The sequence below is a fragment of the Peptoniphilus olsenii genome (genome assembly GCF_040545475.1).
GTDB lineage: Bacteria > Bacillota > Clostridia > Tissierellales > Peptoniphilaceae > Peptoniphilus_A > Peptoniphilus_A olsenii.
This window is the reverse complement of record NZ_JBEPMA010000005.1, coordinates 1-115,343: the sequence shown is the minus strand read 5'-3', so window position 1 is coordinate 115,343 and position 115,343 is coordinate 1. Positions and strand designations below refer to the sequence as shown.

Genomic DNA, 115,343 nt, shown 5'->3' with positions numbered 1-115,343 from the left:
GAAGTGTCGTTAACAGCAGTTCCTGCAAAAATAGCAAATCCTTCATTAGTTAAATTTAATAAATCTCCTAAAGTTGGAAATATTATAGCGGCTGCAACATTAAATAAAAATATAGTCGATATAGACTTAGCTATTGTTTCATCATCTGCATCTATTATAGGAGCAGTAGCTGCAATTGCCGAACCACCACAAATGGAAGATCCAACACCGATTAAAATAGCATTTTTCCTATCCATTTTTAGAATCTTAGACATAACAAAAGCAGAAATCAAAGCTATGGAAATTGTAAATACAATTACTGGCAAGCTATCATAGCCACTTTTAACTACTTGATTAATATTCATTGAATATCCCAATAGAATTACTGCCAATTGTAAAATTTTCTTACTTGTAAATTTAATCCCAGGATTAAATTCATTTTTAACAAATTTTTTTAAAAGCATACCCATTAAAATAGCTATTACTGGTCCACCTATTACAGGAAAAATTTTACCCAAGAAATAGCAAGGTATTGCTAATATAAAACATAAAATAATGCCTTTTATTTTCACTTTTTCCCCCTCAAATACTAATATTTTAGTTTCGTAATGCAAGACTTATTCAATAAATTAGAAAGCCAAGCATTTTATAAAAATCACAATTTATATTATAAGTTTTTTTGTAAATAATTACAAATTTCATATATTGCCAGTATTTATTAATAATAGCTTTAACATAAATATATTTAATACTGAAATTGACAAAAAAAGACACATTTTAAAATCAATAAAATGTATCTTTAATGTATCAATAATATTTTTCATTAATATAATGATCGATAATAGATGTCTTCATCTCATCATCAAAAATTTTCTCGTTTTTTAATACTTTCAAAAGCCATGGTGCCTTTGAGTGAAATATTGCTTCTTTTTTATCTTTTAATACTATTTCGTATAATTCATTTCTCAGTGCTTTTGATTCGCATTTAATAAAATAAGCTGCTGTATTTTCAAAATTTTGTATTTTAAGGATAGAGAGTACCGATCTGTCCTTAAGATGATAATATTTATTTGTAAGATTCAAATAATATCCATAATATCTAGAGTGCTTTTTGGTATTTCTTACTTCAATTGCCAGAGTACGATAATATTTCGCCATTACATTGTAATACTGATAATTATACATTCCCTTTTCATATGAATCCACTTTAATATAGGCCCTAGCATTTTTAAGAGCAAAATAATCAAAATTTTTTTGTAAAAACTCTCTCTTAGTTAAATCGCCATTTGTATATTGCATTATTAAAAAAGATCTGTGTTCAAAAAAATCTTCAAAAAGACTCTTTTTTCTAACGTAATTCAAAGTTTATCAAGTCAAACTGAGAATGACTGGTACTACCATAGCTATAACTAAGATAATAGCAATAATTCTTGTAATCAATTTTTTATCCACAATCTCACCTATTCGTTTGTAACCTCTAAACAATGCTCAGAAAGCGTTTCAGGCATGTCTGTTTTTAAATAATCAACATTAATAAATATTTCTTTATTTTCAGCATCAGGAATTTTTGAAATTCTATTAAACAGATATTCTAAATCCTCTATATTTAGAGGTAGTACTTTGTATATTCCATCAATATAAATCTTGTGTAGATCATAATCCATAGCAAGAAGCCCGCAAATAAATCCATAAAAACTATTAATTGAATTTAATCTATAATCAGTAGCATTAATAAGTCGCACGTTATAATCCAAACTAAATATATGGTCATCATCAACTTCAACAAATGCTATATTTCCATCTCCGCTTTTCATGTCTTCATTTGCGTTGTCAATAAGCCATTTTGTTTTTCCAGATCCTTTGCTTCCTAAAATATACTTTATCATTGTCATTCTCCTTTCACTAGATCACCTTGACAGTAATTATTCTCCTTCATATTAGTTATTATATCGTCTCTAATTTTCCACCAAGAAGTATCCCAGTTACAAAATAGAGAATTTTCTTCTGGAGCTCTGCCAATTATCCTTTCAACTATTATATCATCTTTTAGATGTCTTAAAAAGAGTATAACTTTTCTTTTGTAATCTTCTAAAGAAATAGTATTGATTTCACCCTTTTCATACATATTTCCCAAAAGTGTACCCTTTATAATATAGAGTGCATGAATCTTAACTTCGTCTACTCCTAAAACATTTAACATTTTTGCACACTCAATTATGTCTAAATCATTATCCCATGGTAGGCCTATGATAACGTGAGCACAAATATTGATACCTCTATTTTTAAGTTTAATACAAGCATCAACAAATTCAGAAAGACCATGCCCCCTATTTAATTTTTTGAGACTATGATAATTTGTAGTCTGTAGACCCAATTCAACAGTTACAAAATAATTTTTGTTTATTTCTTCCAAAAAATCCAAATATTTTTCCCCTAAACAATCAGGCCTAGTTGAAATACTTAAACCTACAACATCTTCAATAAGGGATCTATTAATAGAAGATTTAAATTCTTCTATGGGCATGTAAGTATTGGTGAAGTTTTGAAAATACGAAATATATTTTTTTGCTTTATACTTTCTTTTTATGAGTTCTTTATTTTTCAAAAGTTGGCTCTCTATACTTCCAAAATTATTTTCAAAACTGCCACCTTCTTCGCCACAAAAAATACAACCTCCCCAACCACAAGTACCATCTCTATTAGGACAAGTAAGATTTAATTTAACTGGTAATTTATAAACTTTTTCGCCAAATTTTTCTTTGAGAAAATCTGAATATTTTCTGTAGCACATATAATTAACTCTTTCTAATTATTCTTCTTCATCGTTAAATATTTCATCAAACTTAGCGGTAACTTTTTCAAACTCTTCATCTGATTCTATGACATCAAGTTCAACTTCTTCTTCTGATATTTCTTTATATTTGTATAGTAGGACTTCGTCACCATCTTCTTCACTTTCTGGTACAAGTGCAATATATTCATTGTTATCACATTCAAATATACCTATAACTATACAAACTAATTCTGAGTTGTCATCTAATGTTAAGGTTATAGTTTGATAAGTCTGTTCGTGATCATGGTCATGATTATGTTCGCCGCAACCGCAACCACAGTGTTCATGTTGATTCAAATCTTTTTCGTTCATCTTATGCCTCCTAATTATTTTAATTTTTCTAAAATTTTTATAACAAATTCAAATACTCTTTCAGTCGATGGTATGGACAAATTTTCTCCAGGAGCATGTACCCCTTCCATATCTGGGCCAATTGAAAGCATGTCTATATCACCAATTGTCTCTTTAAATAATCCACATTCTAAACCTGCATGAATTTCTTCAAAGATAAAGTCTTCTCCTGTGATTTCTTTATAAGCATCAGAAGCAATATCTCTTAGTTTAGAGTTTTCTTTGTATTCCCAAGCTGGATAATCTGACTGTATACTAAATTCTGCCCCTACGAGTTTTGCAGCAATCTTGTTAATGTTGGCCATGTTATCCTTTAACGAAGAAACTTGAGACCTTATATTCGTAATAATTTCTACTGTTTCTTCATTATCTACAATAACACCTACATTTACTGAAGCTTCTACTAATCCTTCAATATTTTTGCTCATAGACATCACACCATCAGGCAAAATATTTAATAGACAAATAATTCTATATGATAGTTCGTCAGTAAATGCCTTGTCATTTTCTTCTCTGGTGTTTTCTAGGTTTAACCTTACATTGGGATCAACCTTACCTAGTTCTTTGACAAGTTCACCATTAATTTCTACAATTAAATCTTGCAATTCTTTTTTATCATTTTTAGGCACAGCTAACTTTGCTTTTGCAAGTCTTGGTATGGCATTTGGTTTTGCGCCACCCTCTATTGATATTAAATTAGCTTCAAACTTCTCAAAAATTCTATAAAGTGCCCTTGCCAATATTTTATTCGAATTTCCTAGACCTTTATGAATTTCTTGACCAGAATGACCACCTTTAAGTCCTGAAACTATTAAATCATAAAAGTCGTATTCTTTATCTAATTTCTTGAATTCTTTTTTTAATACTATAAGGTCTCTTTGGCCACCAGCACAACTTACGCAACCTTTACCTTCTTCTTCAGAATCTAAATTTAAAAGCAATTTTGATTCTAAATATTTATTCTCAAGATTACGTGCACCAGTCATTCCATTCTCTTCATTTACCGTAAATAATGCTTCAATTTTTGGATGACTATATTTGTCACTTTCTAAAATTGTTAATATCATTGCAACAGCTATTCCATTATCAGCACCTAAAGTAGTATGTTCTGCCACTATACGATCATCTTTAATAGTATAGACAATTGGATCCTTTTTAAAATCGAACTCAATATCATCATCTTTTTCACAAACCATATCCATGTGTCCTTGTAAAATTATGGACTCAGATTTTTCATAACCGGTAGAAGCCTCTTTTTTTATAATGACATTTCCAATTTCGTCTGTAAAAGATTCTAAGTTGTGTTTTTTTGCAAAATCCAAAAGAAAGTTTCTGATCTCTTCTTCATGAAAAGATTCTCTTGGTATTTTTGTAATTTGATCAAAGTAATAGAATACTCTGTTCTGAAGTAAAGATTCTATATCTTTCATATTGACCTCCCTTAACAATATTATATCAAAAGTGAAAACAATATAATACTTAATTAAAATTATAATTTTTCAAAAACAAATTTATGATTTCATCTTTTTCTTTTATATCCGTTTTTCTAGATTGACAAACTAAACTATTAAATTTATTCAACGATTTATCCATTAAATTTGATAAAGACGGGTTATTCTCGAAAGATTGCACAACCAATGTGAGTAATTTATTTTCTATATTGTCTTTTTCTTCTTGAGAGATATTTAAGTTCTCGAATAATTCAAGAAGAGATAGAGTGTATTCATATCGCACGAATATGACAAATTCTGTAAAATTTTCAGAATAAGTTGTACCATTTATCAAACCTATAATTTTGAAAAATAGATTCCATTCCAAATCCCTATTAAGATTTTTTAATAAAATTTCTCCTATACCTTTAGAAAAAGAATCATAGTATTTTGGTTCTTTCATAAAAGATATGGGTTCTTCTAAATTCATTTCACAATCTGAAGCTTGATTTATTCTGTTAATTAAAGAAATAAAATTCTCTCCGTATGTCAAATCTTTATTTTTAGCTAATTTCATGAACAGAAAATTTACTACTACATCGGTAATAGTTTTCAAATTCATAAAAAGGCCCAGTTCCTCATAAATCTTCTGTGTAAATACATCGTGAAGTATTTTTGATAAAAGTGTCTTTAATTGATTTTCAGCAGAAATATTTACAGACGCGTCAAGGTTTTTTACATGATTATATAGAATCATTAATTGTCTATCCACCATTGTGAGGTTGTCTATAATTGAGCTCATTATGTCTTTGAAAAAATCAGCTGTGACCATATAATTGTAATTTTTATATAAAATCTTATGATCAATTTCTCCCCAAAATACATTTACTAAAGATTTAATTTGTAGTTCAAACAAATAGGTTCTCTCTCCCGTAAAGAATTCCCCATCAAGTTTAAAAATTTTAAATCCATTATTTAAAGATTGAGGTTGCGGGTCGTCAAGATTTAATCTAATTTTCTTATTCTTTTTAGACGCATACATTCCATCTCCACAATAAATTCTAAAATCTTCAATTATCTTCTTGTATATTTGTTCTTCATCTTTTATGAACCTACACTCAATTCTTAGACCAATTAAATCTGGAATTTGCTCAAAACCCTCAACTGGATTGGGATATTTAACATAATAATTCCTTCTAATAATTTTTTCTCTCAATGAATTTTGGGATTTTATTCTGGTATTAATATTTATTAATTTATCATCTTTATCTAATTTTTGTGCAAAATATCTTTTTAATTCCTTGTTAATTTCAACAAGTTCTAGACGATGATAGTCATACAAAGCCATTACATCATCTATATAGCTAAAAAGCTCGAGTTTCATTGCTACACCTTTAAAATTATTTCATGTCAACTTTGTACTTTTCTTTTAACTCATCTATTTTTTTATTGTAAACTTCTTGTTCTTTTTTTCTCTTAAGTTCTTGATAAATTTTGTCTTTTGATTCTTCAAAACTAAAGGTAGAAGCATCACTCTTGTCATCAACTTTTATAATGTGATATCCAAATTGAGTTTTAACTGGTTTTGTTATTGTGCCAATATCATTTGAAAAAACAGCTTCTTCAAATTCTTTTACCATTTGCCCCTTTTGAAATTCACCTAAATCTCCACCCCTTTGAGATGAAGGACATGTTGAAAATTCTTTAGCTAATTTACCAAAATCTTCACCATTTTGAATTTTTTCATAAATTTCATTTGCTTTATCCTCATCTTCAACTAAAATATGTGAAGCTTTTGCAGACTCTCCCTTTTGAAAAAGATTAGTGTTTTTATCATAAAAATCTTTTATTTCGTCATCATTAACTTCCACTTTAGATAAAAGTTTGCCTAAAGAATATGTTTTTAACATGGACTGTTTAGTTTTTTCTAATACTTTTAAAAAGTCTTCTTCTTTATCGACTCCATTTTCAATAGCTTCTTCATACAATAATTGTTGATAAACTAATTCATTTACTATATCTTGATTAAATTCATTTTGTGAAAAATAAGCTTTAAGTTGTGGATCAAGTGAATTTATAAATAAATTATAATCCTCACCTGTCACTTCTCTACCATTTACCACTGCTAAAACTTTGTTATTATCCATTTTATCCTCCAGTTTATAATCGTGTTTAAAAGCGAAATCAATCGCATATCTACTAATTCATGTTAACATTAGAATGATGATTTTTCAACTAAACTTAATGAGCTAATATAAAAACAATAATTGCACTAAAGTTGCTTTTATCAAAAAGTTTACATCTTTTTTTACATATGATAAAATAACTTCCAAGAGATAAAAATGTTAAAAGCGCCTGAGCCTTGTGGCTGACGAGGGATAGAGTTATCGAACTTTCGGCGGATGCTCTATAGGTATCACAACCTAAGCAATTTACAAAGAATAAAAGTAATTTTATAACAAAAAAATTGAAGTGAGTCTCTAATAATAATTGGAGGGATAAATATGTGCGGTATTGTAGGTTACATTGGTAACAAAAACGCGACACAAATAGTTCTTTCTGGACTAAAAAAATTAGAATACAGAGGTTATGATTCTGCAGGGATATCTATTATTTCAACAGATAATAATCTTAAAACTTTTAAAAAGAAAGGCAAAATAATTAATTTAGAAAATGCTTACGATTTTGATAATATTAAATCAAATATAGCAATAGCACACACAAGATGGGCTACTCATGGGGAACCTTCAGAAATAAATGCTCATCCACATATGAGTAGTGATGGCAAAATTTCTGTGGTGCATAACGGAATCGTAGAAAATTATCTTGAACTTAGAAATAAATTACAAGAAGATGGCTTTACTTTTAAATCGCAAACAGATACAGAAGTTGTTCCAAATTTAATTTCTAAAAATTACGATGACGATTTATTAAATACGGTTTTTAAATCTCATGAAGAACTAAGAGGCTCTTTTGCACTTGGAATTATTTCTGATTTAGAAAATAATAGAATGATTGCTTTAAGAGACTCTTCTCCACTACTACTAGCTATCTGTGAAGATGGTTTTATGATAGCCTCAGATATAACTTCAGTAATTGAATATACTAACAAATTGATTTTCTTAAAAGATGGAGATATTGTAGATTTAACTCGTGATTCTTATACTATATATGATGAAAATCAAAATATAGTTGAAAGAGAAATTACAGAAGTAGATTACACTGATGAAGACGCATCCAAAGAAGGTTACGATCACTTTCTATTAAAAGAAATACACGAACAACCAAAAGCAATTGAAGAAGCTATATCAATTAGACACACGAATTATGAACTAAATTCTAATGAAGATATGTTTACCATAGAGGAACTAAAAGATATAGAAAAAATTTATATATCAGCATGTGGTACAGCATTTCACGCTGGCGAAGTGGGAAAATATGCTATTGAATCTCTTGTGAATATGCCTGTAACATCTGAAATTGCTTCAGAATTTAGATATAAAAATATGTTTGTTGATGATAAATCCTTAGTAATATTTGTATCTCAATCTGGTGAAACGGCCGATACACTAGCTGCACTTAAAGAAGCAAAAAGACTAGGAGCTAAAACTTTAGCTATTACAAATGTATTAGGTTCAACTATAACTAGAGATGCTGATAAAGTGATATATTGTTATGCTGGCCCTGAAATTTCAGTGGCTTCAACTAAAGCTTACACGACACAATTAATTGCACTTTATTTTGTTGCACTTAGAATTGCTTTTGCAAAAGGAAAAATTAATAAACAAGAAATCACTGAAATTATAAAGGCTATGGAACAAACTCCTATACAAATAGAAGAGATTTTAAAAGAAAGAGATAAATACAAGGAAATAGCCTTAGAAATAAAAGATTCAAAGTCTATTTTTTACACAGGTAGATCTCTAGATTTTATAACAGCAAAAGAAGGTGCACTTAAATTGAAAGAAACATCTTATATCCATACTGAAGCCTTCCCTTCAGGAGAATTAAAACATGGATCTATTGCATTAATTGAGCCTGGAACACCTGTAATAACTGTAGCAACTCAATCAAAAATTACTGAAAAAACTATTTCAAATAATCAAGAATTAATAGCTAGAGGAGCTAAAGTTATCTCTATTACAAATAAAGGAAATAACTTTGTAAAAGATGCATCTACGCAATTAATAGAGATACCAAAAACTTTAGATATCTTGACACCTTTACTTGCTGTTATACCTGAGCAGTTAATTGCTTATTATACATCACTTTCACTTGGAAATGATGTAGATAAACCAAGAAATTTAGCAAAATCTGTAACAGTTGAATAATTAAATTTCCACTATTAACAGATTTAAACACTTGTAGAACTCGAAATATTATAATGTTTCGAGTTTTTTGCTTTAAATAATATTAAAATCTATTTTACAGTAGATTTATATTTTAATTGCTCCCTACAATACTTATATATTATATATTTCAATTACTTCTACTATTTTGAACTATATTTTAAATGGGTATTAAATTATAGAGGAGCGTAGCGATGTTATCTTACTTATTTATTTTATTATCTTTAATTACACTTTATTTTTCATTTGAATTTACTTTAATAGAAAATGCTTTTTTAACTCTAAGTCCTTTAAAGATTGAACGACTTAATGAATTAGATGTTGAGAACATGGAGTTTATCAAAAAAGTACATAAGAATAAAAACTTATACTCAACTACTTTAATTCTTGACTTTTTCTCAAATTCTTTATGTATTGTTTTTGCATCTTTATTTTTTTATGAATTATGGGGTTATAAAAGAGTCCCAATTGGAATTTTATTATCAACAATTATCGTAATAGTATTCGGTCAAAGTTTACCCCGTGCTTTGGGCAAAATTAATTATGATAGAATTGTGTCTAAAAGAGCAAAATTTATTTATTATTCCATAATAATAATTAAGCCACTGTCTATTATAATTAATTATATTTCAAATTCTATCATTAAACTATTCACAAAAAATAAATCTTACAAAGAGCCCTTAATAACCGAAGATGATATAAAAGAAGCCATGGATTTAGGAATCAAAGAAGGGATTCTCAATCGTCATGAGTCGCAAATGATAGCAAATGTATTTGATTTTAAAGAAATTTATGCTAAAGATATAATGACTCCTAGAACTGATATAATCGGCATAGATATTAACGAATCCTATGAAGATATAGTAAAAAAAATAGTAGAGAATAATTATTCAAGAATGCCCGTATACGATAATAATTTAGATAATATAATTGGAATTTTTAATGTCAAAGACTTCTTTTTAATGGGCAGAAATAAATCTATCTTAGAGAATACAGAATATTTAAAGAAGCCATTCTTTACATTTGAATATAAACCTACCTCTACTCTTTTTAATCAAATGAGACAAAACAAATTATCTGTAGCCATTGTTACTGACGAATATGGTGGTACTGAAGGGATGATAACTTACGAAGATATTTTTGAAAAATTAGTAGGGCAAATATCTGATGAATATGACACTATTGAAGATGAAGATATAGTTAATATTGCACCTGGAAAATATTTAATAGACGGCGCAGTAAATATTGACGATATCAATCAAAAATTTGGTACGGAATTAGAATGTATAGAATTCGATTCAATAGGAGGTTTTATTATAGAACAAATAGATAGATTTCCAAAACTAAATGAAGTGATTAAAATTGGAGATATGAAATTTACTATAGTTAGAAGCACCTCTAATAGAATCGAAAAGCTTCTACTTCAAATTCCAGTAAAAAAATAAAATTTTTGTCAAACAAAAACCCCTTTTAATCAAATTCTTGATTGAAGGGGTTCTAATTTTATTATTCGCATTCAGTTAATTCTACAACTTTAATTTTTGATTCTTTCCAATTTGCATCTTCGCCAAGTTTCTCGACAATATCAATAAGGAGTTTATCATCTTCATACTCTTCACTAAATGGAGCTACTCTGATTGTGGAATCAAAAGGTATTTCATCTACGGACTTACCTAAATCAACTTGTGTAATACATCTATTGGCTAAATTCTTTCGTTTTTCTTTGCTATTAATCCTTATGTATTTGCCATCTTGTCTAGTATAGAAAAAAATCTCTTTATTAAATTTTTTCTTATAATAAAGTTCATAAACTGCACATGAAAGTTGAAAACTTCCAAGTGGATTAGTGTCAAAGATTACTTTTTTCATTCTCTCACCTGGAAGTATTATATCATATCTGTAAATTTAAATACACAAAACTTAGTAAAATTTACAATCACTATATTTATTTTTTAATATTTCTAACTATTGAAGATAGAACTTCTTCCCTTTTCATTTCTTTTTTTGGGTTGAAATTAGAGTTCTTGTCCAAGTTCATAAATTTTTTATTCACAGAATTTTTTACAGCATCTAAAGCATAATTGGAAATACTTTTTTTATCTTTTATTTTTATATCCTTTACTTTGTCACTACCAAAAACTTTAGATATAACTACTGCAAAGTCTTGCCTTGTAACTGAGCCTTTAGGATTAAAAGTCCCAGTTCCATTACCATTCATAAGACCTAAATCCACAGCAATATTCACATATTTATTATTAGTATCTTCAAAATAATTAATAGTTCCTTGAGAAGTTCTTTTGTTTAAATATTTGTAAGTTTTTACTGCTACCTCGGCTAGTTCTTCTCTTGTGATATTTGATTTCATATTTGTAGCCATAGAATTTACCACAATATTTAAATCTTTTGCTTTATTAATATCTTTTAATGCCCAAGAACTGCAATTTTTAAATAATGCAGACTCCCCAAGATGAATTTCATTGGTAAAGTCAGACACATCTCCATTTTTAGATATATATCTAAGTCTAAAAGCATAACCATTATTGGCGGCAATAATATTATCTAATTCATTTTGTGATAAAATTACTGAATTTTTAGTTGAATTAGAATTAACTTGTTTTATAATTGACTTCTTACTTTCACTTGTCCATTTTCCATTATTTAATACATCAATTTCAATATTTAAATTTTTTTCTTTAGCTTTACCCATTTCGAATATATAATTTTTATTATCTTTTGTAGCTACTATTTTATTTGGAGAAGCTAATTTTGCACCTGCAAATACATTTAAGGGTAAAACTAAAGTTAGCATCAAGCTAAAAATAATTTTTTTCATTTCTTTCACCTCAACGAGAGTTATGATACCAGAAATGAATCAAAAATTGTTAAATATTACAAACTTGTAATTTTTTTGTAATCTTTTTGTCAATAGTTTATTGAGATGATGTAAAATTACTTTATTCAAGAAACTCCTTCATAGTATGAATATAAAATATACTTCAATTTAACACTTATCTAATTAAAATAAATCTCTAGTAATAATATGAAATTTATATATTCGCTTTATTATTAATTTAAGAAGAAAAAAGCGGCTATATAGCCGCTCTAAATGAATTTGGATTATAGGTTGCCATAGTATGCAGCCTTATAAAGCTCTTTTATTTCTTCAGGTGAAGTTTCACGTGGATTTGTAAGTGTGCACGGATCTTCAAAAGCGTGTTTACTCATATCTTCTAAAACTTCAGAAAACTTATCTTCATTAAAATCAAAATCATCTTCAACATCTTTGAAACTCATCGGTATATCAACAGATTTTGATAATTCTACTAAAGCATCTATAAAATTATCCACTTTCAATTCTTTTTCTATGAATTTTACTTTTTCAGTAGCCATTGAATTATATTTTGTTATATAAGGCAATAAAATCGCGTTAGCAAGTCCATGAGTTACTCCAAATTCGCCACCAATATTGTGAGCCATTGAGTGAATTATACCAAGCGAAGCAGATGTAAATGCCATGCCTGCTAGAGTTGAAGCATTGTGCATTTTTTCGCGCGCTTGCATATCATCTCCATTATCATATGCCTTTTTAAGATTTTCAAATACTAATTTAAGAGCATGAATTGCAAGTGAATCTGTATAATCATTTGCAGCACTAGAAACTAAAGCTTCAGTAGCATGTGCTACAACATCCATTCCAGTATTAGCAGTTACAGATTTAGGCATCTTAGATGGAAGTAATGGATCAACAATAGCATAATCTGGTACAATATGCCTAGATACTACTGGATATTTAATATGTTTTTTAGTATCAGTTATAACAGAAAAAGCAGTGATTTCACTTGCTGTACCTGATGTCGATGGAATCGCAATAAATTTTGCTTTATTTCTAAGCTCTGGCATAGTTTCAGGTTTCACAACATCCTCAAATGTAAGATTAGGATATTCATAAAAACACCACATAACTTTTGCAGCATCCATTGCTGAACCACCGCCAAGAGCAATAATAAGATCAGGCTTAAACTCTTGCATTTGTTTTGCTCCACGTTCAACAGTTTCTACAGATGGATTTTGTTCTACACCATCGCAAATATCTACAACTTTTCCACCTTCTTCTAAAAGTTCTTTACACTTTTTGAGAAAACCATTTCTTCTCATAGAATTACCGCCAGTCACAATTATAGCTCTTTTCCCTTTTATACTTTTTAATTCATCCAATGAATTTTCTCCAAAAAATATATAACCTGGAATATGTAATGTTCCTCTCATTTATAACTCCTCCTTAGATTGTTAATTTAATAACATAATAATAACATATTTTATTTATTTTTACAATAGAATTAGTTAAATTTTTGACAATTTATTTAACGTTTACATTACATCATATGTTATTTTTAATTCTACTTTTTTAACGATATTATTAGCAAAGGATAATATTTAAATAAAGGCATCAAAATTTACTAACTACTTTTTAAACTCGTATATTATAAAGCTTTTAAAAAAAATTTATTATACTTTAATCAATTTTCAATTGGATTTTTCGTTAATAATTAAAAACCCTTAAATCAGAAGACTCAAGGGTTCAAATTACAATATTAAATTTAACCTATTCCACCTAAAATAGCTCCTGCTACTAAAGCTACTATACATAAAGGAACATACACATATTTTCCAAGCGTAAAGAAATAATTGCCAACAGGTTTTCCATTTTTTCTACCAAGATTAACTGCATCGTTTATAAACTCTTTGCCTGCAACCCAAAAAAACATTGTTCCTGCTAAAAAAGCTCCCAATGGACAAATATAAATAGAAACAAAATCCATCCATTCTCCAGTTATCTTCTGAATTAAAATTGCTACTATACAACCGATTATTAATATAATTCCAGTAGATAAAACTCTATTTAAACTTAGATTATCTTGAAGCATAGCGACAGGTGCTTCGTATAAGTTAATTATTGAACTTATACCTGCAAAAAGAACACAAACAAAGAATATAATACTCACAATTCTGCCTGCTGGCATGCCATTTAAAACATTGACTAACCAAACAAACATAAGACCTGGACCACCATTTTCTAGTGGAGCTCCTCCCACAGCCATAGCTGGAATTATAACAAAAGCTGCCAAGAGTGCTGCAAGAGTATCAAAAAAAGCTACATTAAAAGCGGATTTTGGTATATCTTCTGTTTTTGGTAAATATGAACCATAAATAACTGATCCATGCCCAGCTACTGATAATGAGAAAAAAGCTTGACCAAAAGCAAAAATCCAAAGCATCGGATTTGAGAGTTTAGAAATGTTCAGCGTAAAAATATACTTATATCCTTCAATCGCTCCAGGTAATGTAGCAATATAAACGCCAAGACCAACAAATAAGAAAAATAAAATAGGCATCATTATTTTATTAGCTTTCTCAATACCTTTAGATACTCCCATAGACATAATAATAAATGATATTACAACTGCCACAAATATCCACACAGGATTGTCTATAGCCACTTTATCGAATGTGCCGCCAATAATTTCCATGTCCTGTCCCATCGCCGATATTTTGCCACTAAAAGACATAAAAGTATATTTAAAAATCCAGCCCATCACTACTGTATATCCTATTGCAAGAGATAAGGATCCAATTATTGGAATAAATCCTATTAACTCTCCAATTCTCCTATTACCAGTTTTTATTTTAGTGCAAGTGCCAAATGCTCCAATTGGTCCTGCTCCAGTTGCTCTACCCAATGCAAATTCTTCTACTACACCAGTCGAACCAATCAATATTACACATAAAAAATAAGGAATTAAAAAATCCATGCCTCCCCATAGAGACACCATTATAGGGAAACGCCAAATATTACCCATACCTACAGCAGATCCAATACATGCCAATATAAATCCCCATTTACCAGTAAAACCATCACGTTCTTTAATAATGTTTTTAACGTTCATAGTAGTTCCTCCATAGTAATTTTATATATTATAACACAAGGACAATTCAATATATAAATGAATTGTCCTTGATTTTAAATAATTATATTTTATTTATTTGGATATGGTTCTAAGAACGCATGGAAATGACGCATTGGAAGATTGTGTCCCCACACAATTCTCATATTAGGAATGTTCTCTCTATCTTCGTATAAATCCTTTACCGCCGCAATTACATAATCAAGATGTTCTTTAGTTAGTCTGCTTCTATCAAGAGCAAAACGAACTACATTTGCAAGTTCAGCCTGTTGTTCTGGTGTCTTTAAATCATATTCCATAGAATAATCACCCAGTTCGGAAACTCTAATTCCATAACGACGTATTAATTCAAGAGAAAAACCCTCTCCAGCGAATGTATCATGGTCACGTTTATTGTCAAAAAACTCATCCATATTTAAGTATACTGCATGTCCACCAGCAGGTAAAACTACTCCCTTAATTCCAGCTTTATAAAATCCCTGTGCTAAATATTCACATTGTCTTACTCGATTGTCCATATAATTAAAATCGCAACTTTCATATAAACCAACTGAAAGTGCCATAATATCTCTGCCACTCATTCCGCCATAAGAATCATTGCCATAACATGAAATTTGTTTAACTTTAAGTCTAACTCCGACATCCATTTTTATGCTTCCATCGTCATTAAAATCAGAGAATTTTTGCCAAAATAGACCTTTATCACGAAAAGCTAACATTCCTCCCATATTAGCATGTCCATCTTTTTTGGCAGACATACAAAAACCGTCACAATAAGAGAACATTTCAGAGGCTATCTCTGCTATACTTTTATCAGCATAGCCCTCTTCGTTCATTTTAATGAAATATGCATTCTCTGCCCAACGAGCAACATCAAAAATAAGTGGTATATCATATTTGTGTGCGACACGATTGATTTCTTTAATATTTCCTAAAGATACTGGTTGTCCACATACTGTATTATTAGTTAAACAAGCAAAAATTAGTGGTACATTTTCTGGTCCAACTTTAGTTATTAGCTCTTCTAATTTTTCAATATCCATATTTCCTTTAAATGGATTTTTATCGTATTTACCTTCTTCAGGTATTTCATATAATAATTCTTTATTATATAAATTTCTTGGTATAGAACCCATTTGTTTGATATTACCTTCTGTAGTATCAAAGTGTCCATTAGAAGGTATAGTAAATACTTTTCCTGGATGACGTTCTTGTAATATGTTTCTTACGATTTCCATAAGTACAGACTCAGCTGCACGCCCTTGTTGAATAATAAAGGCATTAGGACGCTCCATTTGGGCTGCGCCGCCATTAAAAAGTCCATCTTCATATTCACATAAGTAAATCTCGTCCATCATTTTCTCTACATCTCTACAATCAGTTCTAACGAGATCTAAGATTTTTTTCCAGTTTTTTTCTCCACCACGTTCAAAAATGTCGCGAAAAGTATCAAGTAATACATAATATCCCGTATTTCTTCCATAAGCTTCATCTCCGTAAAATAACGAAGCCCATTGAGTATTTGTCATTGCTGTAGTGCCTGAATCTGACAACATATCTACTGTAAGCATTCCTGAAGGAAATGCAAATTCATTATAGTGGGTCGCTTTTAAAACTCGTTCACGTTGCTCAACTGTTACATTTGGTAAATCACGAACAGCAAATGTAAAATGAGTAGGTGTGGGAACGTTCAAAGAATATTTTTTAGTCATACTATTACCTCCAAAGCCTAGCTTTTTATTTTGAGATACCCCGGTTATCATCAATTATTTTCCAAATAACTAATAACTAGCGGACAGTACTAACTACAAAGAAACAAGAATAAATTTAGGAAATCCTTTGCTTCTACGGTTAATTTTATTATAATCATTTAGCATGCAGAAGTCAATTTTAGTTCTTTAAATAAATTTTATAATTTATAATCAAATTTTTAATGTCATAAATTAAGAATCAACAATTTTTATTAAACTTTTATTAAAGTTTTCATTTTACATAAACTTTAGTATGAATACTAAAATTAATTGCACAAAAAAAGTGAGACTACATAAGTCTCACTAATTTATCATTCTACTTCAATCACTTGTTTACCATCATAATATCCACATTCTGGACAAACTCTATGAGGTAATTTCATTTCGTGGCAGTTAGGACACTCCACTACAGTTGCTTTATTTAATCTATAAGAAGATGCTCTTCTTTTGTTTTTTCTTTGTTTTGAAGTTTTACCTTTAGGTACAGCCATTTCTACACCTCCTCATCTTTAAATAAATCCAATAATTTTTCAAATCTAGGGTCAACTTTATCTTCGACTTCTGTTTCTTCTTTTGAACAGTTGCATTCCCCTTCATTTAAGTTCTGTCCACAATTAGGGCATAGACCTTTACAATTCTCATTGCAAAGATTTTTCCCCGGAAGGGATGTAATCACTTGAGACAAAATAATTTCTGATAAGTTAATAGAGTCGTTCTCTAATTTAAAATACTCATCAGTAGAATCCTCGTCATAAAAGCTTGGATCTTTAAAATTATAAGCTTTATAACTTGTCTCTTTATGATTTTTAAATTCTACTAAACATCTATCACAATTTGCTATAAAATCATAAGATATCTTTAAATTTAAAACAAGTTCTCCAGTTAAATCGTAAATTGAACCACTGTATTTGATGGGAAAAATAATCCTTAGATCATCAATTTCCAGATTCGTATCATTTAGAGCAAGTTCTCCTTGAAAATCAAATTTCTCAACATCAGAGGACAAAAATCTACTTAGATCTAATTTCACATTCTCACCTCAAAAATACATACACATCATTATAACTGTAAAACCCTCAATTTGTCAATACTTTGATAAAATTATTTTTCTACTAATTGTTGAGTATCTCTTGCTATCATTAACTCTTCATTAGTTGGCACTACAAGAACTTTAATTTTTGAATTGTCTGAAGAAATAACTTTATCTTCTCCTCTAACATTGTTTCTTTCTTTGTCAATTTCTACACCAAAGATTTTTAATCCTTCGCAAATTGACTCTCTCATTTCAATTGAATTTTCACCAACTCCTGCAGTAAATATAATAGCATCAACATCATCAAGTTCAGTCATGTAGCTTCCAATATATCCACGCACTCTTTTTTCAAAAATATCAAGAGCAAGACTAGCTCTGTGGTTATTTTCTTCACTCGCTGATTCTAAATCTCTAAAGTCACTTGACACTCCAGAAATTCCTAAGACACCAGATTTTTTATTTAAAACATTATTCATTTCAGCTGGATCTAGTTTTTCTTTTTCCATTATAAATGGAATAATAGCTGGATCTAAGTCTCCAGATCTTGTGCCCATTGCAAGACCTTCAAGTGGTGTAAAGCCCATTGAAGTATCAATGGATTTTCCATTTTCAACTGCACATATACTTGATCCATTTCCTAAGTGGCAAGTTATTAAATTCACTTCATTTACATCTTTTCCAAGCATTTCTGCCGCTCTATTTGTGATGTATTTGTGGCTTGTTCCATGGAAACCGTATCTTCTTACTTTATACTTTTCATAATATTCGTAAGGAAGTGCATAGATATAACTTGCTTCAGGCATAGTTTGATGGAATGCTGTATCAAAAACAGCTACTTGTTTTACATTAGGAAGCAATTTTTCACAAGCTTTGATACCCATAATATTTGGTGGATTGTGAAGTGGTGCTATTTCAACATTATCTTCAATAGCTTTTAATACTTTTTCATCTATAATAACAGAATCTGCAAAGTCTTCTCCTCCATGAACTACTCTATGTCCAACTGCTCCAATTTCATCAAGTGATGCTATTGCACCATACTCTGCATTTGTAAGAGAATCCATAACAAGTTCTAATGCTTTCTTATGGTCTTGCATAGGTGTTTCAATAGTTTTTTTGTCTTTTCCTATTGTTTCATGCTTTATCCTAGCACCTTCAATACCTATTCTCTCAACTAATCCCTTTGCAAGAACCTCTTCATTTTCCATATCAATTAACTGATATTTAAGTGAAGATGAACCACAGTTTATTACTAATATCTTCATAATTCCTCCTCAGATTTTCAAAAATTGTTCTTTCATAGTATAATAATCTATATCAAATATATTATAACAACCTTGCTTTTTAGTCAATAAATTGGAGAATTTAATTATGAAAATAGCCTCTATTGTTGCCGAATATAACCCTTTTCATAACGGCCACAAATATCAAATAGAAAAAATTAAAAATGAGTACACTGATTATATTATTGTCATTATGTCTACAAGCTTCGTACAACGAGGTGAGCCTGCTATTATCGATAAATTTACTCGCGCTAAAATTGCTATAGATAATGGTGCTAGTCTAGTTATTGAAAATCCTGTTATTTATAGCACTGCAAATGCTGAACTTTTCTCAAAAGGTGCAATAAATATTCTAAATTCTTTTCAATCTATAGATAAATTATTTTTCGGTAGTGAAAATGAATTAAACGAATTAATAAATATTAAAGAAAAAATAGATTCTAATTTTGATGATAAAAAAATAAAAACTTTTATTGATGATGGATATTCTTATATAAAATCTAAAGAATTAGCAATGGATTTTCTTTCAGCTTATGAAAAAAATATTTATAAAAAACCAAATAATATTTTAGCTTTTGAATACTTAAATGCTTTAGAAAAATTAAAATCAAAAATCACACCCCATTCTATTATTAGAAAAAGTGTAAATCATGATTCTTTTTATCCAAGTGATAACTTTGCTTCAGCTTCATTAATAAGAAATTTAATAAAAAACAAGACTGATTATACTAAATATACTCCTAATTATAATATATATGATATTCATCTATTAGATGATTACTTTGATATAATCAAATATAAAATACTTACACAAAATTGTAATTTCGAAAATTATTTTGATTATGAAGTTGGACTAGAAAATCGAATGTTCAATAATTTGGATTCTAAAGACGCAGAAGAATTTATTGAAAGAACCCATTCTAAAAGACATAGCAAATCAAGAATAAAAAGATTGTTAATTCAAATGCTTTTAGATTTGGATAAAAATTTAATATTAGAATCCTTCAATTTTCCTTATATAAGAGTGCTTGGACTCGATGATAGAGGTGCTGAAATTTTAAATACATCTAACAATAAAAATATAATAAGTTCATTTAAAAAGTATTATGATTCATCTATCGGTATACAAAAACAGATATTAGATAAAGAAATACTTGCTACAAATTTATATAATTATAAATCTGGAAATATGGGGCTAGATTTCACTCATAAAATATATAAAAAGACTTGAGTTTTTGCTCAAGTCTTTAGTGTTTATTTAATATAATTCAAATATTAAAAATGATAACTAATAAATAATAATTTATTGTAAATATTATTATTCATACCTCAATGCTTCAATAGGATCTAATTTGGCAGCCTTATTAGCTGGATAATATCCAAAAAATACACCTATCGCCATCGAGAAACCTACTGCTATTATTATGGAAGATAGAGTCGGCAATGTAGTTTCTTTAATAATAATAGATGAACCAACGACACCAATTAAACCACCAAATACAATTCCAAAAAAACCACCAATAATACATAATATTACGGATTCTATAATAAATTGTTTTCTTATATCGCCTTTAGTAGCTCCAAGGGCTTTTCGTATCCCGATTTCTCTAGTCCTTTCGGTAACAGAAACAAGAAGTATATTCATAACACCGATTCCACCAACTAAAAGTGCTATGCCTGCAATTGCTGCAACAGCGGCTTGTATACCACTCATCGCTTGAGTAAAGGTGCTTATCTCTGAAATAGCAGACTTAACTATTACTTCAACTCTATCATTAGATGCATAATATTTATTATTAATATATTCTGCGATTTCATCTGTCTTTGATTCTACATTTTCTGTGCTTACCAATGAAAAAGTGACAACATTAAAAGCTTCATCATCAAAACCAGAACTAAATTCACGGTTAGCAGTGGTATAAGGCATATACAAAGTTGAAGTCTCGCCATTCATACTTCCAAACATAGTTACCTCAATTTTTTCATATTTATAAATACCTACCACTGTTAATACAATAAGTTTTCCATCTTTATAAGTCTTAATTTCTTGTCCTAAGGCATTTGATACATTTCCATTAAAAATCTTATCTACTACTTTATCTGATATAACAGCAACACTTTTCGACCTCTTTATATCATCAGCATTTAAAAATCTGCCTGCTGTAATTTTTAAATTACTAATATCTTTTTCACCAGGAGATGTAGAAGAAACATTTACCATAATCTCTTTCTTAGATTCCTTTATCTGTGCAGAGCCCCCTGGCCCTTTATACACTACATCTTTAATCAAATTTGGTTTTGTTTCCATTAGGTTGTCCATCATTTGTTTTGTAATAAAATCATCTGGAAAGACTATGTCTTCATATGAATAGTCCTCTTTAGGTTCAATCATTATATAAGCAGCCGTATTGCCAACAGTTTCAAAAGCTTTATTGACTGAACTTGACATTGCATTTCCAATTGTTGTAATTCCAATTACAGAAGAAATACCTATTATTATTCCAAGCATAGTCAAAAAAGAACGCAATTTATTTGTCTTAATACCCTCTATAGATAGTTTAATAGTTTCAAGTAAATCCATTTAAACCTCCTTCAAGAATCCATCACTCATCTCATAAATTCTAGATGCCTCTTTAGCAAGTTCCATATTATGAGTAATTATTATTATAGTACGGCCTTCTTCTTCATTTAGTTTATGAAAAAGCTCCATAACTTGGATTCCTGTCTTAGTATCAAGTGCTCCAGTAGGTTCATCAGCCAAAATTATATTGGGATTATTTGCCATCGCACGAGCTATAGCTACTCTTTGCTTTTGTCCTCCCGATAACTCATTTGGTCTATGTTCCATTCTATCTGCCATATCAACAGCTTCCAATAGTTTTTGGGCACGTTCTAACCTTTCAGTTCGGGAAATTTTTGCATAAAGCATTGGTAATTCGACATTTTTAAGTGCATTAGATCTTGGAATAAGATTAAAATTCTGGAATACAAAACCAATCCTCTTACTTCTATAAGATGATAACTCTTCATCTTTTAATGTTTTAATATCTACACTATTTAGTTCATATTCACCACTGGTCTGTCTGTCTAGTAAACCTATTATATTCATCAAAGTACTTTTACCAGAGCCCGATTGTCCTACAATAGATATAAATTCGCCATCTTCAACATCCATATCTATACCATGCAATATTTCTAGCTCATTTTCTTTTCCAATATTAAAAGACTTTTTAATGTCTCTCATTTCAATTAACTTAGACATCTTCTTTATTACCTGTATCTTCTTGGACATTTTCTATAATTTTTACGATTTGACCTTCCCCATAACCAGAAGATGAGGTCAAAACTTTCATTCCTTTCTTAATATTCTTTCCTTTTATGGCAGTTTCAAAATCATTAGAAAGACCAGTTTCTACTTCTGTTAATTTTATTTCATATTTTTCGTTCCCAATATCTTTAAGAGAGAGCACATAATTTTTATTATCTCTTTCAAATATCGCACCAGTGGGTACAGAGTAAGTATCTTTTTCTTCAGATAAAATATATTTCACTCTCAAAGTCATGCCTGGTGTCAATTTATCTTTTTGATTATCCTTAATTTCGATAGTTGTTTTATAATAAACATCTTTGGATTGATCGCCTTCTTTTTTTTCAGGAGCAGGATCAACTGTAATGACCTCTCCTTCAAGTTCAACTCCATCAAGAGCATCAGAAGTTAGTATAACTTTAGTGCCTACTTTTACATCATTGATATTATATTCTTTAATATGAGACTCAACTCTTAAAGTATCAATTGTTTCAATAGTTGCAATTGGTCCTGTTGGTATTTGTCCTTCTTTAGAATCAATTTTAGTAACAGTTCCTGATATTGGTGCCTTAATTACTGTTCTATCTAGAGATTCTTTCAAAAACTCTAATTCTTTATTGCTTATACCAGCATATCCAGTTTGAGCTTGTTTTACACCATCTTGAAGAGTTTTTATCTCATTATCTACTCCGGATTTAGCTGAATCAAGTGCTTTAAGTGCTTCGTCATAATTATTTTTAGCAACTTCCATATTTTGCTTTAATGTTTTTAATTGGTCGTTTCTAGTTTCATTATTTTTTAATTCTTTATCTGCACCTGATTGTAAGTCGTCTTTTGCTTTTTGTACATCAATTTGGAGCGCATCTAGCTCTTTTTCCTTATCTGGGAGTGTTTTTTCTAAAGTTTCAGCTTCTGCTAAGTATTTGTCCCTATCAGCTTGATATGTCGATAAATCTGAAGTTAAATTTTTTATTTCACGTTCTATACTTGCTTGTTCACGAGTAAGATTGTTTATCTCTTCTCTTTTTCTATCTATTGCAGCCTTTATGGAGTTTATATCTTCTTGTTTCACAGTAGAATTACTATCATCATTAGTTTTCACGTTAAGACTAGAACTTAAATCACTAATTACGACATTAGCATTAGTAAGTTCTATTCCAATTTCAGTAAGTTCTCTATTTAAACTGTCAATTCTTGCCTCTGTAGAAGAAATATCACTTTCAAGTCTATTTGCCCTATCTCTATTATTTCTGATATTATCATGATTTTCATAAATGCTTTCAACTAATTGTTGTTGTTTTTTTAAACCTGTTTTTTCTTGATATGAAAGATTTTCTCTTTCAGTCTTTTCTGAAATAAGTTCAGGGTTGTAACCTTCATCTAAACTTCTTTTAAAATCCTCATATGTTTTTTTCGCCTGTTTATATTGGTCAAAAGCAACTGTGACATTTGTATTCGCACCATGAATAGTGGAATGTGTGCCAGTCTCCCTGCCTGTTATAGCTTCTTTTAGACGATTTTTGGCAGCCGAAACTTGAGCAGCCACAGTAGATTGTTGCGCACGATTAGCTTCTTGTTTAGCTGCAATTTGCTGTTCTATATCAGTTGAAACCAAAGATGCAATTATATCTCCTTGACTTACTTTATCACCAACTCTAACATCTAAAGTATCAATTGGCAGTTGGTTTTCAGCATATACTTCTATAGAATTAGAACTTACAACAGTCCCTGTCTCATTGACAGAATTTACTACTTCTTTTTTATTTAAAGTTGTGACCTGACTTTGTGACACCTCTAAATAATCTTTTTTATTGAAAAGTGCAAACACTGTCCTTCCAATTAGTAATACCGCTATAATTATAATTGCAATCGATAACTTTTTATGATTTGTTACAAAATTCTTGATTTTATTCATATAACGCCCCTTTCTAAATAAGATTATAACCTAAGAATATTTAATAATCATAAATTATAAACAATCTTAAGAATATCTTAATAATCTTTAGAAAAATTATAATTTCATATAAATCATCGCCTTTACAATATAAAATAGATTTGAAAACTATTATTTTCTATTTAATATATGCTACAAAAGCCAAATCTTTCTTATCATTTACTTTATAAAACAAAAAAGAAGTTATAATTTCACATTACAACTTCTTTTATTTTTATAATTTTATTAGATATTTATCCAATAAATTATTACAAGCTTTTACATCTACTGTTGAAAGTAAACCTGCCGATGACAATATATAATTTTTATCTAGTATATAATCGATATTTTTATTAATCAAAAATTCTTTATCCAAATGAGATATGGATTCTAGTACTTGTCTAGGATTATTTGAATGAATTAAGTTTCCGCCAGTCCCTATAAAGAACTTTGCATTTCTCAAATCTTTACCTATTTGTTGATAAATAATTCTTGTAGGTGTTTTTATTTTTTTTATTATACCTATATGTCTTTCTAGAGATTCCTTTGTAGCTATATAACACAGAATATTGTCAAAATAACATTCATCTTCTTCATTTGGTATATAATCTGGATTTTTAAATCTATATTCTGTTTTTTCTTTTGCATCTTTTATGCCAAATTCTAAAAAAGGTTTTTCGCCAACAGATTCATACAGAGCAGTAGCAGAATATCTCATACCCATATCACCTTCTACTGTTCTTTTTTCAAACGGTTCTTCTATTATTGGAGATAGAATATTATCTTCTCCATAATATGATTTTCCTATGGAATGAATATCTGTAGTTGCTCCCCCAACATCGACAGAAATAATAAAATCATTCAAATGCTTAGCATATGAAGACATTGCTTTTTGTACCGCTATTGGCGTTGGTAAAAAAGTTTCAAAATCTCTACTTAATTTATCGATTCCTTTGGCAACTGATATTGTTTTTATAAAAAGATTTCCAATAGTTTCTCTAAGTGGCCTATAATTTATTGTATTTGTATTGGGCATGACATTTTCTGTAAATTTATAGGAGATACTTGATTTATCAAATATCTCCTTAATTTCATTCTGGCAGTCTATATTTCCAGCTACTACAACTGGTATTTGAATATTATGTTGTGCTAATTTCTTGGCATTAAAAATAATATTTTCTCTATTGCCATAATCTGTCCCGCCACTTAATACTATTACATCTGCTCTTGAATTTGCTATCTCCAATACTTTTTCATTAGAGAGTTCATAAGAATAAACTTTTAGTATTCTCGCACCACTCGAAAGCGACGCAAGCCTAGCAGCATTTGTAGTCAAGTTTTTCGAAAATCCTATTGCTACAACTTTTAGTCCACCTGATGCAGAAGAACATCCAAGTATTTTATCATAACTAAATGTTGAATATTTCTTTATTTTATCTAATGCCTTTTCAAAACCAATTCTCACATCTGTATCAACAGTTGTATAGCTAGATGCACTTGCTAAAATGTTGTTTTCTACAGTATCTACTAAATTTAATTTAGTATAAGTCGACCCAATGTCAACTAAAAGATACCTCACGCTAATTTTTCGTCAACTATTTTCATGATTTCTTCATGATTTTTAGCTACAATTGATCTTACAGCGTCCATTTTTTCTTCTAATTCATGTCTATAATTTTCATCTTTTAATGAATTTAGATTAATTATAACGTTTAGGAATGCTCCTTCTACTGCTGATTTAATATTAATAACAGCAACAGCAACGTCAGTTATAGCATTTGAGTTACCAGTTTCTGCTAGTTCTCTTGCATAATCATAAAGTTCAGTTACTTTAGTACCTAGTCCTAGAGGAACATCAATAGCTTCTTTATAACCTTCTTGAATTTTATCGGATCTAATGCTTTTTTCTTCTTCAGTTTCCTTTGGAAGTTTCATAGCATCCATAACTCCATTAAATGAGTTCGCATCTTTGTCAATTCCATCAACAAATTCATCTTTATATTTTACAAGCTCAGCTGCAATTTCTTCCATTCTGTCATTTACATCCATATATCTTTTTTTGCCAATTGTAAGATTAGCTACCATTGACAAAAGTGAAGCTGCAATAGCCGCATTAAGTGCAGCTATTGATCCACCACCTGGTGCTGGTGAATTAGAAGCAGTTTCATTTGCAAATTCTACAATATTTAAATCTTTAAGCATTTTTCCTCCTAGAATAAACCTGTAATAGTTCCATCGTTTTCAATATCCATTTTATTTGCAGCAGGTACTTTTGGAAGTCCTGGCATTACCATGATATTTGATGTTTGAACTACTATAAATCCAGCTCCCGCTGATACTCTTACATCTTGAATTTCTATATCAAAATCACTTGGTGCTCCCATTACTTTTTGGTCATCTGTAAATGAGAATTGTGTTTTTGCTACACATATTGGAAGTCTGTCAAGTCCTATTGCTTCTAGTTTTTTAGCTTGGTTTTGTGCAGCTTTTGTGAAGTTTGCTTGTCTTCCACCATAGATTTCTTTTACTATTGTGTTTACTTTTTCTTCAATTGTTCCTTCTACGTCATAAAGTGGTTTGAAGTTATTTTCTTCTTCGTCAATTAGGTCTACTAATTGTTTCGCTAAATCTTCTGCTCCTTCTCCACCTTTGGCGAAACAGTCACATAGTGAGATTCTTACTCCAAGTTCTTCGCATAGTTCTTCTAATTTTGCGATTTCTTTTTCTGTATCTGATTCGAATCTGTTGATTGCAATTATTGCTGGCACTCCGAATTTTTTAACATTTTTTACATGTCTTTTTAAGTTTTCGAATCCTTTTTCTAATGCTTCCACGTTTTCTGGTTTTAGATCTTTTTTATCTACTCCACCATGCATTTTTAGAGCTTTGATTGTTGCAACAATTACAACTGCATCTGGTTTTAAATCTGCTACTCTACATTTGATATCCATGAATTTTTCTGCACCTAAGTCTGCACCAAATCCTGCTTCTGTTATTGCATAATCGCTTGTTTTTAGTGCTAATCTTGTTGCTAGTATTGAGTTACATCCATGGGCTATATTTGCAAATGGTCCTCCATGAATAAATGCTGGTGTGTTTTCTAGTGTTTGTACTAGATTTGGTTTTAATGCATCCTTTAGTAGCATTGCTACTGCTCCTTCTATTTCAAGGTTTGCTACTGTTATTGGATCTCCATCTAAATTGTATGCTACTATCATTTTGCCTAGTCTTTCTTTTAGGTCTGTTAGGCTTTCTGATAGACATAATACTGCCATTATTTCTGATGCTACTGTTATCATGAAATGATCTTCTCTTGGAAAGCCATCTGCTTTTTTTCCTAATGAGATTACTACATTTCTAAGTGCTCTATCGTTCATGTCGATAACTCTTTTCCAAGTTATTTGTCTTGAGTCTATTCTTAGTGCATTTCCTTGGTGAATATGGTTATCTATGCATGCTGAGATAAGGTTATTTGCTGCTGTCATTGCGTGTAGGTCGCCTGTGAAGTGAAGGTTAATATCTTCCATTGGTACTACTTGAGAGTATCCTCCACCTGCTGCTCCACCTTTTACTCCAAATACTGGTCCTAGTGATGGTTCACGTAGCGCTACTGCTGATTTTTTGCCTATTTTATTTAAACCTTGTGTTAATCCTATGGAAACAGTTGATTTTCCTTCTCCTGCTGGTGTTGGACTTATTGCTGACACTAATATTAGTTTTCCGTCTTTGTTTTCGTCATTTATTCTTTTTATTGCGTCCCAGCTTATTTTTGCTTTATATTTTCCATAATGTTCAAGGTCATCGTTTTCTATTCCTACTTTTGCTGCTACTTCTTCTATTGGTAGCATTTTTGCTTCATCTGCTATTTGTATATCTGTTTTAAATGCCATAAATTATTCCCCTATTAACATTGTTTCTATAACTTGTTCTGAGCTAAATCCATCTATTTGCATATAATATGCAGCACTATCAATTAGAGCTTGAAGTGGTAATAATCCAATAAGTTCAGTATTTACAACTGTAACTCCATAGCGTTTTGCTTCTGATTTTACCATTTCAAGAGCTTGGTAAATAGCAGTTTTTTCAAAGTTTACAAGGTTCATTGAAACTTGAGTTTGTCCTTTTTCTTCTAATGAAAGACCAATTGCTTTAACAAATCTTAGACCTCCACCAATGTGACGAACTGTTTTTGCAATTTTATCAGCTATTTCAACATTAGGTGTATCTAAGTTTACATTGAATGCCACTAAATGGAATCTTGCTGCTACTGCAGTTGCTCCTGATTTTTCATTCATTTCTTGAGGACCAAAGTCTGGTTTCCATTCTTCTTCTTTAATTTTATCGAAGAAACCTTCGTATTGTCCTTTTCTAACTTTTGCTAAATTTTTTCTTTCAGGTTTAGTAGCTGCATCTTCATATAGATATACAGGTATACCCATATCTCCAATAGCTTTTCCTACTTCTTTAGCAAATTCAACACATTCTTCTGTATCTGTTTCTGTAATCGGAATAAATGGAACAACATCAACTGCACCCATTCTTGGGTGAGCACCTTTATGTTTAGACATATCTATTAATTCTGTAGCAACTTTTACAGATTCGATTACAGCATCAATAACTGCTTTAGGTTCACCAATAACTTCAACCACAGTTCTATTGTGGTCAGCATCTGGTTGATAGTCTAATAATTTGATATTTTCTTTAGCTCTGAAACAATCTGCAATCTTTTCAACTACGTCAAGATCACGTCCTTCAGAATAGTTTGGGATACACATTACTCTTTTCAATTTAAATTTCCTCCTTAATTATTTAATATATGAATTTTTGTTAACCATCTTAATTATATAAGTTAATATTTTTAAGTCAAATAATTATAGCTCAACAGCCTTTTCAACAGCTTCAAGTAATTTCCCTGAAGTCAATACTTCTTGTGCTTTTTCTAATTCGTCATATATTTCAATATTTGAATCTTGTTCTATGAAATCAACAGCTTCTCTAATTGCATCGTAAGCAACTTTTGTTCCTTTACCTAATTCAAACTTGTTGTCTTCCATTTCCATTCTAAAGTCAATAGCTTGAGCTGCAATCATAATTTCAGTTGCTAAAATTCTATAAACATTTTTAACTACTTCTCTTACTTTTCTTGAAGCCCAGTTACCCATTGAAACAAAGTCTTCTTGGTTTTCACATGATGTAATTGAATCTACGCTTGCTGGATGAGAAAGTGTTTTGTTTTCTGATGCTAAAGCTGCTGCTGCATATTGAGTAATCATGAAACCTGAGTTAAGTCCAGGGTGTTTAACTAAGAATGATGGCATACCAGAAAGAGTTGTATTTACAAGTCTTTCTATTCTTCTTTCAGAAATATTTCCAAGTTCAGAAGTAGCAATCGCCAAGAAATCAAATGGTTGAGCCATTAATTCTCCATGGAAGTTTCCACCAGAAATTACCATACCATCATGAGTGATAATAGGGTTATCTGTAGCTGAGTTTAATTCAATTTCTACTTTTTTCTTAACATATTCAATAGTATCTTTACTTGCACCGTGAACTTGTGGCATACATCTTAAAGTATAAGCATCTTGAACTCTAAGTTCAGCTGTATGAGTTACATAAGTTGAGCCTTCTAATAAATTTCTTAAATTTTTAGCAGTTTCAAGAGAACCTTCATGTGGTCTAATTGTATGAAGTTCTTCCCAGAATGCATCTATAATTCCTCTTGCGGATTCAACTGTCATTGCACCAGCAATATCTGCAAGTTTTGATAGATTAATAGAATCATAAAGAGCTAATGCACCTGTGGCAGTTAATACTGTTGTACCATTGATTAATGCAAGTCCTTCTTTTGCAGCTAAATCAATAGGTTCAAGTCCAGCTTTTTGCATAGCCTCTTTTCCTTGTAAAAGCTCACCATCATAATAAGCTTTACCAAGACCAAGCATAGGAAGAACCATATGAGCTAGTGGAGCTAAATCTCCTGATGCTCCTAAAGAACCTTTTTCTGGAATAAATGGAACTACATTTTTGTTTAGCATATCTAATAATAGTTCAATTGTGGAAAGTCTAATTCCAGAAACACCTTTTAAAAGTGAATTAATTCTAATAAGCATTATGGCTCTAACTTCATCTTCTGGAAGAGGGTCACCGAATCCAGATGCATGAGTTCTGATAATGTTTTCTTGAAGTTGTGTGGAGTCTTCCTTAGAAATTGAAACTCTTGATAGAGAACCAAATCCAGTGTTGATACCATAAACAACTCTTTCTTCTTCAACAATTTCTTCAACATATTGTCTAGATTTGTTTACATCAGCGATAGCCTTTTCATCAATTTCAGCTTGAACATGACCTCTGGCTACTGCTACTAATTGTTCAAGATCTAGATTATTACCTGTTAATACAACTTTTTCCATGATTATTTCATTCCTTTCATTTAAATCACTAACTACATTATACCCAAAAAATATAAAGTAACAAAGTATTCTTAAATTTTTTGTAAAAATGCACTTTAAAAAATACCGTACTTTATATTTTATGTTTCTATATTAATTGTATCATTAATATCTTTATTTATTTTTAATTAATGCACTATTTTTTCTTTAATTTTTTAATATTTTTATATGAATCTTTTAGACTATTCTTGTAGTCATGTGCATTATAAACCTTTATTTTTCTATTATATTTATGAGCTAAATCAAAGACTTCTTCTTTATCCTTATCTTTGAAGAAAAATCTTTTGGTAATATCACCTTTAGTAAAATATAATAGTATGAGCCCAGGTTGCTCGTGTTTCTTTTCATAAGTTATTGCATCAATTTCTGACCAATCCCAAATAGTATGCGTTTTTGATATTTTCATATCAGTAAACATCTCAAGCCCTTTAGAGGTTGCTGCCACATATCTTTTAGTAATAAGAGACAGCAACAACAATAGAGCTAAAAACAAAGTCAGTTTATACTTTGTAAAAATACCTAAACCTATTAAAGCAAAAGTGATTACATAGGCATACTTTTCGGAAAAGCTCTTCCTAGGATTAACATATTCATATTCAATTACTTCACTATCATTTTCCCAAGGCAAACTTATTTCTGCCATTTAATCACTTCTTTCTAAATTTTAATCTTAATTAAGCTTCAACTCTAGGAGCTTTGCCTTCGGCACGTCTTTTTTCAAGTGCTGCCATAGCAATTTCTCTAGCTTCTTCTGGAGCTTTTGCTTGTTTTTTCATAGTAGTCTTACCGAATAAGTTTGTATAAGATCCATCAGCCCAGAAAATATTTCTACCTAATGCTGCCGTTATATATGCATAGATTGGATTTAGCAAGTTAACAAATGCGAATGGGAAGAATAAGAATGGATTGACACCAAGTGTTGCGTGTTGGTAAGCACCACATGCTGTCCATGGAAACATTACTGCCCAAAGTGTACCTGCATCTTCAAGTGTTCTAGACATCATATTTCTTGCAAGTCCAAGTTCATCAAATTTATCTTCATATAATGGTGCAGGAACACCAATTCCTAAGAATTGGTCACACATTGCAGCATCACAGAATATTGATGTAAGCATTGTAGTTAATAACAAACCTGATACAGAATTAATTTTATTTTTAAGTTCACCAAATAGTCTTTCAACAATACCACATTTTTCAAGTGCTCCACCAAATGAAACAGCAAGTAAAATCAAGTTGATAGTCCACATTTGGTTATCCATACCGCCTTTAGCTAAAGCTTTATCTAAAAACTCATTTCCTGTTTCAATTTCAGGACCATAGTGTAATATAGAGAAAATATCAGCAAGTGAACGTGTTTCTTGGAATATTTGTGCAAAAATGATACCAACAAGTACTGATGCCAATACACCTAAAAGTCCAGGTATTCTAAATACCATTATTAAAACTATTAAAACTATAGGTAAAAGAACCAATGGATTGACATTAAAGTTAGCAGCTATTGCTTCTCTAATACCATCAGCTATAGAAGCATCATAACCAGCACCTGATATATTCATTCCTAAAATAGCGTAAAGAATAATTGCTATTAAGAAAGTTGGACCAGTTGTGGATACCATTGCAGCTACGTGATCAAATAAACCAGTACCAGAAATACCAGCAGCTAAGTTAGTAGTATCAGATAGTGGAGAGAATTTATCTCCAACATATGCTCCAGATATTACCATACCTGCTGTAAGGGCTGGACTCATGCCAAGTCCTTGTCCGATTGTCATAAATGCAATCCCTACAGTTGCCGTAGCAGTCCATGAAGAACCACAAGCAGCTCCAACTACAGCACAAAGAATACATCCAATAGGAAGAAACGTTTGTGGTGATAAAAATTGAAGTCCATAATAAATTAACGCTGGTATAGAACCTGAAATCATGAAAGATGATACTAAAAGACCTACTGTAAGTAGAATTAGAATTGCATCAAGAGTAGCAGTAATTCTTTCAACTATACCTTCCATCATTTCATCAAAACTGTGACCACATAAAATACCAATGGCTACAGTAACACTCGTACCAACTATTAGTGGCATATGAGCAGCGTTATAAGCTTCGTCACTAAACTTGAAAACATATACCATTAGAGCAACCATAATTAAAATAGGTAGTAGTGCTTCAAACATACTAGGCAGTCTAACGGTTTTTTGACCTTCGTTTTTCATAAAAATACCTCCTCAATAGTGTCATTTAGGCAATATTGTCTATTAATACGCCTGTAATACAATTTTACAAAGAATTATGTATTACTGAAAATGTTTTCTACATAAATTTTAGTCCAAATATAACAAAAAGTCAATCATTTAATCGAAATCATCTTCTAATTACAATAAAAAGCACAATATATTAACAAGTTTTATCGCTAATATATTATCGTGTAATTCAATAATCTCAATGTACTAATGTTTATTAATTCACTCAATTACTATTTTCATACATACATTTCTTTTATAATGTATAGAAAAATAATTTTGAATTTCATTTTAATATAAGTTAAATATAAATAATTTATTTTTATCATAATATTACAATAATTTATTCTAAAATTGACATAAAAATTGTAAAATATTAGGATAAAGTTTTCATTAATAAAAATATAAAAGGCTGACCCCAAAATCAAGGTCAGCCAATAATTTAATTATTTTACTAATTGTCTATCTTCAACAACAAGTTTTCCATCAATGTAAACTTGTTTTATTAAATTTGTTGCGAAGAAATACAGTGTATAATCTATATTTTCTGCATCAAAAATAGCTATATTAGCTCTTTTACCTTTGTCAAATGAACCAATAGTTTTAGCTCTATCTACAGAATAGGCTGCATTTATAGTTACAGCATTGTATACTTCTATTGGAGTTAACTTCATTTGTAGACAACCTAGTTGCATGATAAATTGCAAGTTTGCTGTAGGACATGATCCGGGGTTTGAATCTGTACATAGTGTAATAGCCATTCCCTTTTCAAGCATACGTCTAGCTGGAGCGTATGTGTCTTTCATTAGAGAAAAAGTAGTTCCAGGAAGCAAGTTTCCTATTACATTAGCTTCTGCCATCATTTCGATTTCTTCATCATCAACTACCATAAGATGTTCTGCAGATACTGCATTTACATCAGCAGCTACTTTAACTCCACCAATATTTTCGATTTCATCAGAGTGGATTCTAGTCTTAAAGCCATGTTTTTTAGCAGCCTCTAAGATTTTCTTTGATTGTTCTGCTGTAAATACGCCTTTTTCACAAAAAACATCGCAAAATTCTGCTAAATTTTTTTTAGCTACTTCTGGCATCATATCTATTACAATATCTACATATTCATCGGGATTATCTTTATATTTGTCTGCTATAACATGAGCTGCCATAAAAGTAGTGATTAGTTCAGAAGGAAATTCTTCATTTAATTTTTTGAGAACTTCAAGTTCTTTAAGTTCAGTCTCTAAAGTTATTCCATAACCAGATTTCGCCTCTACTGCTGTTACCCCATGAACTAGCATGTGTTCAAGTAGCTTTTCAGTCTTGTCATATAACTCATCAAAAGTAGCTTCATCAGTTGCCTTTAAAGTTGAAAGAATGCCTCCTCCTGCTTCAAGTATTTCAAGATACTCCATACCATTTAGTTTCATTGCGAATTCATTTTCTCTGCTCCCGCCATAAACTAAATGTGTATGAGCATCAATTAAACCTGGAGTTGCTACCTTGCCAGTTAAATCAACAATTTCAGTATTATTGTCCTTTAGATTTTCCCAATTGTTGCCTTCTCCAACTTCTAATATCTTTCCATCAGCAATAGCGATATAACCATTTTCTATGATATTCGCTTCATTCATTTCTTCACCTCTAAGTGGTCTACCTAAATCATTAGGTGAAAAAATTTGTTTTAGATTAATTAATATTTTATCCGCTTTCATAAATAACCTCCCTATATAGTTTACCCATAAAATTATTATTTACTAATCCATTTTGACATAACGAAATTTGTAGGTCAATGTAGATTTTTATGTAAACATTATCTCAAATAATATTATTTTTTCAAGTTTATTAGTAAATATATATATTAATCTATCAATTCGAACTTAATTTATAGAAATCTAGTTTACATAATTATAAAATTAGATTATAATGTAAGACATGGAGGTTGATAAAAGTGATAAATAATCATAACGCAGAAGTTCAAAAGATTATGAAAGTAAGAATCGACAACTTACCAGAAAAGAAATCTTTTGAACCAGGAATAAGAAGGGCACCTGATAGAGGGTTTAGATTATCTAAAGATCAAACTAAAATCGCTTTAAGAAATGCTCTTAGATATATTCCTGAAGAATATCATGAAGAGTTAATTCCTGAGTTCTTAGAAGAACTTACAACAAGAGGTAGAATCTATGGCTATAGATTTAGACCAGAAGGAAGAATTTATGGTAAACCAATTGACGAATATAAAGGAAATTGTCTAGCTGGAAAAGCTTTCCAAGTAATGATTGACAATAACCTCGATTTTGATGTTGCTCTTTACCCTTACGAACTTGTAACTTACGGTGAAACTGGTTCTGTTTGCCATGACTGGATGCAATATAATTTAATTATGCAATATCTAGAAGTTATGGAAGATGATGAAACTTTGGTTATGGAATCTGGTCACCCACTTGGACTATTCAAATCAAGAAAGAATTCTCCAAGAGTTATTATTACTAATGGTCTTATGGTTGGAGAATATGATAACCTAGACGATTGGGAAATCGCAGAAGAAATGGGCGTAGCTAACTACGGACAAATGACTGCTGGTGGTTGGATGTATATTGGACCTCAAGGAATTGTTCACGGAACATACAACACTATCTTAAATGCTGGTAGACTTAAATTAGGTCTTGGAAACGAAGATAACCTAGCTGGTAAATTATTTGTTTCTTCAGGCCTTGGCGGAATGAGTGGAGCTCAAGGTAAAGCTGGGGATATTGCTGGAGCAGTTTCTATAATAGCTGAAGTTGATATCTCAAGAATTGAAACTAGACTTGAACAAGGCTGGATTCAAAAACTTGCTGAATCTCCAGAAGAAGCTTGTGAATTAGCTAAAGAAGCTCAAGAAAAAGAAGTTGCTCTTTCTATTGCTTTCCACGGTAACATCGTTGACTTACTTGAATACATGGAAAAAGAAAACATTCACATTGATTTGCTTTCTGACCAAACTTCTTGCCACAATGTTTATGACGGTGGATATTGTCCAGTAGGAATTACTTTTGAAGAAAGAACAGACCTTTTAAGAACTGATAAGAGAAAATTCCATGAACTTGCAGATATGACTCTTAAGAGACATTTTGAAGTTATCAAAAAACTTACTGAAAAAGGAACTTACTTCTTTGACTATGGTAACTCTTTCTTGAAAGCTATCTATGACTCTGGAGTAAAAGAAGTTTCTAAAAATGGTAATGACGACAAAGATGGCTTTATTTGGCCTTCATATGTTGAAGACATTATGGGACCTCTTCTATTCGACTATGGATATGGACCTTTCAGATGGGTTTGTCTAAGTGGTAAACACGAAGATCTTATAGCTACTGATAAAGCTGCTATGGAATGTATTGATAAAGACAGAAGATATCAAGACCTTGATAACTATAACTGGATTAGAGATGCTGAAAAGAACCAATTAGTTGTTGGTACTCAAGCTAGAATTCTTTACCAAGATGCTAAAGGTAGAGTAGATATTGCTCTTAAATTTAACGAACTTGTTAGAGAAGGAAAAATTGGTCCTGTTATGATGGGTCGTGACCACCATGACGTTTCTGGTACAGACTCTCCATTTAGAGAAACATCTAATATTAAAGATGGTTCAAATGTAATGGCAGATATGGCTACTCAATGTTTTGCTGGTAACTGTGCAAGAGGTATGTCACTTGTTGCTCTACACAATGGTGGTGGAGTTGGTATTGGTAAATCAATTAACGGTGGTTTTGGACTTGTTCTTGACGGTTCTGAAATGGTTGATGAGATTATCAAACTTTCTTTAACATGGGACGTTATGAGTGGTGTAGCTAGACGTAACTGGGCTAGAAATGAACACTCTATCGAAGTAGTTAAAGAATTTAACAATGAAAATGAATATGGACATATAACTATCCCTTATCTAGTTGATGATGCATTAATAGAAAATGCTGTTAAAGATTTAGATATTGAATAATTATTGTTTATTATCTTAATGTTTAATATATATATTTAAAAAAGCACTCGACATGAGTGCTTTTTTAGTGAAAATGAGATTTAATTGTAAAATTTTTTTATTATTATGTCTTGAAAGCAACACTCATTTAAATTGTAATATTAACAAGTCTGGAAATTAAACAAATAAATATTGAATGCAAATTATACTAATATTTATTAAGGGTAAGCTTCTAATAAATAAAAAATTGGAACCTCTCTTTCCTACTAGTCAGAAAGGCTCCAATTTTTACTTTTAAATATATCTAATCAATTAGTCTTCAAATTTTTCTTTAACTTCTCTAATTTTTTTCATTGATTCAACAATAGCATCTTCTAGAGATTCCATATCATTTTTGTTAGCTTCTGTTAATGCAGTGTTAATTGTAACTCTTTCATTTAATACATCAAATAATTTTAGGTTTTCATCAATGAATTCTTCCATTTTGTCCCCTACAGTACAAGCCCAAGTACCATTTTCGATAATAGCTACTGTTCTATTTTGAACATTTAGAGCTGCTAAGTCCATAAGGTAATTTTTCATCTTAGGATAAATTCCAAGATTATAAGTTACAGATGCTAAAACAATGTGAGAATATTGGAAAGATTTTGAAATCAATACTGAAATATCAGTCTTTGATACATCATAAACTTCTACTTTTTTAACACCCTTCATAACAAGATTGTTTGCCAATTCTTGAGCTGCATTTGCTGTATTTCCATACATTGATGCATAAACAATTAACACACCTTCTTCTTCAGGCTCATATTTTGACCATTTGTCATATTTATCGATGAAATATTCTAAATTTTCTCTCCATACAAGACCATGAAGTGGTGCAATATATTTTATTTGTGGTAGAAGTGGATCAGCCTTTTTTAGTACATCTTGAATAAATGGACCGTACTTTCCAACTATATTTGTTAAATATCTTCTAGCCTCATCAAGCCAATCTCTTTCCCAATCGACCTCATCTGCAAATAGTTTACCATCTAATGATTTAAATGAACCAAAACCATCCGCTGAGAATAATACTCCATTAGTTGTGTCTAAAGACATTAACACTTCTGGCCAGTGAACCATTGGTGCTTCTAAGAAGGCAAAAGTATGTTTACCAAAATTCATAGTGTCGCCTTCTTCTACGATTATAGTTTGATCTTCTGGAATATTATATCCCATTTGTCTCATAAATTGGAATCCTTGTTCACTTGCAATAATATGAACATTAGGCCATCTTATACATACTTCTTCAATAGCTCCACAGTGGTCTGGTTCCATATGATGAATTAGCATGTAATCAAGATCTCTTCCATCAAGTAAAATTTCAATTTTTCTTATATAATCTCTAGTAATTGACCAGTCAACTGAATCTACTACTACTGTCTTTTCATCTAAAAGAAGATATGAATTGTAGGATACTCCATCTGGAATAGGAAACATATTTTCAAAAAGTTCTAGTCTTTTATCATTTCCACCTACAAAATATAAATCTTCTGCTACTTGTCTTATATTATACATTTGCTACCTCCCAATTATTTTCTATCTTCAGGATATTCTTCAGGAATAAAGTTTTGTTTTTCTTCTTGACATTCTGGGCAAGTCCAATCATCTGGTAATCTATCAAAATCTGTACCAGGATCGATTTCGCCTTCAGGGTCACCTACATTAGGGTCATATTCATAACCGCAACCAGGACAAACCATAACTTTATAATTAGGAGCTAGTTTTCTTGGTTTAGATCTTCTAACTTTTTTCATTGGAGGAGCAGGTTCTTTTTCTCCAGTACCTAGTGATTCTGCTAGTAGAGGCATTATTTCAAATATATCTCCAACTATTCCATAATCACAATTTTTGAAAATTGGTGCTCCTGCATTCTTATTAATAGCAACAATTGTTGAAGCATTCTTGATTCCTTTTAGGTGTTGGACTGCTCCAGAAATACCACAAGCAATATATAAGTTACCATTGAATTTTTGTCCAGACATACCAACATATCTTTCAAGAGGAATTAATTTAAGAGTTTCAGCTACAGGTCTAGAACCACCAAGTGCGGCACCAGCAGCATGAGCAAGGTCTCTTGCAATATCCATATTTTCTTCTGATCCAATAGCATTCCCCACAGAAACTACTCTTTCAGCTTCATATACAGGAGTATCCATTGGAATTCCTACTGAAAAATCATATCCATCTTTCTTTAAATTTTGAACAAGTATATCTACCGCTTCTTGTGCAGTATCGGCTTTGATTATTTCTCTTTTTCTGTCACCAGTAATGGGACCTGCTTTTTTATCTATTATTGCTGCTTTTCCCTTTTTTTTGGGTGCTTTACCAATTAAATTACTTGCAACAACAACTCTTTGAATTTCAGAAGTTCCTTCATAGATAGTAGTAATTTTTGCATCTCTAAAGAATCTTTCAACAGCCATTCCTTTAAGGTATCCATTACCACCATGGATTTGAAGTGCTTCATTAACAACCCACATTGCAACTTCAGATGCAACAGTTTTACACATCGCAGCTTCCATTGAATAGTTTTCATGATTTTGTTTCATTTCAGCGGCTGAGTAAACCATAAGTCTTGCAGCTCTAATTTTAGTAGCCATATCAGCTATTTTAAATGCTACAGCTTGTTGTTGAGCAATCGGTCTTCCAAATTGAATTCTTTCTTTAGCATAAGCAAGAGCTTCTTCGTATGCTCCTTGAGCAATTCCTAGAGCTTGAGATGCTATTCCGATTCTACCGCCATCAAGTGTTTGCATCGCAATTCTAAATCCTTGGCCTTCTTTACCAAGTAGATTTTCTTTAGGAACTTTTACATTATTAAATTGAAGTTCAGCTGTAGTTGAGGATCTGATACCTAATTTGTCATAGTGATCTCCAAATGTAAAGCCTTCCCATCCCTTTTCAACAATGAATGCCGAAATTCCATGAGTACCAATTCCTGGAGTAGTGACTGCATAAACTATATATACATCAGCAGCAGGTGCGTTAGTAATAAATATTTTATTACCATTTAAAATATAATAGTCACCCTCAAGTACAGCAGTTGTTTCTGTACCACCAGCATCAGAACCAGCATTTGGTTCAGTAAGACCAAAGGCACCAAGTTTTTTACCTTGTGCAAGTGGCTTTAAATATTTTTCTTTTTGTTCTTTAGTTCCAAAAGCTTGAATTGGATATGAGCCTAATGAAGTATGTGCAGAAAGTACAACTCCTACACCCGCATCTACTCTTGAAAGCTCTTCAACAGCAATTGCATAAGAGATAACGTCTTTTCCTGCTCCACCTTCTTCTTCTGAATACGGTAGTCCCATCCATCCGTGTTCACCTATTTGTTTGATGATTTCTTCTGGAAATTCATTGTTTTGGTCCAAACCAAAAGATAATGGTTTGATTTCTGCTTCTGCAAAAGCTCTGATAGCTTTACGAAGTTCTTCATGTTCCTCAGTTGTTTTGTACATGCTTGACATAATTGCCTCCTCTTAAAATAAATACTTGTGAATGTTTTCAATAAAAAAAACATGAAAATAATCAATACCTTTTCGGTATACAATGATTATAGTATACAATAACCTTTCAAAAGTGTCAAAGTTTTTTTAATTTTTAATACTAATTTCATAATTGCAGACATATTCGTTTTTCAGTAATTTTCATAGATTTTTTTATAACATTTCTTTCCTTTTTATTATACCCAATAAAAAAAATAAAAACACCTTTCCCAAAATAATAATTTCTTATGTATACCAATACACATTAAAAAATAAATAATGATTTCCCATTATGTTAACACTACTCTTTTATATATTAAATTCATTTAAATTTATCTATTAATCTAGCCATACCAAACTAGAATAAACATATATAATAGACAAAAGATAGTTTTGTAATCTATTCATCAATATTATTTTTAATTGGCAAATCATTATAATTGAAAAAATATTGTTAATTTTTTAATGAATTCATGTATAATATTAATCAATTCTATTTATATTTGTCTTTTTCACTTTCTTTATAATTTTTTATAATAGAATGTTGTATTACCACTTAAATAAGATAAAATATAAAGTGTTGAATTTATTTATCATATTATTTAAAAAGGAGATTTCAAGTGACAGAAAATTTAAAACAAAAAATTAAAAGTAAATCGAAATTATATTTCGTTGATGCCTTAGGAGCTATGGCTTATGGTTTGTTCGCAACACTTCTAGTTGGAACTATTTTAAATACTATTGGAAATAGTTTTAATATAGATTTTTTAAACGAAATTCTTTGGCCTCTAGCCCAAAAAGCAACAGGTCCTGCAATTGCCGTCGCCATAGCTTTTGCACTCGGTGCACCCAGCCTAGTAGTATTTTCTTCTACAGTTGTGGGCATAGCTGGAAATGAACTAGGTGGCCCAATGGGAGTATATATCGCAACTATTTTTGCAATAGAATTTGGAAAATTAGTAAGTGGTAAAACCAAAATAGATATCATTATAACACCGACAATCACAGTTTTGACTGGAGTTTTTATGGCAACATTTGTCAGTCCCTACATACAGTCTTTTATGAACTTTCTGGGCGACATAATTATGAATGCTACAGATAAAGCACCATTTATAATGGGTGTAATTGTTTCTGTTATAGTTGGTATTGTTCTGACTCTTCCGATATCATCTGCTGCTTTGTGCATGATGTTGTCTTTATCTTCTCTAGCTGGTGGAGCTGCTACTATTGGTTGTTGTTGTCAAATGATTGGATTTGCTGTTATCTCTTTTAGAGACAATGGAATGGAAGGTTTGGCTGCTCAAGGGTTAGGTACTAGTATGTTACAGATGCCTAACATCATCAAAAATCCACTTATTCTCGTTCCTCCTACCGTGGCATCCGCAATACTTGGTCCCGTTGCAACAATTGTATTCAAGCTAGAAAACACTCCTCTAGGCTCTGGTATGGGAACAAGTGGACTTGTTGGACAAATATCAACTTTCAATGCTATGCCCGATGTCCCCTTTAAAAAACTACTACCAATAATAATTTTAATGCATATAATCTTGCCTGCTATTTTATCTTATATCATTTATATCGTGATGAGAAAACATGAACTTATTAAAGATGGCGATATGACTTTAGCTTTCAAAAAATAAATTAGTTTGATACTAAAGTTTTTTGATATAAGATTATTATTGAACAGAAATCAAACCCATAATTATATAAAATAATTAAAATAAAGCTCATAAAAATGAGATAATCCTATAAATATCACTATAGGATTATCTCTATTTTATTTTTACTTTATATTAAATTATACAAGTTAAACTATATGATTTTTAATATTTATTGATAATATAAAGATAGGCATCATATAAATATCTGTCTACTGATTGAGTTTTAAATTTTTGAAAATTTTATTTAGTTAAAAATAATTTCTTTGATTTTCATATATTTCAATCTAAATATATCAATGTGTAATATATCTATAATTTATAACTATTTATTTGCAATTTCTCTTAAAGAATTTTTTAAATTTTCTTCTATTTGCATTAGTTGAACTCCTGCTTCTTCGCGTTTCTTGTGCCCTTCTATTTGAATTTGTCTAACTTCATTTAAGGCAGAGATTAGTTGTTCATTTGTATGTTTTATTGTATCTACATCCACTATGCCTCTTTCAGAAAGTCTGGCTGTGTCTATTGTTGTTTGTTTTAAAGTATCGGCATTTTTGCGGAGCAATTTATTTGTTAAGTCTGTTACCTCTTTAGTAGTTCTGGCAGCTTCTTTTGAATGATTAGCTCCTAGTGCTATTACCATTTGTGATTTCCAAAGAGGAATAGTATTTACAATAGTTGATTGAATTTTTTCTACCATAACTGTGTTCGATGATTGAACCATACGAATTTGAGGTGCCATTTGAATAGAAATCATTCTAGTTAAATCTAAATCATGTAATTTTTTCTCAAATCTATTTATCAAATTTACATAATCGTTAGCTCTTTGTGCATCTACAGGTAGATTTGTACTTGATGCTTCTGATTGTAGTTTTGGTAATTCAACGGTTCTTGCTTCTTCAAGTTTTTTTCTGCCTGCCAAGATATACATGCTAAGTTCCTTGTAATATGATTCATTTAATTCATACATTTGGTCAAGCATCGCTATATCTTTCATAAGCGTAACTTGATGATTTTCTAATGCTTTTATTATATTGTCTACATTTTTTTGAGCAGAGTCATATTTCGTCTTAATGGATGTCATGTTGTTCATCTGTTTTTTGAAAAAGCCTACAATTTTATTGTCGTCTTCATCAATATCAAAATTTTTCAGTTCATTAACTACTCCTGAAAGTAACTCTCCAACTTCTCCTAAGTCTTTAGATCTTACTGTTTCAAGAGTTCTTTCTGAAAAGTTAGAAAGTTTTCTTTGTGCTCCAACTCCATATTGTAAAACTACATTAGAATTCGTTATATCTATGGAGTTGGCAAATTCATCAACTTGTTTTTGTTCTTCTGGAGTTAATTGAACTTTTTCTATATCTTTTTGTTGTAATTTTGATTCTATTTTTTCCTCAGCATCTATACTGCTATCTGCCCCATCTAAAGTTAGCTTTATTTCCCTGTCCATTTAATTTACCTCCCTATTTTAAAGTCATCTTCATCAAGAAGTCCTTCTTGTTTAAGCATTGTTTTTAACACACTAATATCACTAGATAAATCAAGCATTTTATCTGCATACAAATTGTCTAAAATTTTATCAAAAGCTACTAAAATTGTATCCATAGTATTTTCAATTTCAGCAAGTGATGATTTTACTGACTCTGTTGGTCTTTCATTCATCTCTTTATAGTTGTCCGATATTTTTACAGTTATCGGCAAATAGTACTCTATTGCTTTTTCTAAATTATCAGAAGTAGTTGGATTCTCTTTTACAATGCTAAAAATCTTAGTTATTGTTTTTAGTAGTTCAATAATTTTAGATTTCATAGGTTCACTTATTTCTTCAGACAATTTTGTAAGTTCTGTTATATGAACTCGTGCTTTATTTAATAATACTCTTGTATCATCTTTATTCTTTTCTAATTGTTTTTCATCTATATCTTTTAATTCACTATTTAATACTTCTTCTTTATATAGTTTATAAGTTTTGGAATCTAAAATAAATAAGTTTCCATTTTCAACTATTCTAGCTTGTCTGAAAAAGTCTTTGTTAATAAGATCTAACAAGTCTTTAATAGTAAAATCTACAGGTTTGGCTGTTGCTACTGCTAAATCAGAAACTGGTATTACGGTGTTATTACCAATTTCTCTTGTATATTTTCTAAATCTTATTATTTGTTCTTTTGATTTTTTATTTCTATACAATCCATAAGCCGATAATATAAAAGCTGGGATTATCCAAAAAATAACGAGAGGTAAATCAACAAAAAACCCAGCACCATCGAAAATATCTATTAATATAGATAAAAGAAACACAGTGTGAAAGGCGATTGAGAATTTTAAAGATCTATCCCAATTTTTCACTCTTTTTATGGTTTTAGGTTTTTGGTTAATAATCCTGTCGTCATTTTGAATAGAATATGGTATATCAGTGTTCTTCTTATTCATAAAACGATCGAAGGATTTTCTTGTAATATCAACCGCCGAACCTATTCCTTCACCAATATCTTCAATAAATTCATTTAATTGTTTAAAATTCTCCTCTCTTATTGCTTTTTCAATAAGTTCATCAAACTTAAATTTATCATCATATTTAGTCATAATTCACCTCAAAAACCTATTACAATACCTCCTATATCGGCATATCCAGAAGAAAGTCCATTTGTATGTCTTATATGAATTTGGTCCACTTCATAGAGTTCATCTATCTTATCTTTTAATTTATCGGCACGTTCTTTATTTTTTGTATAAGAAATGGTGATTAAGTCAAACTTAGTCTTTTTACTAATTTCACCAATTGCATTTGCCATTTTATCTAAAGATTTTTTTATACCTCTGTTTATCTCAAACAATTCAATCTCGCCATCATTAGACATCATAACGGGTTTAATATTTAAAACATTGGCAATAAGCCCAGCTGTCTTCTTTATTCTCCCATTTTTTATTAAATTATGCATACTCTCTAAAACAAACATAGTGCAAGAATTATCTACAATATTAGTAATTTTTTCTTCGGCAGATTTAAAATCATTGTTCTCTAATAGTTTTAAAAGTTTTAAAACTATCATTGTTTGGCCTGCACTTGCCGATTTTGAATCAATAACAGTAATCTTTAAATCTTTATATTTTTCTTTGGCTTCATTTTCAGCAACTTTAGCCGAATTATAAGATCCAGATAACTTAGATGAAATAGTCACAATAAAGATTTCTTTATCTAAATTCTCTTCAATTACACTAAGATAATCATAAGGTGATGGGCATGATGTCTTAATAGGTTCGGTAGTTTGTTCCATTATATTCAAAAAATTATCCAATTCAAGATTATTATCGTCTATATATTCAACATTATCCACTTGTATTTTGAATGGAACATAGTCAATATTTAATTCTTTTATTTCATCTTTTTTTAAATCACAACTTGTGTCACTAATAATTTTATACATCGAAAACTCCTAATTTAATTTATTTTCTATCAGTTGTACTAAATCCAGAGCATCTTTTTCCAAGACCTCTATATCTTCACCTTCTATCATTACTCTGACAAGAGATTCTGTGCCAGAAGGTCTTATGACAACACGTCCATTCCCATTATATTTTTCTTCAACACTTTTTATTTTTTCCATTATAATAGGAAACTCCATATATTTATTTTTTAAATCATCACGAACTTTTGCATTCATAAGTACCTGTGGATAGTTAGTAACAAGAGCATTTAAATCACTTAAATTTTTAGCTTCCTTCTTCATTATTTCAAGTAAATGAATACCTGTTGCAAGTCCATCTCCAGTAGTATTATAATCTAAGAAAATAACATGACCAGACTGCTCCGCTCCAATTACATAATCAGAATTTAACATTTCTTCTAATATATATCTATCACCAACTTTAGTAGGTATAAAATCTACTCCGATAGATTCAAGATATTTTTTTAATCCAAGATTAGACATGATAGTACCTACAACTGCATTGTTTTTTAGTTTTGATTGTTTTTTCAAAAAAGTTGCTGCAATTGCAAGTATATGATCACCATCTACTATTTGCCCCTTTTCATCCACAGCTATTATCCTATCAGCATCACCGTCAAAACTCATCCCTATATCCGATTTATTTTTGATAACCTCTTTTTGAATTAAATCAGGATTTGTAGAGCCGCATTTATCATTGATATTTTTACCATTAGGTTTATCATTTATTACATGGATATTTGCACCGTAACTTTCTAAAACTTCTACGGCTATATTTGATAGAGCTCCATTTCCAATATCTAGAGAAATATTGAAATCATCAAACCTCTCATCAATTAAATTCTTTAAATAATCTTTATATTTTTCTACAAATTCATTTGACCTAGTTATAGTTCCTATCTCTGCGCCAATAATTTCTTTGTATATCTTTGTCCCTTCAAGAATTTTGTCCTCAATTTCATCTTCAATTGAATCATCAAGTTTTAAACCATCTCTAGAAAAGAATTTAATTCCATTATGTTCAAAAGGATTGTGAGATGCAGAGATAGATACACCACATAAATACTCTCCAGTCCTTGTTAGATATGCAACTCCGGGAGTTGGTATGACCCCCGCAATATCAACATCAAGTCCTATACTTAATAGCCCTGCAACTAAAGAAGATTCAACTAAATCTCCAGATAATCTCGTATCTCTACCAACAAGTACTTTTCCTTTTTGGTTTTTTGTCAGAACAAAACCAGCAGCTCTTCCAATATCAAAACATAATTTTGGAGTAAGCTTTTGATTAGCAATGCCCCTAACACCATCTGTTCCAAATAATTTACCCAATTTAATCACCTATTTTATAATTTTCTTTTATATAATCAATTAAATATTTTTTGTTATTTAATTTTGGATTATCCAAAACAATATTTTCTAATTGTCTTAAAATATCCCCAATCTGTTTGCCCTCTTGATAGCCTAAAGCAATTATATCATTACCATCAATATTTAAAAATTTGTCGCTTTTCATCTCTTTTTCATTTAATAAATTTAATACCCTATCTCTTCTATTTTCAATAAATGAAGTATCTCTATCAGCACGAGTGCACTTACAATCAGCTATCAAAAGAGAATATAAATCCAAAATATTATCTTTGCCTACTCTTTTAATCTGTCTACGAAGTGCCTTATCACTCATCTTAGAATGAACTTTCATGTGGTCTAAAATTAAAATTTCAACTTTTTTAATAATTTTATTGGAGACTTTATATTTTCTTAATACTTTTTTTGCAACCTCTGCTCCCTCAACTTCATGTCCAAAAAAATGTCCTCTACCATCTTTACCAATAGTTAGAGTGTCTACTTTACTCACGTCATGAAATAACGCAGCAAGCCTTATCGAAATATCACAAGGAACATTATCAACTACACATAAAATGTGATCAAATAAAGTCTTATCATGGAATGGAGACATCTGAGCAAAACCAACAGTTCTTTTAATCTCAGGAAAAATAATATCTAAAACTCCAGTCTCTTCCATTAGTAAAAGATATGTAGATGGATTTGTTGAAGTTAGCATCTTCAAAAATTCATCAAAAATCCTCTCAACAGAAATATTTCTTAAAATATCTCTGTGAAGAGAAATAGCTTCAAATAAATCTTCATCAATATAAAAATTTAACCTGCCAGCAAATCTAATTGCACGCATAATACGAAGTCCATCTTCTAAGATTCTATCTGAAGGATTACCAACAGATCTGATTATTTTATTTTCTAAGTCTAGTTTACCACAAAATGGATCGAAAATATTCCCGTCAATATCCATAGCCATAGCATTAATAGTAAAATCACGTCTAGCTAAATCATCTTCTAAATTATGTGAAAAAGTTACACTTTCTGGTTTTCTATTATTCAAATATTTACCATCAATTCTAAATGTAGTAATTTCATATAACACTTCATTCAGTACAACTCCAATTGTCCCAAATTTTTCACCAATTGAAATAGTAGCATAATCATAGAAAACATCTTTTATCTGTTGAGGTGTTGCAGATGTAGTAATATCATAATCATTAGGTTTTTGACCCAAAAGTTTATCTCTAACACATCCACCCACAATATAGGCTTCAAAACCCGCATTATTTAATTTTTTTAATATCATAATAACATCTTTTGGCATAGTTCTCCATTCAATTATATCATTGTAACTGTCAATTTAAAATTAATATAGTTTAAATTTTCCAAATAAAGTATATATGATATAATATTTTAAATTGGAGGTTGTTATGAATAAAAAAATATTAATTATTACAACTCTTTCTATGAGTTTGGCATTTAGTGCCTGTGGAAAAAACAACACAAAGAATAAGTCCCAACTAGATAATAGCACTGCAAATAATAATGTTGAAAGTACAACAAAATCAAAAAGTACAGATGAAGAAATAGTGACTTCTAGTTTTGACAAAGAATTAGTTGACGAACTCGTCAAAAACTCAGATTATATCTCTAGAGTTCGACTACAAACTTCAAAAGCAGAAGGAGTAAATTCAACTTTTTTAAAAGACTACAAAGGCGACCTTTCTAAAATTGATATTGCTCTACCTAAAAACTTAAGTCCAAATCAAGAATATATTATATTCTATAAGGATGGAGAAAACGGAGAAATAATCCCGACAAACGATAACTCATTTATCGAAATTCAAGACGAAAAGGACTCCACACTAATTTATATCGAAGAAAAATATCCAGACACAAAAAACCCAAGAGATATGATATTCGATTCAAAAGAAGAAAATACAACAAATTCTAAAAAATAATGGAGGTAAATATGAAGAAAAGACTTACAAAAATAATAGTATTATTTTGCATAACAATAATTAGCATGACAAGCATAACTTTTGCAGCAAAAACTCCTGTTATAGAATACAATGGCAAAATTGTCAAAACAGATGTATCACCTTTTATTTCAGAAAACAGAACCTTTGTGCCACTGCGTTTTATTGCAGAAACACTTGGTAAAAAAGTTGAATGGAATGGAGAAAAAAGAATAGTAACAGTAACAGAAGACACATTTAGTATAAAATTAACTATAAATAATAAAAAAGCATTAGTAGACAATAAATTACTCTTGATGGACGTTGCACCATTAATAAAAGAAAATAGAACTTTTGTACCTCTTCGTTTCGTTGCTGAAAATTTAAATGCAGATATCAAATGGGATGCAAATAACTTTAAAGTCATAATTAATGACAAATCTCAAAAATTAAATCTTAATAATGAAGAACAAAAATACATTGATGAATTATCTTCTTTACAAAAAGATTTAGCAGCTTCTATCTCTAAATTAAAAAGTTCATTTTTCCAAAATGCAGCAAATTTAAATGAAAGTGAATTATTAGACGCTTACAACAGAGCAGAAAAAGAAATAGATGATTTATCAAATAAAGTTAAAAATTTAAATGTACCAGATAAATTTAAAGAAGCTCATGAATATACAATAAAAGCTAACGAAAAAGCTAAAGAAATCTTGCCAATATTTAAAGACTCTATAATTAACGAAAACGAAGATGCAGCTAAAAAGCTAATCAGAGAATTAACTGATTTCCAAGTGAAAATTGAAGAATCCAAAGACTCTTTAAACGCTGCAATAAAAGGTGAAACTTATAAAGCACAAAAAGACATTAAAGTATATAAAGATGAAAAAGCAAAGCAAGAAAGTACCGATAACTTGCTAGAAGATGCAAATCTTAAAGGTTTACTTGACAGACTATGAAAAATTTTTAAAAAAGTAGGTAGTATTACCTACTTTTTTTGTGTGCATAAATCATATCAAATAATCTTCGAAAATGAACTTAAAATCACAATTTGTAATAAAATTTCTTTCTGCATATCTTAATCCAACCTCTATTTACAAGTATACTTATCATAACTAGATTAGAATTTAAAACAAGAAGAGGCCTCATTTAAGACCTCTTTTTTATAACAAATACTTTAATTTTTAACTTCCTTTAACAATTATAAAATTAATTTATTTTTTAACGAATATTGTTTTAACAAGTTTAGTAATTATTTTATATTTAGATATGACTTGTTTAAAAAAATAAAATGTTTTGCTATAATCAATAGATAAACTAGGAATTTATTTTTTGATAATGGAGGTAATTATGAACAAGAGCAAAATTAATAAATTATTTTCTAGCATTTTTTTAATACTTATATTATTATTTTCGCTAACTTCTTGTAATTTTCTAGATAATCCTGAAGATAAAGTACAAGTTGGTATATCTTGGTCTACAGACACTGTTGATGAAAATTCAAAAGATAAAGTTGACGAGGATACCCAAATGTATGCTGATGCTGTGAGGAAAGCTGGCGGAAATCCAGTTTTTTTACCTAAATTAAAATCACAAGATGATGCCATTGACAATATTGATAAAGTTGATGTTGTTATAGTTACAGGCGGAGACGATATAAACCCAGAACTTTATGGTGAAGAACCCAATCCAAATTTAGAGGATATAAACCCACCTCGTGATGAATCGGACATCTACTTAATAAAAGCATGTCTCGTAAAAGATAAGCCAACTCTAGGAACTTGTCGTGGTATGCAACTTACAAATATATTATCAGGGGGTGCTCTATATCAGGATATCATTAGCCAAAGACCTACTGAAATTGTGCACAGAGATCCAAATAAAAAAGTATATGTAAAACATGAAGTTACAATCAGTGAAGGGAATATTTTAAGTGAGGTAATGGAAACTTCTGGAGAGATTGAAATAAACTCATGGCATCATCAAGCCATTAAAGATTTGGGAGAAAATCTATCAGTTTTAGCTACTGCACCAGACGGAACAATCGAGGCTATAGCACGCTCAGACAAAACTTTCTTCTTAGGTGTTCAATGGCATCCAGAAGAATTAATAGTCAATGATAATAACCAAGAAGCTTTAAAACTATACCAGAACTTTTTTAAAACAGCAGGAAAGCCAAGCAATAAATGAACACAATTAAATTCCTAGTTTAGAATTATGATTTTTAAAATAAAATTAAATTTAAGCATACAAAAAAGAGGCCTTTTGATGACCACTTTTTTGTATGATTATAAATTTTATATTTTATAAGAATTATTATAAAACTTTTAAAATTCAATTAAATTTAACTTTTCTATATCCAAAACAATAAAGACTCACATCAAATTTTCACTTTATATTTTAGATGATGAAGATATTTTCTTCAAATAATTTTTCTCGTAACCTATTACTCCATCTTCCATATTTTTACGTGCTTGTGAAAGCATTAATTTAATTCTGTTAAACTGATTAACTTCAGAAGCTGATGCATCGTAATCAAGTGGAATTATATTTGCTCTTTCGTAATTATTTCTAATAGCTTTTATTACTCCTTTACCAGTAATATGATTAGGCAAGCATCCAAATGGCTGAACGCAAATTATATTTTCAACGCCTGATTCTATTAATTCAATCATCTCTCCAGTTAGTAGCCAGCCCTCTCCATACTGATTACCTAAATCAACATATTGTTTGGCATATTCAATTATCTCTTCAATTTTTTCAGGTGCATTAAATCTTGTTTTATTGAGAGCTTCACGCACATATTTTCGATAGGATTCTATATAAAATATTCCCAGTTCACAAATTAAAGCTGTTATAGACGACTTAGACAATTTTTCAGCTTTTGTACTTGCATTTTTAAATGAGTACATCATAAAATCAGTTAAATCTGGTATTACTGCTTCTGCCCCTTCTCTTTCTAGTAGATCTGCTACATAGTTATTTGCAGCCGGATCATATTTGACTAAAATTTCGCCAACTATTCCTACTTTAGGCTTTTTCTCTTTAGTAATTTCTAGTCTTTCGAACTCTCTTATCATTTGATTTATATTTTCTTTAAAACTCTTTTTGCTATAATCAAGATTCTTATCAGTTGTAATTTCTATCCATCTATCTCTTAATAAATTAGCAGAGCCTTTAATAACTTCGTAAGGCCTTGTAGCGAGTGTAAGTCTCATTATTAAATCAGCATATAATAAACCTTGCACTAATTTTCTTCCAAGTCTTATTATTTGTCTTTTGGAAATATCTAAACCTGGATGCGATTCAATTTGTTGGAATGATAAACCAATTACAGGAACATGACCGTACCCTGAATTTTTTAGAGCTTTTCTGATAAACCCAACATAATTTGATGCTCTGCAAGCACCACCAGTTTGACTCATTAATAAAGCTACATGATCGGTATCATACTCCCCAGATTTTAGAGCATCTATAAACTGTCCTACTACAAAAATTGATGGATAACAAGCATCGTTATTAACATATTTTAATCCTTCATTTACTACTTTATGCCCAGAGTCTTGCAAAACTTTTATATTTATTCCTTCATTTCGCAGTACTGGTTCTAGTAAACTGAAGTGGAGCGGTGCCATTTGTGGCATTAGTATTGTATGAGTTGCTCGCATCTCTTCTGTAAATAATACGGGATTATCATCTAATAATCTATCTTCATCTGCTAAAATTTTTTCAAATTTTCTTTTTTCAGCAGCCTCTATTAGTGAACGCAATCTAATTTTTACTGAACCAAGATTTGAAACTTCATCAATCTTTAAAACTGTGTAAATTTTATTGTAAGATTCTAAGATATGTTGAACTTGATCTGTTGTTACAGCATCGATTCCACAGCCAAATGAATTCAATTGTACTAATTCTAAATTTTCATGTTCGCCCACAAATTTTGCAGCTCTATATAAGCGTGAGTGATAGTTCCACTGGTCAAGCACTCTAAGTCTAGAGTCGATGTCAACATTTCTTGCTATTGCATCTTCTGATATTACTGCAAGTCCTAGTGTAGTAATTAGTTCAGGTATACCGTGATTTATTTCAGGATCAATATGGTAAGGCCTACCTGATAGTACTATTGCTTTTAAACCACGTTTCTCAATATCTTCAAGTATTCTACTGCCTTCATTTAATACATCAAGCCTATATCTATCTTGCTCAGCATACGCGCGCTTTACGGCTCTTTTGATTTCATAAGCAGGTATATTACTGAAGACTTTTGTCATTCTAGTTTCAAGTTTTTTTCTATTATCAAAAGATATAAAAGGATTCATAAATTTAATATTTCCTTCAATAATATCATCGACATTATTTTTTATTACTTCTGAATAACCAGCTACTACAGGACAATTTAAAGTATTGTCAGCATTCTTAAATTGCTTTTCTTCATAGAATACTGAAGGATAGAAGATAAATTTTATTCCTTTTTCAATCAAGTTTTCTATATGTCCATGAGTTATTTTCGCTGGATAGCAGGCAGTTTCACTAGTTATAGTTTCAATTCCTTTTTCATAAATCTCTCTTGAAGATCTATCTGATAAAACTACAGAAAACCCAAGTTCTGTAAAGAATGTATGCCAAAAGGGATAATTTTCATAAATATTTAGAACTCTAGGTATTCCAACAATACCTCTGTTTGCCCTTTTTGGTTCTAAACTCTCATAATCAAATACTCTTTTATATTTATATCTATACATATTAGGCAGCTGGTCTTCTTTTTTCTTTACAAGACCTGCTCCTTTTTCGCATCTATTTCCTGTAATGTATCTTTTTCCATTAGGAAAAATATTTACAGACAAAGCACAATTATTTGTACATTGTCTACAGTTAGTTGAAATAGTTTTATATTCAAATTTATCTAATTCATCGTAGCTTATGATAGATGATTTTCCAGTAGACTTTTCTTTAGCTATAAGCGCTACACCTAAAGCTCCCATGAGTCCCGCTATTTCAGGTCTCGTAACTACAACCCCAGTTAAATTTTCAAAAGCACGAAGCACTGCATTTGATAAAAAAGTGCCTCCTTGAACTACAATATGTGTACCTAATTCTTTAGGATCTCTAACCTTAATTACCTTTTGAAGTGCATTTCTTATTACAGAGTAAGCAAGCCCAGCAGAAATATCAGCTACCGAAGCTCCCTCTTTTTGAGCTTGTTTTACATTTGAATTCATAAAAACAGTACATCTAGAGCCTAAATCAACTGGTGTTCTAGATTTAGTTGCTTCATTAGCAAACTCTTCCGCACTCATATTAACAGAATGAGCAAAAGTCTCTAAAAATGAACCACAACCTGCTGAGCAAGCTTCATTTAATAATATTGACTCGATAACTCCATCTCTTATCTTCATGGACTTCATGTCTTGACCGCCAATATCTAAAATAAAATCTACCTGAGGATCAAAACTTTTAGCTGCGGTAAAGTGTGCAATAGTCTCAACTTCACCTAAATCTAAATTTAAAGCAGATTTTAAAAATTCTTCTCCATATCCAGTAGTACCCGCTCCGGCAAAATAAGCTTTATCATGTTTAATTTCATATATTTTTTTTATTTGTTCAATCGCAATATCTAAAGGGTTGCCCTTATTAGATCCGTAAAAACTATATAAGAGCTCATTATCTGGAGTTATTACCACTAATTTTGACGTTGTCGAACCTGAATCAATACCTAAATACATAGGCCCAATATACTTTGAAATATCAATCTTTTTAAGGTTTTTGGTTTTATGATTTTTCTCAAATTCCAATGCATCTTTATCATTTTTAAAAAGCGGGGGCATGATATCATTCTCAGCTATAATAATTTCTTGTGAGTTATTTACCCTATTAAATAATTCTACAAAAGAAATTGGTTTAAAGTTAAAACTAGAAATTGCAGCACCAATAGCTACAAAAATTTGTGAATTTTCCGGCGAAATTATCTCTTCTTCTTTCAAATTTAGAGTTTTTATAAATCTCTCTTTTAGCATTGGAAGAAAATGAAGAGGACCTCCTAAAAAAGCCACATTCCCTCTAATTGGTCTTCCACAAGCAAGGTTAGATATTGTTTGATTTACTACAGATTGAAAAACAGAAACTGCAATATCTGATTTGCTCGCACCTTGATTAATTAATGCTTGTATGTCTGTCTTTGCAAAAACCCCACAACGTGAAGCTATAGGATATAATTTCTCATAACTTTCTGCCAATTTATTTAAACCAGCAGCATCTGTTTGTAAAAGAGATGCCATTTGGTCTATAAATGCACCAGTTCCACCAGCACAAATACTATTCATTCTTTGTTCTACTGAGCCTTTCAAGTAAGTAATTTTAGAATCTTCCCCACCTAGTTCTATTGCAACATCAGTTTTTGGGATAAAATTAGAAATTGCTTCTTTGCCTGCAATTACTTCTTGAACAAAATCTATATCAAGTAATTCGTGTACTGATAAACCACCACTACCTGTGACAGCAACTGTCACTGTTTCATATTTGAAATCTTCATAGACTTCATCAATAATATCTTTTACAGTTTTACGCACATCAGAAAAGTGACGTCTATAAGTTGAGTATAAGATGTTTAATTTATCATCTAGGATAACAAGCTTTACTGTTGTTGAACCTATATCTAAACCCATATGAATGAGCATATTTATTTTTTCTCCCTTCAGAATTTAAAAAATAAAATAATTTCAGATTAAATTTCCTTGTCTTCATATTATATCACTTTCTGAAAAATATAGTTCAAAGTATACTAGAAAAATAATAATTGACAAAAATTTTACAAAAAAAAGACGAGTCAAAAGACTCGCCCTTTAATTAAAATTAACTATAAAATTAATCTTCTGGATTTGGTGCTCCAACTGGACAAACAGCTGCACATGATCCACAATCGATGCATTGATCTTGATCAATTACATAGATATCTCCGTCACTTATACAATCAACTGGACATTCTGGTTGACATGCACCACAAGCGATGCAAGAATCATTAATTACATATGCCATAATATTACCTCCATAAATTCTTTATACCAATTTCTTATGAAACTTATTTCATAAGTTCTGAAATTATAGTAACACAATTATTATTATTTTTCAATCTATTAATCTTAAATTTTTTAATATTTTTTTATTATTTTTTACAACTAATAAAAATAATCGCTAAATATCAATATTAATAGTGTTTATTAAATAATATTTTTAAATAGAAATTATTTTTAAAATTAATTATCTATTACTATTAATAAATAATTCATAGCATTTTACTATGTTTTATTCTGACTTAAAAACTCTAAGAGAATTTAAGATACATATAAGTGCCACTCCTACATCGGCAAAGACAGCAAGGGGCATAGATACATTTCCTAGCGCACCTAAGATAAGAACAACAACTTTTAAAAATAAAGCAATAAATATATTTTGATAAGCTATGTTTTTTACTCTTTTTGAAATTTTTATAGCTTCTACTATTGAAGAAATATCATTATTAAATAAAATAATATCAGAAGACTCTATAGCGATATCTGTTCCCGAACTCATTCCTATTCCCAGATATGCACTTGCTAAAGCTGGAGCATCATTAGTACCATCTCCAACATATGCAAGTTTGTTATCTTTCATCAATTCATTTATTTCATTTAATTTATCTTCAGGCAATAAAGATCCTCTTGCATTATCCACTCCAATTTGTGATGCAATTTCTTTTGCAATGCTGTCTTTATCGCCGGATAAAATATAAGTTTTAATATTTAATTTTTTAAAGAAATCAATACTTTCTTTAGCATCTTCTTTTATAGTATCAGAAAGAAAAATTATACCTAATAATTTTTCTTCATCTGCAACAAATACTTCAATTTTATTAGGATTTTCTATACTTAAATTTCTTTTTATATTATTATCATCAATAATCTTCGAATTTCCTACAAAATACTTTTTACGATTGTGTAGAAATTCTAAGCCTTTACCACTAATATTTTTTAGATTTTCAGGATTTTGTTTGATATCCTTTTTATCTAGTATGGCCTTGGCAATAGGATGAGTTGAATATTTTTCACCTATAGCAGCAATTTCTAAAATTTCCTCTTTATTCGCGTTTAATTCTAAAATATCATCTACAGTGAGTTTACCTTTTGTGATGGTTCCAGTCTTGTCAAATGCAATTGCATCTATATCTGTAAGAGCTTCAACAGAATTGCCACCTTTCACAAAAATTGACTTTTTAGACAGAGAACCAATACCTGCGAACATTGTTAATGGAACAGAAAGAACTAAAGCACATGGGCATGAAATCACTAAAAATATAGCCGACCTATACAGGCTTTCTTTAAAACCATAACCCACGAAAAATTTCAAAAGAACAAATAAAATAGAAGCAAGCGATAAAACAATTGGAGTATATACTCTTGCAAATCTTGTTATAAATTTTTCAATTTCAGCTTTATTAGATGAAGCATTTTCAACTAAATCAATGATTTTAGCAATTGTACCTTCTCTATATTCCTTTTCAACTTTAACTTCTAAAGAATTCTCTAGATTTATATATCCTGCAACAATTCTATCTCCTAAACCTAAACTTACAGGGGCAAATTCACCAGAAATATTCGATGTATCAACATCAGATATCCCTTTTGTAATAATTCCATCGAGTGGAACTTTTTCACCAGGTCTAATTAAAATTTTATCTCCTACATTTACATCAACAGGATCTATTTTTATCAATTCTTCATTTCTAAACACATTGGCAAAATCAGGTTTCAATTTCAATGTCTCTTTTATAGATTTACGTGAATTATCCACAGCTTTATCTTGTATATATTCGCCAACACTATAAAATAACATTACTGCAACAGCTTCTGCATATTCTCCAGCGACAATTGCGGCAACTGATGCGACGGTCATCAAAAATTCTTCATCTAGAAAATCTTTCCTTTTTAAACCCTTAACTGCTGATAAAATAACTTCTCTGCCAACTACTACAAAAAGCAAAATATATATTACAAATTCTACTTTATCATCTAAATTTAAAAAATGAAGAAAAATAAGACTACAAAAAACTAAAATGAATTTAATTATAGAAGGTTTATCATCATCTTCTTCATCATTAAATTCATAATTTTCTTCAACTTTGACTCCATCTTCTATAGAATCTGCGACTTCTTGTATAATTTTCATAAGTCTTTCTTCGTCTTTAATATCAGATTTAAGAGAAAGCTTTTGTGTATTTATATTAAATTTTACATCTTCTATGTTGTCCATAGAATCTAATTTAGCTCTAATTTTTTCAGCACAATTTGCACAACCCAAGTTACGCATAATAAATTCATAGCTGATCATGATGTCACTCCTTTTTTTGTTTGTTCACTCGTTCATGTATAAATTATAACACCACTATTCTCAAAGTCAATTAAGAAATATAAAATGTATTTATACAAAATATTTATCACTAACAAGCAACAATTTCATTCATTATAGCAAATATTTACTTGAATATGCGGATATTCATATATTAATTATATTTTTCTCTTAATTTTAAAAAATTTTTATGTTTGCTCTTCACTTTTATTCTAAATTATGAGATAATATATGTCGGTTTAAAAAGTATTTCGTTTTTTGTAAACTTTTAATATTTCTTGTAAAAAAGAGTTGACAAATATAATTCATTACTGTAGAATAGTTTAAGTAAGTTGCTTAAGACACAACTGATTAGTAGTGGAGAAATACTCAAGTGGCTGAAGAGGCTCCCCTGCTAAGGGAGTAGGTCCCATTAAGGGTCGCGAGGGTTCAAATCCCTCTTTCTCCGCCAATAAAATTGTATGGTGAGGGCCTTTAGCTCAGTTGGTTAGAGCGCCCGGCTCATAACCGGTAGGTCCTGGGTTCAAGTCCCCGAAGGCCCACCATCTTCCGCCCAGATAGCTCAGTCGGTAGAGCAGAGGACTGAAAATCCTCGTGTCGCTGGTTCGATTCCGGCTCTGGGCACCATAACTGCTTTTAAAGCAGTTTTTTTTTGCTCTTTTTTAAGGAGGTTTTATGTTTTATAATAATTCAATCAAAGCAACTTTTCTATATCGAGAAAATCGTTTTATAGCAAAATGTAAAAAAGGTTCAAAAATTTTGACAGTATATATTCCAAATACAGGTCGTTGTAAAGAAATATTCATTAAAGGAGCTACATGTTTTTTAACTTACAACAAGGATAAAAATCGTAAAACTGATTACACTCTCACTTCTATTTATAAAAATGATAAATTGATAAATATTGACTCTTCTGCTCCAAATAAAATTGTTGGCGAAGCACTACATGAGAGTATAATTGATTTAGGCTTTGATATAAATTTAATCAAACCAGAATTTAAATACAAAGATTCACGTTTCGATTTTTATGTGGAAGGCAAAGATACAAAAGCTATGATAGAAGTAAAAGGTGTCACTTTAGAAAAAGATGGGCTATGCTCTTTCCCCGACGCCCCAACTAAAAGAGGTCTAAAGCATGTACGTGGTCTTTCCAATTTAAAAACAGATATTAAGGCTTATATAATTTTTGTAATTCAGTTAGAAGACGTTAGTCTTTTTACACCTAATTTCATGAATGATATAGATTTTTCAAATGGGTTAATTGATGCTTATAAAAACGGTGTAAACATCTTGTGCTTCAATTCTTATGTCAATAGATTTGGTTTAAAAATCGATAAACAAATCCCCTTTACTTTGGAGGAAATATGGAACTAAAATTAGCTAAACTCAAAGATAAAAATTTAATTTTACAATTTTATAAAGATGGTTCAGAAAAATTAAAATCTGAAGATATTGACCAATGGCAGGGCAAAAAAATGCCAAATTTAAATAATTTTTCTTCTCTATTGCAAAATCAAGAACTATTTATACTTGAAGATAATCTAGATATAGTAGGTACAGTTACAATAAAAAAATCTGACTTTGATTATGAAAATAATATGAATGGACAGTGGCTAACAGATGATGCTTATATAGCAATCCATCGTGTAGCTACAGGAAAAAAATATAGAAAAAAAGGTTATGGTAGAAATATTCTTGAGTTATGCGAAGATTATGCACGTAAGAATAATATTTTTTCTGTTCGAATAGATACTCATAGAAATAACAAGAGTATGCAAAGTTTAATCCAAAAATTAGGTTACACATATTGCGGTATTGTATATATAAATGGTACTGATGAGAGATTTGCATACGAAAAAGTATTGGAGGTTTAAAATGTTTGGTAAAGAAAAATATAAAAGATTCATTGTTGCTAATAAATATAGCCTAGGTTTTGAAAATATTAAAATAATTGTAGATATTGAAACTGGAGTAAATTATCTAGAAATTTATAGTAGTTATGGAAATTCCCTCACTCCCCTTCTAAACTCTGAAGGTTCAGTCGTAATTTCCTCTCCACAGGAATTAAATAGTTTAAAAAATAAAAATGACTAAAAATAATTTTAATTACTAATTTTTAATTTGTTATTTGTTGACAATAAAATATATAAAAAACCGAACTTTCACAGATAGTCCAAGTTCGGTTTTTTATATTTAAAATTTTCTTAATCTATTTGAATTTTACAAATTTAAATTATCTTTCAATCAAATTATAATACTAATAACTTATAAAATTCTAAAATTGTAAAATTTATTTGTGTAATTTGATATTAATTACTTTTTAATTTCAAACTATAACCATTTTACAAGAGTAATGGAAGAAACATTGTGGCCAGACCTAAAAATATGAAAAATCCACATACATCAGTAAATGTAGTCAAAAATATAGAAGATGCAACTGCAGGATCCACTTTCAATTTGTCGAGAAATAAAGGGATAAAAAAACCCATGGAGCACGCTATTATCATATTTAGAGTCATAGCCAAAAATAAAATTATACCTAAATAAATATTTTTATGCCATATTGTAAAAACTGCTCCAGCAATAATACCAATTATAGCCCCTTCCGATAATCCTAAAAATATTTCTTTAATAATGAGTTTAAAATCTTCTTTCAAACTCATTTCCCCTCTCGCTAGAGATGTCAAAATAATAGATAGGGTTTGGCTGCCTGCATTACCTCCCATACCAGTAACCACTGGCATTGCTGCAGATAAAACTACCACTTGCGAAATTGTACTCTCAAAGCCTTTAACTACAGAAGAAGCTAAAAAAGCAGTGGCCAAATTTACAACTAACCAAGGTACTCTACTCTTAAAAGATTGTAATATCGATGAGTCATATTCTTCATCTGCATTAACACCATGCATCTGTAAAATATCTTCACTATACTCTTGATCTATTACTGAAATGATATCTTCAGAAGTTATTACGCCAAGTATTGCCATATTTGCATTAACTACAGGCAAAACATCTAATTCGTACTTACTAAATAAATTTGCCGCTTCCTCTTGATCATCTGAACCCCTTACATAGAAATCTATTTCTTCAGCAATATCAATTAGCTGAGTCTTACTGGCAGACACAAGTAAATCTCTAATGGTTACATAACCTTTTAATCTGTGCAAATTATCTGTGACAAAAATTTCTTCTATAATCTCTGTTTCAGGAGAAATAGTCCTAATTTTTGCTATCGCCTCTTCTACGGTCAATGTTTCTCTAAGAGATATGAAATTTGTCGTCATTATTCCACCTGCTGATTCTTCATCAAATGAGAGAATCATTTTTAATACATTCGAATCAGATTTTTTCATAGTGGATAAAATTTCTTTTCTACGAAAAGTAGACAAAAGTCCCAATAAATCGGCTACAAGAGAAGTTTCCATATGAGTAAATATTTGTATTAATTCCCCATTTGTGAAAAAACTGGTAATTTTTACAATGACTTCGTCTTCAGATGATTCTAGAAGAAGCGCAACATTTTGAAATAATAAAAGATTTATAAAATCTTTTAAATCATCTTCGTCTAAATCTTCAATTACTTGACCAATATCCACTGGGTGATATTCTTCAAAAAGATTATTTGCTCTTCGGCTACTACCTGATATAACAATTTCGTTAATTTCTTCCTCAATATTTATCATTAATCATCACCTGCCAATGTTTCCAAATCTTTTAAGAATGATGACATATCATTCTTAATTCCATTTCTATAATGCGAATACACTAAAAAAAGCTCTTTCTTAGCTCTTGTCATAGCTACATAAAATATTCTTCGTTCTTCTTCAAATAATGATTCATCTTCGCCAAGCAAATCGAGACTAGTATTTGAAGGAAGGGTACCCTCATATAAGTCTATCACAAACACTTTAGAAAATTCTAACCCTTTAGAAGAATGAATAGTAGAAAATGTAACTTTTACATCACTTTCTTTAGGTTTTTTCAAAATATATTCAAGTTCTTTTAGTCTTCCTAAAAATAATTCAATTGAAGCTGAATTTTTAGCAATTAATTTTAAATAGTATAAATATTCATTGAGAGATTCTATAGTTTCTCGAAATCTCTTGGAATTTTCCTTTAAATAATTTCCGTATCCCATTTCTTTATCTATAAAGTTTATTGCATCATATACATTTGATCTTGATACCCGTTTAAAACAGGAATTTAATTTGTTAATATTTTTATGATAATAATCAGGTAAATAAGGATATTCTTTTAAGACATTAAATATATTTTTACCTGGATGTTTTTTTAAATAGTCTATATGTTTTCTGGAAATATAACCTATCAATTTATAATAGAATTTTTCATAAAGCTCAATGTTTGAAAGATCACGAGAAAAATTTAAAATATCTATCATATCTCTTGTGATAAAATGAGAAAAAAACTTAGTTTTCTTATCTTTAATATTAAATTTTATATTATTTCTTTCAAAATACTCGACAAGTCCTATGCTAGATAAATTGTTTCTGTATAAAACAGCTACATCGCCATCATAGTTCTCTATTTCCTTTTTAATAAATTCATACTGATTTTTTGGTTCTTTTACTTTAATTATACTAACAGGTTCATTAAAAGAATTGTCTGTGATAATATTTTTTTTATACCTATCTTTATTTTGATCTATAAAAATATTAGAGGTATTTACGATATTTTTAGAAGATCTAAAATTATTTTCCATAAATAAAGTCTTAATATTTTTATACTCTTTTTGTAAATTTAACAACTCATGAGGATTAGCACCTCTAAAACCGTATATAGACTGATCATCATCTGCCACAACTAAAAAATTGTCATTTGGCTTTGACAATAATTTCAACACCAAAAATTGACTATGACTTGTATCTTGGCCTTCATCTAGCTGTATAAATTTAAACATATTTCTATATTTATTACATAAAGCTATGTCACTTTTTAAAATATAATAGGCCTTTATAATCATATCATCAAAGTCTATTAAATTATGTTGATTTTTATAGTCTTCATATAAATTAAACACTTTGACAAAATTTGAAGTTTCACAGTTTTTATTCTTAGCATAAGAAGTCGGTCTAAGCATAGCATTTTTGCAATACCCAATTTCCATAAAAGCAGTCTCTAAAACTTCTTCAGTTGGATATGCATTGTTTGCTTGTCTATAAATAGAACGCATAATTTCGTATTTTTGAGCGACATTAGAATCAATTAGATTATAAGTTTTACCCTTTTTCATTGCATAGTCACGCACAATCCTATAACAAAATGCATGTATCGTAGCAAAATGAGAAATAACTTTTGGACAAAGTTCAGAAAACCTATTCTTAATATCAAGCGCTTGGGCTTTTGAAAAGGTAATTGTAAGAATTTGTGCTGGGTCTACTCCCCTTTCTATTAATCTCTTTGTTCTATGAAGTAAAATCGTAGTTTTTCCAGCACCTGGAACCGCTAAAACTATTGCAGGTCCTTCAAAATGTTCAATTGCTTTTAACTGATTTTCTGTAAGTAACAAGCTATCCCTCCACTATATAGTTTAAACTATTTAAACGATATTTTAAATCTATTTTTTTAAATACTTCAGTTGTGATATAATCTATATAATAGATACTTAAAGGGGGTAACGCTATGTTGATGACAAATTTCTTACAAAAGAGAAAGTCAGTTAGAAATTTTACAGAAAATGTAGTTCCAAAAGACATATTAGAAAATATAAAATTATTGATGGCGGAAATTGATGAAAGTGAAAGCGATGTTAAGTTTACTTTTTATGAAAATGGTAAAATTATTTCAGATGGTCTAGATGGTAAAGCTGGCTATGACGGAGTTATGATAAAGTCTCCCCATTATATAGCATTAGAAATAAAAGATAATAATGCTATTAACTTATTAAAAGGTGGATTTTATCTTGAAAAATTAAATACTAAAATCGTAGACCTTCACGTTGATACTTGTTGGATAACAGTTGATCAAGTAGATGCTGATACCAAAAAAACAATTTTTGGTCAAGGCGGAGAAGGAATTGATTTCTTAATAGGACTTGGCTATGGAGCAAAGAAAAAGCTATTTGATCCAGAAGTAACTTCTCCAAGACTTAAAGTAGAAGATATTATTTTTAAAGACAATATAGGTATACCAATTTCTATAGAAGAATTAGAAAATTATGGAATTTTTGATGTGTTCTCTTCTGTAAGATATGCCCCAAGTCATAAAAATTTACAACCCTGGAGATTTGTACTCGAAGGTCATACAGTAAAGGCATTTATGGTTAAAACTGTTGAGGACTCTAGATCCTTTGTAGATATGGGTGTAGTTTTATTTTATGTACAAGAAATGATGAAATCAATTAATATAAACAATAAATGGGAAGTTGAAATTAAAGAAGATGGAGACTACTACTATATAGGTTCATTTAATATTTAAATAGATTTATATTTCTAAATTAGCAAAATTGCCTGCAGTTAAACTGCAGGTCTTTTATTTGTCAGATTTTAGAACACTAAATTTTGATATTTAAAATTAACAATGAAAAATTCATGACTATTTATATTATAACTAACACAGTTATATTTTTATATAAGCTCGTTATATTATTAACTACCTCAAAATAGAATTATTGAAATCAATATTAAAATGTCTTACTGTTTCCTATAACTTTATTATTTTTCATCTTTCATAATATATTCATCTGTAGCAATTTATCTCTATAACTAAAAAATAATTTATATTTATTAAAATTTTAAAAAAATTTAGAACAATTTGTAAATTTTATTTGACAAACCAACTTTCACTCGGTAATATATTACATAACAGAGGAAAACGTTGATAAGAAAAGTTTTCTAAATTTAAATTTATATAAGCTCACATAATGGGTGAGCGTCTCTATTGGCTACCTATAGTCTAGCTATAAATTTATATTACACTAATGTTATGCCTGTATCTCTGTAGTTTTGCATTGTGTAATTAAATTTTTAGAAGCATAGGTATTTTTTTATTGCGTTATCTTCAATAATTTTAGGAGGCTATTATGACAGAAAAAAACGTTAACAAAAAACAACAGGGATTCTTTGAGCGTTTCTTTGAGCTTTCAAAGTATAACACAACAATAAGAACGGAGATTTTAGCGGGTATCACTACTTTTATAACCATTGCTTATATTTTAATTATCATACCGCTAACTGTTTCTGATCCCTTCGTAATCATGGGCGATACTTCATATGCTAGTCAAGTATCAAATGGTGTATTTATCGCAACTTGTATAGGAGCATTCATAGGAACTATGCTCGTGGCTTTTTATGCTAAACTTCCCTTTGCTCAAGCACCAGGAATGGGCTTAAGTGCTTTCTTTGCCTATACTGTTATTTTAGGTATGGGATATTCTTATGGCGAAGCTTTAGTTATAGTATTTTTATCTGGGGCATTATTTATATTAATAACAGCCATTGGACTTAGGGAGGCCATCATTAGAGCTATTCCTGCTTGTATAAAAGATGCAATGACACCAGGAATTGGTCTATTTATTTCAATAATTGGACTTAAAAGTGCGAGTATTGTTGTTGACAATCCTGCCACTTTAGTGAGCATGATTGATTTTTCACAGTGGCAAAATCCTGATTTTGATATTTCACTTATTATGTCAGCAACTGTGGCATTAATTGGGCTTATGATAATTGGGGTATTAAATGCCAAGAAAGTAAAGGGCTCAATATTAATAGGAATAATTGCAGCAACTATTATAGGTATACCTTTGGGAGTTACCAAGCTTGATACTTTTAATTTAAATCTTGCAGCAAAATTTAATGACTTTTTTGAAGTTTCATTTCTAAATTTAGATTTCACTGGTTTATTTGCCGGAGAAAATTTAATGCACAATATTTTCACAGTGTTTATGTTAGTGATAAGTTTTTCTCTGGTAAATATGTTTGACTCCTTGGGAACACTTCTTGGTGCAGCTAAACAAGCCAATATGATTGATGAAAATGGTGAAGTAATTAATATGCGTCAAGCTCTAATGTCTGATGCTATATCCACTCTAACTGGAGCTATGGTAGGTAGCCCTACTGTGACAACTCTTGTAGAGTCTAGTGCTGGAATTGCTGAGGGCGGAAGAACTGGACTTACTGCTTTTACAACAGCTTTATTATTTATGGGCGCAATTGTATTTGCTCCATTTGTGAGTATAATACCCGCTGCTGCTACTGCTCCTGCATTAGTCTATGTCGGTGTACTAATGCTCTCAAATGTTAAAGATGTTGATTTTAGCGATATAACTAATGCCATACCAGCATTTATTACTATAACTTTTATGCCTTTTACTTATTCAATCGCTAATGGTATCGCAATGGGCTTAATAAGTTATTGCATTTTAAAAATCTTCACTGGTAAATTTGACGAGATTAAACCACTTACAGCAATAGTTGCAATAGTTTTTGCACTTAGATATGTATTAATAACACTAGGTTAAAGGTGATAATATGAAAAAAAGTTTCATCATTAAAGGTGATATCTGTTATAGTAAAAATTCAAATGAACTAATTACTGTTAAGGACAGTTATCTAATCTGTAAAGATGGAATTTCCATGGGAATTTTTAAACAAATTCCAGAAGAATATAATAATTTAGAAGTTTATGATTTTTCTAATAAATTAATAACTCCGGGTTTGATTGACCTACATGTACACGCACCTCAATATACTTTTAGGGGATTAGGTATGGATTTAGAACTCCTAGATTGGTTAAATACTTATACTTTTCCAGAAGAATATAAATACTCCAATCTAAAATATTCACAAAAATCTTATGAAAAATTCGTAAATGATTTAAAGTTTAGTGCTACTACTAGAGCTTCTATATTTTCAACATTACATGTAAGTTCAACCGTTTTATTGATGGATTTACTTGAAAAATCAGGATTAATCACTTATGTTGGTAAAGTAAATATGGATAGAAATGGAATTGAAACATTACAAGAAGAAAGTTCTGAAGAAAGTGAATTAAGAACAGTTGAATGGTTAGAAAAAATAAAAGATAGATATCAAAGGACTTTTCCAATTTTAACTCCTAGATTTACTCCATCATGTACTGATGATCTAATGATTAGACTGAGTAAAATTCAAAAAAAATATACCTTACCAGTTCAATCACATCTATCAGAAAATAAAGGTGAAATAGCTTGGGTCAAACAACTATGCCCTGATACAAGATGTTATGGTGACTCATATGATAAATATCATTTATTTGGTGAAAATTCTAATACTATTATGGCACACTGCGTATGGTCAGATGAAATAGAACGTAAGCTACTAAAAAATCGCGGAGTATTTATTGCCCATTGTCCTAACTCTAATTTGAATTTAGCATCAGGTATAGCACCCATAAGGAAATATCTATCAGAAGGACAAAAAATCGGTCTAGGTAGTGATATTGCTGGCGGAATACATCTTTCTCTATTTAAACAAATATCAGATGCCATACAAGTATCAAAAATGTATTGGAGGTTAGTAGATGATACATGTAAGCCTTTGACAATAGAAGAAGCCTTCTATCTAGCAACTCTAGGTGGAGGAGAATTCTTTGGAAAAGTTGGTTCATTTGACAAAGGATTTGAATTTGATGCTATAGTAATTGATGATTCTGATTACAAACATGAGAATTTAAATCTAAATCAACGATTAGAAAGAACAATATATATGTCAGAAGCAAGACATGTTACACATAAGTTTGTTTCTGGAATTAAAATATTTTAATTAATAAAATACCCTTCTTAATATAGTCTTGTGTGAAAACTCATGAAATATAAAGAACTCACAAAATATCCCAATTGAGATTATATAAGAAGGGTGTTTTTATTTTATTATAAATTTCTAAATAATTTTTTGCCAAGTCTTATAGCTACAAATGCACCAATAGCGATAAATATTGCAGATATTATATCTTTGGTAAAATATATTATTACAACTGCTAATAAAAGATATAAAATAATATCAGTTATTTTGTCTAACATTCTTCCTCCTATTTATCTTTCGTATCATCTTTTACTTTTGAAATGACTACTGCATAACCAAATTGATTTTTAATATTTTCTTCGTCACGAGTATTATCTTCATTCTTATCACTTGATGAATTATCATAATTATTAAAAATAACTTTATCACTGTTTGATATATCACATTGGAAAAGTACTACTTTTTTATCCAAATTCACCTTCTCATCTAACCAGTCATAGACAGAGACTTTATTATCAGCTGTCAAAAAATCATCTTCTGTTTTATAAGTAGAATAATCTCCAACTAAACCCTTGTTAATATCTTTAATTTCTACATATGAAAATTTATCTCCATCTATTTTAATATAAAATGTATCCATTTTTTTAGGTAATCCATCTAGAATGATAGATTTTTTTGTACCTTCATATTTCACTAAATTAATTTTTATACTCTCATCTTTTTTTAAATTATTAACCTTAAAAAATCTTTCACCCTTGGAGTTTGACTGTTCAAGAGTTTTGTCTACAACTGTCTGTATATCATTTTGTACTTCAATAGGTTCCACCGTCGCTTCTTGTGAGCAAGAAGTATTTAAAGCTATCAATATTATTGCTAATATTAAAATTTTTTTCATTTTCCCCTCCTATTTCTTCATTATACTAAAATCTATTCTTAAATACTTTTATAACCGATACTAATACATTATATGCTATACATAATTTCGAATTAATTCCTACAATTTATAATCTAACTCTATTACTTATACTTAACAAAATAAAATCAAAATACTAGTAATCTTTCGTAAATTTTAAGATATCTATCAACTAAATTTGTTTAATTATTTATAAATTGACAATTATATAAAATTAATTATCAAATGAAATTCTAAGCTTGTTTACAAGTTTTTATAAAAAAAGACTGTATCATAACCACGATACAGTCCTAATCTTAAATTAAGCTTTTTCTTGTGCTTTTTTTAATTGAGCTGCTTTGATTTTTTCTTGTTTTTCTTTTTCCTTCTTGGCTTTTTCTCTTTCTTTCATTTTTTCTACCCTCTCAGGATATTCACAGAAAATAGCACCAGTAGGACATTTTGAAACACAAATTCCACAGTTTATACATTTGTCATAATCAATTCTGGCTAGGTTATTTTCAACATGAACTGCATCTTTTGGACAATTTCTTTCGCATAATCCACAAGCTATACATCCAACATCACAATTAGTTCTTACAACTTTACCAGGGTCATATGATTCACATTTGACAACAGTCTTTGCTTTATATGGAACAAGTTCAATGATTTTCTTTGGACATATATTTATACATTTCATACAAGAAACGCATTTTTCTTTATCCACGACTGCTACACCATTGACCATATGAATTGCATCAAATTCGCACACAGATACACAAGTTCCTCCGCCACAGCATCCGTAGCTACATGCTTTTGAACCTTGTTGAAAATCTGCAATCAATCTACAATCTTTAAGATCTTTGTAATCATATTTATTTTTAGCTTTATCGCAATCTCCTTGACAAATAACTGTAGCAACTTTTCTCTCAACATTTGCAGCGTTAACTCCCATAACTGCACTCACTTTTTCGGCACAGTCTGCTCCACCTATAAGGCAAGCATTTGTTGGGGCATTTCCTGCAACAATTGCTTCAGCAAGTCCATCACAACCAGGATATCCACAGGCACCACAATTCGCTCCAGGAAGTGCATTTCTAACTTCTATAACTTTTGGATCAACTTCAACTGCAAATACTTTAGATGCAATTGAAAGGACAACTCCAAAGAATGCACCTACAATTCCCAAAAATAAAATGGGAGTAAGTACTGTATTTAAATCCATATTTACCTCCTATACCAATCCACCAAAGCCGGAAAAAGCAATAGCCATAAGACCGGCACTGACAAGTGCAATAGGAACACCTTGAAGTGCTTTAGGTACATCAGCTAGAGCTAGCTTTTCTCTTAAAGCAGCTATCAAAACAAGTGCTAGTGTGAAACCAACAGAAGCTCCAAAGCCGCTAAATATAGTTTCTACTAAATTATATCCATTTTGAACATTCAATACTGTAACACCAAGTACCATACAGTTAGTTGTAATAAGTGGCAAATAAACACCCATTGCTTGATATAATGAAGGAGATGACTTTTTAATAAACATCTCTACAAATTGAACAAGTGATGCTATTACAAGGATAAATGCAATTGTTTGTAAATATCCAAGACCAAACTTGTCTAACACAAAAGTTTGAATTAACCAAGTGATAGCAGATGCAAGAACTACAACAAAAGTTACCGCAACTCCCATACCCATCGCTGTATCAGTTTTTGATGAAACTCCTAAAAACGGACAGATACCCAAGAATTGAGCAAAAATATAGTTATTAACAAGTATTGTAGATACTAAAATTGTAAAAATACTTTGTAACATCAGTCTGCCCTCCTACTTAAAATACGTCTATAACCTGCTATTAAAAATCCAAGTAAAATAAATGCCCCTGCTGGTGCACCCATTAATCCGATACCTGGAAAAGCTTCTGGTAAAATTTGTTTGTCAAATAATGTACCATAGCCTAATAATTCTCTAAAAAATCCCATTGAAAGAACTGCAATTGTATATCCAATACCTGCACCAATTCCATCAACAAGAGATGGTACAAGTTTATTTTTATAAGCAAAACCTTCAGCTTCTCCTAAAATTGCACAGTTTACAACTATTAATGGTAAAAATATTCCTAAAGCGTTGTAAATAGTCGGTGAATAAGCTTGAAGTATCATTTGTACTACTGTTACAAAAGTTGCAATAACAACAATAAAACATGGAATTCTAATTTTATCTGGAATAACATTTCTAAGTATAGACACTACACCATTACTCATCATCATAACAAATGTTACAGCCATTCCCATAGCTAAAGAATTCGTAATATTATTTGTAATGGCAAGTACAGAACAAAGCCCAATAAGTTGTATGAATACGGGATTGTTCTTGAAAGCACCGTCTGTAAAAACTTTACTTAATTTCATAATCTTACCCCCTATTCATTTATAAGTTCTTGGAAAACTGCAACTGCTTCATTAGCACCTTCAAGAACTCCTTTTGAAGAAACTGTAGCAGAAGTTAGCCACATTACTTCATTATCAGCTTGAGGATCTTTAGATATTTCTAAATCTCCTGCAGCAGATTTACCTTCATATGATGGATAATACTCATCAGTAGTTATTCTAGTACCATAACCACTAGTTTCTTGGTTTGAAATATTTCTAAAACCAGCAATCTTTTCGCCCTCGATTAAAAACCCAAGAGCATTTGTCATAGCACCACCAAAACCATTTGATTCTACATTTATACCATATCCAACAATATCCTCGCCTTTTTTAGCTACAAATATCTTTTCTATATTTGGATATTTTTCTTTAATATTAGCAAATTCACTTTCATCTAATTCTTCAAATCCGTCAGCTGCCTCACCAAAAATTTCTCCATAAGAATCTACAGCTTTTTGAAATTCAGCTTCTGCAATCACAGGAGCTGTAAAACTATTAACATAAGCTAAAAGCCCAGCAGAAACAGCACAGAAAACAAGAAGTATAATACCAAATTTTACAGGTTCTTTCATCTATTTCGCCTCCCCATAAGCTTCAGTTTTTGTCAATTTATCAATAAGCGGTGTAGCTAAGTTCATTAAACAAATAGCATAAGATACCCCTTCAGGTAGTGAAGCCTTAACTCTGATTAAAGCAGTCAAAATTCCGCAACCAATTGCAAATATTATTCTACCTTTTCTATTAATTGGATTAGTTGAATAATCAGTAGCCATAAAAATTGCTCCAAGCATCAACCCACCAGCTAATAATTCATGAGGAACATATTCAAAAGGAACCCCAAGTATTGGTAAAAATATAGCAGTTACAACAACATAAATAACAGGAACTTCCCATGAAATAACTTTTCTTGCTACCAAATAAATAAAACCTATAATAAGTGCAAGTGCAGAAGTTTCACCTAAAACTCCACCAATATTTCCAATAAACATATCAGAAATAGCTGGTAAATTCTCATAAGTTCCAGCACTCAAATGCGCTAATGGAGTAGCATAAGCCATTCCATCTACAGTAGCTCCAGTAAGAATACCTTGTCTTGCAAATTCAGGTGCTACATAATCTGTCATTTCTTTAGCCCATGATGCCATGAGTATAAGTCTTGCTGCTAAAGCAGGGTTCATAAAATTAAAACCAATTCCTCCAAAACACTCTTTAACTACAAGAATCGCAAACACAGAACCAAAAATTGCCATCCATATAGGAAAAGACACAGGCAAATTTAGTGCGATTAAAATTCCAGTTACAACAGCAGATAAATCTCCTATTCGTATAGTTTTCTTGAGAGCTTTTTGAGTAATATATTCAGTAGCAACTGCAGAAATTACACAAGCTGCAATTAAAAGTAATGATCTTTGACCAAAGAAATAAACTGAGGCAATCATAGCCGGAATAAGTGCAATGATTACATCTAACATAATCTTTGTTACTGTATCATTAGATCTGATATGAGGCGCTAAAGACACATAATGTGCAGCATTTTCATTAGTCAGCTCATTTTTCATTGTATTTTTTTCCATTTTCTACCTCCTACTTCTTTGCATTAGCCCTTATTTCACGTTTAGCTAATTTAACAGATGCAGTCAAATGCCTTTTTGCAGGACAAATAAAAGAGCATATACCGCATTCCATACATTGATCTGCATGAAGCTCAATACATAAATCAATATTTCCCTTTAAAATAGCATGATTAATATCTGTCGGGTTAATATTAGCCGGACAGTGATCAACACACCTTGAACATCTGATACAAGGACTTTCAATATTTGGTTTTACTTCTTCTTCAGTAAATACTAATATTCCTGAGGTAGTTTTTGTAATTGGAGAGTCCATATCAAAAACAGATTTACCTGTCATAGGACCACCACAAACAATTTCTACATGATTATCTTTAATTCCACCGCAGAAATTTAAAATATCTCCGACAGGTGTACCAATTTTAACTAAAATATTTTTAGGTTCTTTAATACCTGAACCACTTACCGTTATTACTCTTTCATAAGAAGGTCTTCCTTCAATCATAGCTTCATAAAAAGCTAGAGTAGTACCCACATTTGTTAAGAAAACTCCCACATCATTAGTTACACCATTTTGTGGAACAATTCTTCCTACTACAGCTTCAGAAAGTCTTTTAGAATCTCCTTGTGGATATTTGGTTTGACAACCAACAACTTTAAGATGATTCCAATTAGGATGAGAACTAATAACTTCTTCCATTTTTTCTATGGCATCTGGTTTATTTTCTTCGATTGCCATATAAGATACATCCTTATTATAATAATGAGAGAAAATATCTAAACCCTCTAAAATTTCTTCTGTTTTTTCGAGCATAATTCTGTGGTCGCAAGTTAAAAACGGCTCACATTCTGCTCCATTAATTACACATTCATCAAGAATAGGATCTTCACTTTTTAACTTAGCATGTAGCGGAAAACCAGCTCCACCCATACCAACAATTCCCTTTTCTTTTATGAATGGAATTAAATCATCTATTGGATGATCTTTGTAATCCTTAAAATCTTTAAGATCATCTGTCATTTCATCCTTACCGTCGCTTCTTATAACGACACATTCACAGAATCTTCCATCAGCAGTATACATTTTTTTGATATCCTCTACTGTTCCTGACACAGAAGAATGCACTGCCGCTGATATAAAAGCTTCTGAGTTACCCACTAATTGTCCTACTTTAACAGTATCCCCTTTTGAAACAACTGGAGAGCATGGTGCTCCAATATGTTGTGACATTGGTATGTAAACAATTTCAGGACTTGGCATCCTTTCGATTGCTATTTTTTCTGTCAAAGTTTTGTGTTCGTCCATATGGACTCCACCAACGGAAAAAGTGAGATTTCTTGAACTCATAAAAAATTCACCCCTTGTTCGGCTACACATAGCCTTTTTTACCTTTTGTTATAATTATAACACTAATTTTAATTAAAGTATATGATAATGAGAGAATTTTTATAAATGGAAATCTATTCCAGTGTTTATTTTACTTGATTATGGAGCTTTTGATAATTTTTTGTCATGCTGCAAATATCGAGATATATTTAAAATAAATTCCCTTTTATCATCAATTATTTTAAAAATTCATATTATGTATCGAAATCAAAGCAAATATTTTCCTGTTATTACCGTATCAAATTTTAAATTCGTTTTAGTTTTAAATATAATTTAAAGATGATTCTCACTTCTTATTAAGTTGATAAATTATAGATTTTTATTTAACAATAATTATAATGACGTGTATTTAATACTAAACCTTTTTAAAGAAGATTAATTCGGAACAAGATTTAACTTCACAAATCATATAAAAAATAAAAAGACCCTCTAAGAAGAGAGTCTTAAAATAAAATATAATTTTAAATTTATTTGTTTCTTTCATATGGAATACCATCAGCAGAAGGTGCTCGTGAACCTTTTACAAAAACAATCAACACTACTAAAGTTATGATATAAGGTATCATAGAAAGTATATTTGTGTTTATATTTATACCTCGAGAACCTAAAAATACAGATAGCCCTTGTGCAAAGCCAAATAAAAGGCAGGCCGCCATTGCTCCATGAGGTTTCCAACCTCCAAATATTACAGCTGCAAGTGCTATAAATCCTTGTCCACTGATTAAAGTTTCTCTAAAGTTTGAAACAACTGCCAGTGACATTGACGCTCCCCCAAGCCCTGCCAAAAATCCTGAGCCAAGTACGCATATATATTTGATAGCATAAGCATTTACACCCAGTGTTTCGGCAGCTTTAGGATGTTCGCCAACTGATCTAATTCTCAGTCCAAGTCTTGTTTTATAAAGTAGAAAATACATCAATAAAACAAGAATAAAAGAAATATAAACGGATGCATATTGTGTAAATATAATATCTAAAAATTTCAATAAACCATTTGAACCTACTACTTCTTTAGTAAATATGCTTTTGAAAAGTACAGGTAATTTATTTTCATAAGGTATTGACTTTGACATTGCCGCCCCATCAAAAAATAATCTAGATAAAAACACTGCAAGACCAGGCCCAATTAAGTTAATTGCAATACCACTAACTACATGGTCTGCAGAAAAATGTATTGTGGCAATAGCGTGAAGTAAAGCTAAAAGCATACCTCCAATACCACCACATAAAAATGCAAGCCATGGATTACCAACATAATATCCGACAATTGATCCCATAATTGCACCAATCGCCATCATACCCTCAAGTCCAATATTTACTACTCCGGAGTTTTCGCTAAGTACTCCGCCTAATGCTGTATAAATAAGAGGTGCAGAATAAAGCAAAGTTATTGAAAGAATACTTGCAATATTTAATCCTAAATTGCTCATTTTTTACCCCCTACTTTATCAGTTTCATTTTTCTTAATAGAATTTGTATTCATTTTTTTATTTTTATTTTCGCCACTCCACTTTGTAAAAAAGAATTTAATAGTGTCTAAAAGTTTAGGCATAGCAATAAACAAAATCATTATTCCTACAATAATATTAATTACTTCAGAATAAGTTCCTATAGTTGTAAGTTTACCCCCACCATAGCTAAGACCTGCATAAAGCAGAGCCGCAGGTATAGTGCCCAATGGAGCATTGCCAGCAATTAGAGATACAGCCATACCATCAAAACCATAACCTTCTTGAGCTGCCATCATACCAATATTACCAGAAACTCCTAGTACTGTGATTGCTCCAGCAAGACCTGCAAGAGCTCCAGCAATTCCCATTGATTTAACTATTGCTTTATTTATATCTATTCCTCCATACTCGGCAGCTTTTCTATTAAAACCAACAGCACGAAGTTCATAGCCCAAGGTAGTTTTCTTTAGAATATACCAAATGATTATTGCAGCGATAATTGCAATTATAAGTCCCCAGTTCACTGGGGGATTTAAAATATCCCTTAAAAATTTATTTTGTTTCAGAAACTCTTTCCCAGCTCCACTTCTCTTCCATGTACCTAAAATTCTTATAGATGCACTAGCCTTAATAGGATAAGAGTTATCAGATTCAATACTTCTAATGAGTGGAAAACTCAACAAATAGTTGCTAAGATAAAAGGCAATCCAATTCATCATAATAGAAGAAATTACCTCATTTACCTGGAATTTAGCTTTGAAAAAGCCTACTAAACCTCCCCAAATAAATCCACAGAATAGCCCGCAAACTAAAGCAACTATACCATGTATTACTGGAGGAAGATCAAGTAACAATCCAGCGAGCAATGCTCCAATAGAGCCAACAATATATTGACCTTCAGCCCCTATATTAAAAAGTCCTGTATTAAAAGCGAACGCAACCGAAAGTCCTGTTAAGATAAGAGGTACAGCTTTTACCACTGTCCACGAAATATATTTAGGTTTGCCAAATGCCCCTACAAAAATAACCTTATATGCTTCAATTGGATTTGTTCCACTTAGTATTAATACAATAGAACCAATAACCATTCCTAAGAGCATTGCAAGGAGTGTATATATAATTCTATTTCTCTTCATCATTACCTCCTGCCATGTATAATCCCAGTTCTCTTTCATTAGTTTCACTTGCATTTACAGTTTTTAAAATTTTACCATCAAAAATGACAGATATCCTATCAGATAGGGCCATTATTTCATCAAGTTCAAAAGAAATTAACAGTACAGCTTTACCCTTATCTCTTTGTTCAATCAAAAAGTTTCTTATATATTCAATTGCACCAACGTCAAGTCCTCTTGTAGGTTGAGCTGCTATTAATAAATCAGGATCATCAGAGATTTCTCTTGCCAAAATAACCTTTTGTTGATTACCACCAGATAATGAACCAGCAAAATAATCTATATTATTAGGTCTGACATCATAACTTTCAACCAATTTTTGAGAATAATCCCTTATTTCTTTTGATTTTAAAATTCCATTTTCAGAAAATTGATTTTTGTTATAATTTTTTAGAATCATATTTTCAGAAATAGTAAAATCTAACACAAGACCTCTTATTTGTCTATCTTCTGGAATTGAATTTAATCCAGAATCGATTATTTGTCTTGGAGTTTTATTGGTTATATCTTTTCCTTTAAATGTAATAGTTCCACTATCTACTTCTCTTAGTCCTGTCAAGGCTTCAATTAATTCAGATTGACCATTACCGTCAATACCAGCTATTCCATGTATTTCTCCAGATTTTACTTCTAAATTAAATTCTTTAAGCTTGTTTATTTTTCGTATATCGCTTACAACTAAGTTCTCTACATTTAATACAGTATCGCCCGGTTTTTGTGGTTTTTTATCTACATCTAAATGAACCGCTCTTCCCACCATCATGTCGGCAAGTTCAGACTCAGAAATATCTTTAACCTCTACTGTATCAATTTTTTTACCTCGCCTTATGATAGTACAGCGATCAGCCATTCTTTTAATTTCTTTTAATTTATGTGTGATTATTATAATTGATTTGCCTTCATTAGAAAGATTTGTAATTATTCCAACTAATTCGTCAATTTCTTGAGGCGTAAGAACTGCTGTAGGTTCATCAAAAATTAAAATATCCGCACCTCTATAGAGCACTTTTAGAATTTCTACTTTTTGTTGAGTACCTACAGATATATCTTCAATTTTTGCATCAGGGTCTATATTAAACCCATATCTATTAGCAAGTTCCATCACTTCTTTTCTTGCCTTTTTAACATCTATTTTTATACCATTGACTGGTTCCATTCCTAGAATAATATTTTCAACAACAGTAAATGGCTCAATTAACATAAAATGTTGATGAACCATACCAAGTCCTGCTTTTATAGCATCTTTAGGATCTCGAAATACCTTCTTCTCGCCATTTATATAAATATCGCCTGAAGTAGGAGAATACATTCCATAGAGCATATTCATAAGCGTTGATTTGCCAGCTCCATTTTCTCCAAGAAGAGAATGTATCTCACCTTTTTTGATATCGAGATTTATATTGTCATTAGCTGTGAAATCACCAAATTTTTTTGTGATGTTATTCATATAGACAGCCAGATTATTATCTTTTTCCAACACAAACGCTCTCCTTTACATTGATATATAAATTATACCAAAGAAAGCTGGGTTTTCACAATAAATTACAATAAATAATTGAAAAATCGCACTTTATTGAAATATTTGATTAAAAGTATGCTTTAGATTTACAACTTAACTATATTTTAAAAAATACAAACAAAAAAGAGACAAGTACATTAAGAGTACTCATCTCTCTAGTTCAAATTTTTGGGGTCACTCTAATAGTGACACTTTTTTAATTATTTTGCACTATCGTAAGTTTCTTGATTGTATGGAACTTTAATTTCTCCATCAACAATTTTCTTAGAAATTTCATCTACTTTTTCAAGTATTTCTGGAGCAACATTTTTATCTGAAGTTGGTGCGATACCTACTGCTCCTTCATCAGCTAAACCAAATTCAATAGTTTGACCGCCTTTAAACTGTCCTTTTTGCATTTGTTCAACAACTTGATATACTGCAACATCTGCATTTTTCATTGCTGAAGTTAAAACATTGTCTGGTGCTAAATCGTTTTGGTCTCTATCTACACCGATAGCCCATTTATCTGCCTCTTTAGCTGCTTCGATAACGCCTGCTCCTGCACCACCTGCTGCATGAAATACTACATCTGCTCCATTTTGATACATTGTAGCAGTAATTGATTTACCTTTTTGAGCATCAGTAAAGTTACCTACATATTGAGTTAATACTTCTATATCTTGTCCTTTTTCTTGTGCTGCATAATCAACACCAGCTTTGTATCCGTATTCAAATCCCCAAATTATGTTTCCTTCTTGTCCACCAACAAAACCTACTTTATTTGTTTCAGAAGTCATACCTGCAATATAACCAACTAAGAAAGACGGCTCTTGTGCTCTAAACATGATTCCCAAAAGGTTTTCAGGGGCTTCTATTTCTCCGCCATTAGTTACATCAACATCAACAATTGCGTAGTTAATTTCTGGATAAGAGTCAGCTGCTTGAGCTATAGCTTCGCCCATTTTAAATCCAGCTCCAAATACTAAATCTTTTTCTTGGTCAGCGAATGTTTCTAAATTGGGAGTATAGTCTTTAGTATCTTTTGATTCAAGATAATCTGCAGTTATGCCAAGTTCTTCTTTAGCTTTTTGAAGTCCTTCCCAAGCTCCTTGATTAAATGACTCATCATTTACTCCACCCTCATCAGTTACAAATCCAACACTTACATCTTCTTTAGATTCAGCAGTCTCTTCATTAGCTGTATTATTGCCTTTATTTGCAGGTGCATTGTCTTTGCCACCACATGCAACTAATCCAACCATTGCAAGAAAAATTGCTGCTAATAAAATTAATTTTTTCTTCATAGTTTCCTCCTATTATTTTATAATTTTAATTATATAGTATATGAATTTTTATTTCAATAACGAAACTTTTTCCCAGTATTTACTAAACTTTTACTGATGAAAAAACATTTAAAAACTCAACTATAAAAATAGCTGAGTTCTAAAAAAATTTAAATTATATAAATGTTCTTGGAATAATAAAAATAATTATACAAATTACAAAAAATAATATAGTAAATGCCAATGATTGTTTAAAATCATTAGTTGTTAGTTTCTTTTCAGAATTATTTGCCAACAATTTTGCAACTAATGAAGCAATAAAAGCTAGCAGTGGATAAATTAAGATTATGCCCCAAGTACTAGTTCCCTTTCCTATGAACCTATAAAAACTCGGAATCATTATGAAAAGTGCAGCCAAGTAAATCATGAGGTTACCTTTTCCAATCCATATAAGAGCTATTGTAGCTAAAGCCAGTACAAGAAACAAAATTGTTGTTACTGTATTTATAGTAGAAATCTTGCTGACAATTTTTTCATTAACTAGTTCAAGTTTATTTATGTAATAACCTGAATTGTTAAAAGCCTCCTTGATACTGTCTGTGGTCTTAGTACTTTCTTGCCAATCGCTCACTTTAGCATTAGTAACAAAAACAGAAGTGTTTTCCACTAATTGCCCTCCCGAGAAGTATAAAGGATTAGGAACATAGTATATTGAAAAATTATAATCTTCGATTTTTTCTGTTAAATTTAGTTTAACTTCACTAACTGCTTGATATTCTTTATTGTCAATTTTACTGTAAAAATCTTTAAGTCTTAATTTTTCTTTAAATAAAGATTCATTGACTTTATCAAAATCTCCTTTTAGTTTTACATTTGAATTTTTGTAATTAATACCTTCGTCAAAGAAAATTTGCCTTGCAGGAATACCTAGTATTCTTGCAGTAGAATCTTCACCTTTGTAACTAAATTTGAGATCATATTTAATTAATTTTTGCCCTTCTCTATTAACTACAGCTCTAGTTACTCTAAAATCATCAACTCCGTCAGAATTATTAAATAAAATACCGTCAAATTCTCTGTTTACACTTGAATTTGGCCAAAGAAGAGATTCGCTAAAAAAAGCAGTAAAAGAAAAAAGTAATAATACCAAAATAAAAATTGCAAATATTACAACCTTTTTTATTCTCTCGTTCATAATAACCTCCTTATGAAAACATTTCGCTTAATCTATATAATATCACAGTATATGTATAAAATAAACTAAAATTTTAGTTATTTAACCTATAACAATACAATTCGTATATATATAAGTATTTCCATAAATAATATATACTCTAGTGTACTAAAAATTAACTGAAAAGAATCTAATAATTTTTTAGCTCATTCATTTATACATACCTATTTGAAAATATATTAAAATCTAACTAAATTAAAAAAATTTGGAATACTACCAACAAATAAATTGTAGATATTCCAAATTTTTTATTTTTTTATCTATATGCTAATATAATTTTGTTAATGATTGAATTAATTTAAAATATAAAAAATTTTAATTCATTTTTTATTTTTAAATTATTTTTCTACTTTCATAAATTTATTATTAGCAAAGTCATCTAATTGAAGCTTTTGAAACCCACCATAAACCTCATTTGCAAGCTCATCATAAACTCCTTTGCCAACTAAAAATTCATATATTTCGTTGGCCTTATCTACTACATCAATGTCCTCAAATTTATCTGGATAACATGTTTTACCTACAAAATAAGCATCTGCAAGTGCAGTATCGTAGTTAATTTGACACCAAATAAACGGGAGCTGTGCATAGACTTTATCATTTTTAAATGCATTTAAATTTTCAAAATACTGTGGATTTTTATTATATTCTTCTTGTATTAATGAAATACTTGCAAGATCAATAAAAATAAATTCTGGACTCCATTCAATTAATTTCTCTTTATCAACTTCTACTAAACCATCTTTTTCTGTTTTAACAACATTTTTTACATTCACTGCATCAAATAGTTGATAATTGCCGCGTGTTCCTTCTATGCCATGTGCCCCTTTATAAGCAAGTCCTCCAGCATATGCTGTTTTTACTTCTTCCTCAGGAATATCTTTAGTTCTTTGATATAAATCTTCTTTTATAGATTCCATATAGTTTACAACTTCTTCAGCTCTTTTTTCTTTTCCAATAGATTTTCCAATAATTCTAATAGATTCGTATGTTTTTTCATCAAACATTGTATCTCGTCCACCATCTAATGCAATCACTGGGCATCCAACTTGCTCTTGTATTTTATCATAATCAGATGCATCTTTTTTATTTGATACAAAAAATACATCTGGTTTTTCAAGTAAGACTTCTTCGTAATTTTCTATATTATTATTACCGCTAAAAGTTTTTATTTCAGCTATATCTGGATTGGCTAGAGCATAAGGTCTACCATCAAGATGTTGTTCTCTAGGGGAAACTCCAACTACATTATTTGTTCCATTTACATATGTATATAATCGAGCTGGAAGTGGATTTTCTAATACAACCCTTTCAGCAATTTTAGGAAGTGTGACTTCTCTTCCTACTGAATCTATTATAGTAATCATCTCTTCTCTTTGCGCTAACTCTTGAGATTTATTTGAATTAACATTTTCTGCATTTTTATTATTCTGACAACCAACTAATAATATTAAACTAACAAATGTTAAAAATATAATTTTTTTAATTTTCATATAATCTTCCTTCCTAATTTAGTATTTATATTCTTTAATTAAAATGTATAAAAATAATGGTGCTCCTAAAAATGAAGTTATAACTCCTACAGGCAAAATTATTGGAGAAAACAAGGTTCTAGCAACAGTATCTGAAATCAGTAATATCAATGACCCTAAGAGAGCGGAGCTTGGTATTAAAAATCTATGATCATTACCAATTAATCTTCGTGAAATTTGTGGTGAAATAAGTCCAACAAAACTAATGATACCTAAGAATGCAACTGACACGGATATCAATATAGATGCAAAGAACATACCCCCCAATCTTATCCTTTGAGTATTGACTCCAAGTACTTTGGCATTATCATCCCCATTGATTAGTGCATTATAATCCCATGAACGAAACATAAAATATATAAATGAAATTAAAAGTAAAAAACCAATAATAAATATCTCTTTCCAATTTGCACGTCCAAGACTTCCAAAGCTCCAAAATACTGCAGTAGCAACATGTGTGGAATCGGCAAAGTACTGCAAAAAGGTTGTCCCTGCACCGAATAAAGATGAGATTGCAACTCCAGCAAGAATTATCACTTGTGGACTAAAGTTTTTTATTTTTGAAATGGCTATTACTATTGCTATAGCAGTTAGCGAAAAAATAAAAGCACAAATTGTGACAATATAAGGCGACATTATATAAACTGCATCACCTTGCGCAGAATGAAATGAACCTCCACCAAGAACAATAATACCAAAATTAGCTCCAAAAGCAGCTGCACTTGTTACTCCGATAGTAGAAGGAGATGCCAGGGGGTTTTTAAGATTGTTTTGCATAATACATCCAGATATACCTAGAGCTGCACCAGCAAATATACTCGCAATTATCCTTGGTAGTCTGATGTTGTAGATGACAATATTTAAACTGCTATCCTCACTCTTTTTTAAAAGAACTTGTAAAATTGTTTTTAAATCAATATCCGCTACTCCTGTACTTAATGCGAAGTACATTGCAAATATAACTAAAAATGATAATATCAATATAAATATTATTTTCTTTAACTGATATTTAGAATATTCCAAATGATTATTGTTCAATTTTCACCTCCCAATTATCTATCTGATAGGTATGACAACTTTATTGTTTCTGAAGTCTATTATTTCTAATTCACAGTCATAAAGTTTGCTTAGATTCTCTTTGGTCAGAACTTCTATTCCACCTTTTTTGAATATTGTCTTATCTTTTAAAAGTACAAAATAATCGCTATATTTTAGAGCTAAGTTTATATCGTGAATTGCAATAATTGAAAGTATACCTTTGTCTTTGCAATATTTGACAATATATTCCATGACTTCTATTTGATTTTTTAAATCAAGTGCTGAAGTAGGTTCGTCAAGCAAAAGTATCCTAGGTTCTTGTACCAATGCACGAGCAATAATTACTTTTTGAAGTTGCCCTCCTGAGAGCTGGTTTAACTTTTTAAGTGTTATATCATTAAGATTGAGATAATCTATCACTTCGTCGACTACCTTATAATCAACTTCTGTAGGAAAATATTTAATATATGGTTTTCTACCAATCAAAATACTGTCATAAACGACACTGCTATTTGCTGCATCGTTTTGAGAAACATAGGCTAAAGTTTTTGCTCTCGTATTATTAGATAAACTACTTACTTCTGTATCTTTGACATATATAACACCATCATCTGGCGTCAATATACTTGCGATATTTTTTAATAAAGTTGATTTTCCACATCCATTAGTCCCCATCAAAGCACAGACATTTTTATTACTTAATTCTAAATTAATCTCTGATAAAATCTTATCTCTGTAAGAAAAATCTAAATCTTTAATGGTTAAAATATTGTCATTTAACATTATCGTTACTTTCTGGGTTTAGCCACTCCACATAAGGCTTAATATCAAGAACAGGAGTGCCATTTAGCATATCAACACCTTCTATAGTTATAGATTTTTCATCTAAATCAATAATCTTACATATTGAAAGACCTATTGGATTTGGCCTATTCGGTGATCTTGTGGCAAATATTCCTTTCGTTCCATTTGTATGTTTATGATTGATAATCAGTGGCGTATTTTTAGGTGATTTATGAAAAGCAAAAATTATCACTATATAATTTCCAATTTCTAAATTGTAGAGTGCATCTCTGTAATCTTTTTTGATTTCTATGATTGCTGTTTCATTAGAAAGTACACTTTGTCTTGGTATATCTTCTCTCTTCTCATATGGAGAATTAATATACCCCACTGGTTTCATAATAATTTCCATTTTTACCTCCTATTCTAGGTCCTCATAAAGTTTTTGTCGAACTTCATATATACTGATATCATTGTCAGAAGCTAATTTTGATAAATCATCATATTCGTATTTCTTTCTTAAAACACCATATCCAGATGATTTTTTTAAATTTATAAAACCAAATTCGGTTTTTACATTTTCTATTTCCCTATCTAAAATGTATCTTTTTGTTTCTATCTCCCTAATTCCAATAGTAGTGGTATGTTTGAAAATTAATTTAATAAGGTCCTCTCTATCTTTATCGGTACACATAACTCTGATTAAATTTCCTGGTCTAGATTTTTTCATAATTATTGGAATTATATATACTTCTTTTGCACCACCTTCAAAAAATTTATCCATAGCATAGCTAATCTCTTCACCTGTCATATCATCTACATTACAAGACAATTCATAAACAATATCACTTTGGCTCTCACTTTCAGCTAAAAATGATCTTAGAGTATTCATAACTTCAAAATCTTTTGTTCCCATACCATATCCGATTTTTTTAATACTTAAAGGCGGCATATGTTTAAATTCGGAAACAAAATATTTCAAAAGAGCTGCCCCTGTAGGTGTGCACAATTCACTCTCAATTCTTCCGCTATATATAGGAATATCTTTTAATATATATGCAGTCGCAGGTGCCGGCACAGGTAAAATACCATGTGCACATTTAACATATCCACTACCTACATTTATTGGCGATGCAATAATTTTATCAACTTGGAGCGTATCAAGTAAAAAACATACAGCTGTAATATCAGCTATTGCATCCATTGACCCAACTTCATGAAAATGTATCTCTGAAACATCTATATCGTGAGATATACTTTCAGCTTCAGCGATGAGGTTATATACTGAAAGAACATCCTTTTTTACTTTTTCTGAAATATTTAAATTATTTAAAATGTGAGTAATTTCTTTCATCCCTCTGTGAACATGATGATGTTTATGATGTGAATGTTCATGATTTCCATGGTGGTGATGCTCATTGTGACAATACTCATGGTGATGATGAGTATGAGCGTGATGAGAATGGACATGTTCATCTTCATGTTTATGTTTGTGGTGTGAATGCTCATGATTACTTTCTGATTTTATATCATAATCGCAAACCTCTTCTTCTTGTCCATGCACTTTTACTGTCACACTAGTGCCTTTAATTCCACTTTTAATTGAATCTTTAACTTCAAATTTTACTCCAACAATGCCAAGATTATTAAGTTTTTCTACCATTTCATTTTTATTAGAAAAAAGTTCCAATAAAGTCGCCGTGAACATATCTCCAGCAGCACCCATAGAACAATCTAAATATAAAGTTTTCATCATTTTGCCTCCATGTGATTAATCATATTAGCCATATAAGCGGCCCCAAATCCATTGTCAATATTTACAACACTAACTCCACTTGCACAAGAATTTAACATGGAAAGAAGAGCCGCCACTCCTCCAAATGCTGCCCCATACCCTACACTAGTGGGTACAGCAATAACTGGTGCATCCACAAGACCTCCAATTACGCTAGCAAGTGCACCTTCCATGCCAGCAATTGCAATAACAACACTTGCGTCTGCAAGCTCATCAATATGAGCTAGTAGTCTGTGAAGTCCTGCAACTCCCACATCATATAATCTCAAAACATCATTGCCTAAAAATTCAGCAGTTAGTGCCGCCTCTTCTGCCACAGGAATATCACTGGTTCCGCCAGTTGCAACAATAATCTTGCCAAGACCAGAAGGCTTTTCTATTTCTCCATAAATAGCAATCTTTGCATTTTCATAATATTTAATGTCATAAATTTTTTTAATTTCTCGAGCTGAATCTTCATCTAAACGAGTAATAAGAATTGAATTTTGATTATTATCTAACATGGTTTTTATAATTTCAATAATTTGTTTATATGTTTTGCCAGCTCCATATATCACTTCGCTAGTTCCAGTTCTTAATTTTCTATGAAAATCAATTTTTGCAAAATCAATATCTTTAAAAGGTTTTGTCTTTAAAGCATGCAAAGCAGTTTCTACCGACATATCACCTTTTTTTACTAATTCAAGTATCTCCTTTTCATTCACCTTTGCGCACCTCCAAATCTAAAACTATATTTTTATAATATTTAGATAACTCTTCTAAAATATCTTTTCTAAGTTCCAAAACTTTTTCTAATTCATTTTCTAAAACTTGAATCTTTGCACCATCAGAGATATTTCTAACTCTAAAATCTGTAAAACCTTTGCTCCTCAAATAATCTTCAGCTTTTTCTGTTCTTAAAAGTATTTCCTTTGATATTGTAGTATTAGTCATTACTCTAGTAGCTAAACAAGAATAAGAGGGTTTGCTCCATGTTGGAAGATCGGCTACTTTAGATAAAGCTCTTATATTTTCTTTAGTCAGTTTACATTCTCTAAGAGGTGATAAAACTTGTAATTCTTCTTTTGCTTTCATGCCTGGTCTATCTTCGTATGAATCAGAATAATTTGTTCCGTCTAATAGCACATCAAAACCATCTTTTTTAGCCTCTTTAAGAATAGTCCCAAAAATTTCTTGTTTGCAATAGTAACATCTATCATATGGATTTGTCGCTATCTCTTCTTTATCTAAAACATCAATTTTTAAAATTTTCATATTAGCATTTAACTCTTCAGCCAAATTAATGGCATCTTGAAATTCAAATTCGGGTTGAAAATCACTCTTTACATAATAAGCCATTGCATCAACATTATTTTTAATTGCAGAATAAAGTAAATATGATGAATCTACTCCACCAGAAAAAGCAATAGCAACCTTATTATATTTCGCAAAAAAATCTTTTAAATCCATATAAAAACTCCTAATAAATCAAATATTTACAAAAAAATAAAGGTACACTTTCCCTCATAGAAACAGCATACCTTCATAGTATAATTAAAAAATGCACTTAAATTTTAAACAACGAGTTCTCTCGCAAATTTTTACTTCATGTAAAAATTATAAATTCAAATGCTATAAAATTTTTTCAACTTCATCAACAGCTTGCTCAATTAGTTTTTTAAGTGAATAATCATTAACACCAACAATTATATTATCGTCATGTAAAAATGGAATTAGAATTCTTTTTGCTCTAGATAAGCTAACTGCTTCTGCCATTTTTGCAGAAATTTCTCCATATAGGGAATTAACGAGCAAAATACCTATTGGACCAACAATAACATCGGCATTAGCACAATTAACAACAACTGCATTCTCTCCAGTTGCAGCAACTTTAGCTCCAGCTTTTAACATATTAGAAGTAGCTATACTATTAGTACCAACTGCAATAATATCCAAATTTTCGTGCTTACTCTTTAACGCTTGAATTAATTGTCTACCAAGCCCGCCACCTTGAGCATCAATGACTAATATCCTCAAATTATCATCCACTCTCTATGTAATATTTATTATAATATTATAACATGAAAAAAGGAGAAGATGTTTTTAGATTTAAAAATTAAACCATACTCAACTAAATTCACCAAAAATGTCTATTATTAAAATGATATTTGAAAAATCAATATTAAACGTAAAAATTAAAGGAAGTTTAGCTTTATATTAATATTTTTAAATTATCCTCTACTTATACTAGTTTTTAATTAAAATAGACTTATCAAAGTTAAATAAAAAATAAAATTGGGACATCATCTTACCTATAAGCAGTAGTCCCAATTTTTTAATATGATTTTGTATACATTTTTAGTTCAAATATTATCTTTAAACATTTTATCACATTTCAGTAATTTATTTTATAAGCGTACCAGTTTTTCCTTCTAATCCTTCTAATGCTTTTTCGAGTGATGTTATCAAAGCAGTTTTATTATTTCCTGATTTTACAAATCCAAGTGCTGCTTCTACTTTTGGTTTCATTGAACCTTCTGCGAATTCTTTTGCTTCGATATATTTTTCAGTTTCTTCTACAGTCATTTCACTAAGCCATTCTTCTTCGGGCGTACCAAATTTTATTGCAACTTTTTCGACAGCTGTAAGTATTATCAATGTATCTGCATCTACAAGTTCTGCAAGTTTTGCCGTTGTAAAATCTTTATCTATTACTGCGGGGACTCCTACATATTCTCCATCTTCTAAAATTACAGGTATCCCCCCACCACCTGCTGCTATGACAATAGTTCCATTATTATATAAAAGTTCTACAGAATTTTTTTCTATTATATCAATTGGTTTTGGTGAAGGTACTACTCTTCGGTATCCTCTTCCTGCATCTTCTTTAAATACTACTCCATTTATAGTTAGTTTTGCTGCTTCTTCTTTTGTGTAAAAACTTCCAATTGGTTTTGTAGGATTGGAAAAAGCAGGATCATTATTGTCAACTAAAACTTGTGTGACCAATGATACTACGTCAACACTTATATTTCTCTTTGCTAATTCATTTTCTATTGAATTTTGCAGATGATATCCTATATAACCTTGACTCATAGCTCCACACTCAGGAAAAGGCATAATTGGAGTATTCGCTTCAGATTTTGATGCTACATCCATTGCCAAATTTATCATGCCAACTTGTGGACCATTGCCATGTGATATTATAACTTTATTTCCTTGACTGACTAAATCAACTATTGATTTTGCGGTCTTTTTAACAGCATTTTTTTGTTCTTCTGGTGTACTTCCAAGTGCATTTCCTCCCAGAGCTAAAACTATTTTTTTAATAAAAATCCCTCCTAACTATTTAATGCCCTATCTACATTTCTTATAAAATCTTGTACATTAGTTACCATAGATACTGCAGTTACCGTTCCTCTATCAGATAATTTATTAACGGCAAATTCTTGTATGTCAATTGTATACATATATACTGGTCTAACTTCTCCATCGAATTGGTTATATGACGGTGTCATATTTCCTGTTGCTATCGTAAATAATATTGCTGACATCATGATAATTGTAGAAGTCTTTCTTGCATGACTTCTCATAATATTTTGTGCTTCGTAAACATCATTTATTGTTTCTGGAAGACCAAGTCTATCTCTTATTGTGCCGGAAAGTACAAATGGAACATCCATCTCAACACAAGCTTTAATAAAACCATCTTTTACAAGACCAGATTCTACTAGTGCTTTTGTGGAACCGTATTTTCTAGCTAGATTTATAGTTTCAAATAAATTTCTTGTTGTATTCTGTTCTTTTTCAAAATGTTCTTGTCCCCAAGAGGTGTTAAATAGTCCTCTTTCCAAATCAAATGCTGCAGTCTCTGTACCACAGAATATTGCTTGAACATATCCATTTTTAATTAATCTCGCTAGTGCATTTCTTGAATCTCTATCAAGGGATAGTGCTGAACCTATGATCAATGTTACATAACCATTATTTTCTTTTTCATGTTTTAAAACTTCATATAGAGTGTCATAGTCAATTGAAAATGCAGTTTCACGAGAACGCCCTGATCTGAATGCAAAAGTATCTTTGCTTTCATCAGCTGCTAAGAAACCACGTGTCCAAACATAAATGCCCTCAGAAGCATCTTCTGTACGCCCTATAACAACTTTATTGCCTTTTTTTAGATTTCTAAATTCTACAATATCTACACTCTCTTCTCCAGGTGTATCATTAACTACACATACAGTATCCATTCTTGACTCTACTGCTAGCACCCATTTGCCATTAATCTTAAAATATTCAGGATATACAGAAAGTGCATGATAGTTTCTTGGACTTATACCATCTACTTCTACTTCTTTTACTGTAACATTTGGAGCTGCTTTCAAAAAGTCTTGTTCAAAATCAGGATGATGATATTTTGGCATTTCAAATTTCATTTTAAATATCCCCCTTACTTTGTTTTTCTGTATGTTTTTCAACTTCTATATATTCTTCTTCTGGTAGTTTCATCTCTTCTGCAAATACCTTATCAGCAGGAGTTATAAGTGCTCTTTCACAATTTACTACAAAGTCTTGTACATTAGTTACCATAGGCACGAATGCCATTAATTCTCTTGTAGCGCCAACTTTATTTACAACATTTTCAGTTACATCTATTGAATACATATATACTGGTGTAGCTTTCCCATCTTTTCTAATTCTATAACTAGAAGCCATGTTCGCTACTGATAGTGAATGAAGCATTGTCGCTATACAAATTATAAGCGTTGCTTTGTCCAATTCTTTTTTAGTTTCAGTAAGGGCTTTTTCTGTATCGCCTATAACTTCAGGTAGCGGCCCGTCATCTCTTATTGAGCCAGATAGCACAAAAGGAATATCCATATCTGAGAGTGTTTTTATAATCCCATCTTTTACATTACCTGATGCTATGAAGTTTTTAATAGAGCCTGCACTTCTTACCTCGTTTAAAAGGTCTAGATGATTGTAGTGGCCCATTGGAACATTTTCTTGAGTATATATATTTTGACCCAATGCAGTTTGCAAAAATCCTCCTTCAAGGTCATGCGTACACATTGCATTGCCCCCAAGTAAGCAATCAATATATCCATTTTCAGCAAGTTTATTTAAAGAGTTTCTAGTATCATAATCAAAAACAACACTAGGTCCAAGAACCCAAACTATATAACCATCTTCGCTGTCCCTTTCATGTTGCATAAGCTCAAATAAATAATCATAGTCTCGTGAAAAAGAAGTCTCAACTGCTTTACCAGGAGTTGAATAAATCCAATCAGGAAATCCATCTTTATAAATTAATATTCCGCTATCTAAATCTCCCTTAGTTGATAACACAACTTCTTCACCTTTTTTTAGTTCTCTAATTTCTTTAACAATTATTTCTCCGTCAATTAAAACTGCAACACAATTTAATGAGTTATGTTCTGGGAAAAGCCACTGTCCATTCTTTTTATAAAAAGTAGGCATATGGGTAGTTAAATAAAAATCATCAGGTGCCACACCGTCTTTTTCTACTTTACCTAATTTAATATCAGGTGCTTTCTTATATTTTTCTTCTGAAAAATCTGGCCAAACAAATTCTGGTATTTGAAATTCCATTTTTACCTCCAATTCTAATCATCTTCTGTCAACTCAAGTTTACCATCTTCAAATGTAAATGTAAGTTTTAATAATCTATTCGACTGTATTTCTAAAATTTTCTTGCTTAATATTAAATATATTTCTTGTTCTATAAATTTTTTAATATCATAAACATCCATATTATGTTTAACCACATAGTCGGTCATTTCTTTTAAAAATCCAGCTTTATATTTTAAATTTACACGAGAATCCTTTAAATCTTTCGACAATTTTTCTAAATTAATTCTAATTAATTTATTTGTCGAATCTTCATCTAATTCTTTGATATAAAAAACATAATCTACTTTCTTTTCTATTCCTGATATATTATCTCCTAAATCCTTATTATTTTCTATATTAGTAGTCAATAAAATAATAGTATTTTTTAAATCTATATCTCTACCTTTATTGTCTTTAAGTTTTCCTTCACTTATTATTTGTAGAATTAGGCTTTGTATTTCTTTGTGAGCTTTTTCAATATTATTAAAAACAATTACACTATAAGGTTTTGTCCTCAGACTTTCTGTTAAAACTCCACCTACTTCATAACCTACATATCCTGGTGGAGCACCTATAAGTTTTGTAATAGAAGACTTTTCTCCAAATTCTCCCATCTCAAATCTTATGAGACTTCTATCCCCATCAAATAAATATTTTGCGATTAACTCTGCCACATAACTTTTACCAGTATCCTTTCCTCCAATCAAGAAACTTCCAATAGGTTTAGTTCTATTGAATATTCCACTTTCAGAAATTAGATATGTATTTAGAATTTTTTCAATCATATCATCTCCACCGGCAAAGTCTGATTTCATCTTGTCTTTAATTTCATCGAGTTTTTCAAGTTTATTAAGTTGTAGTTTCACCTTAGGCATTCCAGATAATTTTGATACAATATCTTTAACTTCACTACTTGTAACTTTCATATTTAATGGATAGTAAGACTTTTTTATATTTAAATTGTTAATCTTTTCTACTACAATTTTTTTTGACAAAATATAATCATCTAGCTTTTCAAGATTATGTTCACCCTTGGCAAGTTCTATTTCACTTTCTATCTCTTCTAATTCTTTTTCGTAAATCAGGATATCTTTTTGTCTTTCTCTTTCAAGTTCATATAACTTAGTCTTGCTATTTAGAGTATCTTGAAGTTTTTCTATTTGCTTTTCTTTTTCCAGAATAATCTCTTTAGTGATACTATCATTTTCTTCTTTTAGAGCAATTCTTTCCATTTCTAACTGAATAATTCTACGATTTAGATTGTCTAATTCCTCAGGAAGCCTGTCCCTCGACATCCTAGTTAATGCAGCAGCTTCATCAATTACATCTATAGCCACATCTGGTAATTTTCTATAACTCAAAAACCTCTTTGAAAGTTTTACAGCATCGACAAGCGCAGCATCGGTAATTTTAATCATATGATGTTTTTCGTATTTAGATTTAATGCCTCGAAGTATTGCTATTGTTGTGTCAACAGATGGTTCTTCTACTAATATTTTTTGAAATCTCCTATCGAGTGCACTATCTTTTTCGATATACTTTTTGTATTCTTCTATAGTTGTAGCACCAATAGTTAAAATTTCGCCTCGTGCAAGCATTGGTTTTAAAATATTAGCAGTATCCATTGAGCCAGAAGTATTGCCAGCTCCAATTATATTGTGAATTTCATCTATGAATAAAATTATTTTTCCTTCTGACTCTTTAATAGTTTTCAAAATTCTCTTGAGCCTATCTTCAAAATCTCCTCGATATTTTGTACCAGCAACTAAAGATGTCATATCTAATGAGAATACAATTCTACCTTTTAAATTATCAGCCACATCACCTTTTACTATTCTAGTGACTATACCTTCGACTATTGCAGTTTTACCTACTCCCGCTTCTCCAATTAAAATTGGATTATTTTTAATTCTTCTAGATAAAATTCTTATAGCACTTCTTGTCTCTTCCTCTCTACCTATAACTGGATCAAGTTTACCTTCTAGTGCTTCTTTGGTTAGATTTCTGCCATATTTTTCGAGACTTAATAGTGTTTCTTTGGCAACTGTATCCATAAAACTTTCATTAAATTTTTGTGAAATATATTGCATAAAATCTTCAAAGCTTATGCCATATAAATTTGCAAGTTTTGCACTTGCCATATCTTTATCTCTTAATAATGCTAGGAAAAGATGTTCGATATAGATTAAATCTTCAAATAAATTTCTCGAAATTTCCTCGGATATTAACAAAACTTTTTGATAATTTCTACTCACATACAAACTAGATATGCCTTTTAGACTTTTTAATTTTTTAACTGCATTTTCAGCATCATCTTTTATTTTTTGGTAATTGATATCTTGTTTTTTCAAATATCCTTTTATATATTTATCTTCACTAATTAATATAGAATAAAAAAGATGTAACTCAGTCACCTCAGAGTTATTATTTCTGATGGCAATTTTACTTGCCATATTTATAACTTCAATTGCAGATTGTGAGTATTTTGTAATATCCATTATGCTAGTAACCCCCAAATTAAATGAGCCGCAACTCCTGCTCCTATCCCACCAATTGTATGAAATAGTATTGCATATCCTGTCATTTCTTTTGTATCTAATGCATCCATCATAGCTATGTGAGTTGACAAATAACCGCTCCAACACATACATATTGAAGTGAATACCGCTATATCATTTCCTCCAATTAAATTTTTAGAAGCCATATCTGCCACCATACCAATTGCAGCACCACTACTTCCAAGTGCAGTTATTGGTACAGCAATACCTTGATTTGTACTAAAACCAAAAAGTGGTGTCAATATAAAGCTGAGTTTTTCTCCAATAAGAGGTAAAATTGCAATTCCTTGATTTGCTGAACCATCATAAACTCCGCTTGGTCCTGCTCCATTTGTGAGTAAAAGTACAATGGTACAAATTAAGCAAACCCCAGGTATTATGGCAATACCCATATCAACACCGATTTTGCCCCCATCAAGTAAAGATTGTATAAATCTTGAACCAATTGAGCCTTCTCTTACTAATCTGTGACCAACAGGTAAATGTGATTTAGAGCTACATTCTACCATTTCTTCTGTACCGTAATATTTTTTAGTCTTTGTTATCATAAGCCTAACAGAAATAATACTGCCTATAATAGCTCCCAAAAGTCCAACAAAAGCTCCTTTTATCGCTCCTTCAACAGGAAGAGACATCATAGAAGTTACTGTGATAAGCCCCATACCAAAAGCTGTTGCCAAATTTGTCAGTGCAGGCATTTGATATTTTTTAAAATATTTTCTAAAGTTATCATCATAAGCTAATGTAAGTATTGCAGGATTGTCAGACATAAAACAATTTAACATACCCAATGAACTTGCACCAGGCAAATCGTATATTGGCTTCATAAATACAGACAAAGCTCTATTAATCAGTGCTATTACACCAAATTCAGAAAATACAGCCGAAATTCCTCCTGCCAAAACCGCTACTGCCATTAGATAGAAACAAACATTCATCAGCAAGTCATAGGCGGTATTCATCATTGTTTTTATCATATTTGTACCGCCCATGATTTTGCCAATATAAATGAAAATTCCCAAAAATACTATTATAAAAATTGGAGCTTCTAGACCAATTTCTTTTTTAAATGTATTTTGTTTTTTCAAAATTATTTATCCCTTTCCTTTAATTTAATGTCAAATCTAAGATTATCTTTTTGCTCCGGGATAATATTTTGGATCTTTGAAAAATTCATCTACTAATTCTTTCAATTCTCCACTTAATATTATCATTCCAACCATATTAGTAAAAACTACAAGACCAAGGGTTGCATCTAAAAATACACCTGCATTTTCAAATGAAACAAATCCACCTAGCACTACCATACCACAAGCTATAAATCGAACAACTTTACCTACAGCAGTACCGAATAAATATTCCCCTTGTTTTTCTGCATAAAATACTATAACTATAATAGTAGATAAAACGAACAAGAACAAACTAATGGCAATTATGGCAGTTCCAACTTGACCAAAAGCAGTATTAAAAGCTCTCTCTACTCCAATATCTTGCATTTCTGGATTTTTATATAAATCAGTAACAAGTACCATTAGTGCAGATATTGTACAAACAATAATAGTATCTGCAATAACTTCAAAAATTCCCCACATACCTTGTCTACAAGGATGATCTGTAACTGCAGTTGCATGTGCATATGGAGCTGAACCCATTCCCGCTTCATTAGAATAACAGCCTCTAGCTGCACCAGCTCTTATAAGTTGAGAAATACCAGCACCAGCTGCTCCACCAACTATTGCTTTTGGATTAAATGCTCCAACAAATATCATTCTAAAAGCCTCTGGAACTTTATCTATGTGCATAAAAATTATGATGAGGCCAGCAGCAATATAAATTGCAGCCATCAAAGGAACCATTTTTTCTGTTACTTGTGCAATTCTTTTAATCCCACCATAAGCAACCAAAACAACTAAAACAGCGATTACAACTGATGAAACTATTCTAGATAATCCAAGTTGTTCAAGAGGAGCAGCTGCTGAAATCGTTTGTAAGGTTATAGATGGTAAAATCTCTAACATGAAGAAGAAAGAAACCAAAAATCCCATTATTTTTCCAAGAGTTCCACCAATACCCTTTTTAAAAGTATAAGCAGGCCCCCCAACGAATTCTCCATCTTCATTTTTTTCACGATATTTAATCCCTAAAACTATTTCTCCAAATTTAGTAGCTTGACCAATTAAAGCTGCTATCCACATCCAGAAAATCGCCCCAGGACCTGCCGTAAATATAATTGAAGGTGCTACTACAATATTTGCTGCACCAATTGATGAGGCAAGTGCTGCTGTTGCTGCTTGGAAAGGACTGACTGAACCTTCTCCTCCAACTTCAGAAGAGAACATCTTACCAAAAGTTTGTTTTAAAATAAAAGGTAGATATCTCAATTGTACAAATCCTGTCCTAACGCAGATTAATAATCCACCACCAAGTAAAACTATAAGTATTGGCCATCCCCAAAATGCATTAGTAATTTTAACTATTTGTTCTATTAAATATTCCATAAAATACCCCTTTATTATTTATTAATACTAAGGGAAGCCTTTTAAGCTTCCCTAGTATAAAGGTTAAATAATAATTTTGTTAGCAAAGCGTGGCATAAATAACGGCTTTTATTGTATGCATTCTATTTTCAGCTTGATCAAATACTAGCGATTGTTTTGATTCAAAAACTTCATCTGTTACTTCCATTTCTTCTAAGCCAAATTTTTCAAAAATTTCTTGTCCAACTTTAGTCTTTGTGTCGTGGAAAGATGGTAAACAATGAAGGAAAATAGCTTCTTTATTTGCATTGTCCATTGCTTTCTTATTAATTTGATAATCTTTAAGAAGAGAGATTCTCTTTTCCCAAATTTCAGCAGGTTCTCCCATTGAAACCCAAATATCAGTATAAAGAACATCTGCGTCTTTCGTTCCTTCATTTACATCAGAAGTTAAAGTAATTGTACAGTTGTGTTCTTCTGCTAATTCTTTAGCCATATCTACAAGTTTCTCTTCTGGGAACAATTCTTCAGGAGCACAAGCTACAAAGTTAACGCCAAGTTTAGCACACACAATCATAAGTGAATTTGCAACATTGTTACGTGCATCTCCCATGTATACGAATTTTAAACCTTTTAAATATCCAAAATGCTCTTCAATAGTAAGCATATCCGCAAGCATTTGAGTAGGATGCCATTCGTCAGTTAAACCATTCCAAACTGGAACTCCTGCATATTTTCCTAGTTCTTCAACTGTTTCTTGACTAAAGCCACGATATTCAATACCATCAAACATCCTTCCAAGTACTCTCGCTGTATCAGGAATTGATTCTTTGTGTCCCATTTGAGAACCAGCTGGATCTAGATAAGTTACTCCCATTCCTAAGTCACTACCTGCTACTTCAAAAGAACATCTAGTTCTAGTTGATGTCTTTTCGAATAATAGCGCAATATTTTTTCCTTCGAGATATCTGTGAGGAATACCAGCACGTTTCATTGATTTAAAGTTCTTAGAAAGTTCTATTAAATAACGAATCTCTTCTGAACTGAAATCAATTAACTTTAAAAAATTTTTACCTCTTATATTTTGTGCCATTTTATCACTCCTTAATATTTTACATTGGCCAATTACCTTCTTATAGTATACCAAAAAATAAAAAACAATTGAGACAGAATATATATCTTTTGAGGTAAATGATTTCATCATTATAAAAAAATCAATATTAAATTCTAAACTAATGACTATATTGCCACTACGTTATTATAAAATCCATAAAATATAGTGTAATATATTAATGCAAACAATTTCTTATTTTTCTTAAATTTTTTATACAATTTATTATTAACTACTATTAAATAAAAAATGTTATAAATTGATATCTGAAACTAAAAGTTATTTAAATTTACTTTGTTAAATATTCTACAAATTGCCAAAAATCCGTAAACTTAATAATATTAAATGCGATTTTATTTTATTATTAAAACAATAAAATAAAAAAGAGAGATAAAAATTTAAATCTTTATCTCTCTGCTGTTTATAATATTTTGACATTTTTAACTAATTCTAGAAAAATATATGTGCAAAAACCACTATAATAGGAAGTGTTATAATAGTTCTTTCTAAGAATAATATAAATAAATCAAGTAAAGTTACAGGCAAATTTGTACCAAGTATAACTGCTCCTGTTTCTGACATATATAACAATTGAGTTACTGAAACTGCAGCAATAATAAATTGTGTCATAGGATTTGCTATTTCTGCTGCAAGTATAGATGGCACAACCATATCTGCAAAGCCAACTACCATTGTAGCACTAGCTGCTTCAGCTTCTGGGACTTGTAAAAGTTTTAGTAGTGGTAAGAAAGGCTTGCCCATAATATCAAAGAAAGGAGTTGCTTCTGAAACTACAAGAGCAAGAGTACCTGCTGCCATAATAATTGGAATAACACCTAGCCAAAGACCTAAAACAGTCTTTACTCCACTTGTCAAATATTCCTTAATGCCTCCATTTTCCTCTGCTTTTTTTACTGCTAATTGTAAACCCCACTCATGTTTAGTAAAACCTTCTGGAATTGCTTCAGGCATAGCTTTTTGTTGATTATTCATATATACATCTTTTTTTGATGAAAGAGGATAAATTCTCGGAAGTATTAAAGCCGCTACAATTCCTGCCACACCTACAGCTAGATAAAATGGTCCAAAATAATTTGTCATTCCAACATTTTCTAAAACTACTAGACAAAAAGTTATAGATACAGCAGAAAATGTTGTAGAAATTACAGCTGCTTCTCTGGCTGTGTAGTAACCTTCTTCATATTGTTTATTTGTGAGAGTAACACCAATTGTACCATCACCAATCCAAGATGCAACACAGTCAATTGCGGATCTACCTGGCAAGTTGAATACAGGTCGCATAATCGAAGTTAAAAATACGCCAATGTATTCCAAAAGTCCAAATTCTGTCAAGAATGGTAGTATAAATCCTGCCACCAAAAATATAGTAAATAATCCACAAATTAAATCATAAAGTATAAGTCCACCAGTATCAGGACTATAAATAATCTCTGGTCCAATTTCAAAAGCTGTCATAAAGCCTATTACTAAACCAACAATTCTTGCAAATAACCAAAAATTAGAAATATCAGATACTTCTTTTAACAATTCGTTATTTTCAATCCATGAAGGTTTTGCTATTTTATAAATAATAGCTAAGCTACATGATATTACAATACAAATTAGTACCAAAATATAAATAGGCACAACAGATTCTACGCCTGCATTAATACCCTTTGATATAACTGAAACCATTATTGTCGAGGCTCCATCTTTTTTAAATGGTGTCATTAACAATAGAACACCCAAAATAGATGGTATAAGAAATCTTAATATTCTTGAAGTTGTAATCTTTTCCTTTTTAATATTGTCCAATTAAATACACCTTCCTTTTAAAATGCATAGGTTAAATATCTTCTCTCCACAAAGGCATAGACATACATCTTGGGCCTCCTCTACCTCTTGACAGCTCACTTGAAGGCATAACATGTAATTTAATTCCATACTCTTCTAATAATTTATTGGTAACATTATTTCTAGAATATACCACAACCTCTCCCGGAGCAATGGCAAGAGTATTTGCACCATCATTCCATTGTTCTCTTGCACCTGCAATTGGATCATCTCCACCACAGCGGATTAAAGTAACTTTTTCTATTCCGAGGGCTTCTGCTAATACCTTATCTAATTCCATAGTTTCTTGTTTAATATCAATACTTCCATCTTCTGATTTTGTAAGTGAGTAAACAGTAAGTGGTCCTTCAATTTCAGGATGAATAGTAAATTTATCATAATCAACCATAGTAAACACTGTATCTAAATGCATAAAAGCTCTTTTATTAGGAATTTTCAATGCTAAAATTTTCTTAAATGATTCATTATTCTCAAAAATTCTTTCGGCTAATTTTTCTATAGATGAAGCATCGGTCCTCTGCGAAATACCAATAGCTAAAACTTCTTTTGAAAGAACTAATTCATCTCCACCTTCAATTGCAGTACTATCATCTCTATCATACCACATAGGAATGTCAGCATCTTTAAATCTTGGATGATATTTCAAAATATATTTTGCAAAAATTGTTTCTCTTTGCCTCGTAACATTTCTCATTTTGTTTAAAGATACACCGTGACCGATATTTGCCGCTGGATCTCTTGTAAAGTATAAGTTTGGCATAGCATCAACAATAAAAGGATTATCAGATTCTACCATATCACATAGACTTGTCTTTTTAAATTCTGGAAGTTCACTTTTTTTAATACCTTCCATCATCTTTAATACCATATTAAAATTAGTATCAATATTCATAAGTAATTCTTTAACTAGTCTTCTCCTAGTTGAACCCTCGATATTTGCCTCTTGAATAAATTCATCAACAAATTTGTTTTTTATTTCATCTGATGTAATACATTCTGCCGCAAGTTCTTCTAAATATAGAACTTCAACTCCATTATCTTTTAATATTTTTGCAAAAGCATCATGTTCTTCAATTGCGATATCTAAAAAGGGGATATCATCAAATAAAAGTCTATCTAAAGAATCTGGTGTTAAATTTTCAATTTCTTTTCCAGGTCGATGTAACATTACTGTCTTTAATTTGCCTATTTCAGAATAAACATTTAAGGCTTTCTGTTTGCTCATTTTATCTTCTTCCTTTCTTATATTTATGCCTCAAAGCACATTAGAATAAAAATTTTCGTACTTAGACTACCTAAAATATAAATATTTGTGGTACTCTTCTTTTTATAGTATAACATTTAAAAAAATGATAAAGAGACAAATTTTATGTTTTTTAAGGTAAATGATTTCACGATTATGAAATTGTATTTACATTTACAAACTTCAAGAGTATAATTATGTGTTAAGTTGGACAGTTATTCTAAATAATAAAAATATATGTTTGAAATTTAAAATATGTTTACGATGTCATTTTTCTACTTTTGTTATTGTATCATGTTTTTTTATATAAATGTAGTTAAATAATATATTTTATAAATTTCTATAATGACAAATATATTTATTCTAACCCCAATTAATATGTTATAATATAAGCATTAAAGATAACGTTATCTTTAATGCTAATTTTACATATATATTAAATCATCAAATGCTATACAAATTTTAAGTTTTGTATATAGAATATTCTTTTCTTAATTATAAATAAAAATCAGAAGCGTTTCTATAATATATTTTACAATTAATTTTAATTATTCATACTTAGAATTCTTGCCTTATATTAATAAAATAATCAGATATTATTATCTAATGTTATTATACAGTATCAATAAATAATCATTTTTGGAGGAAAAAATGAAAAAAATAAAAATACAAGAACAATTTCAAGAGTTCATTGATAAAAACTACATATTTGTATTTGACATTCAAAATGATTCTAAACCTACTGAGCCTTTACTACATAAATATTCTAGGTTTTTATACATACTTGAAGGTCGAGGAAAAATAAAAATTAGCAATCGCATTTATAATCTATCTCCAGATACAATTATACAAATTGCACCTTGGCAAATTTCTGAAATTGTAGAGGTCCAAGAGGAGCTTGTTTACTATTTATTAGTATATAATTTTAATTTAATAAATATTTATGTAAAAAAGGAATTCAATTTAGATAGCCAAGAGTTAAATATAATTAATTCTTTCTATACTAATAATACCATCAAGCCATCCAAATCAGATTTAAATAAAATAAAACAGATTTTTGAAGATATACGTGAAGAATTCGGAATTTATTCTTTTGCAGCCTATCAAGAAATTAAACCTTTTACTAAAATTTATGCAGTTTCTATTCTTACAGAACTTTTGGCATTATATCTTAGAGACACTAATGGTGAATGTGTACCCAAAAATAATTTAACTCCTGATATGATTTTTATGTATATGTTTTTAAATTGCTCCAAAGATATAACTTTAAATATTCTATCAAAAGTATTTTATATGAGTGAAAGCTCAATCTCTAGATATATTACAAATTTAACTGGATTAGGTTTTTATGAATTGCTACAAGAAATGAAATTATTTAAAGCTAAATTTTTGTTTTCTAACACAAATTTAACTACCAAAGATATCGCCAATATCTTAAATTATTCTGATCCAAGCATGCTTTCAAAGAAATTTCAAGAAAAGTATAATATTGGAATAAAAGATTTTAAAAATTCTTTTCTTTCTAAAGAATCATTGGTCAATTTAAGACTTGACTATAAGGCATTAAAAATTATTGACTACATGTATGATAACTATTCTGAAGATATAGACATAATGACTGTATCTGAAATGTTTGAAATCTATCCCAAAAACATAAACGATATTTTGACCTATTATGTAGAAAAAAATTTTAGAACTTTTTTAAATCAAATTAGAATTTATAAATCATGTGATTTGTTGACAGAAACTGATTTGCCAATTACAGAAATTTCTGCAATGGTTGGATACAATTCTACCAAAACATATTTACGCAATTTTTATAACTTTTGGGGTCTTAATCCTTCTGATTTTAGAGAAAAGTATACGAAGTAATTTTTAATATTTATTATACTTTTAAATCAATTTTAATTAAAAAATCTACTGCAAGAGAAATCCAGCAGTAGATTTTTATTTTGTATAATAATATTATATAGAAAATACTTATTATTTAATTTGCAGCACTAATTTCTGTCCATATTCTATCATAGAGTTTAACTGCTTCACCTAAGTCTCTAAACGCTTCTAGAGGTGGAGTTGTTTCTAAGTCAGGATAGGCAACTTTTGAATTTTTAATATTTTCTGGTAATTTGTCTTTTATCCCCTTAACTGGTGAAGTATACCCTACGCAGTACTCTGCATTTTTTACTTGCACTTCTGGTTTTAACATATAATCGATAAACTTTTCAGCACCTTCTTTGTTGGCTGCATTTTTAGGTATGACCATTGAATCGTACCAAATATTAGATCCTTCTTTAGGTATAAAATAATCAAGGTCTGGGTTTTGTTCTATCATATTTAATGCATCTCCAGAATACATTACACAGATATTTGCGTCTCCTTGCACAACTACATCTCTTCCATCGTCATCTAGATATGCATAAACTAAAGGTTTTTGTTCTATCAATGTCTTCTTTGCTTCTTCTAATTCTTTCGGGTCAGTAGAATTTAGGGAATAACCAAGTCTTTTAAGTGCAAGGCCTATTGTATCTCTTTGAGAGTTATACATAATTATTTGCCCTTCATATTTCTTATCCCACAATGCATCCCAAGAATCTAATTTTTCATTAATCACAGCTTTATTGTAAACAATTCCCATTGTTCCCCAAAAATATGGCACTGAATATTTATTTTCTGGATCGAATACAGGATTTTTTAATTTATCTTCTACAGTGTCAAAGTTTTTTACATTATCAAAATTAATTTCTTGAACTAAGTCTTCTTTTATTAATCTTTCAATTAAATAATCACTTGGCACCACAACATCATATTGGTCTTGAGACTGAGTCATTTTTATATATAAATCTTCATTAGATGCATAAGTTGAATAATTAACTTTTATTCCAGTTTCTTTTTCAAAATCTTTTAATATTTGAGGGTCAATATATTCTCCCCAATTATAGACTGAAATCTCTTCTTTTGAAGAATTATCTTTAGAACCACAAGCTGTCAAAGTAAGCATTAAAATAAGTGATAAAGCAACTATAATTTTTTTCATTTTACACCTCATTAATTTTTTTATTTGTATTTTGTTTCTCGCTTCTCTTATTTATTATTAAAAGAAGAATTAAGAGTACTACGAGCATAATTGTAGAAACGGCGTTGATAGAGGGATTAATTCCCTTTCTTGCCATTGAGTATATCGTAATAGATAAATTTGAAACTCCTTGACCTGTATTAAAAAACGAAATCGCAAAATCATCTATAGAAAGAGTAAATGCCATCAATGCACCTGTGAGTATTGCAGGTTTAATTTGTGGTATTACCACATATCTAAGTGCATAAAAAGGAGTAGCACCTAAATCTAATGCTGCCTCCACAGTATTTTTCTGTAACTGAGATAGTTTTGGCAAAATGGAAAGTATAACATAAGGTATACAAAATACGATATGCGAAATAATCATAGTAGTATAACCCATCTTCAAATTAATAAGTCCAAAAAATCCCATTAAAGCTACAGCGGTCACAATATCAGGGTTGATAACTGGCAGATAGTTAATATTTAAAATCGCAGTTTTGCTAACTCCTTTTAGCTCATTAATCGCAATTGCTGCAAGAGTACCAACTATTGTGGAAACTAGTGTTGCAACTACCGCAACAATTATTGTAGTCCATAAAGAGCTCAAGATAGCTGGATCGTTAAATAAATTTTTGTACCATTTCAAAGTAAAACCTGCCCAAGAACCTTTGAGTTTTGAATTATTAAAACTAAATACTATGAGCACAAATATAGGAGCGTACAAGAAAGCAAAAATTAAAAACAAATAAATTTTATCAATTATTTTTTTCACATTATACCTCCTACTCCAGTATCTCTTTCGACATCTTTTTTAAATATTTTTGGAATAATTAAAATTAAAAGCATAATTATAATCAGTACTATGGATACAGCAGAGCCAAATCCCCAATCTCCTGTAAATGTAAACTGTTTTTCAATTAAATTTCCAATTAGATAGAAATTATTACCACCAAGCAAGTTTGGAACTACAAAAGTCGATATTGCAGGAATAAACACCATTGTTATACCTGTGTAGATACCCGGTAATGATAGCGGAAATATTACTTTTGTAAATACTTGAAAATCAGTGGCACCCAAATCTTTTGCTGCTTCAATTAATTTATTATCTATCTTTAAAAGTATTGTGTAAATCGGCAGTACCATAAATGGCAAAAAGTTATACACCATACCAATCATTATTGCCTTTGAATTATACATAAGGTCCCATGGTCCTAGCCCAAAAAGTCCTATAAATTTATTTATTAAACCATTATTGCCAAGAAGAGTCAACCATGCATATGTTCTTAATAAAAAGTTCATCCACATTGGAATGATAAATATTAAAATAGCATTGTTTCTTTTTCTCTCTGGCATTTTAGAAATAATATAGCTTACAGGATATCCGATTATTAAACATGCTAAAGTAGAAACTCCTGCAACAACAATTGAAGTCCATAAAATTTTTACATAAAGTGGTTCAAAAAACCTTGTAAAATTATCCATTGTGAAGCTAAAACTCGATAAATCACTTCCGCTATTTAGTGAGTAAATCAAGATTAAAATTAACGGAAACACTATAAAAGTGATAGCCCACAGTAAATATACATAAGAAAATTTTTTCATAGTCATAACCTCATAACGTGAATTAAATCTGGTTTAATTACTATACCTGTTTTTTCTCCAACTTCTTTTTTCTCAGTAGATTGTACAAGCATTTGATATCCTTTTACATCTACTGTCATTTCATAATGTACTCCCTTAAAAACAAGACTTTTGACTATACCATCAAGCATTTTGCCTTCTTCAGTTAAATTGACATCTTCAGGTCTTATAACAACTTCAACTTCTTCGTTTTTGTCAAAGCCTTTATCCACACAGACAAAATCTGTATCTAAAAACCTAACTTTATAATCTTCAAGCATCTTCGCTTTAATAATATTGGACTCACCAATAAAGCTCGCAACAAAAGAATTGTTAGGTTCATTATATATATTAATTGGAGTGTCCATTTGTTGAATTTCGCCTTCATTCATAACTATGATTCTATCACTCATCGAAAGAGCCTCCTCTTGATCATGAGTTACATATACAAAAGTTATTCCTACACTTTTTTGAATTCTTTTAAGTTCAATTTGCATATTTTGTCGAAGTTTTAAATCTAGTGCAGCAAGTGGTTCATCAAGTAATAGCACTTCAGGCTCATTTACAAGAGCTCTTGCTATTGCAATTCTTTGTTGTTGACCACCTGATAGTGAATCTATTTCACGATTTTCAAATCCATTTAAATTTACAAGTCTTAATACTTCTTGAACTTTAGAAGTGATAGTTTTTTTATCCAACTTTTTTATTTTAAGACCAAATGCTATATTATCGAACACATTCATATGAGGAAATAATGCATATCGCTGAAAAACTGTATTAATTTTCCTTTCATAGGGTGCTTTATCTGAAATATCCCCGCCATTAAACAAAATTTTCCCGCTATCTGCTTCCTCAAAACCACCAATCAATCTCAATATAGTTGTTTTACCACAACCACTTGGACCTAATATTGTCAAAAATTCATCTTTTAATACATTCATGCTAAAATTTTCGAGTATTACATTGTCGCCAAAACTTTTAGTCACATTTTGTAATTCGATTACACTATTTTCCATAATTTCACCTCAATATTAAAAACTTGGTGGAGAAGATATCCACAATACTTGAGCTTCCTTAGATTTATCGTTTTTAAGAAAATGCTCTTTATTTGCCCTAAAATAGAAAGTTTCACCTTTTTTTAAATTATATTTTTCATCATTTCCATACACTAATGTTACATTACCCTTAATTACATACCCAAATTCTTCACCATCATAAGGCGGTATATTTTTAGTTTTCCCTTCAGGATTAATAGTAATTAAAGTCGGTTCCATTTCATTTTTTTGAGCATTGGGAACAATCCATTTTATAAAATACCCCAAATCGTCATTTTCACTTTCAAAATAGTCCTCTTTTCTAAAGACTATCTGCTCATTTTCTTCACGCGCAAAAAAACTCTCAGGAGTAGTACCCAGAGCTTCTAAAATGTCTAAGAGCGAATCGACCGATGGCGATGTCAAGTCTCTTTCAATTTGCGATATGAACCCTTTGGTAAGCTCTGACCTTTCTGCAAGCTCCTCTTGTGTTAAACCTTGAGTAACTCGCAGCTGTTTTATTCTGTTACCTATTTCCATATTACAACCTCATATATTAAATAAAATCTTTAAATTATTAAACTCATATTGAAGTATAATTATTTTTAGTAATAAAGTCAATAGATATTAAGATTTTTGTTTAATTTTTTAAACTCCATCTTAAGACTAAACAATGTTTACAAAATAGATATCAAAAAACTCTTGCTATTTTATATGGTCTTTGCAATACTTGTATTTATAATTATTTAATTCATATGATAAACTCAAAGCATATGTAATATATATAAGATATGTAAAAATCACATTTTTAATAATTTTAGTCAAGGAGTATAAATGAAAAGGCATAATTCAATAGACATGTGGCGAGGTATAACAATCATCGCTATGATAATTTATCACACAATATATGATTTAGAAAATTTTTATGACTATAATATAAACCTTAATCTATATTATTTTCAGCAATATATTTGTTGGTCTTTTATTTTTATTTCTGGAATTAGTTTAAACTTTTCTGAAAATTATTTTAAGAAAGCGAAAATTTTAATTGTCGTGTCCACTTTAATCACCATTGCAACTTATATATTTTCTAAGGATAATTTGATTTTATTTGGTATAATGCATTTTTTTGCATCTGCATTTTTAATACAAAGTGTATGCAATAAATTTGTAAAAAAAATAAATCCTACAAAAGGACTTATTTTTTCAATGATATTATTTTTGTTTTTCAAAAGAATTTACTTTAAAGAGTTACTATTTGGACTAATAAAATTAGATAATGCAATATATAATCATAATTTATTTATAATAGGTCTGCCTTCTTCTAACTTTTATTCCGCAGATTATTTTCCTATAATACCTTGGATATTTTTATTTTACGCAGGATATTTTTCCTATAATTTTCTTAAACTCAAGAAAAAAGAAGCTTCCCAAAATATACTTAATATTATGGGAAGACATTCATTATTTCTTTATTTAATTCATCAAGTGGTAATAATTATAGTCTTGAAAATTATCTTCGGATATTAAATGCGGCCACTCGAACCGCCACCACCAGTGGAGCCGCCTCCACCAAAGCCACCGAAGCCCCCGCCACTTCCAAATCCGCCACCAGAAAATCCACCGAAACCTCCAGGTGGACCCCAGTAAATATTTCGTCTTCTTCTACGGCTTCCAGGGCCTCGTCCGCCTCCATTATTGCCATTAGATAATATACTAATAATCACATAAATAACTATCACAATAATGATAATTTGAGTAATACTCAGTTCGCTATCCTTAGAATAATCTATTGGCTCTTCTGGTTCACGAGCGTTTATCTCTACATCATACTCCATCTCATAGAGTTTAATAATTTGATTATAAGCATCGGTTACTGCTTTTTCCATTGGTCTATCTTCATTTTCTGAAGCAATTTGACTCATTTTTCTGATAATTCTAGATGCATATACATCTGGAAGCATTCCCTCTGTGCCATAGCCCGGCTGAATTCTCACGAGCCTATCCTCATCGCTTAGAAGTGCAAGCAAAATTAGAACTCCATTATCATTTTTAGCATCGCCAATTCCTATATCTTCAAAAACCTTAGTGGCATAGGAGTCGATATCATAATCTTCCATATCAGAAACAATAACGACAGCAATTTCGCCACCAGTTTTCTTTTTTAAATCATAAGTAGTCTTGTTAAAATAATCTATACTTTCTTTAGAAAGTGTGCCGGTTTCGTCATAAACATTGTAATTCATGTTTTCTTTGACGAAACCAGCAGATATATTTGTCACAAGAGCTAATATAAAAATTAATGTGACAAAAAACTTTTTCACTTTTATCACCTAAAACTTAACTTCCGGTGCTTGTTGATCCTTTTCTGAAACTTCAAAGTATTCTCTAACCCCAAATCCCATAATTTTAGCTATAAAATTTGTAGGAAATCTTCTCACATATTGATTGTATGTTTGAACAGTCTCATTATAACGCATTCTTTCTGTTGCAATTCTATTTTCTGTTCCTTCAAGTTGAGCTTGTAAATCTAGGAAGTTTTGGTTGGCTTTTAGCTCTGGGTAATTTTCCACCACAACATTTAATCTTCCTATAGCTTGTGTTAATTCATCATTTGCTTCTGCCAATTCCTTAGGAGATTTAGCTTCTGTGATACCTGCTCTTGCACGAGTTATTTCTTCAAAAGTTTCTCTTTCATGCCCTGCATACCCTTTTACAGTTTCAACTAGATTTGGAATTAAATCTGCACGTCTTTTTACTTGGTTTTGAACTTGTGCCCAAGATGCATTTACATCTTCATCAATTTTTACAAGTTTATTCCATTGACCTCCAAAAAATATTGCTAATACAACAACAATTGCAATAATAATAGCAATACCTGCTAAACCTTTATTTTTTTTATTCATATTTCCTCCTTAGCCTATTTGAGTAACTTCCATTTTGTCAATAGCATCATTAACAAGTAAGTCTATATCTAAATCTTCTTCAGAGCTTTCTATTCCTGATATGGTTGGCCTTAAATTAGGATGTTTTGGTAAGAATACAGTACAACAATCTTCAAATGGCAAAATAGACGTTTCATATGTGCCAATATCTGTTGCTATATTAATTATATTTACTTTATCCATACCTATTAAAGGTCTAAATACCAATTTATCAGTAACTGCATCAGTCACTTGAAGTCCACCTATAGTTTGTGAAGCAACTTGACCTAAATTTTCACCTGTTATTATGCAATCATAGCCTTTTTCTTCTGCCAATTTATGTGCAATCCTCATCATGAAACGTCTTGATATAATAGTCATCTCATCTTCAGGTGCATTCATGTTAATTTCTTTTTGAATTGGCAATATATTCACAGAATAAAAATTAAGCTTTCCACTAAAACTTGAGATGTCTTCTGCCAAAGTCTTTACCTTTTCTTCAGCTCTTTCAGAAGTGAAAGGATATGAATGAAAATGTAAACAGTCAACCATAACTCCCCTTTTTGCCATCAAAAATCCTGCCACGGGTGAATCAATTCCACCTGATAGAAGTAGGAGTCCACGGCCATTGGTCCCTTTTGGAAGTCCTCCATAAGCCTTAATCTTCTCTGTATAAATATAAGTATCCTTTTTTAAATCACAATAAACATAGAAATCTGGAGTATGAACATCTACTTTTACATCAAAATTCTTTAATACAATTGCACCTATTTTATTATTTATTTGCATTGAATTTAAAGGATAAGATTTATCTCCTCTAGAAGTATCTGCCTTAAATGTTTTGTATTCCGGATGAACACTTAATGTCTCTTCTACACATTTAAATATAGCTTCTCTAATCTTAACCTCATCAGTTTCCACTTTTATACTTGGTGCAATATAAACTATTCCAAAAACATGCTTCAATCTATTTATTAATTTTTCTTCATTATCTTCTGTAACTTCAACATAAACTTTGCCCATATTGTGATAAATCTTGCCATGATTTATTCCCTTCAAAGTTCGTTTGATATCTCCAATAAGTTTTTGCAAAAAAGTATTTCTATTTTTACCTTTTAAGACCAACTCTCCTAAGGAAAGTGCCATAACTCTTTGCATTTAATCACCTTCTCATTATTTTTCTAATCTCAGTAGTATATTTAACTAATTTTTTAACAAAAATATCCAATTCTTCTTCTGTAGTATCTTTTGAAAGACAAATTCTTATTGTACCTTCTGAATGGCGATTGTCAAGTCCAATTTGTGCAAGTGTCGATGATTTATGAGTGCCATTTGAAGAACATGCTGAAGCTGTAGATATATATATTTCATCTTGTTCTAAATAGTGAAGTAAAACTTCAGCTCTCGTATCTAAAATTGATAATGACAAAATAAAATCCGATGAATTTTTAGGCGAATTTATTCTATAGTCATCTAGACTTATCTCTAGATTTTTCAACAAATGAGATTTTAATCTTTTTGCTTTACTAAGTCTATCTTTTAAATCCCTATAAGTTAAATCACAGGCCTTACCAAAACCTAAAATTCCAGGCACATTTTCCGTTCCTGAACGCAGATTTTTTTCTTGACCTCCACCTATAACTAAACTATCAAGTTTAACTTCATTTTTTTTATATAAAGCTCCTACTCCTTTGGGCCCATAAATCTTATGGCTTGAAAAAGATAATGTATCAGCTCCAATATCCTTGACATCAATATTTATCTTTCCCACTGCTTGAACTGCATCAACATGACAAAAGATATCTTTATTTACATTCTTTGCTATTTTTATTAATTTTTTTACATTATTAATAGTTCCAAGCTCGTTGTGGACATAAATAAGTGATACAAGAATTGTATTTTCATCAAGCTCTTTTTTATATTTTTCCTCATCCACATTGCCATACTTATCTACATCAAGAAAAACCACTTCTAAACCTTGGTCTTTATAGTATTTAAATTGATCAAGAATAGACGCGTGTTCTATAGAAGTTGTAATAATTTTATTGCCCTTTCGTTTATTTTTAATTATTTCACCATGTATAGCAATATTGTTACTTTCTGTTCCACCTGAAGTAAAATAAATCTCGTCATTATTTGCACCAATAAGTTTAGCTGCACATTGCCTTGCTTTTTCTATCTCTTTCTCAACTTTGTGTCCAAATGAATGCAGAGAAGAAGGATTTGCAAAATCATCTTGTAAAGCTTTCATCATTACTTCTATTACTTCTGCATCTGGTTTTGTCGTAGCACAATTATCTAAATAAATCATTTAATCATCTTTCTTTTTATATGTATTAATAACCCAAATCAACATTAACTAAAAATACATAAATATCTCTATTTTCAGGATTTTTCTTTAAATAAAGTTCCATGTTTGCAGTACTATATACTGTAGTAGTATCCCCTTGCTCACCATTTTCTACTGAAGCATTATGTCGTATCGTATTTAATGGCACAGAAATATTTTTCACTCGCTCTTCTGCCTCTGCTTTTGATTTGACAAGCTTATTTCTGCCTGCAATAATAAAAACTTTTTCGTGTCCAAAACAAATGGAAGATATTCTATTTCCTATTTGATCTACAAAAAATAGACCTCCGTCTTCAGTAATCGCATTGGCAGAGGTTAAATATATATTAGAACGTGTGGCTAAATCTTCATTACCTTTGAAATCATCTTTCCAATGCCAAAATGTTTCAATGTTTTTTTCTTTTAAGATATCATATATTCCTAATTGCTCAATAGTTACACTTCCCCCTATTGCAGCTGAAGAATTCTCTTTAAAATAATAATCTAAATGTTTTAATAATTCTTTTTCATTTTTAAAAATTTCACAAATAAAACCATTTTGAATAAGTGATTTTTTTGTCCTCATTAAGTTTATCATTTAACACCTCTTAATTATTATACTATAAAATTTTAATAATTAAATTTTAAAATCCAATTAAAAATCAATATGAAAAATTTATTGTTATCTTATTTTATAATTAGGTTGACATCTTCTCTTCTTATAACTATACTCTTAATTGGAACGGAGGTAGTAAATGATAAATTCTAAAACAAAAAAATTAAAAACTAGAGATTTAACAAGAAGTTCACTTTTTATTGCCCTCATTGCAATAGGTGCTCATATCAAGGTTCCTATACCTTATATTCCTTTTACATTGCAATTTCTTTTCACAAACCTTTGTGGTCTACTTTTAGGTGGCGAAATTGCTTTTATCTGTATTATAACCTATGTTTTGCTAGGACTAATCGGACTTCCTGTTTTTACAACGGGTGGTGGAATATCCTACATATTGAGCCCTAGCTTTGGTTATTTGATTGGTTTTGCAGTAGGAGCTTATTTTGCTGGTAAATTTATGGAAAACAAAAAGTATGACAACAAAAACATTTTTTTAGCGGGACTGATAGATATTATACTCGTTTATTTATTCGGTGCCATATATTATTATTTTATCGCAAATTTTTATCTAGGCGATATTACATCTATAAAAAATGTATTAATTTATTGTATTCTTCTTCCCATGCCAGCCGATTTATTTTTGTGCGCTATTTCTATTCCAATAGCGAAAAGACTTAGGAGAGTATTATTTTGAAAAAAGGAATTTTTGTTACTGCAACTGGAACTGATATAGGAAAAACATATATATCTGCACAGTTGGTCAAAGAATTGAAAAAAGAAAATGTAAACATAAGTTATTTTAAAGCAGCTTTATCTGGAGCTGAAGGCGAAGATTTAATACCTGGAGATGCAAAATATGTAAAAGATTTAAACAATTTAAATGCCACATTTGACGAAATGGTATGCTATATCTTCAAAGATGCAATCTCGCCTCATCTAGCTGCCCGTAAAGAAAATGTTGATATCGACATGAACTTTATCAAAAAAAGATTTAATGAAGAACTTAAAAAGTATGATGCTTTGTTGATGGAAGGCGCGGGAGGAATAGTCTGTCCCATTTATTATGAAGACCATAAAAAAATAATGTTGGAAGATATAATAAAGAATCTTGGACTATCAACAATCGTAGTGGCCGATGCAGGACTTGGAACAATTAATCATACTATAATTACTTTAAATTATCTTAAAGATAAGAATATTAAAGTTAAGGGTGTAATTTTAAATAACTATGACAATTCATGGATGCATAAAGACAATTTAGAATGTATAGAAGATTTAAGTGACATAAAAGTTTTGGCTACATGCACCCATGACGGAAATTTAGAAAAAAGATATGATTTTAAATGGATTGATATATTAGAAGAGATAAAGGAGCAAAATTGAAAAATTATAATAATATGAGTATGGAAGAACTACAAAACTTAGATTTAAAATATATTTGGCATCCATGCTCTCAGATGAAAGATTACGAAGAATTACCACCAATTGTCATCAAAGAAGGACACGGTGTTTACTTAAAAGATGTAAATGATAAAGAATATATTGATGTAGTAAGTTCTTGGTGGTGTAACTTAATAGGACATACAAATGATACAGTAGTAGATAAAATAAAAAGTCAATTAGATAATCTTGAGCATGTTATATTCGCAAACTTTACTCACCCCCCTATTATTGAACTTTGCGATAGACTCACAGAATACTTACCAAAAGGACTAAATAAGTTTAATTTTTCAGACAATGGATCTGCAGCTGTAGAATGTGCTTTAAAAATGGCCTTCCAATATCATCATCAAATTGGTGATACAAATCGGAAAGGATTTATGTGTCTATCTGAAGGATATCATGGCGAAACTTTAGGTGCACTGTCTGTAGGAAGTCTCGATTTATATTCTGAAATTTATAAACCAATGTTAATGGACGCTCATCACATAAATGCTCCTGATTGCTATCGCTGTCCTTTTAACAAAGACAGAGAAAATTGCAATATCGAGTGTGGTGAATTCGCAAAAGAATCTTTTAAAAAACACGGAAAAACTACTGCAGCATTGATTATAGAACCTATCTTGCAAGGTGCAAGCGGGATGAAAATATACCCTGCAAAATATTTAAATTTACTTAGAGATTTATGTGACGAATATGGAGTTTTACTAATAGCCGATGAAATCGCCACAGGTTTTGGCAGAACTGGCAAATTCTTTGCAGTAAATCATGCAAATATATCGCCAGATATAATGACTATATCTAAAGGTCTTACTGGTGGCTTTATGCCAATGGCAGCAACAATTACAACAGAAAAAATTTATGACGCTTTTTATGGGGACTATAATTCTCATGTAGCATTTATGCATTCCCACACATATAGTGGAAACCCTCTTGGGTCAAGCGCTGCACTTGGTGTACTAGACTTTTTAGAAAAAAATAAAACTTTAGAGAGAGCCAATGAATTTGCACCAATTCTTAATAAAATGGTTCTTGAAGCTTTTGAAGGAGAAGAACATATAGGTGAAATAAGAAATATAGGATTAATTAACGCACTTGAAATAGTAGAAGATAAAGAAACTAAAAAACCTTTTGATTCAAAACTAAGACTCGGTTATCAAATTTACAAAAAAGCACTAGATTATGGACTACTTTTACGCCCTCTAGGTGATGTAATCTATTTTAATCCTCCACTAATATTTACTGAAGAAGAAGCTAGAAAATCAATAAAAATAATGAAAAAAGCCTATAAAGAAGTATTAGGATAAAAAAAGCCAGCGAACTGCTGGCTTTTTTATATAAATATAGATATAAATTATCACACATTCTGTCAAGTCCATAATATTGTGTAAATTAATCTAGTATAATATTTAATTCTATCATTTGCCTTAGCTATCAAATAAATACTTAAAAGGTTCTGTCAAGGGATAAAGCGAAGCGTACCTTGACAGGTTCTTTTT

General features: G+C 30.4%; 98 protein-coding genes, 3 tRNA genes and 1 riboswitch (1 of these 102 running past the window's edge). Of the genes, 22 read left to right on the top strand and 79 right to left on the bottom strand.

From position 1 onward, the window contains the following. The 8 genes from ABID14_RS05755 to ABID14_RS05720 form a co-directional block, all read right to left on the bottom strand. On the bottom strand, nucleotides 1-551 hold the 5' portion of the coding sequence (locus tag ABID14_RS05755) for a YeiH family protein (RefSeq protein WP_354368063.1). 430 nt of this gene lie to the left of the window's left edge; only the first 551 of its 981 coding nucleotides appear in the window; its start codon is at nucleotides 549-551; its stop codon lies off the left edge, out of view. A 235-nt stretch (nucleotides 552-786) separates the two neighbouring features. Beyond that, nucleotides 787-1,341 (bottom strand): DUF6648 family protein, encoded by a 555-nt coding sequence (locus tag ABID14_RS05750; protein ID WP_354368061.1) that lies wholly within the window; start codon nucleotides 1,339-1,341, stop codon nucleotides 787-789. Between the two features lie 98 nt (nucleotides 1,342-1,439). After that, on the bottom strand, nucleotides 1,440-1,865 hold the full coding sequence (locus ABID14_RS05745) for a hypothetical protein (protein ID WP_354368059.1): 426 nt from the start codon (nucleotides 1,863-1,865) through the stop codon (nucleotides 1,440-1,442). A 2-nt stretch (nucleotides 1,866-1,867) separates the two neighbouring features. Then, on the bottom strand, nucleotides 1,868-2,770 hold the full coding sequence (gene mnmL / locus ABID14_RS05740; RefSeq protein WP_354368057.1) for a tRNA modification radical SAM protein MnmL/YtqA: 903 nt from the start codon (nucleotides 2,768-2,770) through the stop codon (nucleotides 1,868-1,870). Nucleotides 2,771-2,788: 18 nt separating this feature from the next. Next, on the bottom strand, nucleotides 2,789-3,124 hold the full coding sequence (locus tag ABID14_RS05735) for a DUF1292 domain-containing protein (protein WP_354368055.1): 336 nt from the start codon (nucleotides 3,122-3,124) through the stop codon (nucleotides 2,789-2,791). A 14-nt stretch (nucleotides 3,125-3,138) separates the two neighbouring features. Continuing rightward, nucleotides 3,139-4,593, bottom strand: coding sequence for an aminoacyl-histidine dipeptidase (locus ABID14_RS05730; protein ID WP_354368053.1), 1,455 nt, complete (start codon nucleotides 4,591-4,593; stop codon nucleotides 3,139-3,141). 49 nt (nucleotides 4,594-4,642) lie between these two features. After that, the gene (locus ABID14_RS05725) at nucleotides 4,643-5,977 is read right to left on the bottom strand and encodes a GTP pyrophosphokinase (protein ID WP_354368051.1); all 1,335 of its coding nucleotides are present in this window, start codon (nucleotides 5,975-5,977) and stop codon (nucleotides 4,643-4,645) included. A 16-nt stretch (nucleotides 5,978-5,993) separates the two neighbouring features. Next, entirely contained in the window at nucleotides 5,994-6,740 is a 747-nt protein-coding gene (locus ABID14_RS05720; protein ID WP_354368049.1) for a peptidylprolyl isomerase, read from the bottom strand. Between the two features lie 357 nt (nucleotides 6,741-7,097). Here ABID14_RS05720 and glmS point away from each other — a divergent pair, with 357 nt between their 5' ends. Further along, nucleotides 7,098-8,924 carry a glutamine--fructose-6-phosphate transaminase (isomerizing) gene (glmS, locus tag ABID14_RS05715; protein WP_354368047.1) on the top strand — a complete coding sequence of 609 codons (1,827 nt, stop codon included), beginning with the start codon at nucleotides 7,098-7,100 and terminating at the stop codon, nucleotides 8,922-8,924. A gap of 212 nt (nucleotides 8,925-9,136) precedes the next feature. Beyond that, nucleotides 9,137-10,387, top strand: a complete 1,251-nt coding sequence (locus ABID14_RS05710; protein ID WP_354368045.1) for a hemolysin family protein — start codon at nucleotides 9,137-9,139, stop codon at nucleotides 10,385-10,387. Between the two features lie 61 nt (nucleotides 10,388-10,448). On the opposite strand, the gene ABID14_RS05705 is transcribed toward ABID14_RS05710, so the two are convergent. The 8 genes from ABID14_RS05705 to ABID14_RS05670 form a co-directional block, all read right to left on the bottom strand. Next, nucleotides 10,449-10,811 carry a hypothetical protein gene (locus ABID14_RS05705; protein WP_354368043.1) on the bottom strand — a complete coding sequence of 121 codons (363 nt, stop codon included), beginning with the start codon at nucleotides 10,809-10,811 and terminating at the stop codon, nucleotides 10,449-10,451. Nucleotides 10,812-10,887: 76 nt separating this feature from the next. Next, on the bottom strand, nucleotides 10,888-11,775 hold the full coding sequence (locus ABID14_RS05700; RefSeq protein ID WP_354368041.1) for an S-layer homology domain-containing protein: 888 nt from the start codon (nucleotides 11,773-11,775) through the stop codon (nucleotides 10,888-10,890). A gap of 284 nt (nucleotides 11,776-12,059) precedes the next feature. Further along, nucleotides 12,060-13,208, bottom strand: a complete 1,149-nt coding sequence (locus tag ABID14_RS05695; RefSeq protein ID WP_354368039.1) for an iron-containing alcohol dehydrogenase — start codon at nucleotides 13,206-13,208, stop codon at nucleotides 12,060-12,062. Between the two features lie 332 nt (nucleotides 13,209-13,540). Beyond that, complete coding sequence (locus tag ABID14_RS05690; RefSeq protein ID WP_354368037.1) at nucleotides 13,541-14,887, bottom strand: sodium-dependent transporter; 1,347 nt, start codon at nucleotides 14,885-14,887, stop codon at nucleotides 13,541-13,543. Between the two features lie 89 nt (nucleotides 14,888-14,976). Further along, the gene (locus ABID14_RS05685; protein WP_354368035.1) at nucleotides 14,977-16,617 is read right to left on the bottom strand and encodes a tryptophanase; all 1,641 of its coding nucleotides are present in this window, start codon (nucleotides 16,615-16,617) and stop codon (nucleotides 14,977-14,979) included. A 350-nt stretch (nucleotides 16,618-16,967) separates the two neighbouring features. Next, on the bottom strand, nucleotides 16,968-17,147 hold the full coding sequence (gene rpmF, locus ABID14_RS05680; RefSeq protein ID WP_354368033.1) for a 50S ribosomal protein L32: 180 nt from the start codon (nucleotides 17,145-17,147) through the stop codon (nucleotides 16,968-16,970). A 2-nt stretch (nucleotides 17,148-17,149) separates the two neighbouring features. After that, nucleotides 17,150-17,686 carry a YceD family protein gene (locus ABID14_RS05675; protein ID WP_354368031.1) on the bottom strand — a complete coding sequence of 179 codons (537 nt, stop codon included), beginning with the start codon at nucleotides 17,684-17,686 and terminating at the stop codon, nucleotides 17,150-17,152. Between the two features lie 71 nt (nucleotides 17,687-17,757). After that, the gene (locus ABID14_RS05670; RefSeq protein WP_354368029.1) at nucleotides 17,758-18,954 is read right to left on the bottom strand and encodes an acetate kinase; all 1,197 of its coding nucleotides are present in this window, start codon (nucleotides 18,952-18,954) and stop codon (nucleotides 17,758-17,760) included. A 106-nt stretch (nucleotides 18,955-19,060) separates the two neighbouring features. Here ABID14_RS05670 and ABID14_RS05665 point away from each other — a divergent pair, with 106 nt between their 5' ends. Then, nucleotides 19,061-20,203 (top strand): tRNA(Met) cytidine acetate ligase, encoded by a 1,143-nt coding sequence (locus ABID14_RS05665; protein ID WP_354368027.1) that lies wholly within the window; start codon nucleotides 19,061-19,063, stop codon nucleotides 20,201-20,203. Between the two features lie 87 nt (nucleotides 20,204-20,290). Here the strand turns inward: ABID14_RS05665 and ABID14_RS05660 are convergent, their stop codons facing one another. From ABID14_RS05660 to hutI, 11 genes are all read right to left on the bottom strand, one after another. Next, nucleotides 20,291-21,553 (bottom strand): ABC transporter permease, encoded by a 1,263-nt coding sequence (locus ABID14_RS05660; protein WP_354368025.1) that lies wholly within the window; start codon nucleotides 21,551-21,553, stop codon nucleotides 20,291-20,293. Next, nucleotides 21,554-22,234 (bottom strand): ABC transporter ATP-binding protein, encoded by a 681-nt coding sequence (locus ABID14_RS05655; protein ID WP_354368023.1) that lies wholly within the window; start codon nucleotides 22,232-22,234, stop codon nucleotides 21,554-21,556. Continuing rightward, nucleotides 22,227-24,194 (bottom strand): efflux RND transporter periplasmic adaptor subunit, encoded by a 1,968-nt coding sequence (locus ABID14_RS05650; protein WP_354368021.1) that lies wholly within the window; start codon nucleotides 24,192-24,194, stop codon nucleotides 22,227-22,229. Before ABID14_RS05650 ends, ABID14_RS05655 begins: the two co-directional genes overlap by 8 nt. Nucleotides 24,195-24,447: 253 nt before the next feature. Further along, nucleotides 24,448-25,791 (bottom strand): glutamate mutase L, encoded by a 1,344-nt coding sequence (locus tag ABID14_RS05645; protein WP_354368019.1) that lies wholly within the window; start codon nucleotides 25,789-25,791, stop codon nucleotides 24,448-24,450. Beyond that, nucleotides 25,788-26,414, bottom strand: a complete 627-nt coding sequence (locus ABID14_RS05640) for a cyclodeaminase/cyclohydrolase family protein (protein ID WP_354368017.1) — start codon at nucleotides 26,412-26,414, stop codon at nucleotides 25,788-25,790. Before ABID14_RS05640 ends, ABID14_RS05645 begins: the two co-directional genes overlap by 4 nt. Before the next feature lie 8 nt (nucleotides 26,415-26,422). Continuing rightward, on the bottom strand, nucleotides 26,423-28,102 hold the full coding sequence (locus tag ABID14_RS05635) for a formate--tetrahydrofolate ligase (RefSeq protein WP_354368015.1): 1,680 nt from the start codon (nucleotides 28,100-28,102) through the stop codon (nucleotides 26,423-26,425). Nucleotides 28,103-28,105: 3 nt separating this feature from the next. Next, nucleotides 28,106-28,999, bottom strand: a complete 894-nt coding sequence (ftcD, locus tag ABID14_RS05630; RefSeq protein WP_354368013.1) for a glutamate formimidoyltransferase — start codon at nucleotides 28,997-28,999, stop codon at nucleotides 28,106-28,108. A gap of 84 nt (nucleotides 29,000-29,083) precedes the next feature. Next, complete coding sequence (hutH, locus tag ABID14_RS05625) at nucleotides 29,084-30,622, bottom strand: histidine ammonia-lyase (RefSeq protein ID WP_354368011.1); 1,539 nt, start codon at nucleotides 30,620-30,622, stop codon at nucleotides 29,084-29,086. Between the two features lie 175 nt (nucleotides 30,623-30,797). Further along, a complete protein-coding gene (locus ABID14_RS05620) occupies nucleotides 30,798-31,304 on the bottom strand; it encodes a hypothetical protein (RefSeq protein ID WP_354368009.1) in 507 nt (168 codons plus the stop codon). Nucleotides 31,305-31,335: 31 nt separating this feature from the next. Then, a complete protein-coding gene (gene nhaC / locus ABID14_RS05615) occupies nucleotides 31,336-32,871 on the bottom strand; it encodes a Na+/H+ antiporter NhaC (RefSeq protein WP_354368007.1) in 1,536 nt (511 codons plus the stop codon). Nucleotides 32,872-33,344: 473 nt separating this feature from the next. After that, entirely contained in the window at nucleotides 33,345-34,610 is a 1,266-nt protein-coding gene (hutI, locus tag ABID14_RS05610) for an imidazolonepropionase (RefSeq protein WP_354368005.1), read from the bottom strand. Nucleotides 34,611-34,882: 272 nt separating this feature from the next. On the opposite strand from hutI, the gene hutU reads away from it, so the two are divergent. Beyond that, nucleotides 34,883-36,874 carry a urocanate hydratase gene (hutU, locus tag ABID14_RS05605; RefSeq protein WP_435529954.1) on the top strand — a complete coding sequence of 664 codons (1,992 nt, stop codon included), beginning with the start codon at nucleotides 34,883-34,885 and terminating at the stop codon, nucleotides 36,872-36,874. A 291-nt stretch (nucleotides 36,875-37,165) separates the two neighbouring features. On the opposite strand, the gene ABID14_RS05600 is transcribed toward hutU, so the two are convergent. Together ABID14_RS05600 and ABID14_RS05595 are read right to left on the bottom strand one after the other, a co-directional pair. Further along, entirely contained in the window at nucleotides 37,166-38,410 is a 1,245-nt protein-coding gene (locus tag ABID14_RS05600; RefSeq protein ID WP_354368001.1) for an FprA family A-type flavoprotein, read from the bottom strand. Between the two features lie 14 nt (nucleotides 38,411-38,424). Next, the gene (locus tag ABID14_RS05595; protein ID WP_354367999.1) at nucleotides 38,425-40,362 is read right to left on the bottom strand and encodes an acyl-CoA dehydrogenase family protein; all 1,938 of its coding nucleotides are present in this window, start codon (nucleotides 40,360-40,362) and stop codon (nucleotides 38,425-38,427) included. Nucleotides 40,363-41,000: 638 nt separating this feature from the next. On the opposite strand from ABID14_RS05595, the gene ABID14_RS05590 reads away from it, so the two are divergent. Continuing rightward, nucleotides 41,001-42,020 carry a PTS sugar transporter subunit IIC gene (locus ABID14_RS05590; RefSeq protein WP_354367997.1) on the top strand — a complete coding sequence of 340 codons (1,020 nt, stop codon included), beginning with the start codon at nucleotides 41,001-41,003 and terminating at the stop codon, nucleotides 42,018-42,020. Nucleotides 42,021-42,363: 343 nt separating this feature from the next. Here ABID14_RS05590 and ABID14_RS05585 read toward each other — a convergent pair whose 3' ends face one another. The 5 genes from ABID14_RS05585 to ABID14_RS05565 are packed head-to-tail and all read right to left on the bottom strand — an operon-like array spanning nucleotide 42,364 to nucleotide 48,149. Next, nucleotides 42,364-43,488, bottom strand: a complete 1,125-nt coding sequence (locus tag ABID14_RS05585; protein WP_354367995.1) for a toxic anion resistance protein — start codon at nucleotides 43,486-43,488, stop codon at nucleotides 42,364-42,366. A gap of 5 nt (nucleotides 43,489-43,493) precedes the next feature. Further along, nucleotides 43,494-44,621 (bottom strand): 5-bromo-4-chloroindolyl phosphate hydrolysis family protein, encoded by a 1,128-nt coding sequence (locus tag ABID14_RS05580; protein WP_354367993.1) that lies wholly within the window; start codon nucleotides 44,619-44,621, stop codon nucleotides 43,494-43,496. 8 nt (nucleotides 44,622-44,629) lie between these two features. Then, nucleotides 44,630-45,463 carry a DegV family protein gene (locus ABID14_RS05575; protein ID WP_354367991.1) on the bottom strand — a complete coding sequence of 278 codons (834 nt, stop codon included), beginning with the start codon at nucleotides 45,461-45,463 and terminating at the stop codon, nucleotides 44,630-44,632. A 9-nt stretch (nucleotides 45,464-45,472) separates the two neighbouring features. Further along, nucleotides 45,473-46,816, bottom strand: coding sequence for a phosphoglucosamine mutase (gene glmM, locus ABID14_RS05570; protein WP_354367989.1), 1,344 nt, complete (start codon nucleotides 46,814-46,816; stop codon nucleotides 45,473-45,475). Between the two features lies 1 nt (nucleotide 46,817). Beyond that, complete coding sequence (locus ABID14_RS05565) at nucleotides 46,818-48,149, bottom strand: CCA tRNA nucleotidyltransferase (RefSeq protein WP_354367987.1); 1,332 nt, start codon at nucleotides 48,147-48,149, stop codon at nucleotides 46,818-46,820. A 106-nt stretch (nucleotides 48,150-48,255) separates the two neighbouring features. On the opposite strand from ABID14_RS05565, the gene ABID14_RS05560 reads away from it, so the two are divergent. From ABID14_RS05560 to ABID14_RS05550, 3 genes are all read left to right on the top strand, one after another. Then, the gene (locus tag ABID14_RS05560; protein WP_354367985.1) at nucleotides 48,256-48,786 is read left to right on the top strand and encodes a hypothetical protein; all 531 of its coding nucleotides are present in this window, start codon (nucleotides 48,256-48,258) and stop codon (nucleotides 48,784-48,786) included. 11 nt (nucleotides 48,787-48,797) lie between these two features. Further along, nucleotides 48,798-49,742 carry a copper amine oxidase N-terminal domain-containing protein gene (locus tag ABID14_RS05555; protein ID WP_354367983.1) on the top strand — a complete coding sequence of 315 codons (945 nt, stop codon included), beginning with the start codon at nucleotides 48,798-48,800 and terminating at the stop codon, nucleotides 49,740-49,742. Nucleotides 49,743-50,133: 391 nt separating this feature from the next. Next, nucleotides 50,134-50,973: a gamma-glutamyl-gamma-aminobutyrate hydrolase family protein gene (locus ABID14_RS05550; RefSeq protein WP_354367981.1), complete on the top strand. Its 840-nt coding sequence runs from the start codon at nucleotides 50,134-50,136 to the stop codon at nucleotides 50,971-50,973. A gap of 203 nt (nucleotides 50,974-51,176) precedes the next feature. Here ABID14_RS05550 and ABID14_RS05545 read toward each other — a convergent pair whose 3' ends face one another. From ABID14_RS05545 to ABID14_RS05535, 3 genes are all read right to left on the bottom strand, one after another. Beyond that, on the bottom strand, nucleotides 51,177-55,457 hold the full coding sequence (locus tag ABID14_RS05545) for an acyl-CoA dehydratase activase-related protein (RefSeq protein ID WP_354367980.1): 4,281 nt from the start codon (nucleotides 55,455-55,457) through the stop codon (nucleotides 51,177-51,179). A gap of 187 nt (nucleotides 55,458-55,644) precedes the next feature. After that, complete coding sequence (gene fdxA, locus ABID14_RS05540; RefSeq protein WP_354367978.1) at nucleotides 55,645-55,815, bottom strand: 4Fe-4S ferredoxin; 171 nt, start codon at nucleotides 55,813-55,815, stop codon at nucleotides 55,645-55,647. Between the two features lie 267 nt (nucleotides 55,816-56,082). Beyond that, a complete protein-coding gene (locus ABID14_RS05535) occupies nucleotides 56,083-58,143 on the bottom strand; it encodes a heavy metal translocating P-type ATPase (protein WP_354367976.1) in 2,061 nt (686 codons plus the stop codon). Between the two features lie 377 nt (nucleotides 58,144-58,520). On the opposite strand from ABID14_RS05535, the gene ABID14_RS05530 reads away from it, so the two are divergent. The 6 genes from ABID14_RS05530 (at nucleotide 58,521) to ABID14_RS05505 (ending at nucleotide 60,255) form a co-directional block, all read left to right on the top strand. After that, nucleotides 58,521-58,612: transfer RNA gene (locus ABID14_RS05530), tRNA-Ser, on the top strand. Nucleotides 58,613-58,629: 17 nt separating this feature from the next. Then, nucleotides 58,630-58,706 (top strand) — tRNA-Ile (locus ABID14_RS05525). Nucleotides 58,707-58,712: 6 nt separating this feature from the next. Then, nucleotides 58,713-58,788 (top strand) — tRNA-Phe (locus ABID14_RS05520). A gap of 48 nt (nucleotides 58,789-58,836) precedes the next feature. Further along, nucleotides 58,837-59,535 carry a DNA/RNA nuclease SfsA gene (gene sfsA, locus ABID14_RS05515; RefSeq protein ID WP_354367974.1) on the top strand — a complete coding sequence of 233 codons (699 nt, stop codon included), beginning with the start codon at nucleotides 58,837-58,839 and terminating at the stop codon, nucleotides 59,533-59,535. Continuing rightward, nucleotides 59,526-60,035 (top strand): GNAT family N-acetyltransferase, encoded by a 510-nt coding sequence (locus tag ABID14_RS05510; protein ID WP_354367972.1) that lies wholly within the window; start codon nucleotides 59,526-59,528, stop codon nucleotides 60,033-60,035. Before sfsA ends, ABID14_RS05510 begins: the two co-directional genes overlap by 10 nt. Nucleotide 60,036: 1 nt before the next feature. Then, complete coding sequence (locus ABID14_RS05505; RefSeq protein WP_354367970.1) at nucleotides 60,037-60,255, top strand: DUF6440 family protein; 219 nt, start codon at nucleotides 60,037-60,039, stop codon at nucleotides 60,253-60,255. A gap of 248 nt (nucleotides 60,256-60,503) precedes the next feature. On the opposite strand, the gene mgtE is transcribed toward ABID14_RS05505, so the two are convergent. Both mgtE and ABID14_RS05495 read right to left on the bottom strand, forming a co-directional pair. Beyond that, complete coding sequence (gene mgtE, locus ABID14_RS05500; RefSeq protein ID WP_354367968.1) at nucleotides 60,504-61,844, bottom strand: magnesium transporter; 1,341 nt, start codon at nucleotides 61,842-61,844, stop codon at nucleotides 60,504-60,506. Next, entirely contained in the window at nucleotides 61,844-63,688 is a 1,845-nt protein-coding gene (locus ABID14_RS05495; RefSeq protein WP_354367966.1) for an ATP-dependent helicase, read from the bottom strand. The genes mgtE and ABID14_RS05495 overlap by 1 nt, the downstream gene beginning before the upstream one ends. 113 nt (nucleotides 63,689-63,801) lie before the next feature. Between ABID14_RS05495 and ABID14_RS05490 the strand changes: the two genes are divergently transcribed. The 3 genes from ABID14_RS05490 to ABID14_RS05480 all read left to right on the top strand — a co-directional run bounded on the left by ABID14_RS05490 (nucleotide 63,802) and on the right by ABID14_RS05480 (nucleotide 67,919). Then, nucleotides 63,802-64,596 (top strand): nitroreductase family protein, encoded by a 795-nt coding sequence (locus ABID14_RS05490; protein WP_354367964.1) that lies wholly within the window; start codon nucleotides 63,802-63,804, stop codon nucleotides 64,594-64,596. Between the two features lie 408 nt (nucleotides 64,597-65,004). Continuing rightward, a riboswitch (purine riboswitch) is annotated at nucleotides 65,005-65,100 on the top strand. Between the two features lie 100 nt (nucleotides 65,101-65,200). Beyond that, complete coding sequence (locus ABID14_RS05485) at nucleotides 65,201-66,637, top strand: NCS2 family permease (protein ID WP_354367962.1); 1,437 nt, start codon at nucleotides 65,201-65,203, stop codon at nucleotides 66,635-66,637. Nucleotides 66,638-66,647: 10 nt separating this feature from the next. After that, nucleotides 66,648-67,919: an amidohydrolase family protein gene (locus ABID14_RS05480; RefSeq protein WP_354367960.1), complete on the top strand. Its 1,272-nt coding sequence runs from the start codon at nucleotides 66,648-66,650 to the stop codon at nucleotides 67,917-67,919. A 107-nt stretch (nucleotides 67,920-68,026) separates the two neighbouring features. Here ABID14_RS05480 and ABID14_RS05475 read toward each other — a convergent pair whose 3' ends face one another. The 30 genes from ABID14_RS05475 to arcA all read right to left on the bottom strand — a co-directional run bounded on the left by ABID14_RS05475 (nucleotide 68,027) and on the right by arcA (nucleotide 100,808). Further along, nucleotides 68,027-68,176 carry a hypothetical protein gene (locus ABID14_RS05475; RefSeq protein WP_354367958.1) on the bottom strand — a complete coding sequence of 50 codons (150 nt, stop codon included), beginning with the start codon at nucleotides 68,174-68,176 and terminating at the stop codon, nucleotides 68,027-68,029. Between the two features lie 8 nt (nucleotides 68,177-68,184). Continuing rightward, nucleotides 68,185-68,793 (bottom strand): hypothetical protein, encoded by a 609-nt coding sequence (locus ABID14_RS05470; RefSeq protein WP_354367956.1) that lies wholly within the window; start codon nucleotides 68,791-68,793, stop codon nucleotides 68,185-68,187. Between the two features lie 319 nt (nucleotides 68,794-69,112). Beyond that, nucleotides 69,113-70,015 carry an RnfABCDGE type electron transport complex subunit B gene (locus ABID14_RS05465; RefSeq protein WP_354367954.1) on the bottom strand — a complete coding sequence of 301 codons (903 nt, stop codon included), beginning with the start codon at nucleotides 70,013-70,015 and terminating at the stop codon, nucleotides 69,113-69,115. Between the two features lie 9 nt (nucleotides 70,016-70,024). Continuing rightward, the gene (gene rsxA / locus ABID14_RS05460; RefSeq protein WP_354367953.1) at nucleotides 70,025-70,603 is read right to left on the bottom strand and encodes an electron transport complex subunit RsxA; all 579 of its coding nucleotides are present in this window, start codon (nucleotides 70,601-70,603) and stop codon (nucleotides 70,025-70,027) included. Further along, nucleotides 70,603-71,199 carry an electron transport complex subunit RsxE gene (gene rsxE / locus ABID14_RS05455; protein ID WP_354367951.1) on the bottom strand — a complete coding sequence of 199 codons (597 nt, stop codon included), beginning with the start codon at nucleotides 71,197-71,199 and terminating at the stop codon, nucleotides 70,603-70,605. The genes rsxA and rsxE overlap by 1 nt, the downstream gene beginning before the upstream one ends. A gap of 11 nt (nucleotides 71,200-71,210) precedes the next feature. After that, nucleotides 71,211-71,792, bottom strand: coding sequence for an RnfABCDGE type electron transport complex subunit G (locus ABID14_RS05450; RefSeq protein WP_354367949.1), 582 nt, complete (start codon nucleotides 71,790-71,792; stop codon nucleotides 71,211-71,213). Next, a complete protein-coding gene (locus ABID14_RS05445) occupies nucleotides 71,793-72,794 on the bottom strand; it encodes an RnfABCDGE type electron transport complex subunit D (protein ID WP_354367947.1) in 1,002 nt (333 codons plus the stop codon). A gap of 10 nt (nucleotides 72,795-72,804) precedes the next feature. Further along, nucleotides 72,805-74,139, bottom strand: a complete 1,335-nt coding sequence (rsxC, locus tag ABID14_RS05440; protein WP_354367945.1) for an electron transport complex subunit RsxC — start codon at nucleotides 74,137-74,139, stop codon at nucleotides 72,805-72,807. A 506-nt stretch (nucleotides 74,140-74,645) separates the two neighbouring features. Beyond that, nucleotides 74,646-75,608, bottom strand: a complete 963-nt coding sequence (locus ABID14_RS05435) for an ABC transporter permease (protein WP_354367943.1) — start codon at nucleotides 75,606-75,608, stop codon at nucleotides 74,646-74,648. Then, nucleotides 75,605-76,765: an ABC transporter permease gene (locus ABID14_RS05430; protein ID WP_354367941.1), complete on the bottom strand. Its 1,161-nt coding sequence runs from the start codon at nucleotides 76,763-76,765 to the stop codon at nucleotides 75,605-75,607. Before ABID14_RS05430 ends, ABID14_RS05435 begins: the two co-directional genes overlap by 4 nt. Further along, on the bottom strand, nucleotides 76,752-78,251 hold the full coding sequence (locus ABID14_RS05425; protein ID WP_354368108.1) for an ABC transporter ATP-binding protein: 1,500 nt from the start codon (nucleotides 78,249-78,251) through the stop codon (nucleotides 76,752-76,754). Before ABID14_RS05425 ends, ABID14_RS05430 begins: the two co-directional genes overlap by 14 nt. A 272-nt stretch (nucleotides 78,252-78,523) precedes the next feature. Beyond that, nucleotides 78,524-79,609, bottom strand: coding sequence for a BMP family lipoprotein (locus tag ABID14_RS05420; RefSeq protein WP_354367939.1), 1,086 nt, complete (start codon nucleotides 79,607-79,609; stop codon nucleotides 78,524-78,526). Nucleotides 79,610-79,763: 154 nt separating this feature from the next. Beyond that, nucleotides 79,764-80,783: a hypothetical protein gene (locus tag ABID14_RS05415; RefSeq protein WP_354367937.1), complete on the bottom strand. Its 1,020-nt coding sequence runs from the start codon at nucleotides 80,781-80,783 to the stop codon at nucleotides 79,764-79,766. 377 nt (nucleotides 80,784-81,160) lie between these two features. Next, nucleotides 81,161-82,315 (bottom strand): iron ABC transporter substrate-binding protein, encoded by a 1,155-nt coding sequence (locus ABID14_RS05410; RefSeq protein WP_354367935.1) that lies wholly within the window; start codon nucleotides 82,313-82,315, stop codon nucleotides 81,161-81,163. A gap of 18 nt (nucleotides 82,316-82,333) precedes the next feature. Further along, nucleotides 82,334-83,392 carry a FecCD family ABC transporter permease gene (locus ABID14_RS05405; RefSeq protein WP_354367933.1) on the bottom strand — a complete coding sequence of 353 codons (1,059 nt, stop codon included), beginning with the start codon at nucleotides 83,390-83,392 and terminating at the stop codon, nucleotides 82,334-82,336. An 18-nt stretch (nucleotides 83,393-83,410) separates the two neighbouring features. Further along, complete coding sequence (locus ABID14_RS05400; protein ID WP_354367931.1) at nucleotides 83,411-84,175, bottom strand: ABC transporter ATP-binding protein; 765 nt, start codon at nucleotides 84,173-84,175, stop codon at nucleotides 83,411-83,413. After that, entirely contained in the window at nucleotides 84,165-84,587 is a 423-nt protein-coding gene (gene tsaA / locus ABID14_RS05395; RefSeq protein WP_354367929.1) for a tRNA (N6-threonylcarbamoyladenosine(37)-N6)-methyltransferase TrmO, read from the bottom strand. Before tsaA ends, ABID14_RS05400 begins: the two co-directional genes overlap by 11 nt. 9 nt (nucleotides 84,588-84,596) lie before the next feature. Then, nucleotides 84,597-85,931: a nickel pincer cofactor biosynthesis protein LarC gene (gene larC / locus ABID14_RS05390; protein ID WP_354367927.1), complete on the bottom strand. Its 1,335-nt coding sequence runs from the start codon at nucleotides 85,929-85,931 to the stop codon at nucleotides 84,597-84,599. Then, nucleotides 85,928-86,674, bottom strand: coding sequence for a nickel pincer cofactor biosynthesis protein LarB (larB, locus tag ABID14_RS05385; protein ID WP_354367925.1), 747 nt, complete (start codon nucleotides 86,672-86,674; stop codon nucleotides 85,928-85,930). Before larB ends, larC begins: the two co-directional genes overlap by 4 nt. Continuing rightward, entirely contained in the window at nucleotides 86,667-87,419 is a 753-nt protein-coding gene (larE, locus tag ABID14_RS05380) for an ATP-dependent sacrificial sulfur transferase LarE (protein ID WP_354367923.1), read from the bottom strand. Before larE ends, larB begins: the two co-directional genes overlap by 8 nt. Nucleotides 87,420-87,581: 162 nt before the next feature. Next, nucleotides 87,582-87,986, bottom strand: coding sequence for a DUF3842 family protein (locus ABID14_RS05375; protein ID WP_354367921.1), 405 nt, complete (start codon nucleotides 87,984-87,986; stop codon nucleotides 87,582-87,584). 366 nt (nucleotides 87,987-88,352) lie between these two features. Beyond that, nucleotides 88,353-89,279, bottom strand: a complete 927-nt coding sequence (gene arcC, locus ABID14_RS05370) for a carbamate kinase (protein ID WP_354368106.1) — start codon at nucleotides 89,277-89,279, stop codon at nucleotides 88,353-88,355. Nucleotides 89,280-89,290: 11 nt separating this feature from the next. Beyond that, nucleotides 89,291-90,385 carry a putative NPN-dependent ornithine cyclodeaminase gene (locus ABID14_RS05365; protein WP_354367919.1) on the bottom strand — a complete coding sequence of 365 codons (1,095 nt, stop codon included), beginning with the start codon at nucleotides 90,383-90,385 and terminating at the stop codon, nucleotides 89,291-89,293. A 1-nt stretch (nucleotide 90,386) separates the two neighbouring features. After that, complete coding sequence (locus ABID14_RS05360) at nucleotides 90,387-91,562, bottom strand: ornithine cyclodeaminase family domain (protein WP_354367917.1); 1,176 nt, start codon at nucleotides 91,560-91,562, stop codon at nucleotides 90,387-90,389. Between the two features lie 14 nt (nucleotides 91,563-91,576). Then, nucleotides 91,577-94,081 (bottom strand): ATP-dependent Clp protease ATP-binding subunit, encoded by a 2,505-nt coding sequence (locus ABID14_RS05355; RefSeq protein ID WP_354367915.1) that lies wholly within the window; start codon nucleotides 94,079-94,081, stop codon nucleotides 91,577-91,579. Further along, complete coding sequence (locus tag ABID14_RS05350) at nucleotides 94,081-95,229, bottom strand: CD0519/CD1768 family membrane protein (protein ID WP_354367913.1); 1,149 nt, start codon at nucleotides 95,227-95,229, stop codon at nucleotides 94,081-94,083. Before ABID14_RS05350 ends, ABID14_RS05355 begins: the two co-directional genes overlap by 1 nt. A gap of 42 nt (nucleotides 95,230-95,271) precedes the next feature. Then, nucleotides 95,272-96,639, bottom strand: a complete 1,368-nt coding sequence (locus ABID14_RS05345) for an alanine/glycine:cation symporter family protein (protein WP_354367911.1) — start codon at nucleotides 96,637-96,639, stop codon at nucleotides 95,272-95,274. A gap of 79 nt (nucleotides 96,640-96,718) precedes the next feature. Continuing rightward, nucleotides 96,719-97,711, bottom strand: a complete 993-nt coding sequence (argF, locus tag ABID14_RS05340; RefSeq protein WP_354367909.1) for an ornithine carbamoyltransferase — start codon at nucleotides 97,709-97,711, stop codon at nucleotides 96,719-96,721. Nucleotides 97,712-98,179: 468 nt separating this feature from the next. Then, the gene (locus tag ABID14_RS05335; RefSeq protein WP_354367907.1) at nucleotides 98,180-99,544 is read right to left on the bottom strand and encodes a YjiH family protein; all 1,365 of its coding nucleotides are present in this window, start codon (nucleotides 99,542-99,544) and stop codon (nucleotides 98,180-98,182) included. 31 nt (nucleotides 99,545-99,575) lie between these two features. Further along, complete coding sequence (gene arcA, locus ABID14_RS05330) at nucleotides 99,576-100,808, bottom strand: arginine deiminase (protein ID WP_354367905.1); 1,233 nt, start codon at nucleotides 100,806-100,808, stop codon at nucleotides 99,576-99,578. Nucleotides 100,809-101,477: 669 nt separating this feature from the next. On the opposite strand from arcA, the gene ABID14_RS05325 reads away from it, so the two are divergent. Continuing rightward, nucleotides 101,478-102,698 carry a helix-turn-helix domain-containing protein gene (locus ABID14_RS05325; RefSeq protein ID WP_354367903.1) on the top strand — a complete coding sequence of 407 codons (1,221 nt, stop codon included), beginning with the start codon at nucleotides 101,478-101,480 and terminating at the stop codon, nucleotides 102,696-102,698. Nucleotides 102,699-102,813: 115 nt separating this feature from the next. Here ABID14_RS05325 and ABID14_RS05320 read toward each other — a convergent pair whose 3' ends face one another. Genes ABID14_RS05320 through ABID14_RS05300 form a run of 5 tightly spaced genes read right to left on the bottom strand, consistent with a single transcriptional unit; the run spans nucleotide 102,814 to nucleotide 107,075 of the window. Then, nucleotides 102,814-103,860, bottom strand: coding sequence for an ABC transporter substrate-binding protein (locus ABID14_RS05320; protein WP_354367901.1), 1,047 nt, complete (start codon nucleotides 103,858-103,860; stop codon nucleotides 102,814-102,816). Nucleotide 103,861: 1 nt separating this feature from the next. Further along, nucleotides 103,862-104,653 carry an ABC transporter permease gene (locus ABID14_RS05315; protein ID WP_354367899.1) on the bottom strand — a complete coding sequence of 264 codons (792 nt, stop codon included), beginning with the start codon at nucleotides 104,651-104,653 and terminating at the stop codon, nucleotides 103,862-103,864. Then, nucleotides 104,650-105,483 (bottom strand): ABC transporter permease, encoded by an 834-nt coding sequence (locus ABID14_RS05310; protein ID WP_354367897.1) that lies wholly within the window; start codon nucleotides 105,481-105,483, stop codon nucleotides 104,650-104,652. Before ABID14_RS05310 ends, ABID14_RS05315 begins: the two co-directional genes overlap by 4 nt. Nucleotides 105,484-105,485: 2 nt before the next feature. Next, nucleotides 105,486-106,517, bottom strand: coding sequence for an ABC transporter ATP-binding protein (locus ABID14_RS05305; RefSeq protein ID WP_354367895.1), 1,032 nt, complete (start codon nucleotides 106,515-106,517; stop codon nucleotides 105,486-105,488). Nucleotides 106,518-106,532: 15 nt separating this feature from the next. Beyond that, nucleotides 106,533-107,075 carry a helix-turn-helix domain-containing protein gene (locus tag ABID14_RS05300; RefSeq protein WP_354367893.1) on the bottom strand — a complete coding sequence of 181 codons (543 nt, stop codon included), beginning with the start codon at nucleotides 107,073-107,075 and terminating at the stop codon, nucleotides 106,533-106,535. A gap of 294 nt (nucleotides 107,076-107,369) precedes the next feature. On the opposite strand from ABID14_RS05300, the gene ABID14_RS05295 reads away from it, so the two are divergent. Then, on the top strand, nucleotides 107,370-108,065 hold the full coding sequence (locus ABID14_RS05295; protein WP_354367891.1) for a heparan-alpha-glucosaminide N-acetyltransferase: 696 nt from the start codon (nucleotides 107,370-107,372) through the stop codon (nucleotides 108,063-108,065). Here ABID14_RS05295 and ABID14_RS05290 read toward each other — a convergent pair. Genes ABID14_RS05290 through ABID14_RS05270 form a run of 5 tightly spaced genes read right to left on the bottom strand, consistent with a single transcriptional unit; the run spans nucleotide 108,062 to nucleotide 112,386 of the window. Beyond that, nucleotides 108,062-108,859 carry a TPM domain-containing protein gene (locus ABID14_RS05290; protein ID WP_354367889.1) on the bottom strand — a complete coding sequence of 266 codons (798 nt, stop codon included), beginning with the start codon at nucleotides 108,857-108,859 and terminating at the stop codon, nucleotides 108,062-108,064. The genes ABID14_RS05295 and ABID14_RS05290 overlap by 4 nt on opposite strands. 9 nt (nucleotides 108,860-108,868) lie before the next feature. Continuing rightward, nucleotides 108,869-109,441: a LemA family protein gene (locus ABID14_RS05285; protein ID WP_354367887.1), complete on the bottom strand. Its 573-nt coding sequence runs from the start codon at nucleotides 109,439-109,441 to the stop codon at nucleotides 108,869-108,871. Between the two features lie 9 nt (nucleotides 109,442-109,450). Then, a complete protein-coding gene (gene thiI / locus ABID14_RS05280; RefSeq protein ID WP_354367885.1) occupies nucleotides 109,451-110,617 on the bottom strand; it encodes a tRNA uracil 4-sulfurtransferase ThiI in 1,167 nt (388 codons plus the stop codon). A gap of 4 nt (nucleotides 110,618-110,621) precedes the next feature. Further along, nucleotides 110,622-111,770 (bottom strand): cysteine desulfurase family protein, encoded by a 1,149-nt coding sequence (locus ABID14_RS05275; protein WP_354367883.1) that lies wholly within the window; start codon nucleotides 111,768-111,770, stop codon nucleotides 110,622-110,624. Nucleotides 111,771-111,795: 25 nt separating this feature from the next. Then, on the bottom strand, nucleotides 111,796-112,386 hold the full coding sequence (locus tag ABID14_RS05270) for an LUD domain-containing protein (RefSeq protein ID WP_354367881.1): 591 nt from the start codon (nucleotides 112,384-112,386) through the stop codon (nucleotides 111,796-111,798). A gap of 157 nt (nucleotides 112,387-112,543) precedes the next feature. Here ABID14_RS05270 and ABID14_RS05265 point away from each other — a divergent pair, with 157 nt between their 5' ends. The 3 genes from ABID14_RS05265 to bioA are packed head-to-tail and all read left to right on the top strand — an operon-like array spanning nucleotide 112,544 to nucleotide 115,151. Beyond that, the gene (locus tag ABID14_RS05265; RefSeq protein WP_354367879.1) at nucleotides 112,544-113,098 is read left to right on the top strand and encodes a biotin transporter BioY; all 555 of its coding nucleotides are present in this window, start codon (nucleotides 112,544-112,546) and stop codon (nucleotides 113,096-113,098) included. Beyond that, nucleotides 113,095-113,787, top strand: a complete 693-nt coding sequence (gene bioD / locus ABID14_RS05260; RefSeq protein WP_354367877.1) for a dethiobiotin synthase — start codon at nucleotides 113,095-113,097, stop codon at nucleotides 113,785-113,787. The genes ABID14_RS05265 and bioD overlap by 4 nt, the downstream gene beginning before the upstream one ends. Then, on the top strand, nucleotides 113,784-115,151 hold the full coding sequence (gene bioA, locus ABID14_RS05255) for an adenosylmethionine--8-amino-7-oxononanoate transaminase (RefSeq protein ID WP_354367875.1): 1,368 nt from the start codon (nucleotides 113,784-113,786) through the stop codon (nucleotides 115,149-115,151). The genes bioD and bioA overlap by 4 nt, the downstream gene beginning before the upstream one ends. The last annotated feature ends 192 nt before the right edge of the window (nucleotides 115,152-115,343 follow it).

Coding starts and splice junctions, on each gene's coding strand:
- ABID14_RS05725 (WP_354368051.1), bottom strand. CDS start 5,977: ATGAAACTCGAGCTTTTTAGCTATATAGATGATGTAATGGCTTTGTAT.
- rsxC (WP_354367945.1), bottom strand. CDS start 74,139: ATGAGTTCAAGAAATCTCACTTTTTCCGTTGGTGGAGTCCATATGGAC.
- larC (WP_354367927.1), bottom strand. CDS start 85,931: ATGATGAAAACTTTATATTTAGATTGTTCTATGGGTGCTGCTGGAGAT.
- rsxE (WP_354367951.1), bottom strand. CDS start 71,199: ATGAAATTAAGTAAAGTTTTTACAGACGGTGCTTTCAAGAACAATCCC.
- ABID14_RS05585 (WP_354367995.1), bottom strand. CDS start 43,488: ATGGACAGGGAAATAAAGCTAACTTTAGATGGGGCAGATAGCAGTATA.
- ABID14_RS05415 (WP_354367937.1), bottom strand. CDS start 80,783: ATGAACGAGAGAATAAAAAAGGTTGTAATATTTGCAATTTTTATTTTG.
- ABID14_RS05345 (WP_354367911.1), bottom strand. CDS start 96,639: ATGGAATATTTAATAGAACAAATAGTTAAAATTACTAATGCATTTTGG.
- ABID14_RS05550 (WP_354367981.1), top strand. CDS start 50,134: ATGAACAAGAGCAAAATTAATAAATTATTTTCTAGCATTTTTTTAATA.
- ABID14_RS05435 (WP_354367943.1), bottom strand. CDS start 75,608: ATGAGCAATTTAGGATTAAATATTGCAAGTATTCTTTCAATAACTTTG.
- ABID14_RS05400 (WP_354367931.1), bottom strand. CDS start 84,175: ATGTTAAATGACAATATTTTAACCATTAAAGATTTAGATTTTTCTTAC.
- ABID14_RS05660 (WP_354368025.1), bottom strand. CDS start 21,553: ATGGATTTACTTGAAACTATTAAACTATCTATAGAGGGTATTAAGACA.
- argF (WP_354367909.1), bottom strand. CDS start 97,711: ATGGCACAAAATATAAGAGGTAAAAATTTTTTAAAGTTAATTGATTTC.
- tsaA (WP_354367929.1), bottom strand. CDS start 84,587: ATGGAAATTATTATGAAACCAGTGGGGTATATTAATTCTCCATATGAG.
- ABID14_RS05555 (WP_354367983.1), top strand. CDS start 48,798: ATGAAGAAAAGACTTACAAAAATAATAGTATTATTTTGCATAACAATA.
- ABID14_RS05575 (WP_354367991.1), bottom strand. CDS start 45,463: ATGTATAAAATTATTAGTGACACAAGTTGTGATTTAAAAAAAGATGAA.
- ABID14_RS05475 (WP_354367958.1), bottom strand. CDS start 68,176: ATGTTAGACAAAATAACTGATATTATTTTATATCTTTTATTAGCAGTT.
- ABID14_RS05505 (WP_354367970.1), top strand. CDS start 60,037: ATGTTTGGTAAAGAAAAATATAAAAGATTCATTGTTGCTAATAAATAT.
- ABID14_RS05510 (WP_354367972.1), top strand. CDS start 59,526: ATGGAACTAAAATTAGCTAAACTCAAAGATAAAAATTTAATTTTACAA.
- ABID14_RS05745 (WP_354368059.1), bottom strand. CDS start 1,865: ATGATAAAGTATATTTTAGGAAGCAAAGGATCTGGAAAAACAAAATGG.
- ABID14_RS05465 (WP_354367954.1), bottom strand. CDS start 70,015: ATGGATTTAAATACAGTACTTACTCCCATTTTATTTTTGGGAATTGTA.
- ABID14_RS05295 (WP_354367891.1), top strand. CDS start 107,370: ATGAAAAGGCATAATTCAATAGACATGTGGCGAGGTATAACAATCATC.
- ABID14_RS05300 (WP_354367893.1), bottom strand. CDS start 107,075: ATGGAAATAGGTAACAGAATAAAACAGCTGCGAGTTACTCAAGGTTTA.
- ABID14_RS05365 (WP_354367919.1), bottom strand. CDS start 90,385: ATGAAATTTGAAATGCCAAAATATCATCATCCTGATTTTGAACAAGAC.
- rsxA (WP_354367953.1), bottom strand. CDS start 70,603: ATGTTACAAAGTATTTTTACAATTTTAGTATCTACAATACTTGTTAAT.
- ABID14_RS05735 (WP_354368055.1), bottom strand. CDS start 3,124: ATGAACGAAAAAGATTTGAATCAACATGAACACTGTGGTTGCGGTTGC.
- ABID14_RS05655 (WP_354368023.1), bottom strand. CDS start 22,234: ATGTCTAAGTTAATTGAAATGAGAGACATTAAAAAGTCTTTTAATATT.
- ABID14_RS05450 (WP_354367949.1), bottom strand. CDS start 71,792: ATGAAAGAACCTGTAAAATTTGGTATTATACTTCTTGTTTTCTGTGCT.
- ABID14_RS05565 (WP_354367987.1), bottom strand. CDS start 48,149: ATGCCAAAAGATGTTATTATGATATTAAAAAAATTAAATAATGCGGGT.
- ABID14_RS05600 (WP_354368001.1), bottom strand. CDS start 38,410: ATGTATAATATAAGACAAGTAGCAGAAGATTTATATTTTGTAGGTGGA.
- ABID14_RS05485 (WP_354367962.1), top strand. CDS start 65,201: ATGACAGAAAAAAACGTTAACAAAAAACAACAGGGATTCTTTGAGCGT.
- ABID14_RS05710 (WP_354368045.1), top strand. CDS start 9,137: ATGTTATCTTACTTATTTATTTTATTATCTTTAATTACACTTTATTTT.
- ABID14_RS05690 (WP_354368037.1), bottom strand. CDS start 14,887: ATGAACGTTAAAAACATTATTAAAGAACGTGATGGTTTTACTGGTAAA.
- ABID14_RS05545 (WP_354367980.1), bottom strand. CDS start 55,457: ATGCTCATTCATATGGGTTTAGATATAGGTTCAACAACAGTAAAGCTT.
- ABID14_RS05285 (WP_354367887.1), bottom strand. CDS start 109,441: ATGAATAAAAAAAATAAAGGTTTAGCAGGTATTGCTATTATTATTGCA.
- ABID14_RS05355 (WP_354367915.1), bottom strand. CDS start 94,081: ATGGATATTACAAAATACTCACAATCTGCAATTGAAGTTATAAATATG.
- sfsA (WP_354367974.1), top strand. CDS start 58,837: ATGTTTTATAATAATTCAATCAAAGCAACTTTTCTATATCGAGAAAAT.
- ABID14_RS05650 (WP_354368021.1), bottom strand. CDS start 24,194: ATGAATAAAATCAAGAATTTTGTAACAAATCATAAAAAGTTATCGATT.
- ABID14_RS05635 (WP_354368015.1), bottom strand. CDS start 28,102: ATGGCATTTAAAACAGATATACAAATAGCAGATGAAGCAAAAATGCTA.
- ABID14_RS05275 (WP_354367883.1), bottom strand. CDS start 111,770: ATGATTTATTTAGATAATTGTGCTACGACAAAACCAGATGCAGAAGTA.
- mnmL (WP_354368057.1), bottom strand. CDS start 2,770: ATGTGCTACAGAAAATATTCAGATTTTCTCAAAGAAAAATTTGGCGAA.
- hutH (WP_354368011.1), bottom strand. CDS start 30,622: ATGGAAAAAGTTGTATTAACAGGTAATAATCTAGATCTTGAACAATTA.
- rpmF (WP_354368033.1), bottom strand. CDS start 17,147: ATGGCTGTACCTAAAGGTAAAACTTCAAAACAAAGAAAAAACAAAAGA.
- ABID14_RS05685 (WP_354368035.1), bottom strand. CDS start 16,617: ATGACTAAAAAATATTCTTTGAACGTTCCCACACCTACTCATTTTACA.
- ABID14_RS05360 (WP_354367917.1), bottom strand. CDS start 91,562: ATGGAATTTCAAATACCAGAATTTGTTTGGCCAGATTTTTCAGAAGAA.
- ABID14_RS05695 (WP_354368039.1), bottom strand. CDS start 13,208: ATGAGAGGAACATTACATATTCCAGGTTATATATTTTTTGGAGAAAAT.
- fdxA (WP_354367978.1), bottom strand. CDS start 55,815: ATGGCATATGTAATTAATGATTCTTGCATCGCTTGTGGTGCATGTCAA.
- ABID14_RS05640 (WP_354368017.1), bottom strand. CDS start 26,414: ATGCTTAAAGATTTAAATATTGTAGAATTTGCAAATGAAACTGCTTCT.
- hutI (WP_354368005.1), bottom strand. CDS start 34,610: ATGAAAGCGGATAAAATATTAATTAATCTAAAACAAATTTTTTCACCT.
- ABID14_RS05535 (WP_354367976.1), bottom strand. CDS start 58,143: ATGATCAGCTATGAATTTATTATGCGTAACTTGGGTTGTGCAAATTGT.
- ABID14_RS05305 (WP_354367895.1), bottom strand. CDS start 106,517: ATGGAAAATAGTGTAATCGAATTACAAAATGTGACTAAAAGTTTTGGC.
- ABID14_RS05580 (WP_354367993.1), bottom strand. CDS start 44,621: ATGACTAAATATGATGATAAATTTAAGTTTGATGAACTTATTGAAAAA.
- ABID14_RS05705 (WP_354368043.1), bottom strand. CDS start 10,811: ATGAAAAAAGTAATCTTTGACACTAATCCACTTGGAAGTTTTCAACTT.
- thiI (WP_354367885.1), bottom strand. CDS start 110,617: ATGCAAAGAGTTATGGCACTTTCCTTAGGAGAGTTGGTCTTAAAAGGT.
- ABID14_RS05620 (WP_354368009.1), bottom strand. CDS start 31,304: ATGGCAGAAATAAGTTTGCCTTGGGAAAATGATAGTGAAGTAATTGAA.
- ABID14_RS05665 (WP_354368027.1), top strand. CDS start 19,061: ATGAAAATAGCCTCTATTGTTGCCGAATATAACCCTTTTCATAACGGC.
- mgtE (WP_354367968.1), bottom strand. CDS start 61,844: ATGATAAATATTGAGGAAGAAATTAACGAAATTGTTATATCAGGTAGT.
- larE (WP_354367923.1), bottom strand. CDS start 87,419: ATGGATTTAAAAGATTTTTTTGCGAAATATAATAAGGTTGCTATTGCT.
- ABID14_RS05420 (WP_354367939.1), bottom strand. CDS start 79,609: ATGAAGAAAAAATTAATTTTATTAGCAGCAATTTTTCTTGCAATGGTT.
- nhaC (WP_354368007.1), bottom strand. CDS start 32,871: ATGAAAAACGAAGGTCAAAAAACCGTTAGACTGCCTAGTATGTTTGAA.
- ABID14_RS05730 (WP_354368053.1), bottom strand. CDS start 4,593: ATGAAAGATATAGAATCTTTACTTCAGAACAGAGTATTCTATTACTTT.
- arcA (WP_354367905.1), bottom strand. CDS start 100,808: ATGAGCAAACAGAAAGCCTTAAATGTTTATTCTGAAATAGGCAAATTA.
- glmS (WP_354368047.1), top strand. CDS start 7,098: ATGTGCGGTATTGTAGGTTACATTGGTAACAAAAACGCGACACAAATA.
- ABID14_RS05320 (WP_354367901.1), bottom strand. CDS start 103,860: ATGAAAAAAATTATAGTTGCTTTATCACTTATTTTAATGCTTACTTTG.
- ABID14_RS05425 (WP_354368108.1), bottom strand. CDS start 78,251: ATGAATAACATCACAAAAAAATTTGGTGATTTCACAGCTAATGACAAT.
- ABID14_RS05470 (WP_354367956.1), bottom strand. CDS start 68,793: ATGAAAAAAATTTTAATATTAGCAATAATATTGATAGCTTTAAATACT.
- ABID14_RS05560 (WP_354367985.1), top strand. CDS start 48,256: ATGAATAAAAAAATATTAATTATTACAACTCTTTCTATGAGTTTGGCA.
- ABID14_RS05430 (WP_354367941.1), bottom strand. CDS start 76,765: ATGAAGAGAAATAGAATTATATATACACTCCTTGCAATGCTCTTAGGA.
- ABID14_RS05325 (WP_354367903.1), top strand. CDS start 101,478: ATGAAAAAAATAAAAATACAAGAACAATTTCAAGAGTTCATTGATAAA.
- ABID14_RS05670 (WP_354368029.1), bottom strand. CDS start 18,954: ATGAAGATATTAGTAATAAACTGTGGTTCATCTTCACTTAAATATCAG.
- hutU (WP_435529954.1), top strand. CDS start 34,883: ATGAAAGTAAGAATCGACAACTTACCAGAAAAGAAATCTTTTGAACCA.
- ABID14_RS05270 (WP_354367881.1), bottom strand. CDS start 112,386: ATGATAAACTTAATGAGGACAAAAAAATCACTTATTCAAAATGGTTTT.
- ABID14_RS05265 (WP_354367879.1), top strand. CDS start 112,544: ATGATAAATTCTAAAACAAAAAAATTAAAAACTAGAGATTTAACAAGA.
- ABID14_RS05480 (WP_354367960.1), top strand. CDS start 66,648: ATGAAAAAAAGTTTCATCATTAAAGGTGATATCTGTTATAGTAAAAAT.
- ABID14_RS05700 (WP_354368041.1), bottom strand. CDS start 11,775: ATGAAAAAAATTATTTTTAGCTTGATGCTAACTTTAGTTTTACCCTTA.
- ABID14_RS05720 (WP_354368049.1), bottom strand. CDS start 6,740: ATGGATAATAACAAAGTTTTAGCAGTGGTAAATGGTAGAGAAGTGACA.
- ABID14_RS05445 (WP_354367947.1), bottom strand. CDS start 72,794: ATGGAAAAAAATACAATGAAAAATGAGCTGACTAATGAAAATGCTGCA.
- ABID14_RS05410 (WP_354367935.1), bottom strand. CDS start 82,315: ATGAAAATTAAAAAAATTATATTTTTAACATTTGTTAGTTTAATATTA.
- ABID14_RS05490 (WP_354367964.1), top strand. CDS start 63,802: ATGTTGATGACAAATTTCTTACAAAAGAGAAAGTCAGTTAGAAATTTT.
- ABID14_RS05595 (WP_354367999.1), bottom strand. CDS start 40,362: ATGTCAAGCATGTACAAAACAACTGAGGAACATGAAGAACTTCGTAAA.
- ABID14_RS05310 (WP_354367897.1), bottom strand. CDS start 105,483: ATGAAAAAATTTTCTTATGTATATTTACTGTGGGCTATCACTTTTATA.